This window comes from Halostagnicola alkaliphila, assembly GCF_055379965.1.
In genome coordinates this window covers 457,193-572,535 of sequence record NZ_AP043825.1, presented here as the reverse complement: position 1 = coordinate 572,535, position 115,343 = coordinate 457,193, and the positions used below count along the sequence as shown (strand labels likewise).

Below are 115,343 nucleotides of genomic sequence, written 5' to 3'. Positions count from 1 at the left end.
GATCTTAGCGCCGCGGTGGACATCGACGACGGCGGATCGGGAGGAGATGGCGACGGTGGGAGCAACGAAGGCGACAACGAACCAGGTGATGGCAGCGAGGGGGCCGACAGTCCTCCGAGTGCAGTCATCGATATCATGCCGGGCACGAGCGTCGACGACGGCGAGACGGTGACGCTCTCCGCCGCGGACTCGAGTGACGACGGCGAGATCATCGGGTACGAGTGGACCCTGGACGGCGACGCGGTGGGTACCGACGAATCGGTTTCCATCTCGCCGGAGGTTGGCATCTACGAGGTGGCTCTCACGGTGACCGACAACGCCAGCCAGACTGACACCGCGACCGAGACGCTCACCGTCGACGACGCGGACGAACACACCGCGACCATTACCGTCGAAGATGCTGAGGGGGATCCAATTGAGGAAGCAACCGTCACGATTGGCGAGCACAACACAGAGACAAACGCCGACGGGATTGGGACGATCGCCTTAGAAGCTGGCCAATACACGGTGACCATCGAGGCCCCCGGGTTCGAGTCGACGAGCGAGACGCTGACAGTTGCGGACGGTGACGTGACGCTTACCGCATCGCTCGAGTCGACAGCCGAATCGGATAGCGTGCCACTGCTTGTGATGTGGCCGGGCGTCGCAGCACTGATCCTCGTCGGATCCGCTTGCTACCGCCTCCGAGCCCATTACTCCGGTTGATCGTCGGGGCTTGCTCGAGTTCGGCTCGATTCCGCGATGACGCGAAGCACCTCGAACCACTCGGCTCCGAGGCAGTTCACTGTCTGGCGACCCGGGGCCGCTTCTGACGGGTCATTTGAGACTGTAGTCGGTCCTTGGTAAGACGATACTGCACTTGAGAGAGGACTTCCATCACCAAGGGAACCGAATCTAGGAGAGAGTCAGCAACGCCTCCTCGGGTCGACTCCAGGCTCTTACAAGACGAGTATTCTCACTTCTCGAGCAACGGGTGAAAGTGCAGTTGTCATCCTCTCATCTCTAGTAGTACTATCTCATGGTATACACAACCGTTTTAACGGGAGGAGAACCTGCACTACCGTATCACTGAACACTTCGCACATTTTTAACGGGGTTCGCTGAGGATAGAAAGCACTCCCCGGAACAGTATTGAGTGAGTATATTTTAACACCTCCCCAGATCTCGTGAAGCTACTATGCGCTCTATACTCATACTGAACAGTCAATACGATAATAGTAAAAGCAAAAAGGCTTACTCTCGAAACCACCTAGATACTGTGTTCGTCATTGAACAGATGATCGAATCAGGCTTTTCTCTTTTGTTGATTTTCGACGAGCCTGCATTGTTTCTATTATTCGTCCTGAAAGGAGCAATAATTGGAAAGATATTCCCCACATCACTTTTTTTGCCGGGATATCTTACTGCTATTTCGGCATCCTCGAGATTGGTCGTTATTAGTATTCTCGTCGCCTCGATTGGATATGTAACTGGTCAACTCATCATATATTATCTGTCTAATGATCGTGGAATAGATTCGATTAACTCTCTTCCAACTGTTTCTGTAACGGACGAGCAGGTAATGCAAGCTGAAAATTTATTTCAAAAATACAGTGGTATCGGCATTTTCGTTACGAATCTCGTCCCATTTGTCGGATCCTTCATCATGATTCCCGCTGGAATGACTTCGTATCCGATTGCTCAAACCATCTTTTACGCACTTACATCAACGGTTCTGAATTACATTCTTATTGTATTGATCGCTCTCGAATCCATCGAATTTCTTGGGCTACTGTGATCATCTTTCTCTTTGTAATTTATATCCTGGTCCGATAGTACTTGTTCTCGAGCAAGCAGCCCAATAAGATATCGGTTAAAAAGAGTGATTCAACAAAGCCAATTTCCACGGCCGAACACACCCACTATCGTTCCGATATCGAATCCGATGAGAGAGCGGTTGCCTCCTGCAGCGAGGAGGAGACCGGCTGGGTAACCGAGCCCGGTGAGTTCGTTCTCGAAGTCGGGCGCGCGTTGCGAGATATCCACGCGACTACGACAGTCTCGTTCTGATAGCAGCTGGACCTGCGATACCGATCGATTTGCGTTCCCAGGCTGATGAAAAGACTTCTTAGCTGTGGGCATGAACAACTACGTGACAATGGTACTAGTTAGCATCACACACTCAGGTCCGGCGAACCATCGAGATGTCGCAGCGCGAATGATCGTCGTACTCGGGATCGCGCTCGGCCTTGCCGGGTTCGCACACGTGTATACTGATCCCGAACCAGTGGTCATCCAGGCGCTCGAAGTGTTGTTGGTCGGTATCCCCGCGCTGATCATCATCTATGGTGGCTACTGGGTCGCATCACATCGGCTTCTGGATGAAAACAAGTGGACGGTCGCTACGTGGTGTCTCGTCGGGAGTGTAATCGGCGGCGTTCTAGTCGGCGGGTTTCTATTCGGCGAGATGCTCGTCGGGAATAGTATCGCGGATGGATCACTGCTGTTCATCGTTAGCATGTCGAGTGGCGCCCTCGTCGGATTGGTCGCCGCCGTAGCGACACAGCAATCAGTTTCCACAATCGAAGAGCAGGAAGACCGAGATGGTCGTACGGAGTTCGAATCGCTGTCATCGAGCGCTCGAACCTTGGCGACCATTGCGAAGGATACGTACGCCTGGCGTACAATTCAAATTCTTCTCGAAACTGATGGTCTGCTCACGGTCGAGAGCCTCGCCTCCCAACTCGTCACGTCAGAGGACGTCAGTGAGGAAGCGATCTATCTGGAGTTAGTACATATTCAGCTCCCAAAGCTGACTGACCACGGACTCGTCAGATACGATGCGGAAAAGGGTGTTGTGAGAGCGACCGACCGTCTCGAAACAGTCGCCGCCGCTGGTAATGAACTGGCAAATCTGCGCAACCCGGCGAAGGAATGAAAGCGGTTGCAGAGCACGCCCTGGTGACAGGCGGCGTCGACGGGTGATGCTGTCTCCGGTATTCCCACACCTCCCTGAGAAGGGGTTCGCTCTCTACGGCTAACACAAATTCGCACGCTCGCGGTTGGTTGCACGTCTCGGTACTCGTGTGTCCGTCGCTCGATCGGTCGTCGCCGGTCCCGAACCGAGGACGGGTTAAAAGCGGTCGCTGAAGGCGTCAGGTGTCACCGGAACGATCGTAGCCGCTGCTTGGACAGTATCTGTCCTGAACGCAATGGAAGATGGATATCTCTCGAAAGAAGGGGTCATGCCGGTCTAATAGAGTGTTTTCTCAGTTTGTCCACGCAGAACGACTATCCGCGAAAACTGCGTGGACAGGGATGTCCATGCAGAATCGCATGACTAGAGTACTGTCCGCGCAGAATACCCTGCAAAAACCAACTAGTATACGCTGGGTTCCACCCGCAGAACGGTGCAGGGACACCAACGTGGACAACAGACCGAGTATCGATATAATTCTCGAGAATCTGATATAGTTTGTCAGGGGCATCGATGGGTGCCCCTCGAGGGGATTACCAATGAGATCTGAGAGTCAAATCGATAGAATAGCGCTGCCAGCGGAGTTACAAGAACGCGACCAATGGGTGTGCTGGCGAGAAGAATCTCGAGATGGGAAGCCAACAAAGATTCCGGTGACACCAGAGAGTGGTGAGTTTGCATCCTCGACGGATTCGGACACATGGGTGTCGGTCGAAACAGCGATCGAGTACGCCGGTTCGGAAGATGCGGATGGCGTCGGGTTCGTGTTTACCGATGACGACCCTCTTGTCGGCGTGGATCTGGATAGCTGCCGAGACCCAGAGACCGGGGACGTCGACGACGTGGCGCAGGATATCATCGAGAAGCTCGATTCCTATACGGAGATTTCTCCGTCAGGAACTGGGTTTCATGTGCTCATCGAGGGGAAGCTCCCAGATGGCCGGAATCGACGTGGAAGTATCGAACTGTACGACACAGCACGGTTTTTCACCGTGACTGGTGACTCCCTCGAGGAAATGCCCGGTCGAGTTGTTCGTCGACAGGATGCGCTCGAGGCGATTCATCGTGAATACGTCCAAGACAGTGAAAGTAAGCAGAAGTCCGAATCAGGCCAACCTGACGTGACTGCCGAGCGAGCAGCGACGACTGAGGCAGGTACTGTTGACCTCGAGGACGAGGAGTTGCTCGAGAAGGGCCGGAATGCGTCGAACGGGTCAAAGTTTGAACGCCTCTGGAACGGGAACATGGCTGGGTACGAGAGTCAGTCGGAAGCCGATATGGCGCTGTGCTGTCTGCTAGCGTTCTGGACCGACGGCGACCACACTCGAGTGGATCGACTCTTTCGCCAATCAGAGCTCCTTCGGGATAAGTGGGACGACGTCCACTACGCCGACGGGTCGACGTACGGCGAGAAAACCATCGAACGAGCGATTGCGAACACCTCCGAATTCTACGATCCGGATGCTGGAGATGACTCGAGTAAAACGAGTTCCAGACAGAGTGAGTCGTCGGCCGCCGGCAGTCATGATGAACCAAAACGGAATCCTGCGTATCTAGTCGAGAAAAATCGACTATTGGCCGACCGCGTTGACGATCTCGAGACAACACTCGAGGAGAAAGCCGATCGAATCGTTGAACTCGAGGCAACCACCGAAGCGATTCGAGAGCAACTCAGTGACTGTCAAGAGGCACTCGAGCGTCGTGATCAGGTTTCGTCCCCCGAAATGGATAAGGAGGGCACTGATGAAGGAGCCTCAATTTTGACCCGTGTACGGCGGTTCGTCGGGAACGACAACTGAGACCTGTTCCAAATCTCTCCGCTGGGTTTATCGACTCCTCGAGGAGGTGAGGAATTCACCGATGACTGGAATCAATCAGACAAGTGACCCATGCATTGCGTGGTTGAACGAACCCCTCGAAGAGTATACCCCTGATTCAATCGCAACAATCTCGACGGGCGAGATGGGTCATGTTCAACAGACGATTGAAATAAGAGGAGCAGTTTTCCAAAATCCTCGTCTCGCATTTTGAGTAGGGCTACCTCAGGCGACAGAAATCAAGTTGGTTTAAGAGCGATATGATTAACAGCCCAGAGTTCGTGGTATAGTCAAATGCGGACTCAAGAACTTCCGGAGGAGGCCCCCGGCCACTATCGCGAGTCTCATCCATATCCATACTACATTCCGGACAAGCTCCCCCTCTCGAGAGGGATCGATGTCGACGACGAACTCACGGAACGTATCGCCGACGCGTCCTTTCAGCTCGGCCGAATCGACGGGATCAGCCCAACCGTCGACTTCTCGCCGGTCCTCTACACGTCTCTCGTCCGCCTCGAGGCCGTCGAGACCGCCGAAATAGAAGGTGCCGATGTTGACGTGGACGAGGTATACGCCCATCACACGCGGACTAGCAGAGGCGAGACCCTCGATGTGAGCCGCGACTTGCAGGAGGTCTTGAATGCCGAACGCGCTCTCCAGAAAGGATTGGACGCAATCAAACAGGGCGAGCCGATAACGCTCGAACTCCTCCAGTCGCTCCACGAGTTGCTCCTCGAAAACGTCCGGAACGAAGGTGAGGTCGTAGGGGATTGGCGGGCGACTGATGTCCACCTTCCCTCTCCGTACGCTAGTCAGCCTCCATTCGTTCCCCCGCCGCACCAATCGGTTCCTGAACTGATGGACTCTCTGGAGACCTATATTCAGATGGGCGGCCAATATCACCCGCTAGTTGATCTCGCGATTACGCATTACCAGTTCGAGACGATCCATCCCTGTGAAGACGGGAATGGCCGGCTCGGCCGCATTCTCATCGTCTTACAGCTCTGTGCTGAAGGATACCTGAGCGAGCCGTATCTCTATCCGAGCGCCTACTTCAATCGCAACAAGCAGGAATACGTCGAGAAGATGCGCGCTGTGAGCGAAACTGGGAACTGGAGCGACTGGATCGCGTTCTTCATCGATGGAATCGAGGTGCAGGCGCGGGACTCGTACGAGCGGACACAGCGGCTGATAGAACTCCGGCGCGACTACGAGCAACGGTATCCACACCAGAAAACGAGTCATCGCCTTGCGCGGGGCGTCTTCGACATGCCGTACTTCACTGCCAACGACATCCAAGACGAGTTGGATGTCAGTCGGCAAACCGCATACAATGCCATCGAGGAGTTAGTATCCGACGGTGTTCTCGTTGAGACGACTGGCAAACAGCGGAATCAAGAGTTCAAAGCGGTCGACATTTTCGACATCCTCGAGAGACGGCCGGATCACTAGCTCGGAGATCGTGGGCTCAGTTCCCACTACGTCGTCGAATGGAACCGTTGCGGGAGTCTTCGAGGTCCTACTCGAAGTCCACATCAAGGCTCCAACGACATTGGTCCGCGAAAGTTCGTGACCACGACGGTCCTCGTGGTGGTTCTGAATCCGTTTGAACGTGGCGGGTTCGCCGGTGACATCGTTCGCTTCCTCTGCCGATTCGTCGACGTCTCCCTCGTCGTTGGGATCCTCGGCGTCGGCTTCCGCGACCTGTTCGGCGATATCCGGATCGATATCGGCGTACGCGTCTTTCTCGATATCTCGCCGTTGGCCGCCGAGATCATCCTCCAAGCGCTCCGCTCCGTCGTCCACGAGCACTTCGATATTGAGGAGCCAGGCGTATCGGTCGCGGATATCGAGGGTGTCGACCGGGACGTCGCCGACGACGACGCGTGAGCGTCATCCACATCGCTGATACCGGCCTGTTCGTCGCGATGGGCCAACGGTCGAATCAGACGATGGCTCGCGAAGGACAGACGGTTCGATTCCGGGCGGCAGCGAAGAGCTGGTACCAGGGACGATGCTCGCTCGTCTTGACGGGCTGGAGTCGCATCGAGTTCCGGAACGTCGCCGGTGGTGGGACGAATAGTTGATGTAGTTCCCCCTTTTATGCTGTGGGCCGAACCGACCCAGACCCCACCGCCCCACCCTCCGCTCCGTGCTCGCTGCGCTGTGCGCGCAGCCACAACCGATGTCCAGGCTCACTTGGGCAATGGCACTTCCGACAGACTCGAGTCGCTCAGATGGGTTTGTTGTGCGCTCCAAAGAGGCGTCACGAGGTAACTGAAATGCCAGTACAAGTCGCACTGACGGTGACTAATGTGGTACTGGAGAAGTCCTGGCGATGGTCACTCGCAGATACAGTCCTGTGTCCGGGTGAGACGAACAATCTCGTTGTGTAGTTGGACTGCGAGCCTGTGAATCGTCTGCGCCCGATACTCACCTGCGACGCCGGTCCGGTAGTAGGATTCCGATCGGTTTTCGATCCAAAGTTCTTCGAGCCGATCGGCAATGTCGCGAGAGAAAAGACCCGCTCTGACGCCCAGTTCGTACACCTCTGTATGGCGCTGGCCGGCGACATCGTACCCTTTCTGCCCGACGTAAAACTGGATTGAGCGCTCAATCGCCACGAAGGAACTCTCAATGATAACCGTGTAGTGGCCGTTTCGACCGAGCAGGAAGCCAGCGGCGTCGAGGAGCCGGCACGCCTTCCGCAGTTGAAGGATGTCCGAATCAGAGACGTACTCAAGCCGACTTCCGGGTTCTCGGGTCTTCGCTGAAATGCGTCTTCGGCGTCCGCCAGCGCTGCTTCGAGTTCCTTCGAGGTCATTCCGTCACCTCGAAAATGTCGTGTCTCACTCGCCGAAGCGTCTCGCTCTCGAGGAGGGGAATGCCCTCCTGAAATATCGGTTGGAGATCCGCTCCCCGCTTGCGAGCGCTCTCGGGAGACTCGACAAAGATCTCGAACTCATATCGATCGCCGCCGATCGATTCTTCTTCGAGATCCCGAACGATGTCTGAGACGGTTCGCCGCACAGAGACCACCTCCTTGTCGTCGACGAGAACGAAGACGTCAATATCGCTCGCACGGTCAGCCTCACCGCGTGCGACACTCCCAAAACAGAGAATCCCAGCGACCGACGGTAGTTGATCGTCGATCCGCTTGCGGAATCGCTTCAACGGTTCCCGAAACTCCGCTTGCGGGATTTCGAGGAACGGATCGTCGGCGTTGTGTAGCCGCTGTTCGTCGATCTTGTAGAGGGTCCGATTACCCGCGTCCCGCCTGATTATCAACTCCATAGCCTCGAGCAACGAAAGTGCCTTCGACACGCTCGGACCGCCGTACCCGGTCAGTCGTTGTAGGTCTCGATTCGAGAACTCTTCGGACGGGTTGCGAGCGAGTATCTCGAGGGTATCGTCCATCGCTGCGTACCGGAAGACTTGCTCGTCCGGAAGGGGTAATCGTACTTCGACGTTCATCTGTTATGTCCTATGTAACGAGTTACTTCACATATAACAATTTCCCCGATTATCTGACAATAGGCCATTCAGCCGATCAAACAGCGCTCAATACGTCCCAATCCAATCTATAATCCACATCACTCTTCTGTGCCAATCGATATTGTCAATAGAATATCGACAGACCCAATCAATCGAGTGTTCGCTCCGTCACACCAGCCGCCACCATACGAAAGCGCTCCAGTCAACTGCTCCGCTGGGTGTTTATTGGTTCCTTTCGTGTGAGAGGCGATTCAAGAAGCGCGGTCTGATCCCCACTCGAGGAACTCATGATAACGAGAGACATCTAGTTCTTGGCAGCGTGACCGACTTTAGCTAACATTTTGAGGGTTGATCCAGATTGTTGGTTAATAATTCCAGAGCCGCTGTCCCACTCTACCAAGTCACCTGCTATCGAGGGGAGAGTCTGTCAGCGCCATGAGGCGTGAGGCGCGCACGAAAGCGTACCCGAACTGATTCTTCATGACTGGTCCAGATGCACTCGACGATACAGCGAACGATTACAGACGACTCGAAACCGAACTGGTTGCACAAGACCGAGATGCGACTCGTATCTCGACGGCAGACGTTGACGAAACGAGACCGCCCGACGCCTCGTTGCCGATCTCCTCGAAGACGATGTGGTCATCCCGATCGCTGAACAGCGAATACTCGTTCACGACCCAAGTGGCGAGGCGTTTGACTCGATCATGCAGTTAGCAGTCTTCCACCGGGGCTGGACAGCCGCCCGCGACGCCGATGAGGAGGACGAGTGATGCAACAGACGCTCTCTGGCTGTGTCTTCTGTGATGTACCGCCCGGCTCGGAGCTTGGCGAAGCGCGTACTTGGGGAAAGGCGACCTAGTCATCCACTCGATCTGCCTCGATTGCCCTATCCAGACGTGGCTGGATCCCGACGAACGCGACCACCACGCGTGCGACGGCTGTGGACTTGTCGTTGACGCGCTCGCAGCACTCACGCGGTTCCGGGTAGAGTTCGTCACCTCGAGGGACCCCTCCAACTGTGCGCCCGCTGTAGCCCCGGTGGGCCAACCACCTACTGGACCCGCAAGCTCGAGAACCACCTCGTCGCGACGCCACCGGAGTGACTTCCTCGTGCATTTCTAGGCACGGGAACTCCTCAACCCAACGTACCAACATTCCAAATAGCTATGTTCCAACAGTCCCAACACTAGTGTATGTCGAGCGGCACCATAGATATCGACGAGTTTGAGAACGCCGACGACGACGAATTCGAGGAACGGAATGATACCGAGCGAATTGTGCTGTTCCTCGACGAGAACGACGACCGTGCGTGGAAGGCGGCAACGATCGCCGAGCGACTTGGGCTGGATACGGACGCTGTCAGTGCAATCCTCTCGCGATTGAAGGAACGAGGTCTTGTGCGTCACAAGCGCCCGTACTGGGCGATCACGAACGACGAGGAACGGCTCCAAGCGGGCTACCAGCTACACCGCCACCACGAGACTGCAGACAAACAATACGGTGAGGAGCGCCTCGAGGACCTCCAGACCGACGAGATGGAACAAGTCCAGTGACTTCGTTCGAGGACTTGGAACGCGGTGATATCGTCTGGGGGACCGATCCACTCTCGGAGAAAGGTCGCCCGCTGCTCGTTCTGGGATCCCCTCAGTTCCCGAACCACGGGATACAACTCATTACTGTCCTGATCTCCACGAAGACCTACCACGAGGAGTCACTCATACTTCAGGACGACGACTACGAGGGCGACCCACTCGGGGAACGAAGTCACGTTCTTCCGTGGTCGCTCGTGACCCTCAACAGTGCTGCAGACGTAGAACTCTACCTGACATCGCTTGTCGACGACCGCACCGAGGATGTGGCGAACCAGTTAATCGACTACATCTCCTCCTAAGGCACTATCGGTCCCGTCCAGATCATGAAAACACCGCTGGGCGTCTCGTATCTGTGGTGCTTGCGGGTCGGGGGACGACCGAGACAGCCTCGACCTTTCTGAGTCTGCCAGGATAGCGGTGGTGTTATCAAACGGAGTGACCGGCTGGACCGGTGCTTCGTACCGGCCCGCCCCGCTCGCCGCGTTCCGCCCTCCGCGTCGCTCACGGCTTCGCCGTTCGCTTCGAGGCGTTCCCTCCGGTCACGCCTCGCTTCGATCGCGACCGACCATTCCGGGCATACGGGCGCTCTCCGCACCGTGAGCGCCCGTTCCAGGCTAAAATACATGTGCCCTCGACGCCAGCGGGTATCCCCGTCGGTTGCGCCTCTTGCGGGCTTTCGCGTTCCAGCGCTTTGTGTCGCCCTGGACACGGGCCCGCATATCGGGCCGGACACGTGCGGGCATATCCCGCTGAACGCTCGCTCCGGGCGGGTCAGCGCACGGTGCTGGATGGGTACTCTCCCTGGGCGCGCTCTCGCTCGCTCCCAAGGTCGCTCGCGAAGGCGCGAGCGAGATCGCGCAGATGGTTCTGTCGGTTGTGGTCGTTGAGAAATCCGCGATGTACCAGCATCGCGGTGGCAGGCGCGTGAGCGCCTTCGGAACTGAGTTGAGTTCCAATGTCAAATAAGAACGTCACCAGTGATGTAGTTTCGGTCGATGAACAGGCATTCGAGAAACACGACTTGCCTCGGAACTCGAGGTTCCTGATCGGATTCGTCACCGAGCGACAGAGTTGGCTAAGCGGGCGGAATCAGCGGGTATTACGACGGGTGTTCGTCCATCGGGATTCGCCGCTGCCTGCTTGTACAAAGCAGGACGTGAAGACGGGTGGTGCCTTACTCAGTCAGCTGTTGCAGAGGCTGTAAACGTCTCAGCAACAATAGTGCGGATCCATCGTGATGCGCTAGACGAATTGGGCGTGTAACGACCACGCTGTGGAATTTCCGGCTCTTTTGTAATCCATAGAAGACGATCGGTTTGGCATACTCTGCGGTAAGTACAGGAAGTACAGTTGCCGGAGAGTGCTCTCACGTACCCAATAATCTCGTCAAGAATCCAGTATCGAGGTAAGCCAAGTGCCACGATTCTGCTGGCAGGTCAGTAGTTATACCGAAAGTACCCAGATCAGAACGTATTGTCTGACGCGTGGTTCGAAATCCATTCGTCAACTCGTGTTGCCGTTTCATCGATCGTTGCATCAGTCGTATCGATGACTGTGAAGTCCTCGTCGTCTGCGGTCTTCTTGAACCACTGGTTGAACTCTACTTGGTCATCGATGTCGGACTGATCCATCGCGAACTCGCCGGGGTGTCGCCCTGGGGAACGAGCCTTTAGTCGCCGCTCTTGTTCATCGTCATCACAGACGAGTACGAGGTAGTGGATTTCCGAGAAGCACTCGTGTTGGGGGTGTGCTTCGATGCTCGCAGGAACACCGGTCCCGGCTCCAAACAGAACCGGAGGACGTTTCGATTGGGCAATATCTCGGCAAAGGCGAAGCCACGTCTGAATGTACCAATCGGTTTTGTCCCAGAATTCGTCGCGCCATACGACATCCGAATCGAGGAGCACGACATCGTTGCGCGTTCCACGAAGTTCATGGAGTACCGCTGACTTTCCGGTCCCACCTGACCCACTAACAATGAGAAGCGGCTCCTGGTGGATCGATTGTTCGTACTCACACTCAGGACAGACGACCACGGATTCTGCCGAGTCGACCGTCATATCGAGGTGAACCGCTCCACAATCGGGGCATTCATCGAACATACCTACAGATACCATCTTCCGACACCATAGCTTTTATTATCTGACTGAGTACTCACTCAGTATGGGCAGCGAAGACGCCGATCACGATACGGGTGCACATAACAGAGAAATTACTTGGGCAGTGATGCAGGCGCTATCGAAACACGGGTATGCAGACCTCACAACGAAGAAAATCGCAGCAGAGTACTCAAGGGGAGAGTCGGCACTCTACTATCACTACGACTCGAAAGACGACCTCATCTGCGCATTTCTCGATTCGTCGATCGATTGGTTCGACAAACAGCTTGAAACGATAGAAACGGAAAACCCGGAAGATCGACTGTACGAAGCCTGTGGTATTCTTATCGGAGATGTGCTCAACTCGGATGAATACGGCGAATATGAGGGACTGTACATCGCCCTTGCGGAGCTGAAGGCTCATGCACCGTACAACAAGGCATTTCGGAAACGACTAATCAGACATCAACAATCAGTTATCGATAGTCTTGCAGAGATTATCGCTGACGGCATCGATGATGGAACGTTCGAAGGCGTCGATCCCGAGGCGACAGCTGCGCTTCTCGTCGTCACTTGTGATAGCATGATCGACCACGCAGTGCTGCTGGGGATGGACGACGTCGCGTCGATGATTCGAGAACAACTGTTCGCGTTCATCCGTACGAATCTGCTGGCAGTCGATCGAATTGACTAGATCCATTAATGAAACTACCAAATCCTCCAGACCCCATTTCCGACCCGGCGATTTCAGTTCGAGGGTTGACAAAAGTATACGGTCGGGGAAAGAACGAGCTTCGAGCAGTCGACGATGTTAGTTTCGACATTGATTCTGGTACCGTCGTTGGTGTCTTAGGTCCGAACGGAGCAGGCAAGACATCTATCCTCAAGATGATGTTAGGAGTGATTGCCCCAACGGGCGGATCGGTGCGAATCGCTGAAATAGACGTTTCATCGAATCGACAAGCGCTGTATCGTACTGTTGGCGCGATGCTCGAGGGTGCCCGAAACGTCTACTGGCGACTTACTGTCCGTGAAAATCTCACGTTCTTCGCGAGTCTCAACGGTATTGATCCCAGACGGGTACAGAAGTACCACGAGACACTGATTTCACGATTTGGGCTCGAGGAGAAGGCTGATGAACCGGTCAGGAACCTTTCGAGGGGAATGAAACAGAAGGTTTCGCTCATCTGTACCTTGGCTCGACAGACGGATATCATATTTCTCGATGAGCCAACGCTCGGGCTTGATGTCGAAACGGCACTCGAACTACGACGGGAAATTCGATATCTCACAGAAGCAGAGTCAATGACGATCGTTCTCAGTAGCCACGACATGGACCTGGTCGAAGCGGTATGTGATCGCGTTCTCATCGTTCACGATGGGCGCATCATTGCGGACGATACGGTCGAAAACCTCGTCGAGATCTTTCGCGCGCAACTCTATCGAGTGACCGTCGAGTCTGGGCTCTCCGATCAGTTCAGAAACCAACTCGAGGATGACTATAGCGCAACAAACTGGGCTCAGCTTGAGGAAACTGAACGGTTCGAAATAACGATTAGTTCTGGAGAGTCGTTCTACGATTTCATCGACGATCTTCAGCAAGCGGCTGTACCACTGCGATCGATCCGCTCACTCGAATCGAACCTTGAGAGCGTATTCCTCGAACTTACTGACAGTACCCCCCAGACGAACAGCCGACGTGAGGACCGATAATGTGGCCGATACTGACGCTAACTCGAGCGATCGCTCGAAAAGAGCTTACGCTACTGGTTCGCTACCCTGTGGACAGCGTGTCTAACATTGTTATGATTTACCTGTTGTTCGCGCTGCTGTTCTTCGGTGGTCAAGCGGTAGGTGGGCCGACGCTCGCACAGTCGTTCGATGGGATCATCGTCGGATTCTTCCTCTGGACGATGGCATCCCTCTCTTTTGCACATCTGGCGTGGTCCGTAAAGGCCGAATCACAGTGGGGCACGTTTGAGCAGTTGTATATGACTCCATTCGGGATTCGAACGGTCATGACGGTGAAGGCGATCGTGGGGATGACTTTCAATTTTGGATGGGGGCTGCTTATACTACTACTCATGTTAGTCACGACCGGCCGATCGTTGCACCTAGATCTCGTTACGATTCTTCCGATAGGTGCCTTTACACTCGCATCTGCCGTCGGAATCGGATTCTTGTTCGCCGGATTTGCGGTGCTCTACAAGCGAATCGGGGGATTGATCAATTTGGTGGACTTCGCGTTCGTCGGCCTCATCGCTGCGCCGGTCGGAACGTATAGCTGGTTGAAAATTGTCCCGTTGGCGCAGGGAAGCTATCTTCTTCGACAGACGATGGAAGACGGAGTACGTATTTGGGAATTCCCTGTAATTGAACTCTTCGCTCTCTTTATGAATGCGATTATCTATCTGGGGGCCGGGTACTGCATTTTCTGGTGGGCACAGCGACGCGCACGCCAGAAGGGAATTCTCGGACACTACTAGCATTTCGACCTAGCGTAACTAGATAAATTTTTAATGTGTTTGATATAGACGTAGAGTGCGACAAAATGGACTTGTCATTCACAACGCGCTTGGCCCTGGTTTGCTACTATAATCTCTCGGGTAATCGGCGGAGATAAACACTCAGTTCGTGACACGTTTGCGCTATGTATTCAGCACGAAATCCTGAATGTCAATCAATTTTGATAGACTGTTCAGCGATCAATACGCATGTGTAGTGAGCGTGCATTTCACGCTAAGATGAGTCTGATGAGTAGGATCTGAAATGAAAGAGGAATTCGAAACAACGTATGACTATCTGAAGGCAAACATGCGTGGACTTTGTCGGCGCGTGCGGCTATCTCGATTCGACCGTGGCGTTCTCCGGCGGCTCGAACTCGAACGTCTTGTCGTCGAGTTCCTCGTTGAACGAGACCGTTTCAAACCGTTCGATCATCTCGTACCGTTCGCCGTCGGCGTTCTCGAAGACCATCCGCTCTTTTAGCGGGTAGTCGTACTCGTCGTCAACCCAGACCGTCTGCTCGACGACGTTGAGTTCGTCAGGGACGTCGACCGCCTCGAGCGCGTAGACGTACTCGGTGCTACCGATGAGAACGGAAATACCGTCTTCGACCCCTTCCTCCTTCAGATCGATGTCGAGGACGTGGGTCTCGCGGTCGGCGATCTCTTCGGTTCCTTGGTAGTCGAGGTCGTACCACTGGAGTTGTTCGGCAGCCATCTCGGCTCGATCCGACCGCACGTTTTCGCTCTCGAACGGTTCGTCGGTCTCGTGGTGCTCCGCGAGCGACAACTCCGGATAGTACCACCACGCCCCCGACGCGTTCGAGGCGAAGACGGACCCGTCCTGATCGGGTTCCGTCGTCTCGAGAACCTCCTCGCGATAGTCGACGTAGGGCCGTTCGTGGACGAGAACCGTTTCGGAAACCGTCTCGTTGCCGCCGGTTATCTCGATCGTCATCTCGCCGGTGACGTCCTCGAGATCGTCGTCGTAGACGAACGTGCTCTCGAATATCGCCTCCGAATCGGGGCCGTCGCCCGCCGGGGGCGCGAGACAGCCGCTGAGGAGAACGAGAAGCGCGAGCGCGCCGAGGAGCGCCACGAATCGACGAGAGGTCATTGGCATAAATACAAAAATGCATCGGCCTAAACGTTTCTATCTCCGTCTATGCAGCACTTCTGGATGCTGTTATCTCACTCCCCACGGATGTCGACCATCCTGTAACGTATCCGACACCAGTAACCGACGCGGCGAGTCTTTTATACAATGAAACGGCAACAGTACAATAGGTGCCTATTGAAAATAAGGTATTGAAGGTAACTATAGTGCCTATTTATACTCAACAGCAAGAGCAAACTGAAACCAGAGGATTCCACACGTAATATCTGACAGTGTCTAGTTAGGCCAGTTTGAGGAGTGAGCAGATCGTGGAGTTAGTTTGGAACAATGCTCGTAGACCTGCTCAGCAAGAGCTACGACACGAATCTAGTCAGCCGGGGATCTATAGATACCTCCGTCCGTGAGTATAGGAACACTCGAGTTCAATCGATTACCTGTCGCTCTCATCGTCGGCGAATCGCAGCCAATCCCAGTCGACACCTTGTGTCGATCGAAAGCCAATACTCATTTCGTCCGTGATGCCATCCGTCACACTCGTGCTAACGGTGCCGAGTGTAGTGCCGTCGAGGTCTTGAATCCAAAATGTAACCCCCTCAGAGCTGTCGGCAACAAATCGACAGTCAACAGTTTTGCCGACCAAATTCGGAAGCCGTGAGTTCTCATCACGGATCTCAGCATCGTTCCCCATCTCTTGAGCGATCCGAATTCCACCGGTCGGGTCAATAATAAGCCGCCACCCTGGGGTATTTGTCGACCAAGTGTCATCCTCCATCCCGACAAGAATCCAGGGCTGGGAGGCATTCGAGTCAGGACGCATAAGTACTGAGACTTCGCGGCCGTCTTCGGGATAGTTCGGTAGCCCCTGACCGGGGAACGAACGGACGTTTGAGTCGCCGTTTTGTCGAACACCCTGATTCGAGTCCTCGTGTAAGGCCGCATTCGAGGTGACATCGGCATCGCCGGCTCCATCAAGCGTCCATGTACCCAGCTGACCGCCGCTGTTGTAGTCGTCGAAGTCGTCGATCATCACCGGGGCCGGTTCGTCGCTCTCGTTGCCGGGGTCGTCGATCTCGAGTTCGTACGCAGCGGCGTCTTCGCAGTTATTGAGTGCGAACGTGTAGATGGCAGTGTCGTTTGGTGCGGGGCCAGCTTCGTTGGCGTAGCGAGTACTCGAGAGTTCGGCGCCGTCTGCGTTGTAGATTCGCGCTTCCATGTTGACAACGATCTCCTCGTCGTCAGCGTTTTCGAGCTCGAGGTGGACGTTGCACATGTCTCCCGGTGGGTCATCATCCCAGGAATAGGCGTGGTTCGGGGCCGAGAGAGACTCGCTTAGGGCCTCAGAGATGATTACTTCACCCTCTATAGACCTGTCTTCGTATACCTTGTCATCGTCATTCGAATCGCTCAGTTCGCTGTCTGATTCATCGTTACTTCCAGTGTCGTTCTCGTCGGACTCATTAGACTGCTCGGGATTCTCCTCGCTTTCATCGTCAATTGGTTCGATAAGGTCCCCGCATCCAGCCAGCGTAGCTGAGATCGCCGCTCCGGCACCTCCAAGTATCGTGCGTCGTCGCATGGATATGTTATTCTTTCAGGTCTGGATAACAGTACCGAATTCCGGATTTTATGGAAAGAAGGCTGGTACGGCGTTGTACTTATGACAGTACTTAGAGCCGCAGGAGAATAATGGGTTGCCGTGTTGAACGCTAGACGGCGTTAGTATCTATTTTGTGACATTCTATATTCCATAGGAACATACTCTCTCACGCCAGTTTCCAATACCGGAAGATCGAATAGGTCACATCTCCGGATGGTAAGATCATCAACTCATTGGCATGATGGGTGAAGTGGTACTGCTAGATTGAACTTTTCTGTTTGAGTGCTTCGACTGGCGGTTGATTGTCGAGTGCTTGATGACTGCGGTGGTGGTTGTAGTAGGCGGTGTAGGCAGTCAGGCCATCGCCAAACGCTGGCTGACTGCCATTCCATGTTTTAAACGGCCGTGGTGAATCGCCATACAGCGTTGGATTCGACTAGCTCACGTCACGTTTGATGTTGTAGACGACACACATCAGGACAATTTCACGGAACTCTCGATACCAGCTTCGCGCACGCACCCAGCGCGCCGTCAACGAAGCGATGGACGTCTCGTTACTCTCAAAAGGTGGTCGGTATGAGGTGCAGTCCGCGTCTGGGAACCGGTACGAATCGACGCCATCGGCGAGTCGTGTACCTGTCCCGACTGGCAGCAGCGAACACTCGAGGGTGGGTGCAAGCATATGCGTCGGGTGGTTCACAAAATCAAACGGAGACGTGTTCCTCGCCCAGATGGTCGACTTCCCAGTCGAAGAGGTAGCTCGTAGTTACCCACCATCGGAGATTCAGTCCCGGAATCGTTGGCTAACGTGACAACATCGAACCGGGCTCACGGTAGCTCGCCAGTCACGTCGGCGAGGTCTTCCTCGGTTCGCCAGCGGTACAGCCGTCCCTCATCCTCGAACAATTCGAAAACACCGTCTTGCATCCAGCCAAACGGATGCTCTTCGTCCTTGTACTCTCGCTCGAGGACGTGACTTTTCGCGAAGTATTCGGTCGTACCGACGAGCAACCCCTGTTCGACGAGGAAGTCACTTGGCTCTTTCTCGGCGACACCGACGAGGTACGTCACGATATCGGCGATTAGGCAGAACTTCTGGATGCTGTTATCCCACTCCCCACGGATGTCGACCATCCGGAACGCATATGCATCGGTACGACGATTGAGACGGTTAACCACCAAGTTCAGCCGTCGTATCGGCTCACGGTCGTAGTTCCCGAGCACGAAGTACGACCGGTCGTTTTCGTAGACGGGAGTCAACTCGCTCAGAGCGTGGAGGATCTCCTCGTTGTCGGCCAGTGTTATCTCCTCCTCGTCAAGTTGGTCTTTGGCACTCTTGAGAACGTCATCAGGAATAGGTGACTCCTCGTCGGACATACTGTAAGCCTCTCGTGGCGGGGAGATATGGTTTATGGAGTAAATCACTCGTTCAAGTGATGTGGTTCACTGTAGGGTGATTTACCCAAGGGTAAAATACTTGTCGCCACGCCGTGTACCGTACGGTATGAGTACCGAACTCGGGAGTACTAGAGAGACAGAACCTCGTGAACTCGTCCACTTCGTCACCCAGCAGACGCGATTCGCCCTCATCAACAACATCCTCCAGCATCCCGACCAGCTCCCGTCGATGTACGAACTCGAGGAACTCAATCTCAGCGTGAGCGACGCCACCGTCTACAAACACATTCAGAAGCTGATCGACGCTGGCATCGTCAAAGAGGTCGCTCTCGATGATGACGAACGCCGCCAGGGGTACCCGTGGAAGTTCTACGGCCTCACCGAGGAGGGTCGTGAGTTCCTCGACGATCACAACCTCCTCGCGGCCGAGGAGACACTGCAACAGATCTACGAGACCATCTCCGACAAGCCCGAAAAGATGGTCAAGTACGAGAACGCACCACGCCCCGCCGAGTCGTAGCTGTTCGGGCTATGAGATCAAACGGGAGCTTTCCTCAACCAAATGGTCAGCACCCGGAGTCGTCATAGTAGCGTTCCAGATGGAGTAACGGTGAAGCTGGCGAATCAAGGCAGATGATCCTCGGGCCGAGGCCGAGGATCATCGCCGCCTGCTGGCCAAAGAGATCGTTGACGACGGCTTCGAGTTCATCAGCTGAAGCGGTGTGCAGCTGCGCGAGGGTGTAGTCGTCGGAGTAGGTACCACGAGTGGAGTCGGTGACGGCCTTGATGATTTCTGATCGACAGCGGCTTGCAGAAGCGTCTGGCGAATGGTCTCGGAGTCGAAGCCGCAGCCTTCGACTCCGGGGATTGGAATCTCTGCGAGCAGATCAAGCGCTAAGGTTTCAAGGTCAGAGGCCGTAAGGACCGTGTCTGGGTGGTAGAGGAACTTCATACACCCATCCAGTCGCTTCCTGAGAACCTAACCTCGTCAGTTGTGGCTATCCGCTAACCTGATGGGAACTACCGACGTTGACGATGCTGAACAGGCTCTTGATGTCATCACTGAGCGTCTTGAGGACCTGGGTCTGATCAAGTAGTATCCGGCCTCTTTTGTTACTAATTCCGCTAGTGATATTGCTCCTTCGCGACGCTCGTCGCTTACGCCCACTAGCGACTCCAGTCGTTTTGCGGTAACGCTGGAAGAGAGATAGTGAAAAAGCGTCCTGAGCACGACCGTCCCCTCAAATTTTTGTTACGAGATGTATGGCGGAAATAACCACGAACCGCGAAAAAATTCAACAACGGTGGATTTCTTTTACTTGGGCAGTGCCTCTACCTTCAGTTCTTCGAGCTCCTCGAGGGCAGCATTCGCGTTGACAAGCCCTGCGCCTTCTGCGTCGGGGCCAAGTCCGATGTTTTCTGCGGACGCGGTGAGAAGTTCGCGGATTTCGACGTTGGAGAGCCCATGTGCGGCTAGCAATGCTGCTGCGCCAGTCACGTGCGGTGTCGCCATCGAAGTGCCTTCCATGACCCCATACTCGCTTCCAGGAATCGTCGATACCACGAGGGTACCCGGTGCGGACAGATTCACTTCGGGACCAGTGTTCGAAAACGATGCCAGCGAATCGTCTTGCGCGGTCGCACTCACACCGATCACTTCGTCGAGGGCCGCTGGGCAGTCCACCTGCGGGTGGCCGTCATTCCTCGACGCCGCAATGGGCAGGACCCCCACCTCGTAGGCGAACTTCACAGCCTCGATTTCCGTCTGCGTCATCTCCGGAGAGCCCACACTGAGATTGGCGACATCGTAGCCTTGGAGTGCCACACACTCGAGATCGCGGGCCTCTGTTGCCGGGTCTCCTGCTCCTTGGTCATCAAAGTTCTATAGCATTGTGTTATGATCCCGTGCTACTATAGAATTTGGAGGCCGTTGTTCAACAAGACTATACTGATGGCCGAATCTTGCTGGAGTATGAGCGAGACGACGATTCAAGTTTCGAAGGAGGCTTAGCGAAAGCTGAACGTGCGTAAATATCTGGTGAAGCCTTTGATGAAGTGGTTCAGCGGCTGCTCGAGGAGGCCGATGAATAAATCGACAGTGGCCCTCGAAGGTGACCGACAGAGCGTACTGATCGATCACTTGAACTAAATATCAATCAGAAATCCTAAATTTATGAGAGCATTATTCGACGATTGGCGCTACGCTGATGCCGATCTGCTTCGCACGGACATTCGCGGGACCGAATTTGAGCCAGTCGATGTATCGACGGCTGCAAAGCGTGCAAAAGAACTACTCGACATCGAAGCCCCGGATAGGGCCGCGTACGTCGTTCCCCTGTTCGCGGTCGACGAGCCGGTACCGACGAACGAGTACGTTCTCTATCGGCCGGAACATGACCATCTCGGATGGTTCGACAGCGGGTTCGGTGTCTCCGGAGCCGAACGATTCACTTCGTGCGAGAAATTGCGGACGAAAGAGATCGGTCACCGTCTCCGATTCTGGCTCCCCGAACATCGTGAGGAACCGGAACTGCCTATCGATGAATCCGAGTTACCTCCGGAACGGATCCAGCCGTCCGATCGATTGAGTACTGATGATCGAGCGGCGTTCTTCAAGGAACTGAAGGAATTCGTTCGGACCGAACGCGAAACGCAACGTGAGTCCAACTGGAAGACGTATTCTGAGATCGGCCTTGACACCGCGATGCGCCAGAATCGCGTCTCCGGACCGTTTCTCCCTCTTCGTGCAACAAGTGGTAAAACCCAAGACACGGCTTACGTCTTCCAGATAGTGGACGACGAGGAGGACGGTAGCGACGACGATGTCGATCTTCGCGACGACGAGGGACTCTTCCAAAAGAACTTCTGTATCGTGGATACCGATGCGAACGACGAGCAGTTCCCGCTCGAGGGCGAGATTCTCGACATCGACGGGCCGAATATCACTGTTCAGCCGGTTTGGGATTCGATCGGTGATCGCGCCGTCGTCGAAACGGTCTTGACTAGTGACCAGACTGAATTCTGGGTCCACGAACTGCTGAACCCGATCCCCTCCAACCGACGTCTCAAAGCGATAACCCAGGTCGAGAACGACGATTCGAAGCGAGATCTTCTCACCGGGAAACGGTCCGTCGCATTCGACGTTAACAAGTATGCGCTCCCGGAACCCGACATTGAACTGAACGAGTATCAGTATCAAGCGTTACTCTGGGCCGATGGAGCGGACGATGTCGTCTGTATCCACGGTCCGCCGGGAACGGGAAAAACGCGAACGCTGACTGCATACGTCCAACACGCTGTCGACAAAGGCCAATCGGTACTGGTAACAGCCCACTCGAACCAGGCCGTCGACAATGTACTTGTTGGCGATAGCATGCGAGACGCGCCCGAACCGGACACGCTGCACGCGATGGCGCAGGATACGGAGACGGACCTGTCGATCGCACGGGCTGGGAACAATACTCGAAATTCGGTCGTGGAGGAGAACTACATCGACCGATCACCAGGGGCCGCCGACGTCGTCGCCGCAACGACCAGTGGTGCATCGCAGTTTGACCAGAACACGTTCGACGTCGCAGTCGTCGACGAGGCGACACAGGTAAGCCGACCGGCAACTGCAATCGTCCTCAACTGCGCTCGAAAACTCGTTCTCGCGGGGGATCACAAGCAACTCCCACCGTACTGTGCGGACGAGTCGATGCAAGAGGAGGAGATGCATATCTCACTCTTCGAATACCTTCTCAACCGCTACGACGATGAGATTTCCGTTCTCCTGCGGAAACAGTATCGAATGAACGAGGAGATCGCGACTTTTCCGAACGAAGCGTTCTACGATGGCGAGTTGAAAACGGCCGATCAATGCCGTGATTGGACCGTTGATGAACTCAAGCCCATTATGGGGATCGACATTGCCGGAGAGGAGCAACGCCTGACACGCGGGAATTCCCTCTATAATCTCGAGGAGGCACGGGCGGTCGCGAAGCAAGTCAAACTTCTGACTCAGAACGGTGTGGACCCCGGTGATATCGGCGTTATCACTGCCTACAGTGGTCAAGTCGAGAAGGTAACCAACCGAATTAATCAACTTGAGATCGGCAACTCGGGGCGCGTTGATGTCGATACGGTCGATTCGTTCCAGGGCGGGGAACGCGAAGCGATAATCGTCTCGTTCGTCCGGAGCAACGATGAGGGACACAGCGGCTTCCTCGAGTTCCCGGACGAAGGCCCTCGCCGACTGAACGTCGCACTTACTCGAGCTCGAAAACGGCTGGTGCTCGTCGGCAACTGGGAGACGCTGGGAACAGTCGCTCCGCATCGATCACCCGACGAGAGCTGTGCGTCGTTCTATGCGAGCCTGGCAGACGACCTTCAAACGAAAGATCGAATGCTGTCTCTCAAGGGGTAATTGGGGAAAACACTGTCATCTTTAGTCGTCTGTTCTTGACGGGGTTACGTCCTCGCCTGCGGGCTTCGTACTCTCGAGTTGGCCGGTTTCGTAGCCAGCCCAGTCGAATTTCTGCTGGAAGTAGATGGCCACGTTGACCAGCGCCAGCAGGACTGGCACTTCGATCAGCGGGCCGACGACGGTGGCGAATGCGACGCCGGAACCGACGCCGAAGACGGCGACGGCGACCGCAATCGCGAGTTCGAAGTTGTTCGACGCCGCGGTGAAGCCGATGGCTGTCGTCGTCGAGTAGTCCGCGCCGATTCCCCGACCCATCGCGAAGCTTACGAGGAACATGATGACGAAGTAGATCGTCAGCGGAATCGCGATCCAGACGACGTCGGTCGGCTGAGCGAGGATGTTCTCACCCTGCGTCGCGAACATTACGACGACGGTAAACAGAAGCGCGATCAGCGTGGCGGGGCTGATCTTCGGGACGAACTCCTCTTCGTACCACTCCTCGCCTTTCGAACGGACGCCGCCGAGACGAGTCAGGATCCCGCCGGCGAAGGGAACCCCGAGGAAGATCGCAATCGCCCAGAACACCTGGGTAATGGTAATATCGAAGGTCCCGATGCCGGCAACCAGCGCGTCCATCCCTAGCAGCGGCGGCAGGAACAGCGCGAAGAACCAGATGTACACCCCGTAGGTGATGATCTGGAAGACGCTGTTGAACGCAACCAGTCCGGCAGCGTACTCCGAGGAGCCGTCGGCAAGGTCATTCCAGACGAGGACCATCGCGATACATCGGGCCATCCCGATGAAGATCAACCCGAGGAAGTACTCGGGGTGGGCTGGGAATGGTGGCACGAGTCCGCTGAAGAAAACGACCGCTAACAGGAACATCAGCGTCGGGCCGATGAGCCAGTTCTGGATGAGGCTCAAACTGAGCACGCGCCACGCGCTGAAAACCCGCGGCAACTGGCCGTAGTTGACCTTCGCCAGCGGCGGGTACATCATCGCAATCAGACCGATTTCGACGAGGTGGTACTCCTGAATGGGATCGACGATTCCTGGAGCGATGTACCCCAAGCCGACACCTAGCCCCATTGCGAGGAAAATCCAGACGGTCAGGTACTTATCGAGAAAATCCATCGACCGCGGATCACCACAATCCGGACAGCCGCAGTCCGGTCCGTGCTCGTGTTCGATCTCGCTCATCAGTGATCACCATCCCAGTAACAAGTCATCCAGGCGTCTTCTTGATCGTCCATCAGAGGTGGAGTGCTCGTGTTCATCTGTCTCATCATTATTCTGCAGCAGCAATGACATCGAACTGAACAGCTGCATCACCCGGAAGCGAACAGACACCAATCGTCGTTCGCGGTGGATAGGCTCCATCGAACCGGTCTTGATACACGTCGTCTACGACAGCTCGATCGGCTGGGTCGGTCAGTTGCATCTCCACTTTCATCACGTTCGTCAGATCTAGTCCTCTTACAGAGAGAACGGCCTCGAGTCTGTCGAAGCAAGTCGAGGCCTGCTCTTCGGTTGAAAGATCGTTCAATACGTCTCCCTCCGACTCTGGGAGGATCCCTTCGAGAAAGACGAGATCCGAATCACCGGTTCGCTTTCCAAACGCACCGATGTGACTCGTTCCCTCGCGCTGGCGCTTGCTTGTACTACTCAATCGCGCTGTTTGGGATGATTCCGTGTTAATCGAGTGACTCATGACTCATCTGAATATATGCTCAGATATAAATGTGGCTATCGACCTACCGTACAATTAAACGTCGTTCACGAGGAGGCGAGACGTGAGTAGATTCTCGACGAAGACGATGCTCAACGCGATCCGTCGAGAACAGTGAGAAGAGCGCTTGCTCGGTTTGTTGCTCGATACTTCCGCCATCGTCCTTCTTTGCGTTTCGTGACGAGACCTGCGTCAGCGAGCGTAGACAGTGCGTGGCTCACGGCACTATCGCTGACATCGACGAGCGGTGTGATTTCACACACGCAAAGTGCCTCATCGGCTTCGACAAGGAGCCGTACGAGTCGATATCGCGTTTCGTTACCAAGTGCGGATACCGTTTGAACATCTCTCGAAATAACGTTCTCATCGAGCACTGATTCCAGATTTTCGAGTTCGGCAAGACGATCCTGAAGGTCCTCATTTCGGCACTCTCCGAGATCGTCCTCGAGATAACGGCGGAGTCGATCGGCTGTTTCTGCCATGAGAAGATAGTTGTGGAGACACTCAAATAAGAGTTCTGTCGAGAGAACATCTTGGTGTGTTGATGGACGTTGATTTTCGAGTCAGAACCACAATGTCACATAAACTGACGCCCACAGTCGATGACGTGGGCAAGCAGGGTGGACGAAGTCACGCAGGCTCGAAGATAGAGGCGAGTTCCTCAGAGGTATACAAATGGAGATCCGCACGCTCGTTTGCGAACGTCTTCATCTCGTCGGTAAACCCAGAGCGCGAAAACAGCGCATACTCCACTGTGCGGTCGGTCCCGTTCCACCGTACTTCCGGCTCGAGCTCCTCGAGGTCGCGAATTAAGCTGGTTCCCACGGGAGTGTTAGTCCACTTGCATTCGCCGAGCAACAGCGTGTTCGTTTGTGGATCGAGGCCGACGACATCGATTTCCGCTTCCTTATACCACCACCGACCGACGCGCGAGCACTCGAGCGGGAAGGAAGGTGTCTGGACCGCCTGTTGGCAAACCCACTCAAACGTCTGGCTCGTGTGAGTCGGTAGGTCCTCCGTGATTGAGTCCCGGACTGCCTCCGCTCGCCCTTGCTCGAGTGTGCCTCGGTTTGGAGCGACAAACCTGAACCAAAACCGAAGAAAGTCGTCCGTAATTTGGTACACTCCACGCCCGTCCGGGTCAGTTACCGGCGTTTCTCGTTCGACGAGCGCTAGCTTCGAGAGGTTTTTGAGATATCGAGAGATTCCGCTCGCATCTTTCCCGATGGTGTTCGCGATGTCCGTTACGCGGGTTGCTCCCGCAGCAATCGCTTCGAGGATGGCCATGTATGTCGCCGGTTCCCGGAGTTCCTGTCGTAAGAGGAACTCTGGTTCTTCATACAGGAACTCACCCTTCGAAAGGACGTGTGTCTTGATATTCGTTATGAGCGACTGATTTGGGTCGAACTGTTCTAGGTACGCCGGAACTCCACCAAGAACACTGTACACTTGGATTTGGGTATCAACGTCTTTATCGGGGAAAAACGCCCGCATATCCGCGAACGAAAGTGGACTCAGTTCCCATTGTCCCGTCCGTCGACCGTAGAGAGGGCTTTCGTAACTTAGCACGCCTTCTTCCATCATTGAGATCGAGGACCCAAGCAGAACAAGCGAAATCTCTGTGTCTGCGAGCACGTCATCAACGATCGTTTGGAACACGGATGGAATCGTCTCATCAGCTTCAACGAGATACGAGAATTCATCCAACGCGACGACACATGGGCCATCGACCCGGTTTTTGAGATACCGGAACGCATCAACAAATCCATCGACGTTCGGTGAGACGTCGTCAAACGCCTCTGCACAGTGAGCGCCAAACTGCGTCGCGTTGTGTACTGGCCCACGCTGGTCGCAAAGATAGTACACAGACGTAATTGGCAGTGTTTCCAACGCCCCCGTCACCAGCGTGGTTTTCCCAACACGGCGTCGACCGTACACGACCAGCAACTGTCGCTCGTCACGAGCGAGATGGGAAGTCAACCACTCCAACTCTTCCTCCCGGTCAATCATTATGCAGGCGATAATATGATTGCGTGCATAATATAGATGCCGGATGCTTATGCGAGGGAGTTCACTCAGGTGCGGATCCGTGTACTTCCTCGGAATAGCTAGCCTCACGCTCGTCCGCGAACGTTGGTAACTCGCGTAATGCTTCGAGCGTGAGTGGCGATACGTCCACGAGCTCGTTATCGGCGGTGTAGAAGATACTGATCGAGATGGTGCGATCCGGGTACTGCTCGGCTGCGACGTGATAATAGACGCTGAGCTGTTTCCTGTATTCGGCCGCTGCGTGGCGGGTAAGATCCGTCTTGTAGTCGATAATCTGGATTCGGTCCGGCGTGATTACGAGTAGATCGATGATGCCGACGAGGGTAACCTGCGGATCCGAATCCAGCGGAAGAATCGCCGTAACTTCCGGTTCGAATGTTCCGTCGAGAGTATCGAGGAGCGTCGCAACGCGTTCCTGGTCGTCATCGCTCGGTGAAAGATCTTCTCCTCGTGCATACTCCTCGGCGAATTCGTGAAGCTTGTCCCCGAATTCCGTCCCTCGTCCCTCCGAGACCTCGTCGTACACGTTATCGTCCATAATGTCGTGAACGCTCATCCGACGGGGGCTCGTTCGTTCGGGGGGTGTGAGTGAAAACGGCACCTCGTCCTCGCTGTATTCGGTTTCAGTATCGACGGAGGGTTCGAGTTCGATCGGCTCGAGCGGAAGTTCGGTGAAGAAGGGGCTCGGCGAGTCGCCGGCTGTGAGGAACAGATGTCGCTTCGTTCGCGTCACCGCGACGTAGAAGAGCCGGCGCTCTTCGTCGTATTCCGACGGCAAACAGCCGGTGAGAAGATCGTACGGCCAGTGGCTGTGGACGTACGGACGACCGCTCGCTTCGCTGTAGACGGATCGTTGCCTGAGTCCGATCGGTTCACGGTACTGGATCGCACCTGACGATGGCCGCCCGTAATGCGGGAACGCTCGCCGATTCACGTTCGCACAGAAGACGATCGGATATTCCAATCCCTTCGCGCTGTGTATCGTTTGAAGCGTGACGGAATCCTCACCCGGGCTCGAATCGATTTCGATCGTGGACCCGGCCTCGAGGTGGTCCTCTATGTAGGTGATCGCCTCGCTCCTGGTTGCGAGCGTCGTCTCGTGCATCCCCGTGAGTTCACCGAGGAGGGCGTTTGCACGCGCTCCATCATACCCGTATTCGTCGAAGACGAGACGCCCGAATCCACCGATCGTTTCACGGTCTCGCAGGGAGTCTCGAAACGCAACCATTGGGTCGGGATACCGTTCGGCATCGAGTATTTCACGGGCGTTCGAAAGCGTGTATCCGGCTTCTTCCAGAACGGTCGCCCACCCTCGTCGATCGTCCGATTCGCAAATCCGAAGCCACGCTAACAGAAGCTTCGCCTGATCGGTATCGAATAACTCCACTCCGCCCTCATACGCGATCGGGATGCCGTACTCGTTCGCTTTTTCGAGGAGATCACGGGCAAACGATCGAGTTCGAGTAAAGACGGCGATATCGCTATACGACGGGGCGCCGAGCCGTTTCCGTTCGGCAGCCGCTTGCTCCTCCACGGACAGCGCTGCTGTCGAGACCGGTTCGTCCCGCACCTCGACGCTGTAGTCCTCGTTTCCGACGACGTGCTGTATTCGATCGAGGACTAGTTCGAGCTCATCTTCGTGCGTTACTGCCTGAATGTGGCTGTTATCAACTCGGTTCGTGGCCTCGAGTGGCGTTATCTCGCGTTCGATCGCTTCCGAATCTAGCGACTCACTGTTCGTCGCAGGGGTTGTCAACGTCTCCGTCGCTAGCGATAGAATCGACTCCGTGGACCGGTAGTTCTTTTTCAGCGGAATCGTCTCGATCTCGTCGACGGCATACTGGACACGAGCCTCGTCGCGATTCAACTCCGCCTTGTATCGCGAGATCCGGTCCTCGAAATTCTGGATGTTCTCGACCGCAGTGTACTGGAATCCGTAGATACTCTGTTTCCAATCTCCGACGACGCAGATGTTATTATCAGCGGCGAGGAGCAGCGTGAGCTTGAATTGCAACTCGTTGGTATCCTGGAACTCGTCGACCATGACGTACCGGTGGCGAACCTGTTCGCGAACGGCTGCGTTCTCACACAGCATCACGAACGCCATCACGAGCATGAGCCCTTGCGTGAGGTAGTTGCGCTGGAGTGCGTACTCGAGGTACTCGAAATACACGTCGTGGACGAAAGCGAGTAGATCCTCTCGGTCCTCGTCGAACGCCTGCTCGACAGGCTCAGTATGAAGCTGTGGATAGCCGACGATCTCGTCGGCTGTCGGCGCATCGGGGACGTATTCGGACGCGTCCCACCCGCTTACGGACGAGCGTGCATCGGATTGTGTGGGACCGTTCGCCCCTTCGTTCGGTCGGTTCTCCCGTTCGAAGCGGTCCATGAACGCCTCCCGGTCGCCCAAAAGCGGAGCGTCGGTATCTCGGTACCACCCGTCGCGTTCAGGGATGACGCCCTTCGCAGCGAGTTTGCCAATCAACGACCGGAGCGAACCGGGATCGCTCAGCGCTGCGAACATCTGTTCGTATTCGGGGTGACGGTCTTCGAAGCGAGTGATGAACGTGTTGAACAGCTCTCCCTCTCGAATCCCGTCCTCGATCAATTCGAGTGACTGTGGAACGTGGTCGTCAATCCCGATCTCGGTCGGGGTTTCGTGTCCATAGCGTCGAAGCAACTGATAACAGTACCCGTGAAACGTACTAATGGGTGCATCTTGTAACTGAACGGGATCGTATGAGGACTGGCGAGCGATTCGGTCGGCCATTTCCGTAGCCGCGTTCCGCGTGAACGTGGCCAAAAGGATGTCCTCCGGTTCGACATCCGGTTTCTCGAGGATGTTTGCATATCGGCGCGTTATAGTGAACGTTTTGCCCGTCCCTGCGCCGGCATCGACGAGATAGATCCCGTCGGGACGTTCGATCAGCGTTTCTTGCTCCCGGTTTGGTGATATTCCAGTCATCGATCTGTGAGTATGAGGTCTCGGTGGTCGACGCGGTCCCAACTCGGTCCCTCCGCTCGGTAGGCTACCGGGAACCGACTGGTTCGATACTCGTTCAGGTCCTCGAGTTGCTCGTCGACGAATGCCACGAAGGCATCGAGATCCGATTGCAGGACGTATCCGGCCGGGACGTCGTCGAGATCCTCGATCACCTTCTCGCAGCCCTGGCGAACGTACTTGTACTCTCCGACGCGCTCCTGGGCATACACGACGAACTCCTCGGTAATTTTCGCTCGTCGCTCGGGATCGACTCCAGCTCGGGGAAGCTCGTGACTCTCGAAAAACTCTCTGTAGGCCTCGTATCCCAGTGGGTCCAGTGCCCGACATCGCTCGTTCGAGTCGGCGTAATCGGTTACGCTCTCGAATACCTCTCGGCTCGCGACGAATTCGCTAAACGCCGCCGGGACGTAGGTGATCGTCGTGACGAGCTCTGCGGGGTCGGGCGGAGATTCCGCGAGGGCTTCATCGACCCCGTGGAGAAGATGGACGAAATGAAGTTCGAGACGGTCGTCAGGCCGTTCCTCTCGATGCCCGGCGAGGTAGACGAGCGCCTGAAAAGTCGGATACTCATCGACCGGATCGATCGATGCCGACTCGAGTACGTCCGAAGCGTCCTTCTTGCTGCCTGTCTTGTAATCGACGAGTGCGGTTTCGCGTTGGATCAGATCGACGTACCCGTGAACGCCGATCGACGACGACTCGAACCAGCGTTCGGTTAGCTCTGAATCACATTCGACACCGAGTTCGGTTGCGAGTTCGTTTTCGTGGTCCCAATCATCGTCGGTGGTGTACGTTCCTTCCGACGGCGGGTTTCCTTCTGACGGCGGGTTTTCGTCCAGATACGCCGTGATCGCGTCCACTCCAACCGCCAAATACGTTCGTTGAACGGCTTGTTTCGAGTCATCGAGATACGGGTTCAACCGATCACACATCGCATCGAGAACGCGATCGCGTCGCTCTTCGAGTACCGATGGATTGGAAACGTAGATTTCAGCGGCCTCGTGGAGAAGCGTTCCGCGAACCATGTGAAACGACGACGGCGATTGGACCAACCGATCGAAGTACGCATCTCGAGGCGAGTTTGCGAGGGCTTTCAATCGAGATTGACTGATCGTCTCTCTGCCTCGAGGCGGTGTCGAGGGATCGTCTGGCTCAGGAAACGGCGACGTGAGTGATGGGCTAGCGCTGCCGCCGTGTCGTGTGTGCGGAAGATCACCGAACGAGTCGAACGGATCCTCGCGGAGGCGCCGAAGGTACACGCACGGGGTCACGTCGCTCCCGGCCTGCGTCTCTTGGACGAAACAGTATCGCTGCGTACCGTTTTGGAGCAGTCGCTCGAATCGCTCGAGATCGCGTTCTAAGTACGCTTCTCGGTCGATCCAGGGGTAATCCGGTGGGCTCTGTGCCCACTCAGGACCGAGACCGACATAAAAGACGACAGGTCGGTCAACGTATGCCGTTGAGGTCGCATCCGCTAAGAGAACCCCGTCGGTCGCATCCGCGTTCGTCGGAACAGCGACCGCATCGAGGTAGTACCGGAAACGTGAAACGCGATCTTCCGTCACCTGCGCGTCCAGTATCCCGAGATTCTGAAGCTCGCGTCGAAGTTCGCCTAACCGTGTTTCGCTGATCGACTCGTACACCGACACGACGTCACGGAACGTTCCTTCTTCGACGGCGTGCTGGAATTCGACGTAGGATCCAAGTTGATCTGGTTCGAGCGAATCTACGCGCTGTTCTTCGCTGCCCCTGGAAACATCGATTCCAGCTGTCGTGAGCACCGGTCGGATTTCCGAGAGTCGTTGACCGGATCCCGAAAACGTCGCTTCCAGCAGTCGGAATAACGCCCGCACATCGTCATCGTCCTCGAACCCTGGTCCACCCCGATGAGGAATCGCCTGAGCTTCGAGGGCAGACTCGATCAGCGCGCTATACAGACTTCCCTCGGCAAGAACGATTCCGAATTGATCCGCCGTGTCAGGGTCGATCTGGTCGACGATCGTTGAGACGATTGCTGTCGCTGACGGGAAGATGTGTAGCTCGGGAAACGAGATGTGCGTACTGCCCAGGGACGAATAGGTTTCGTACTCATCAGGAGAGGGGAGGAGTTGCCGATCGAGCTCGGAAAGATGCGCTTCGTCGACCACCGCTATCTCTTGCTCTGGTGAAAGCGTCGTGCGCTCGACGGCCCGATAGCTGCTCTCGAGTTCCCCCAGCATCGACACGACCGACCGGATATCGGGAGTGTCGAACTCGGGATACTCGAGTATCTGTTTCCGGTTACCCGTCGCCGTCCAACAATCGATGCACAGCTCGAGTGCTCTCACTGCTTGCTTCCATGAGAGGTCCGTCTGCGCGATGACTTCGAAAAAGAGCGGTCGGATGCCGTCTGGAAACATCTCTTGGACGGCGTAGCTTCGCGGTGTAGCAGACAACCGACCGATTCGAGGACGCTGCACCCGGTTATCAAGTGCAAGTGCAAGGGGTGCTTCGCCAGTAAGAGCGATGTCGCAGTTAGCAACCCTCGAATAGAGCTGATCGATTGACCGCGCTTCTCGTAAGGGCACAGTCGAATAACTAAGTCAGTTTACTTGAACCTACTCAATTTGCGATATGATAGAGGGCACGCTTAGCGGTTATCGACGCCGCTTCGGGGTTGTTTGCCGGTGATTGAGGGATTTCTATCCGCCCTTTCTTTTAATTTGCTGAAATCCAAAATAGGGCTTTGTGGAATCGCCATAACGCGGGAGAATTCACTGTCTGTTTGCTAGTATAGATGACACACCGGTGCGATTTCTCGGAACGCACGGAGTAAGAAACGTGGATACACGTATAGGAACTCGAGCAGCTCGGCAACTGACCGCCGCGGCCGCTTTTCGTCCGGATCCGATCACCGTTGCAGGTCCAGCACTTACCCTGGATGCATCGGCCGGGCCTCGAGCAGCCCGTCTAACTGCTCGTGAACGAGATCGAGGCGACGACCAGCCGATCGGCCGTCTCGGACGCGGTGAACTGCGTTCGCAACCGCTCGCCGACTCTTCGAAAAACTCGGCACTGTCTAGGTTAGCACCTCCGCTGGCGTCTGTCCGTTGAGTGATTGATGTGGTCGTTGTGTGTTGTAGTAGTGTACAAACTGTTCAAGCCATTCTCTGACGCTCGCCCGACTGCCCACCCACGAGTTATGGAAGCGGTCGACTCTCATCTTCAAGGTGTGTAACCACTTTTCGATCAGGTTTCGGTCAACGTAGTCGAGCTGACCGCTCAATCCTAATCGTGAGAGGGCAGTCAGATAGCCATAGCCATCAGCGAGAAACACGGTATTGGATAGATTATGTTTCTCGGTCAACCGATGCAGAAACGCAGCAGCTGGATCGGTGCCTCGCCGTCCGAACACTGCGATATCGAGAATTAGTTTTGAGTCTAGGTCTATTGCAGAGTATACCCAAGACCAGTCGCCGTTAATCCTGACAGCGGTTTCATCAATGGCGACCCGTGACGGCTTCGCCGTTGGCGGGTCTGGAACGCTGTCAGCTAGCCGATGTACCCAGTGCCAGATCGCTTGATGAGAGCGTTCCACACCGATCAAGCGAAGAATTGCTTGTGTCTCTCGAAGAGAACAACCGGTCGCATGGAGACGGACGGCGAACACCCTAACGGGCGTCGCCGTCCGCTCACGCTCCCAACATTCATCAAATTCCGCCGCGTAGCCCTCGCTGAGCAGGTCTGCGAGCATTGTTCCAAACTAACTCTACGACCTGCTCACTGCTCAAACTGGCCTAACTAGACACTGCCGTTCGTAGCATTGTGACAGACTGCGAAGGCTTGGAGCCACGATTCTGCTGTCGACGGTTGTGCGTGGCTAAAAAAGTTTGGAAACGAATAGGTACGCCGTTTTATCTAGTAAAAAATACTTAGAACACTGTTTCGTTTTCGTGTTTTTCGTATCGAAATCGGAGCCCAGATCGTCGGAGTGCAGTCTGGATATGTTTCACTCATCAACGAGAGCCACAGCATCGTCGAGGTCATGTCTCTCAGTGAGTTCCCGAAGGAACCGTTCTGTCAGTTCGGTCGTAGTCGTCGAATACAACCGTATATGGTGTATATTGTCGGTTCTGGATCGACAGCAGTGCACAGCCAATAGCGATGTTCGTCAAGTTGAATCACCGTCTCGTCAAGCGCGACGTGATTCGGTTCCTCGTCAACCGCCGGCTGTAGATCGCATTTGTGAACCCAATCGTGGACTACCTTGTGACTGCGCCCGACACCGAAGTTCTATAATTTTCGAATTGTATTCGAAATCGATGGATAGGCAGGATGGGATCGAATACCGAATTCCATCAGCTGACGCGATGTCCGCTCTCGTTCCACAAAATTCAAATCAATCCAATCGCTGCACCCGCTGAGGCGGTCGATTTTTGGCACGAACTCCATAAAATCGTACCGCCTCACTTTTCACGCTTAGCGAAACAATCTTTCCCATTGACACTATTCGACAATTTTATCCTTCGAACCGACGATCCCTCGTCTATGGCAACAGCAGAGAACGAGGTCCACCTGTATTGGGCCACCGGTTGTACCAGTTGTCTCCGGGTCAAAGAGTTCCTCGAGCGAAACGATATTCCCTTCATTTCTCATAACATCGTCGAGCCAAACGGCGGGGGGTCGGACGCAGATCCGGGAATCGGCGTTCGCGGCGCAGATCAAGAGATGATCAAGGAGATGGCCGAACTGGGGCTTCCTGAGCACGTACCGGTCGTGAGATACGGGGGTGACTGGTCCGACGGAAAAGATCTTCAAAGCGTCGCCCAACTGTTGGACATCGAGTACGACACCAGCATCCTTCCGGTCGAAGAACTGTACCGGCGACTCGATATCATACTCACCGCAATTCTCGAGTTCGTTCCACATATCCCCGAAGAAGAATTCCAGACGGACATTCCGAATCGACCACGAAGCTACGCGGAACTCGTCCAACACACCTTCACGCTGCCGGACGTGTTCCTCATGCACGAAGCTGGTGTTCCGATGGATGGCGTTCCCCGAATGGAACACAGTTGGGACCCTAACTCACACGTCGCACTCGAGACGTACGGGAAATCAGTCCACGGGAAGCTGGATTCGTGGTTCGAGAACCGATCCGACCAGTGCGATTGGTCGGCGACTGCTGACGTGTTCTGGGGTCAACCGACGAAACACGAATTCTTCGAGCGAACGACCTGGCACACGGGACAACACGCCAGACAGTTGGAGTGGATCCTCCGCGAGGAACTCGACGTTATCCTGGCAGAACCGCTTTCGCCTGCGCTCTGGGAGGATCTCCCCATGCCCGAGAAAGTCTGGAACGACGGGTGACAATCCCTGCTCACACGGTTACGAAATTCCAACGTCACGAGTCGAAGGCCTGCTCTTTGCAGACGGGTCGGCGAAGAAACGATAATGCTTTTCCACCCCCGGCCGAACCCATCCTTATGGGAGAGACTATCGAGAAAGGTCTGGAGGGCGTGTTAGTCGCAGAGTCGGAACTCAGCTCCATCGACGGTGAGGAAGGGCGGTTGATGTATCGCGGGTACACCATCGAGGACCTCGCTCGAGAGGCGAGCTACGAAGAAGTCGCGTATCTGCTCTGGCACGGAGAGTTACCGACCGAATCGGAACTCGCGGCGTTCACGGAGAAGTTGGCTACAGAGCGCGACGTCGACGACCAGATCCTCGAGACGGTCGAGACGTTGGCGGCGATCGGCGAGCAACCGATGGCGGCGATGCGGACGGGCGTCTCGATGCTGTCGGCGACCGAGTCCGAGACGGACGCCGACTCGGAGGATCGCGAGGTGTCGCTTCGAAAGGGCCGTCGCATCACCGCGAAAATCCCGACGATCCTCGCCGCGTTCGAGCGGTATCGGCAAGGCGAAAACCCAGTTGATCCCGACCCCGAACTCGGTCTCGCGGCGAACTTCCTCTACATGCTAACCGGCGAGGAACCCGACGACGTCGCCGCCGAAACCTTCGATCAGGCGCTCATCCTGCACGCTGACCACGGTTACAACGCCTCCACGTTCGCCTCGATCGTCATCGGCGCAACGATGGCCGACATCTACTCGAGCGTCACGGGCGGGATTGGAGCGCTGTCGGGGCCGCTCCACGGTGCCGCCAACCGGGACGTCATGGAGATGCTCTTCGAAATCGACCGAAGCGATCTCGACCCCCTCGAGTGGATCGAACGAGCGACCGACGAGGGCCGGCGCATTCCCGGATTCGGTCACCGCGTCTACGGCGTCAAAGATCCGCGCGCGCACATCCTTCAGGAACGAAGCCGCGAACTCGCTGAAACCGGCGAGCCCAAGTGGTACGACATCACCACCACCATCGAAGCGTACCTCACCGACGAGCAGGGGCTCGTCGAGAAAGGCATTGCGCCGAACGTCGATTTTCACTCCGGCTCGGTCTACTACCAACTCGGTATCCCCATTGACATGTACACCCCCATCTTCGCCATGAGTCGCTCCAGCGGCTGGATTGCTACCGTCCTCGAGTACCAGGAGGACAACCGACTCATCCGACCGCTTGCGCGGTACACCGGTCCAACACGTCAGGAGTTCGTGCCTCTCGGTGAACGGTAGGAGTCTTTCGGTGAACGGTAAGAGTCGCCATCTCTTTTCGCGGTGAGTAGAGCGAATTCGTACCAGAGCTAATCCCATGAAAGCGGGGGTCTCCCTACCACGAAAGAAATGGGACGTTACACGGACGGATGATAGTTCGTCACGTCGGTCCCGACGGAACAGACGTATTCGCCGGACGCAGCTCGAGGGAGCCGCGCCGTGCGCCAGAAATACCCGGATTGTTCGGCGACGACGGTGTCGCGTTCGTCACCGAACGGGGTGAGGGTGGTAAACAACGGGTCGCCGATATCGACTCGGTCACCGAGTGACTTCTCGAGGCGAACCAGCCCGCCCCGCTGAGCGCTGTAGTGAACGAACTCCGAGACTTTTGTCTGCGGAGAGGGTGCGACATTCCCGTCGGAAAAGCCGTAGGTGTTGAGTACGTTGTGCATACCTCGAACTCCGATTTCGATGCTCCGCTCGTCCCATCCCACGGCACCGCCCAGTTCGGGATTGATAACGGGGATGCCGTTGTTCGCTCCGACTCGAGCTAACTGTCCTTTAGGGCCTTTAATATCGACGATATTCCCGGTATCGAAGACCGATGCGAGTTTTAGACAATCGCTGTGCATTCGGTGTCGGCGGCCACAGCGTACTCGAACCTCGTGGACCATCCGGTCCGTGGAGGCCTGGTGGAGATCGACCGCGAGGTCCGCTCGTTGGACCAGATCAAACGTTGCGCGTGCGATACGTTCGCTGGATGTCCCCTCGCGGTTGCCCGGATAGGTACGATTCATTTTCCTGTTATCGATCGGGTTTCTGTGTTCGCCGACCTGAAATCCGAGGACGTTCACGATGCCGACGAAAATGATGGTCCCCGATAGTGTAGTCGGGTCCAGCTCCTGAAAAAGCGTCCTGACGACGCCGAGCCCATTCAGTTCGTCACCGTCGCTGACGGATTGGACGTACAGTGTATTTCCGTCGCTGACCCCGTTGACGATTCCCACGGGGAGCCGTATGGGGGTGCCGTCTCTCATCTGGCCCACCACGAGGTGGCCGGTTGCGATTTCACATGAATCGGCTTCGGCGGTCCCGACGGAGATCATTACAATACCGACGAGTCCGGTAAGGCATAAGAACTTTCGTTTCGGCTCGCTCGAGGGCTACAACACAGCAGGGTTCGCCACGTACTCCTCGTCAACCGGTTCATCCTCCAGGATGCAAACGACGCTCTTCGCGGTTGTCTCGAGCATTTGCTCTCGCGTTTGTACCGTCGCACCCGCCAGGTGCGGCGTTACGATGAGGTTATCCCGCTCGAAGAGCGACTCGTCCAATTCGGGTGGCTCTTCGTGGAATACGTCGAGAAACGCACCGCCAATAGAATCTTCGCGGAGTGCAGTCTCGAGGGCTTGCGTCTCGATGACTTTTCCGCGAGAGGTATTGATGACGAGTGAATTCGACCTCAAGAGTTCGAACTCGTCGTGGCCCAGCAGACCTTCCGTCTCGTCGGTCAGCCGGACGTGTAACGTCACGATATCGGCGTTCGAGAGTAATTCTGGGAGTTGAACGCGCGTTGCATCGATCGCCTCGAGTTTGTCTTCGGACACGTACGGATCGGCAACGAGGAACTCGACATCGAACGGCTCGAGGCGTTTTGCGGTTTCGAAGCCAGCAGCACCGAGGCCGACGACGCCGACGGTTTTCCCCCGCAGTTCGGTTCCCCACCACGCCTCGGATCGCCAGCCACCGTCTCGAAGGTGGCGTTCCGCGTCGTGGAGGTTCCGCGCGAGACTCACGATCGAGCCGACCGTAAACTCCGCGACGGCGACGCCGTTCATTCCGGGGGTGTGGACCACGGCAACGTCGTGTGCCGTCGCCGCTTCGACATCGATGTTATCAATACCGGACCCTGCTTTGCCGATCGCCTGGATATCCGGAATCTGTTCGAATAACGATTCGGTGTAGGCGTTCTCAGAGTGGACGAACAGCGCGTCGGCGCCTTCGGAACGCTCGATGAGGTCGGGTTCCGTATAGCGTTGTTTGGGCTCTGTCCGCACGCTGTGATCGCCGAACGCATCGGGGATACGATCGACTGATCGGAAGCTAACTACGTTCACGTTCGAGTTATTCTGGGGAATTCGAAATTAAGGCTTCGGTCTGGTTCGAGAAAAAGCGACCGGGAGCTCGATCGATCGTCCTACTGAAGGTGTGCCTGAAGCGATTCGAGGTCGGCGTTCTCGAGGTCAGCGATCAGGGATTCGAGCGCTGCAGCGTCGCCCTCCGAGAGTCGGGACTCGGCGCATTCGAAGAACTTCTCCTGAAGTCGCTCCTCGTCGATCGGGTTGTTCGGGCTCCCCGGCGCGTACCGAATCTCCTCGCGAAGTTCCGTTCCGTCCGTTTTCGTCACCGTGACGATTGCGCCGTAGCCGGCGAAATCGTCCCCGAAGAGATCGTCTTCGAATGCTCGAGTGACTTTCTCGACGGTCTCCTGCGTTTTCGGTTGTTGAACGTATTCGTCCGTGAATTCGTGGATACCCGCCTGGTTCTCACGGAGGATCGCGGCGAGACAGAACTCGATAGAGAACTTGGCCTGGAGCGCATCGTCCGGCTGCTTGTGGTGGAGCATCTCGGAAGCAGCGTCCTCGAGGGTTACGATAACCTGCTCGACGGTGTCGGGAGTCAAGTCGTTTTCGCGGGTGAGGTTTCGCATGGCGTCCATTGCGGCGTGGGTGATAACGCCGGAGGGATACGGTTTGAATCCGATATCTTCGACGCCCCACGTGTCGCCGAGATCGTCCGTGATGGTCTCGGGATCGTACGCGTCGTCGATGGTCATCACGCGGTTGTAGCCGATATCGCCTTCGAAGATATCGGGGTCAGCGGAAAATCCGTCCCGCGCGAGCAAGGCGGCCCGGATACCCATCTCCGCGGCGTGGCCCGCGTGAAGCGGTTTCGTCATCGTTCCGAAGTTCTTTTTGAGGGACGAAGAGAGGGAAGCGACGATCCCGAACGCGCGCGAAGTCTCCGCAACATCGAGCCCGTAGACGGAGGCTGCGGCTCCGACCGCGCCGAACGATCCAGCCGTCCCAGTGCTGTGCCAGCCGTTCTGATAGTGTTCCGGGTAGGTGCTGTGTCCGACGCGGAACGCGACTTCACACCCGACGACGTAGCCAGTCAAAAGTTCCTCCGTCGACGCGTTGCTGGTCTCCGTCGCCGCGAGAGACGACGCGAACACTGGCGACGTTGGGTGAATAACGATGGACTCGAACGTGTCGTCGTAATCGATCGCGTGGCCGAACGCCCCGTTGGCTAGTGCCGCCGCCGGTGCGCTTTTTCCGTCGCGACAAAAGACCGTTGCATCCCCATCCCCATACTGGGAATCAACGTACTCGTATACTTTCTCACCGACCGTATGATGTGACCCATACAGCGCGACGCCAACGTAGTCACGAATCGCATCCTTTGCATGGTCAGCGGCACTCGCAGGGATATCGTCATATTCGACTGATACGACGTAGTCAGCCAACTCTTGGGTTTCGCCCATACCCCAATTGACCTATCGAGTCTACTTAATCATTGTGATTGGCGTGAAACCTGTTCTCACAGCGTAGCGCGTCCGGATTGGGAGTGGCACGAACCGGCTACGGACACGACGTCGAAGACCGATCCTGCCCAACTGACTCGGTGCGTCGTCGGCTGCGGACGCGGATCAACGCCTGTATGGTCCCGCAGTGGGTACAAGCCATGCGTCCACGTTCGAAGCGAAAACCGGGAGATCCGCGTCCGCACTGAGTCATAAGCAACGTCATCCGTCGAAATAATGTGTTCGTTCCCTACGAACAGAGGGCGAGATGTTCCGGCTCCGAGTAAAGAACGGGATATCATACAGTAATACGGGTGTAAATTCATACGGAGACGAGGGCCGTTCGACAAATTTCCGAGAGAAGGAGACCCAACGAATAGCGGGTGTCCCTCATCATTATTCAGCATATCTATGACGTGCGGGGGGGGGAAAGGATATATTACAATAGTACTATCGTAAATAATTGCCGAGTCGTACTGGAAGACACAAAACCGGCAGACGGTACCGGGACGAGAGTGGCAACAACTCGTTCGTTGCCTACGAACGCGGACAGTCAGCCGTCCGTTCTCGCGGTCACAACGGGTGCGTCAACGCTCAACAGCACAGATTGCGTGACGCTACCGAAAAGTGCCTTGCCGATCGGCGTCCGCTTGCGACCGCCAACTACCAGATACCGCGCGTCGATTTCATCGACGTAATCATCGATCTCCGTTGCGGGCGTTCCGACCCGACCAACTGGAGTGTACTCCTCAGCACCCGTCGCCGCGATTTCAGCTGCCGTCTCTCGAGCCTGGTTCGTTGACGACCGCTGATCTGGCTCCCGCGCTGAGATCGATTCTTCGAGGTCCTCGCGACCCAGTACGTGAAGGACGTGTAATTCGTCGTCGAATGCGTCCGCTAATTCGCTCCCCTTCTCGATGAGGTACTCATCTCCGTCCGTGTTATCGACCGCGACAACTATGGGCATCGGTTGAAAGTATCGCCTCTCGAGGATATAAAATTGGTGCTACGAAAACTCGATTTTGATCTCGAGTTCGTTGGCCGTCCCCAGAAGCAGGTTCGGCAACTCCTTGTGGAACCAGTCTCGTTCCATCCGGTGTCGCGGCCCGGAAACGCTGAAGGCACCGACGACCTCGTCGTTTACGACGACCGGAACACCGATCGCCCAGAGCCCGGAGATGGACTCTTCCTTGTTGATACTGTAGCCCCGTTCACGGCTCTCTTCGAGATCCTCGAACAGTTCCGCTCGGTCAGTTATCGTGTGATCAGTCTCCGGCGGGAGCCCCCATCGGTCGATGATCAACTCGACTTCCTCGCGGTCCATGTGCGAAAGGATCGCTTTGCCGCCGGCGCTCGAGTGAAGGTACCGGAGGACCCCGCTCTTTCGATCAGCTTTGACCGCTCGCTCTCCAGCAACCGTGTATAGATACAGTGCACGCCCGTGTTCCTCGACGAAGAACTGCGCTCGTTCATCGGTTTTCTCGGCCAATTGCCGCACTAGCGGTTTTACCAACTGACTCCATGGACGACGCTGCCGTGCGTACTCGCCGATTGTCAGAAACTTCAGCCCCACGTTGTACTCGTTTCCTTCTTTGATCACGTATCCCGCGTTGAAAAGCGTCGTCAACTGCTGGTGAACCGTACTTTTGGCCAGTTCGAGCTCGGTCGCGATTACCGTCACCGTCGCCCCGTCACTATCCATGATCACGTCGATGATATCGAACATGTTCTTGATCGTTTGGATTTCCCGAGTCCCGCTGTGTTCGTTCATGACGAAAAACAGTGGTCGAGACGCCTTCAAAGTTACTGCATCGGTTCCGGTCAATCGCCCTGAGCGCAGGTCGTCGGTAGAAGGCATATGGGAAAGGGCAGAAGTTCCAGTTCCAGACGGTCGGACAGCACACGCCGAACGACGTCGCCTTCTCAGTACAACAGTGCCAACAGCACGCCGCCGAGAACTAACACGCCGCCGATGACCGAAAACGCGGCGATAAAGCCCAGTACGTCGGAAATAAATCCCACGATAGCCGGGGCGAGCGCACCGACGCCGGTCATGAGCGTACGCACGATACCGAACGCTCCGCTTCCGACGTTCTGCGGGAGGAGATCCATAAGGTACGAATCACGAACCGGCCGGAAGCCGTGAAATCCGACGCCTGCGATGACGGTAGCGAACGCGACGACGATCAGTGAGTCGACCACGATGAACGCGATTATCGCGCCGACCATGCAGGCAAACAATGCAAGTGCGACGCCGATACTATCTCGCCGGTCGCTGATATCACCGGTCACGGTCTGGCTAATACTCGCGACGAATAACACGCTGTATAGCAAACTGGCCACGCTCCCCGAGAATCCTTTCTCGGACGTTAGATAGAGCGGGAAAAACGCAGAGATGGCGTTCCAGGCGAACGTGAATACCATCGCAACGAGAACGAAGATCAGTAACCGCCGATCGGAAAAAACCGTCCAGTACGTCTCGCCTTGTTTCGGCCCGTTATCGTCGGTTTCGAGGTCATCACTCGTCGATCCGTCAAGTCTGAGCTCCGAGTCCTGTTTCACCCGCACGTAAAACAACCAGCCGAGGCCGAACGAGATGATCGCTCCGAAGACGAACACGCTCTGCCAGACGAAAACGTTCAACGCGACGACCACGACGAGCGGGGCCGTCGTCCCGCCGAGTTGGCCGATCGTATCCATGAAGCCGAGGGTGAGCCCCGTCCGTTCCTGGTAGCGATTCGAGAGGAGCGGGATCGCCACGGTTTTGTGTGGCCCCGTCCCGACGCCGATCAGCACCGCACCGACGAATATGAACGCGAACGTCCGGCTGACGGAGACGACCAGCGCCGCACAGCCGAAGAGAAACGCGCCGGCGACGATGACGCGAGGTTCGCCGACGCGATCCGCGAAATAGCCGGCCGGAAACTGCATGCTCGAGTACGCCAGCATGAGCGCGGTAAACAACAATCCGGTTTCGGTGTTCGAAACGCCGTACGTCGCCTGAAAGGTACCGAAAAGGGGCGGCAAGACAAAGCGCAGGAACTGCACCATGAACCAGAGCAGAGACGCGAGAATGACGATGTCATAGATTCGGGCCGCACGAAGTGCCTTCGATACCCGTTGTTGCATTGGTGAGGAATTATGACCAATGTGAATGAGGGTTGTGATGCCGGCCATACCTTCCGAGAACGGCCCGAACTGAGAGTCACTTCGTCACATGTATACTCTATGAGTGTCTACCACTGCCACACATGGATCTCAGACTAGCTGACAAGACAGCTATCGTCGTGGCATCAAGCAGCGGAATCGGGTACGCCTGCGCCCGACAACTGCTTCAGGAGGGGGCCAACGTCACAATCTGTTCGCGCTCGAACGACCGAATCGAATCGGCTGCACGAGAACTTGTCGACGAAACGGGCGTCGAAGAAAACAAGGTTCTGCCGGTCACGTGCGATATTTCGGATCGAGACGCCATCGAACAGTTGGTAGACGAGACGGTCGAGACGTTCGGTGGACTCGATGTGCAGGTGAACAATCACGGCGGACCACCGGCGGTTACGTTTGCCGAAGCGACCGAAAAGCAGTGGGAAGACGCTCACCACGACGTTATTACGAGCAATCGGTGGCTGGCCGAAGCCGCACTTCCGCATTTGACCGAGAGCGATACCGGTGCGCTGTCCGTCATCACGAGCGCGTCCGCACGCGAGTCGCCGGAGAATCACGCGATTTCGAACGTCTACCGACTCGGACTCTACGGAATGGTGAAGACGATTTCTCGAGAGTACAGTTCGGCGGTCCGCGCGAACGCGGTAACGCCTCGCTTCATCATGACCGAACGAATCGAATACAAAGTCGAACGCCTCGCAGAACACCGAAATATCTCGAAAGAAGAGGCCTTAGAGAGCCGAGTCGACGAAGTTTCGCTCGACCGGCCCGGAGAACCGTCGGAGTTTGCAGACGCCGTCGCGTTCCTCTCGTCGCCTCGAGCGAGTTACGTGACGGGTGAGGTACTGAGCGTGGATGGCGGGTGGAGCCGGTACGTGTTGTAATCGCGTCGAACACGTTCCTGTCAACCGAGTTGTTCCAGCGGATTCGTCGGTACTGTGGACTCGTGAGCGACCGGAAATCGGTGTTTATATTACGCGTTGTGCAGACATCCCACATGCACTATGAAAGTAACTGATATCGAAACTGCCGTTCTCGGCAGTGCAGTCGATGCTGCGTCGCTTCCAGCGCAGGTCGGCGCTCGAGAGCTTGAGATTAGTTCCGTCGTGGTGAAAATCCACACCGACGAAGGAATTACAGGATTGGGTGAATCGTTCTACCGTTCCGAAGAAAACAACCACTTCCTCGCAGAGTCCATCGAGGCGATGGGTCGTCACGTCATCGACAAAGACCCGCGAAACGTCAAGGAAATTTGGCACGAACTCTATCTTCACGTCAAACGCGCGGGTGCCTACGGTGCATTGAGCGCTATCGACGAAGCCCTCTGGGACATCGTCGGTAAAAACGCCGGTCTCCCGGTGTACGAATTGCTCGGCGGCCAGACGGGAGACGTCCACGCGTACGCCACGTTCCCAGCTGACAAAACGGCCGAGGAACTCACCGAGTACGCCGACTGGCTCTCGGACAAAGGGTTCAAAGCGATGAAGATCGGCGCGGGCTTCGGCGTCGAAGAAGATCGCAACCGGATCAAGACGATCATGAACTCGATCCCGGACGACTTCGGGCTCGCCATCGACGCGAACACGTCCTACAACTACACGGACGCGAAAGCCGTCGCTAAAACTGGAAGCGAGTACGAAATCGAGTGGTTCGAGGAGCCGATCGCGCACACGGACATCGACGGACAAGCGGATCTGAACAACTCCGTCGACGTCCCGATCTCGGGCTATCAGACGCACACACCACACTACCCTGCGCTCGATCACTTGAAAGCGAACTCTCTTGATATCTATCAGCCGTCGGTCGACTACGTCGGCGGAATCACGGGTGCGATGCGCGTCGCAACGCTCGTCGAATCGTTCAACAAGGAGATGATCCCACACGCGCTGGGGCCGGCGATCAACTACGCTGCCAGTCTCCACGTCGCCGCGGCGGCCCGGCAGTGTGAACTGATCGAGTTCGCAGTGCTCGACGATGACATCGATGATCCGGGACGGTACATCGCCGGACAGTACGTCGAGAACCAGGACGCGATCTACGTCCAAGACGGCGGTCGAATCGATCCGCCAAGCGAGCCTGGACTCGGCGTGACCATCGACGAGGACGTCTTCGAAGAGTACCGAGTCGACTAGATCTGCGGCTATCTGCTCGCTGATTTTCCGTTTCCCGGCCACAACCCGTCTGCTCGAAGCGGTTCCGTACTCCGCCGTCACCCGGAACGTCTCGGTTTCGAACGCCGACCGGGGGAATTTTACGAACTCGCTTTCACTCGATCGGATTCGAGCGGAATCCGGATACGCGACCCGCGTTCGTCAACCAATACGCTTTCTAACCGGTCTATCCCGACGTTCCGAGGATGGGCTGATCGTGGAATAGTTAATTATAAATGCCGGGTGTCCCATTCATGAACTGAGTTATGACATCACACAGTCGTAGGAACTTCATGAAAGCAACTACGGGGAGTGCGATCGGGGTTTCACTGTTAGCGGGTTGTACGGGAGACGACGGACCGGGTGAATTCCCGCCGGATACGTTCACGTTCGTCAACGCGTACTCCGAGGGGGGCGGTGTCGACACGAACATGCGAGAGATTCAGCCGTACCTCGAGGATGCGCTCGACGCGAACTTCGACATCGAGTACCAAGACGGTGCGGGGACGCGAATCGCGGCAAACGTCGTTTCGGAAAGTCCGGAACTTACATCGATTGGAGGAACGCTTTCGCCGGCGACACCCGCCGCGGTCGCCATCGACGAAAACGATCCGGACACGGACTCCGACTTTACGCTGGATGACATCCAGCCAATCGGAACGATTACCCAGGAGGCGGCAGTAATTCGCGTCCGTGACGACGACGATCGGTTCCAATCGATCGAAGAACTCGTCGATTACGCGGAGGACAACCCGGGAGATCTGACGGTCGGTGCGTCCGGTCCGACGAACCGAAACGTGCTTTCGATCATCCAACTGATGGAGGAGACGGATGCGGAATTCACGATCGTTCCGTTCGATGGTGGAGGTCCAACGGAAACGGCGCTCCTCCAGGGAGAAATCGATGTCGCCGCGCGTTCGTTGTACAACAGCGCAGACCTTGAGGAAGATTCGACCTGCGTTTGTATTTACGCCGAGGAGAACCCAGAGCCGGACCTGACCGGAGATGCACCGCCGATTAACGACGCGCTCGGAACCGATATCGAATACGATCCGTCGAATGGGATCCAGTTTTACTTCGTCTCCCAGGAGGCGGCCGAAGAATCGCCGGAGGACTTCGAGTACCTGGTGGATGCGCTCGAGGAGGCCACAAACAACGATGAGTACGAATCAGATCTCGAGGAGATCGGCGAAGAAGGGAAAATTTTCCACAACGGTCCGGACGAGGCAGAGGCAATTCTCCAGGAGGCCTACGAAACGTATGAAGAATTCACCGACCTGTTCGAAGAGTACGTCGAATAAGAACCGACTTTCGCCGCCGTGGCACAGCCCCGGGCAAACAAATAGACACGATTAATATTTATGGACTCGACGGTAACCAATCGGTGACAAAGAATGGCAACGACACAATCTCAGGAAAATACGGCCGAGGAGGAAGAGGAGGAAACCTCACCGGCAAAGGGGTACGTTGCACTAGTTCGACTCGTGTTGCCCGTTGCAACACTCGTTCTTTCGATTCTGTACATCGAAAACACGTATGGGCGGATTTCGACGGGGAACTTGTACTACCCGTACTTCGTCATCGGCCTCCTCGTGCTTCTTACGTTATCGGTGCTCTACGACGAATTCCGCTACCTGTATAGATACTCCGGCGATCGATCGTTCACCACCTCGATCAAAAACAAATTCGGAGAATGGGACAGATCCATCGGACTGGTGCTAGCCGGCGTTGTCTACATCAATCTCATTCCAGTCGCCGGATTTTTCACCGCGTCGTTCTTCGCTGTGATACTGATCATGTTGATCGGCGGTATCCGTGATCCGAAACTGCTCATCGGCGTCAACGTAGCGCTTTTGGTCGGAGTCTATCTAATCTTCGTCATGCTCATGGGACTCAATCCACCGACGGGTGTTGCGATATGATGACCGGAATACGACAATGTGGCGATCCGGTGGCAGAAAACGTTCCAGCTCCGTCGGCGCCGGGTGAGTGCCAATGCCATTAGGACTCGTCCCCGAGGCCCTGGGTATACTGCTTACACCTGAAAACCTTGCGTTGATCGCTATCGGTGTCATCTTCGGCATAATGGCCGGATCGATTCCCGGGTTTACCGGGACGAATACGGTTGCGATCGCGTTGCCGTTTACGCTCCCGATGACGCCCGAAATCGCACTCGTGTTCCTCTCCGCGGTATACGTCGGTGCGAGTTACGGTGGCGCGATCCCTGCCGTGCTCATCAACACGCCAGGTACTGCGGGTGCGACCGCGACTGTCCTCGACGCGTACCCGATGTCTCAGAAGGGGCAGGCGTCGAAAGCGCTCGGGATCTCTATCCTGGCCAGTACGATCGGTGGATTTGCCGCAGCGTTCATTATCCTGTTGTTGCTCGGACCGATCGGGGATTTCTCGTTCCTCTTTACGAACCGTGAAATCTTCGTGCTCGGATTGTTCGGACTCGCGGCTGTCGCCGTCGCGATCGGAGACAACTTCCGAAAAGGGCTCATCTCGGGTTTCGCCGGGCTGTTAATCGCCGCGATGCCGGTCGATCCGACGACGGGCCAACGGCGACTCGACTTCGGATTCTTCGAGCTCTACGACGAAGTGCCGTTCGTGCCGATCGTCGTCGGGCTGTTCGCCATCTCCGAGCTGTTCTATCTGATCAACAAGAAAGCGATCAGCGAGGACCAGGATATCGATACCTCGTACGGCGATATTATTGACGGATTCAAGTATGTGATCTCGAAGCCCTTCGGCGTTGCTCGCGCGATGCTGATCGGTCTCGGGATCGGTTCAATGCCCGGAGCCGGGACCTCCGTCGCAAACTTCGTCAGTTGGGGCACGGCGAAATCGATGTCGAACAAGCCGGAGGAATTCGGTAAGGGGAACCCCGACGGCGTCATCGCCTCGGAAAGTTCGAACAGTGCGGTTACTGCCGGTTCGCTAGTGCCGACGCTCGCACTCGGTATCCCGGGCAGCGGGACGACTGCCGTCATGCTCGCAGCGTTGCTCCTTCACGGTGTCCGTCCAGGGCCGGAATTCATGCAAGACTTCGCGCTCGAGGCGAACGTCATTATTCTCTCCCTGTTCCTAGCGAACGTCGTCCTCTTGCTATTCGCGTTCGCCGTCTCGAAGTACATCGTTCGCGTTGTAACGATGCCGGCCAACATCATCGTACCGGGCATACTGGTGTTAACTGTAATCGGGGCCTTTGCGATGCGCAGTAGCGTGTTCGACGTTTGGCTCATGTTTATCTTCGGGATCATCGGGTTCGTCATGCGAGAGAACGATTATTCGCTGATACCGCTGATTCTGGGGGTAATTCTCGGGCCGATCATCGAAGGAGCCTTCCTGCGGAGCATGCTGATCAGCGGGAACGATCCGACGTACTTCTTCGGGAGTACGCTGGCGATCGCGCTCTGGATCGCGATCGTCCTCACGTTCGTCGCCCGACCGCTGATGAACGTCATCCGCGGCGTTATCGAAACTCGAACAAACCTATTGAATTAGATATTATTTCTACCTTGTGTTTTTATTTCCAGATAGCTCAGAACGGGCTAGACGACATCGAATTGTGGTTCCGGCGTTCGATTGTCGACGAATTTTGCGAAGAATTAAGAGCAGTCTCCCGGTAGATCCGATAGATGAGTGAAGAACGAACAAACAATGTCGCTGGCAACTCGTTTGCCGGCGTTTTTTTGGTAGTGACAGGTGCGTATTTGCTGATGACTGGCCAAAACACGTTCTCAGCTGGCGTGTTCGTCCTCGTCGGGATGTTTTTCCTGACCAGAGCGTTCGCACAACATCGAATAACTAACGAATGATGTATACGGAACGAGTTATATATCTCACGTACTCGGTACCCATTAGGGTCGTTGAGAAATAATCAAATGTTTGGATTGAGTCGCAAAGAGAGTGTTTTCGGGTTGTTGATTTCTTCGTTACACACAGTTCAACACGTATTCTATCGACTCGTTCCGCCGCTTATCCCGATCCTGGCGGTTGACCTTTCATATCCACTTTGGCAACTTGGACTATTGGTAAGTATCTATATGTTCTTCGGCGGGCTGTTCCAGGCACCGTTTGGGATTCTTGCGGACTCCATTGATCGGATCTACATCGCCGTACCATCAGTTCTTCTCATGGCACTTGGCTACTTATTGTTTGCATTATCAACTAATACCGGTCATTTCTTCCCTGCCATCTCTATTTTCTCATATTATGTGACTGGAACGTTCCAAATAATGGCCCTCGCAATGGCGATTGCTGGGATTGGATATAGTGGCATCCATCCGGTCGGTTACCCGCTAATAACCGAGAATATATCAGATATGAATAAAGGTTCCGTTCTTGGCATGTGGGGGAGTGCCTCGAAGATAGGTGATGCGATTGCACCGATCTTAGTTGGGGTATTTATTATCTTTATCTCGTGGGAGTGGATTCTCGTCGGTATCGCAATGGGAGGAATAGTCTATGCTGCGTGGCTGGCAACGGTGCTCAAACGAGATGATTACGAAACCAAACCACCAACCAGACGCGATGGCGAATCGGACGACCAATCGTTGCTCGAGGATCCGAGACGATTTCTGTTTCCGATCAGCGTGGCGTTCTTGTTGTTCCTCTCGATCCTGTTCGTGGGAAACGGCTTGCTCGCGTTCGCACCCGTCTTTGTCGCCGATGTTTACGCCTTTTCGATTACGATTGGAACGGTAACGTTTCGACCGGAATCCGTCGCCAATTTTTATTTTGCCGTATTGCTTTTGAGCGCAACAGTTTCGCAACTCATTGCGGGAATGTTGGCCGACACATATGACCATCGGGCGCTTATTGCTGGACTGCTTACGGTTTCGACCATGTGTCTAGTGGTACTCTCTGTAGTTACGCTAGGGCCTATTTCGCTCCTCATCGTTTTCGGGGCGCTCGGCGGATGCCTCTTCGGCATTAATCCAATACGCGACGCATTGATCAGTGACATTTCGCCCCCCGAATACGAGGGCAGAACATTCGGCTATATATACACTGTCGCACTGCTAATCAGTTCGGCCGTTCCCACGATAATCGGCTACACGAGCGACACGATCGGTATCCAGTATAGCTTCGGGGTTTTAGCAATCGTCGCGGTCGTCGGTATCGGCGTCATTGCACTGTTGTGGAGCCCGCGAATCTACCGGAATAAGTGAGCTAATCCGTCGATGATGACTTTGTTGACTACACAAACCACTCGCTGGGTACTGATGAATTGAGGCTGAAGGAGATGGGAACCTTTCTGTCAAGTGTCCATGATCGAAGAACTTTCACTTGATTCTGTGACATAATTGCTTGTGTCTCGAACCGAACGACCGGACGCATAGAGTTGGACGGCGAATACCCTGACGCAATGGCGTCCTTTCACAGACGTCATTGGAGGCAACCGTCCTCGAGGAAGGGAGTAACAACTGAATTTGCTCGACAGAGATGGTAGTCGATGATTCACGATTCCAAGGCCGTTTCATCACAGCAGAAACCGAGAAGGTCACGTGAAACCTAGCTTCAGGGGGATATCAACGGTTTCGAATGCCGAAAAGCGAGTTTCTTTATTTGTTGTTACATCCATATGTGTGTAATTGGGCCCGGTTTCGACTGTGCCGAACCGATTGGAGCAAACAGATCCGGATCTGGGAAAATGTTATGCGGTAGCAGTTCAACTACAGTGATAACAAATGCCACACAATGATGGAACGGGGGTACGAACGACTGAACGATCATTGGACATCATCGAAACGTTGCGTTCGATAAATGGCGGTCGATTAACCAAATTGTCCGATGAACTCGATTTACCTGTTAGTACGGTCCACAATCACCTTCAGACGCTAGTAAATCGAGGGTACGTTACGAAACAGGACGATCAATACCACGTCGGCCTCCGGTTCTTAGAGTTCGGTGAGTACGCGCGAAGATCTCGAAAAGGAATCGACCAAGTTACAGCAGAATTGGATAGCCTCGCAAACAATACCGGAGAAACAGTGAGTCTCCTAGCCGAAGAAAACGGGATGGGCATCGTTTTGCACACGCGGCAGGGTACGGATTCGATTCCACTCGAGATCCACGCTGGAAAGCGAATTCGGCTCCATTCATCGGCGATCGGACAATCGTTACTGGCGTTTCGTCCACCAAAGGCAATCGAGTCGATAATCGATCGACACGGACTCCCTGCGGCGACAAACAAAACGGTGACCGACCCCGTCGAACTGCGTCACCGACTCAAGGAGATTCGGGACAGCGGGATTGCCGTCGAAACAGAAGAACGGCTGACGGGAGTCAGTTGTATCGCCACACCGATTAAAGACAGCAACGGCAGAGTGCTGTACTCCGTCGGTATGACCGTACCCTCTAGCCGTTTAACGGACACCTCTCTCGACGACCTGAGCGAAAAGTTGCAAAAGACAGCGAATCTAATCGAACTCAAAATCACCCACTCGTAACGCTGTTTCGGCTGAGTCGAAGTTCACGCAGTTCGCGGCTGTTACTCGGAAAGCCGGATCACTAATCCTCGTGACCAATATTCAAATACCAGCATCTGCTTCATGGATATATGTCGATTGAAAGCATCGAGGCAATTCCAGTAGTGATGCCTGTCAAACCGCTCGAAAAGAAGTTCGGACTCGCCCCGTACGTGAGCAACCACGCATCAGTCGAGACGGTCGATCGAACGCTGATCAAGGTGGAGACAACGGACGGCGCAGTCGGATGGGGGGAAATGCTCACAGCCCTCAAATCGCCGACAGCAACGAAAGCGATCATCGAGGACGTCGTTGCTCCGGAACTCACCGGGTGTGAAGTCGGAGATATCTCGAGTTGTCTCGACGAGTTCTATCATCCGTACGTGAAAATCGACCCCTTCCTCGGCGGCGTCAGTATGGCGCTGTGGGATCTCCTCGGAAAGCGCCGGGGCGCCCCGGTCCACGAACTGCTCGGGGGAGTTGGGAACGCCGAAAAAATGCCGATCGCGTTTTGTCTTGGAATTCTCGATCCGGACGAATCGCGGCACCACGCGCGTCAGGCCGTCGATGCCGGCTTCGAAACGCTCAAAACGAAAGCTGGACCCGACTGGAAACAAGACGTGGACCGCCTCGTTGCGATGGATGACGAAACCGACGGCGAGCTCGAGTTTCGACTCGATCCGAACCAAGGGTGGACCCTCGAAGAGAGCATTCGTGCACTCTCCGCGCTCGAGGAAAACGGGGTGCGACTGCAGTACATCGAGCAGCCGGTTCGGATCAACGCGTTCGGATCGTACGAAAGCTTACGAAACCGAACTCGAACGCCGATTGCGGTGAACGAAGATACGTACTTCAATGGGAATCTCAGACAGCTCCTCGGACGCGATGCTATCGACGTCGCGGTAATCGACCTCGTTCCCGCGGGCGGATTGCTTCAAGCGCGCGACCAAATCTCTCAAGCAGAAGCAGCGAACGTCTCCGTCTCACACCACTGCGGATTCGACCTCGGAATCAAGAGTGCGGCAGTCTGTCACCTCTTTGGGAGTGCACCCGCGTTAAACCTCTCGCCGGATTCGGTGTACTATGCGTGGGAAACGGACGTTCTCCGCTCACCGCTCGAGGTCTCCGACGGATCGATCACTATTCCGGACGGCCCCGGACTCGGCATCGATGTCGACGAAACAATCGTCGAAAGTCATCGAGTGGATGAGTAAGGCGATGACTACCAGTTACCATATCGGGAGAGCGATGTTCGATACAAAAACGATGATGAAGAAAAATTCCAATACGTTATGACGACAGTGTTGGCTTACCCATGGTGTCTCGCGGACGAGGGACTGAACGACGCATGTGAGACGCTCGTCTCTTCGGGTGTTGATGCGGTGAGCGTGGCAACTCACTATCACTCGGTGCAGACGTTCTTTCCTCGAGCAAACGATCGGCCGTTCGAACGCTACACTGGTGGGTGTTATTTCACGCCCGACTCGACGGCGTTTCCGGATGGTGGGATCGACCCGAACGTAAATCAGGTGCCGGAGCTGGACGACCCGTTGGCGGCAGTGATCGATACCGCCGGGCAGTACGATATTTCTGTCAACGCGTGGACCGTCTGTCTTCACAACAGTGCGATCGGAAAAGAACACCCGGATTGTAGAATTCGCGGGCCGTACGGGACGTCGCACGCGCACGGATTATGTCCGTCGAACCCGACGGTAAAAGCGTATCTCGAAGGCGTGGTTCGATCGATTTCACGGTACGATGTTAACAGAATCGACCTCGAGTCGATCGGGTTCCCGACGGTTCCTCACGGTCACGGGGATCAGTTCGGTCACGAGAAATCCTTCGGTATCTCGGACGCTGTCGAACGGCTGTTACTGTCGCAGTGCTTTTGCCGAGCGTGCCGATCGAGCGCTGCGTCGCGTGGGTTAGATTTACTCGATGCACGAGCCGCCGTTAGAGAGGTTCTGGGAGAAACGCTGGCGAATGCGAAGCCGACGCTCGACTCGTTCGAGGACCTTCGCAACGACTATCCCGTCCTCGACTCGATGTTTTCGTTCAGACGCGCTGAGGTAGACCGATTACTCGAGCGTCTTGCAAACAGTAGCAGGGAGATCCCTCTCAACTATTACGTTGCCGACGGAGTCGGACGGGGACCGTCCGACGGGGTGCCAGCAGGCGTCGACATCACGACGGCGTCGGATCATCTGGATCGTGTCACTGCCATGTGTTATACCGGCGATCCGCGGATCGCTCGAGAACGAGTCAATCGTATTCAAGAGCGTGTCTCAGTGCCAGTCGACGCTGCCGTCACCCTCGATCCCGAGATTATCTCCTCTTTCGAGGAGGCCAATCGCGTCGTAGATGCGATTCACGCGGCGAATCCCGACGACGTGTACGTCTACAACTACAACTTATTGACGAGAGAGCATCTGAGGTGGGTAAACGACTTGTTCTGAATGTATCCTTCAATGTAGAGACAATTATACAGGGTTATTTATACGGTCTTGATCTACTGTAAGTCGAACGAATGGTATCACTAGGCATCGATCGGTATCTCGACCACCGGATGGACGCGTCTCGAACCGAGACGGCGGGACTCCTGACGAACCCCTCCGGTATCGACTCCGATCTCGAGACGACTATCGATCGACTCTATCACTGTGACTCGCTCGAGCTCGAGATATTGTTCGGGCCGCGCCACGGAATACGCGGCGCGGAACAAACCGGCCGGATCGTCGAAGAACGGACGGACGAGAAGACCGGTTTGCGTGTCGTCGACGTGGCTGAAAACGGGGAACCGTCGTTCGCGGAACGGATCGCTTCCCTCGACGTGTTGATATACGACATTCAGGACGTGGGCTGCCGTTTCTACACGTTTTCTCAAACGCTCGAGCGCGCACTATCGGCCGCCGCGGATACGAACACTCGAGTAGTCGTCCTCGATCGTCCGAACCCGATCGCCCCGATCGATCCCGCTGGAGTCGTCGCGAACGGTGCCGAGAATTTTCCGATCGTTCACGGAATGACCATCGGGGAACTCGCCCGATATTTCAACCAAGAACGGAACATCGGAGCCGATTTAGCGGTGTTCGAACTCGACGGATGGAGTCGAGACTCGTGGTTCGACGACGGGGAATTGCCGTGGGTACCACCATCGCCGAATATGCCACATCCAAAGACCGCGTTGGTGTATCCTGGTACCTGTCTCTTCGAGGGAACGACGTTGTCGGAAGGAAGGGGGACGACCAAACCGTTCGAACTCGTCGGTGCACCGTGGATAAATGGAAACGATTGGGCGGCGCTGCTGAACGAGATGGATCCGCCCGGCGTGAAGTTCCGACCAGCGTATTTCACCCCCCTGTTCTCGAAACACGAGCGATCCGATGTCGAGGGCGTACAAGTGCACGTTCTGGACAGACAAAACCTCAATCCAGTAGCCGTCGGTGTAAGTATGTTGATCACGGCGTTCTACGAGTATCCGGAGTGTGAATGGATCGAAACTAACGGCGGGTACGTCGTCGATCGACTTCTGGGATCCCCTCGATTGCGCGAAACTGTTAGCGAAGCCCGCAACGGCAGAAACATTCGCTTGCTCACCGACCGGATACTGGATCGGTGGAACGACGGAATATCGGAGTTCTTGCCGAAGCGCGAGAAGTATTTGATGTACGAGTGACGTTTGAACGGTTACCAATAGGGCGAAGAACGACGTCGATAAACACACGGGTCGACAGTTCTGGGCACTAGTGTCAATTGAAATATCTATTGGCAACGGTTGTTTTGAGGAGGAGAGGCCACCAGCCCGGTAGTTTTATATTGATTGGTAGACGATTCGGTAATCAAAGCATGCCCGTTACTAACAACTGCTATCCCATTACCCGCAGGGGTGCGTTGAAGGCCATCCCAACTGCCGCAATTGGGGCCTCGTTGGCTGGGTGTACTACCGACGATTCGACCGTCTCGGATGGGGTACTTCGCGTGACATTTCCGGACGACCCCGAGAACTTCGATCCCCATCTCACGACGATCAATATGGCCCAGCGAGTACTGGAAAACGTCGTCGAAGGACTGTTCAGACTCAACGAGGATCTGGAACCAGAACCGTTGCTGGCGACGGACTACGAGATCAGCGACGACGAGTTGGTTTACGAAATTTCGTTAAAAGAGGGAGTGCAGTTCCACGACCCGATCGGCGGAGAATGTACCGCGGACGACGTAGTGTATACGTTCGAACGGATCGTAGATCCCGATGTCGGCTCGCCGCGAGCCGAAAACTTCGAACGCGTCGAGCACATCGAAGCGCTCGACGACTACACGGTCAGATTCGAACTCGAAGAACCGTTCGCACCGTTGTTGACCGCCTTTACTGAATCGGTCGAAATCATTCCGGAAGGGGCATCGGAAGAGGTCGACCTCCAGGAGCACCCCGTCGGTACGGGTCCGTTCTCCTTCGAGGAGTGGTCCGTCAACGAACAAGTCGTCATCGACGCATTCGACGACTATCACGTCGACGATCAGCCGCTGTTAGAAGGCGTCGAATTCGATATCGTTCCCGAGCCGGCGGCTAGACAGACGGCACTCGAGGTCGGAGACACACACCTGCTCGAGAGCGTCCCGTTTCAGGATGTCGAGGACGTCGCAAGCGGTGCCGAGACGGACGTACAGAATATGACGGGGTTGTTTAACCAGGGATTCTGGTTCAATACGGATCGCGCCCCATTCGACGACGCTCGAGTCAGACGGGCGATCAGTCACGCGATAAACCGAGAGGAGATCATCCGAGGCGTTCTGTTCGATTACGGAGAGGCCGTTCACCATCCGATTCCACCCGTAAGCGAGTGGTACGATATGATCGAGCCGGGAGAACCACCGGAGCAAGATCTGGACCACGCGAGTGACCTTCTGGACGATGCCGGTGTGGATCCTTCCGACGTCGATGCGTCGATCAAAGTCTCCCGAACCCCTGGACCCGGCGCGGATGCAGCAACGCTCATCCAGAGCCACTTGTCGGACATCGATCTGGATATCGACGTCAACGAGATGGACTTTTCGACCTGGCTCGACGAGGTCTGGTCGGACAACGATTACGAGATGGCTATCGGTTCTTGGAGCGGGCGCGTCGATCCTGACGGCTGGTACTACCGCCAGTATCACTCGGACGGGCTGTGGAATCACTGGGCGTACTCAAACGAGGACGTCGACGAACTACTAGACGAAGCGAGAACCGAAACGGATGTCGACGAACGGGCAGCACTCTACAGCGACATCGAAGAGATTATTCAGGAAGAAGTGCCGATGACGTACCTCTACTTCGACGACGAAACGGTCGGATATCGCGACGAACTGGAAGGATACGAACTCGAGCCCGCAAATATCACGAGCTTCCACGGCGCTTCCCTGAACGAGTGAGTTGATGACAGATGAAACGTTACGTCGCTAAGCGTATCGCTCAGTACGTTCCCGTCCTCTTTGGAGTGACCGCCATCTCGTTTTTCCTGATCAACGTCGCAGGAGGGGATCCGGTTCGAAATATGCTCGGAACCGACGCCTCCGAAGAGCAGGTCCGGATGGTGCGCGAGGATCTCGGTCTCGACCAGCCGCTCTACGTGAGATATTTCGATTGGCTCGGCGACGTTCTCGTCGGCGATTTCGGGACCTCCATCATTTACGGACAACCGGTGAGCGAACTCATCGTCGATACGTTGCCGGTCACCCTCTGGCTCGCGGGCGGAGCACTGCTCATTTCAGTACTTATCGGGATCCCCGCGGGGATCGTTTCGGCTACGTACCGCCATTCTAGGATCGACTCCATCGCGACGGTCTTCGCATACTCCGGCATAGCCATCCCGAATTTCTTCCTCGGTATCCTGCTCATCCTCGTGTTCGGTGAGTACCTCCAGATACTTCCGACGTCGGGATTCGTGTTGCCGCTCGCGGATCCAGTGGAAGGCTTTCGACACCTGTTACTCCCGTGGATCGCTCTCGGAACGGCACAGGCCGCCATCGTAATGCGATACATGCGATCGAGTCTCCTCGAGGTGATGGACCAACAATACATCGAGGTAGCAACGGCGAAGGGCCTCGTTCCCGCGCTGGTCAAAAACAAACACTCGATCATGAACGCGCTCATTCCGACGGTGACGATCATCGGAATCAACCTCGGATATCTCCTCGGCGGTTCGATCGTGATCGAGGAAATTTTCGCGTTGCCGGGTCTGGGTCGTCTCGCACTGAACGCGGTGTTGAATCGTGATTTCATGATACTGCAAGGGGTGTTGATAGTCACGGCGTTCCTGTTTACGACCGTTAATTTCGTCGTCGACATCCTGTACACCTATCTAGATCCGAGGATCAGATATGAGTAAAACAGCTGCCGAGTCAGTGGATCAATCGGACGACCGCTCGTTCGACGCAGAGCAAACATCGTTCGTTTCGGTATTCGCTCGGACGATCCTCGCGGATCGGCTCGCGCTGGCTGGGGCGATCGGACTCGGTGTGACGGTCCTCCTCGCCATCATCGGCCCCTTCATCCTTCCCCACGATCCGACCGCGACAAATCTGGATCAGATGAACCAAGCACCGTCGTTGATCCATCCATTCGGAACGGACCGATACGGTCGGGACATACTAACTCGCGTCGTCGTCGGTGCGCGAACGTCTCTCGCCGTTGCTTTCGTCGGCGTGAGTATCGCGACGACAGTCGGGGTCCTTCTCGGCGCGGTAGCAGGTTACTACGAAGGATGGCTCGGGCAGGCGATCATGCGGTTTACGGATACGATATTTTCGTTCCCGGCCCTGCTCCTCGCGCTCGCGCTCGTTGCTATCCTCGGACAAAACTGGTACAACGTCATCCTCGCTATCGGCATCGTGTATTGGCCGATCTTCGCTCGAATCACCCGCGGAAGCGTCCTCTCGGTAAAAGAAGAGGAGTTCGTGCAAGCAGCTCGGTCGATAGGGGAATCGGACGCGCGGATCATCCTCTCGGAAATCCTTCCGAACATGACCGCGCCGATCATCGTTCAGGCGACGATCAGCCTCGCCGTCGCTATTTTGCTCGAGAGCGCGCTGTCGTTTCTCGGGCTCGGCGTTCCGCCACCGGAACCGTCTTGGGGGCGTATGTTGGCCGATAGTCGGCAGTTCATGACTCACGCACCGTGGTGGACGATCGCACCGGGTCTGGCCATCATGATCACGGTCCTGAACCTGAACTTCGTGGGTGATGCGCTGCGAGACGCGCTCGACCCACACCAACGAGAGGAACTGGGGACGAACAAATGACGAGAGAGGAAAACAACATGAACGCCAACTCAACGGACGACAGGGCGAACGCTCGAGGGGACAGCCGTTCCGACGAGCCGTTGCTTTCGATCGACGACCTAACCGTCGAGTTCGAGACACAGAAAGGGGTGGTCGAGGCCGTTACGGACGTGTCTCTTTCCATCGACGATGCAGAAACCGTCGGGATCGTCGGCGAATCCGGAAGCGGAAAATCGGTAACGGCCGCGAGCGTTCTCCAGTTGTTGGATCAGAACGCGACCGTCGAAGGGTCCATCAGATTCGACGACGAGGAGTTGCTCGAGAAACCCACGGAAGAGATGCGTAACGTGCGCGGAAACCGAATTTCGATGATCTTTCAGGAAACGGGATCCTCGCTCAATCCCGTCCTCACCGTCGGCGATCAGATCTCGGAAACCATCCGGACACACCAGGACATTCCCGGAGAGGAAATCGGTCGTCTCGAGAAAACGATCGCGGGGAACATCTTCCGATCGAAAGATCGGTTCACGAAATTCGAAGAGTCGTGGGAGCGAACGGTCGAGTTGTTCGACAAAGTCGGGATTCCGTTACCCGAACGCCGGGCACTCGAGTATCCGCACGAATACTCGGGCGGCATGAAACAGCGCGCGATGATCGCGATGGCGATCAGCTGCCAACCGGACCTGTTGATCGCCGACGAACCAACGACCGCACTCGACGTTACGATCGAAGCCCAAATTCTCGATCTCGTCGACGAACTACAGCGCGAGTTCGGAACTTCGGTGCTCTTCATCACGCACGATATGGGCGTCGTACACGAGGTTTGTGATCGGATCGCGGTGATGTACGCGGGTCGAATCGTCGAAACCGCCCCGACCGAGGATCTATTCGATCATCCGAAACACCCCTACACGGAGGCGCTGCTCAACAGCGTTCCAAGCCTCGAGGGAGGGGGCGCTATCGACACGCTGGAAGGGAAGGTGCCGGACCCGACGCGGAAACCGCCGGGGTGTCCGTTTCTTCCGCGCTGCTCGAAGGCGACCACGAGCTGTGAGTCACGATTCCCGCCGGCGTACCCGGTCACCGAGGATGACGAGCCGCTTCAGGTCAGGCCGGGAACAACGGAGACTTCGGGGAAGATTCCGGACGTGGGACGAGAAGCGGGCAGGAGCGACGACGGGAATGCGGGCTCGGCCAATCACGAGGTTCACTGCGTTTTGTACGGCGAAGACTCGTCCCTCGAGATGCATCCGACGGTCGAAGATTCGAACGACACGACGGGTGACGGGCGATGAGGAGCGACGAGCAAAGCGTCGTCACTGACGGACCCGAACGGGAATCTGGCGATGCCGATCCGCTACTGGACGTTACAAACGTGAAGAAACACTTCCGTCTCGGAGAGGGATTCGTCGAATCGTTGCTCGGAGAGAAAGAGTACGTCAAAGCTGTCGACGGCGTTTCGTTACGGTTGCAAGAACAGGAGACGTTCGGACTCGTGGGCGAGAGCGGCTGCGGGAAGTCCACGCTCGGGAGAACGCTACTCCGCTTAGAAAAACCGACGGCCGGGTCAATCTCGTTTCGGGGAACGGATCTGGCCGCACTGTCGACTCGGGAATTACGCCGATTCCGTTCCGAGATCCAGTTCATTCATCAAGATCCCTCCTCGTCACTGAACCCGCGAAAGCGAATCGAGCAGATCCTTCGACGCCCGCTCGAGCTTCACACGTCGTTAGATGACGCCGCTCGAGCGGAGGAAATCGGTTCGTTGCTGGAACGAGTCGGCCTCGACTCCGAAATGCGACAGCAGTATCCGCACGAATTATCCGGGGGGCAAAAACAGCGCGTCGAAATCGCACGAGCGATCAGCGTGAATCCGTCGTTCATCGTCGCCGACGAGCCGACGAGCGCGCTCGACGTGACCGTTCAGGCGCAAATATTGGAGTTGCTCAGCGATATTCAAGAACAGCTCAAATTGACGATGGTGTTTATTTCGCACGACCTTCGCACCGTTCGGTACGTCTCGGATCGCGTCGGCGTCATGTACCTGGGTGAACTGATCGAGGTCGGACCGACGAACCGAATCTTCGACCGACCGCGACATCCGTACACGCAGTCCCTCCTCTCTGCCGTCCCCGAAATCGGCTCGTCGAACGGCGAACGAGTGAGACTCGACGGACAGCCGCCGGATCCGATCAACCCGCCGAACGGATGCCGGTTTCACACGCGGTGTCCGCTCGCTCGAGACGTGTGCGAGGGGGTTCGGCCGGTAGAAGTAACGGCGGACGACGACCACACGCATCGGTGTCACTTTTCGAACGCGGATATCCGATCGGGGATCGCGGACGAACCGGTCGAACACGTCCGTAACCGAGTCGAGAGCGAGTCCCCGGAGGTCGATCCATGACTCCGGAGACCGACGAGATGGAGTCGGTAAATACCGGCCCGCTCTGTCAACTACTGGAAGAGGGAAAGCGTAGGGGATTGTACGGGGGGGCCGTCGCCGTCGTCGGTTCAGGAAACGACGTCTCCCTTCGGGTGGCTGTCGGCGATCGCGGCCCGTCCGGTGACCCGGTGACGCTCCGGACGAAATTCGACGTCGCCTCTCTCACGAAGGTTTTTGCGACGGCCACGATCACGTTGCGACTCGTCGAAGCGGGCCGATTAGCGCTCGGATCGACGCTCGACGATCACGTTCCCCAGCTCGAGGGAACGCCGCGGGGAGCTATTTCGCTCAGGTCGTTGTTGACGCACACGTCCGGGCTCCCGCCGTACAAATCCTTTCCGTTCGGGTGGGGTTCCAAAGACGAGGTGCTCGAATCGCTATACGAGAGTCCGCTGTCGTTGCTCTCGAAACCGGGTGAACGCTTCGTCTACGGGGATCTGAACTTCGTCTTCCTCGCCGACGTGCTCCGTCGACAAACTGGGGAGTCGCTTCGGTCTCTCTTCAAACGGTACGTAACCGAGCCGCTGGGATTGGACGATTCCGTTCTCGGGCCGATCGAGGACGAAAACGTGGCAGCGACGAGGGATCGTCGCTGGCGCGAGAGTACTCTCAACGGAGCCGTTCACGATTACATCGGCGCCGCGATGGACGGCGAATCGGGTAACGCCGGCGTCTTTACGACGGGTCCGGATCTCGCCACGTTCGCGCGGGTGCTGTTGAACGGCGGACGACACGGTGACGGATCGTTCCTTTCGCCGGAAACCGTAACCGAGATCCGAACGGACGCGATCGACCAGCTGGAGCCCTCGTACGGTCTCGGGTGGAAGCTTTCCGAGGGGGACCTGCCCGGAACTGCGTGGTCAGACGAATCGTTCGGGCACACCGGCTTCACCGGAACGTCGGTCTGGATCGATCCGAGACGCAACCAGTTCGTCGTCCTGCTGACGAACCACTCGCTCGCGATGGATCCGACCGGATCGCTGTCGCGATTCCGAGAGCGATTTCACACCGTCGCTGCGGTGCATTATCCGAACGCGGATCCACAGGGGAATCGCCCGAAAACGACCGAACCAACCGATCGATCATGACCGACACGAACGATTTCGCTGCGGACGATGATTCGATCAGACCGGTCCAACCGGACGACCTGGACGACATCAACGACTTGCTGCGAAACACGTTCCCGTGGACGGAATACGACACGACGACCCGAATCAGCCGTAATGCGCACGAAGAGTCGGGGAGTATCTACGTTTCGGTCGTGGACCGGAACGTAGCCGGCTTCGTGCGGATCCTTCCCAGAGGAGGATTCGGTCGATCGGCGTACATCAAAGGTATCGGTGTTCGAGACGGGTATCAGGGTCGCGGAATCGGATCTGCCCTGCTGAAGCGTGCTGAGTCACACGCCCGCCGGAAGACAGGACGAACGGACGTACTCTTACTCGTCTCCGATTTCAACGCCGAAGCGCAGCGGTTTTATCGCCGCCACGGCTACTCGCAAGTCGGCGAACTTTCCGAGTTCGTGGAATCGGGAATCGACGAGTACCTCTTCAGAAAACACGACAATGAAAGATAACTCACCACCTGCGACGACGAGAATCGAGAGCGAAGCAACCGATCCGTGTACAGGTACGTCGAAGCAACGACGGAGACGTCTCCCTCGAACCGAACGCGTCCGAACGGACGGTGGCACCGAACCGAGATACGCGGTCGGACTCATGTCGGGGACGTCCCTCGACGGAATCGACGCTGCATGCTGTGCGATCACGCGCACGGCCGAAGACGAAGCGTTTCCGTACGAGGTACGCGTCGAATCGTTCGTCACCGAACCGTACCCGACGGCGTTGCGGACGAGACTCGTCGAACTGTGTGATGACGAGACCGGCAGAGTCGACGAGGTCTGCCGCCTCGACTTCGCTCTCGGATCGCTCTTCGCACGGGCGGCCGAACGCGCTCGAGAAGCCGCCGGCGTCTCCGCCGACGATCTCGACGTCATCGGCAGCCACGGACAGACGATATGGCACATCGGACAGCCCGAAACGCTACCGGGCTCCGGCGATCGGCTTCGGTCGACGCTCCAGATCGGCAACTCGGACGTTATCGCGAGGCGCACGAGTACCAGAACCGTCTCCGATTTCCGAACCGCCGATGTCGCCGCTCACGGTCACGGAGCGCCGCTTGCACCGTACCTCGACGCGACTGAATTCGCCGACGAAAACCGGTCTCGAGTGTTACAGAACATCGGCGGCATCGGTAACTGCACGATCTTACCGCCGACGGCGGACCGAGACGAGATCCGCGCGTTCGACACGGGGCCGGGAAACATGGTCATCGATGCGATCGTCGAAATTCTCACCGACGGCGAACAGACCTACGACGTCGACGGAAAGATCGCTGCCGGGGGGACCGCAGATGCGGGGCTCGTCGACGAGTTCCTCGAGGACCCGTACTTTGAGGAGAGCCCACCAAAGACGACCGGGCGAGAGGACTTCGGACACGAGTTCGCACGCCGGTTCATTCGAGCCGGTCGGAAACGGGGACTCGACGAGGACGATTTAGTCGCCTCCGCAACGGCATTTACCGTCGAGTCCATCGGCGAATCCTACGACCGCTTCGCGGAGCAGTATCCCGACGAAGTGTACGTTTCCGGTGGGGGCGCGCAGAACCCGACGCTGATGGCGATGCTCGCGGAGCGAGTCGACTGCCCCGTCGATTCGCTGTCGGCGCTCGGGCTCGATCCCGACGAGAAGGAAGCGGCCCTCTTCGCACTGCTCGCCATCGCGAGAGTGGACGGCGCTCCGAACAACGTGCCGGGTGCGACGGGCGCAGACGAGCCGGTCGTCATGGGGAAGGTGACTCTTCCGTGACGCCGAACGAACCAGCGGGTCCGGATTTCGACTATCCGGATCGGTCGTCGTGGTCGGAGACGCAATCGCCCGAACTGGTCGTGTTCGACTTCGACGGAACGCTCGTCGATCAGCGAGGAGGGTGGTTAGTACTACAGGAGTTGTTCGGGACCCGCGATCGGGGAAAGATCCTCTCGGAGCGATATCACGCCGGCGAGATCTCGTTCGAGGAGTGGTGTGTACGAAACGTGGACCTGTGGATCGAACGCGGCGTCACGGCGGACCACGTCGAACGCGCGGCCGAAGCGGTGAAGTTCACGACGGGAACTCGTTCGCTCTTGCAGACAATCAGCGAACACGACGTGCCGTACGGGACGATTAGCGGAGGAGTGACCAATCTCCAGGACCGGCTACTGTCCCTCGAGCCGGCGTTCGTGTTGGGAAACGAGCTCCTCTTCGACGAGGACCGATATCTCTCCGGGGTCGATCCGGGCGTCGGTCCGAACGCCAAAGATGAGGTACTCTCCGCCGTCTGCGACGAACGCGGTATCGACCTCGAGAACGTATTCTACGTCGGCGATTCACACACCGATGTCGAAGCGTTCGAAGTCGCTGGGACGGCCGTGCTGTTCGATCCGGACGATAGACTCGATCGATCGGTGTACGAAGACGTAGACGTGATCGTCGAAACCAGGGATCAACGATGCGTACAACAGCTCTTCGAATCGCTATTCGCATAGCGTGAATCCCGGAAAGGTTCCTGAATCCCGCGAAGCGATAATACGCGGATCAACGGCCGCGAGAACGTGAAAACTCGTTCGGCGTCAGACCGGTATCCCGAACACAATCTACTTGATGGTCGGCTTCGTACGACCCTCTCAAGATGGATGCGCAGGTAGTAGACGGTAAAACGGCAATCGTTACTGGAGCGGCGAACGGGATCGGCTGTGCTATCGCTTCGAAGCTAGCGAAAGAAGGTGCATCGGTCGTCGTCGCAGATGTGGACGAAACGAGCGGTCGAGAGACGACCGAACGGATAACTGCCGAAGGCGGACGGGCGTCGTTCGTCCGAACCGACGTTACCGACACCGAGTCCGTCCGTTCACTCATCGACGACACCATCGAACGCGAGGGGTCGGTCGACATCCTCGTCAACAACGCGGGCGGTGCACTCGACGACGACGTCGTCCACGAAGTCGACGACGAAACCTGGCGACGAAACATCGAATTGAACTTGACCGGCCCGTTCATCTGTACGCGCGAAGTTCTCCCGGCGATGGCCGAATCTGGGGGCGGACGAATCGTCCACGTCTCGTCAGTCAACGGAAAGACCGGGATCGGTCTCAGCGCGTATTCTGCGGCAAAAAGCGGGATTCACTCGCTCTCGAGGCTCGTCGCGACGCAGTACGGACAGTACGGGATCAGATCCAACGTCGTCTGTCCCGGAACGATCGAAACCGATTCCCGACGCGAGCAACGCGCTGCGGACTGGTCTACCGAAACCCGAAACCAACTTCTCGACCAGTACCCGCTCGAGCAATTCGGTCACCCGGAGGACGTGGCCAACGCCGTCTTGTTCCTCTCATCGGATCTTTCGAAGTTCGTTACCGGTACCGAAATGCTCGTTGACGGCGGATTAACGGGTGGATTGGATCGGACGTTCGAGCGGACCGTGTACGACGTTGACCGGCTCTGGTAGTACTCGTCAAAACGGTCCCCCGAAGCTGTCCCGGAACGATCGAAGAACGTGGTCTGAGATCGGCATCCTCGGGAACCGAATCCGCCCGTCCGTGACCGTCAACGGATCGTGGCGGACGGAGTCGTCCCAGACGTAGTACACCGCTCGCCTCGGCGACTACGGATGGCATCGCTTCGTCGAATAATCACGCGGTCGCGTCGGTTACGAAGTTGCCTCAGTTGCCATTCCCGCGACCCCGCCAGCGATCGTCGTACAGGAGGAACGGTTCCCTAACACCCTGAAACTCGTCGATATCATCCTCCCAGTCGCTTCGAATCTGGTCCGCCAGCGCCACCGGATCCGTCTCGGAGTCCGCCGCGTCGATCGTCTCTCGGAGTTCGCTCCCGTTCGCTCGAGTATCGATCGCGTACGTATCGCCCCACGAGATCCACTCGCTCTCGGGGTACCAGAGGAACGCGGAGGCGAGCATCACCAAGCCGACGCGAACGGGCTGGACGCGGGATCGGTCGACGATATGCGTCTGGACACCGCCTACGTTTTCCCCTGCGTGGTCGTCGAACGTTGGTTCGAACCAGACCGGGCGGAACCGGACGCCGGGCAACCCGAGTTCGTTCAAGGCGTCGGCCCACTCCTGGCCGTCGATCCACGGGGCACCGATGTACTCGAAGGGCTTCGTCGTCCCGCGTCCCTCAGAGTGGTTCGTCGCCTCGAAGTACACCATCCCGGGATAGATGGTCGCGGTGTCCGTCGCCGGCATGTTCGGCGACGGCGGCACGAAGGGGAGCCCGGTCTCGTCGTACCACATCTCCCGTTGCCACCCCTGCATCTGGACGACCTCGAGGTCCGCACCCAAGTCGAACTCGTCGTTGAAGTAGTGCGCTATTTCGCCGACCGTCATCCCGTGGATTATCGGCAGTCGATAGTCGCCGATTCCCGAGGCGTTTTCGTCGTCGATCCGACTTCCCGTTATCGAAAGCGGTGCGATGGGATTCGGACGATCCAGCACGACGAATCGGGTTTCGGTTTGGCCGATAGTTTCCAACGAACGCGCGATATCGTAGATGTACGTGTAGAACCGGACGCCGACGTCCTGCATGTCGAAGAGCACGACATCCAGGTCCTCGATCATCTCCGGTTGCAACTGCCGGGTATCGCCGTAGAGACTGAGCACCGGCAGCCCCGTCTTCTCGTCGACCGTGTCGCCGACGCCTTCGCCGGCCTCCGCGTCACCCCGGATGCCGTGTTCGGGACTGAAAAGCTTCTGAAGATCGAACGCCCCGTGTTCGTACAGGAGGTCGATCGTCGGCGTCAGCGAGCTGTCGACGCCGGAAGGGTTCGTGATCAACCCCAGCCGTTCGCCTTCGAGGAGGTCGACCCGCTCCTCGAGGAGCGTCTCGACGCCGAGCGTGGTCGACGGCGTAGCCCGATCGGGTGGACCTCGTCTCTCTCCGTCGGGCTCGGCCGCCGCCCCCTGGCCGCTCAGACCAAGCATGGCACCGAACGTCCCCGCCGCGGTCGTTCGCAGCCATCCCCGCCTCGTCGTGGGAACCGATACTCTACTGTTCGCACTGTCTTCGCCTGTAGTGTCATTTGACACCATACGACATAATCACGAGACATTAGTATAAATGTTTTCCAGATAGTAGTCGACGAACCGAAGTTCGGTCAGCGTCTACAAGAAATTAACACGGAGTCAGTCACCAACGTTCTCGAAGATTCGGGGGCTGGATGAGGGCTCAGTACGAGCGAGAAAGCCCCGACTGGGCCACACGCTCTTCGAGATCGTCGACGAGAAAGACGGAGACCGACACCCAACGGTCCGGCTTCCCGCTTTACTCTCGCGAACGCCCGCCCACGGCGGAGCCGGGGAGCGACAGGTCCGCGACCACCGGCCGGTGATCGGAAGCGAGCGTCTCGACGACGTTCGCTGAATCCGTCTCCACGCTCGAGGAGGACAACACGTAATCGATCCGCTTGATCGGGTCCGCCGCCGGGAACGTGTACCCCGGTTCCGCGCCCCGCGCGTCCCAGGCGTCGTCGAACTCGTCCCAAAGCGGGCTCAGTTCCGGTGCGTCAGGTGGAGCGTTTAGGTCGCCCGTAAGAAGCGTGGGTCCGCGGTCCGAATCCACGATCTCCAGCATGTCGTCGACCTGCATCTGACGAACGGTCGGATCCGCTCTGAAATCCAGGTGCGTCCCGTAGAAGGAGACGGTCACGCCTCGCACGTTTACCCTGACTTCGGGGAAGCCAGGTGCCGGTTGCGGCTCCGTACCAACCTGCGTCGACAGGCGAGTTATCTCGTGATTTTCCGAGTACTGGATCGGATACTCGCTCAGCACGGCCAACCCGTACTCGCGGCGCGGTCGGCCGCTCTCGGGAGGATCCTGGCTATAGATCGGGGCGAAGAAGTAATTCACGTCCAGCATCTCCGCCAGTATCTTCGCCTGGTCCTTAAACTTAGAGCGATCGCCCCAGTGGACATCCACTTCCTGCAGTCCGACGATCCCGGCATCGGACTCCCGAATTACCCGAGCCGTGCGCTCGAGATCTAGTCGGCCGTCCGAACCGGTGCCGTGATCGATGTTATAACTCATCACTGTCAGTTCCCGATCGGGGGCCTCCGGCTCGGCCGACGCGTTACCCACGAACTGTCCGGACAACAGGCCGACCCCGCTAGCGCCGAGAATTGACAGTGCACTCCGCCGCGTTCGAGTCTTCGTCGTCTCTTTCGTTAGCATATGTTCATGATTGACACAGTATGGTGTGAATTTTTCAGGATGCTGATAATATGCGATAAAATTCTATTTACTCCTCGTACCCCAACCCGTGACCGAGGGGATAGTAACCCTCGATATCTACGGGAAGCGTTCCCTTCGGTTCGGCGCCGAAGACGACTTCGGCAACTCCCTCCAGCGACGATACGTTCAGTTGCTTCCACCGGTCGAGCGCGTACGACGCGAGGTAGGCATCGACATCCGGATACGATGCGATATCGTAAGGAAGACCGACTGCTACCGCGACCGTGGGCGTCCCCGTCTCCTGAACCGATTCGACGAGTTCGGCCTGTCCATCGGGGAGCTCGGACGCCGAATACGTCGCGACGAGCGCCCGGTCCGCCTCCTCGGCGAGCGCCACCACCTCAGCGATCTCCTCGTCGGTTGGGTCGTCGTCCTCCCACTGACTCGACTGCCAGTCGACCACGTCGCCCGCGGAGCGCTCGCGGACGGCGTCCGCGAGGACGTCGACTTGCGCGACACCTGCGACGAGCGTCGTTCCGCCGTCGGTTGCGTCGAACGGGAGGACGCCGTCATTTTTCACCAGCGTCATCGACTCGCGAGCGATCTCCGCGGCGCGTCTGCGGTCCGGGCCCTTGGCGGTTCTGCGAATTGCCTGCTGGGGGTTGGCGTATATTCGGCCCTTCGGCCTCCCACCGCCCCGGGTCAACAAGCCGTACTTCCGCTTGGCCTTGAGCACTCGCGTCGCCGCCTCCTCGACGCGCTCCATCGACAGCTCGCCGGATTCGACGGCGTCGTATAGCGCATCGACGGTGGCGGCGTGGTCCTCGTAATCGCCCATCGACATGATGACGTCAGAACCCGCCTTCGCGGCGAGGACGGCGGCGCGCTGTCGCCCCCACATTTCCGTGATCGCATCCATCGACATCGAGTCGGTGACGAGCAGTCCGTCGAACCCGAGTTCGTCACGAAGAAGACCGGTCAGCACGGGCTCGGAGAGCGTCGCTGGGCGCTCAGAGTCGATCGCTTCGACGACGATGTGGGCGGTCATAATAGCGTCGATACCTGCATCGATGGCAGACTGAAATGGGGGCAGGTGAATTTCCTCGAGCGTCTCCCGGTCGTAGGAAACCGTGGGGAGACCCGTGTGCGAATCCGTGTAAGTGTCCCCGTGTCCTGGGAAGTGCTTGGCGGTGGCGACGATACCGTTTCCGTTGCTCTGGAAGGCCGGCACTTGTGCGGTGGTCAGCTCCGATACGAGATCAGTGTCTCCGCTGTACGCTCGGATACCGATCACCGGATTTTCCGGATTCGTGTTGACGTCGGTGACCGGGGCAAATCCCCAGTGGTACCCCATCGCACGCGCTTCCGTCGCAGTGATTCTCGCGGCGTCGGCGGCCGCCTGTTCGGAACCGAGCGCGCCGAGGTTCATGTTTCGTGGGAACTTCGTCGGCGAGTCGTCTCGGAGATCACCGACGCTATGGGCGGAGCCGAACTCGAAGTCCGCGCCGACGAGAAGCGGGAGTTCCGACTCCGTCTCCGACGCCCAGCACTGGAGTTGATTGTTGAACTCGGCGGTTTGCTCGGGCGTGCCGACGTGTTCAACCATCGCAGATCCGACCGCGAGATCCTTCACCACGTCCTCGGCCCTCGGCGACGGCTCCCCGTCGTCGGTCGGGTTCATCAGCGCCATCACCATCTGACCGATCTTCTCGCGATCGGAGAGCCCGGCTAGCAGGTCGTCAACGGACCCCCGAGATTTCGCGGACGCGGAGCCGATCCCCCCAAACGCCCCACCGGCACCGAGAGCGCCGGTCGTTCGGACGAAGCGACGACGCGTGGTTGACGGGTCGGATCGGGTCTCACTCTGGTCACTGTACTCACTATCCGTTTGCAAGGTGTTATCTAACACCATGCATATAACAGATAGTGTCCGTTTAAAAATCTTTTCCTATAGTGATTTGTAGAGGCTATTACTGAGACCTAGTATAAGATCGAGCGATCGTAAATCGGAACGGCGGAGCCGCCGTTCGGACGACCCACCGACTAGCGGATACAGGTGTCCGCGCAAAAAGTGGATGCTATCTCGAGCGTCAGCCGACGCTACTACGTCGCACGCGGACTACAGTGTCGTCTACCGGCATTAGCGCAGCTAGCCGACGCTACGACATCGCCGACTGGCTCCAGGTCGCCAGTGGGCCAAGCCGTCAGCTAACACTACAATGCGCTGTTGACGCGCGATTCCGCCTGATCGACCGCGTCCTGCGGGTCCGTTTCCCCGAGCGCACACGCGGAGAACTCCGAAGCGATGATGTCGGCGACTTCGGTGGCCTGCGGAATCACCGGCGGACGCCAGAGATCTTCGGAGACGACGTCGTACATTTCGTACAACTCCACGAGCAGGGGGTTGTTCGATTGGAACTCCTCGTCGTTCTGTAGTTCCTCCATCGCCTCGGTGTGCGGAACGAGCACGGTCGTGTTTCGGAGGAAGTCCTTCTGGAACTCCTTGTTGAGGATGACCGTCGTGAAATCGAACGCGGCCTGCTGTTCGGCCTCGGTCTTGTCGGGCGTCGTGATCCCGAGCCCGTGGAACGTGAACAGTCCGCCGTTTTCCGGAGCGTGAGCGATGTCCACCGTGTCTTCGCTCACCCAATCCTCGCCGAAGTTCTGGATCAAGCGTAGCGCCGATCCGGAGCCGAAGTACATTCCCGTGTTTCCGGAACCGAATTGCTCCGCCTGGGGATCCCACTCGCCGGTCCACGTGACTTCGGGTATCACGCCGTCGCTGGTCAACTCCTGGAACCGCTCAAGCAGTTCGACCGTCGTCGACGTGTTGAACGCCGCCTCGGTGTTGTCGTCGGTGAGGATGTCGACGCCCTCCGATTGGAACCACGGCCACAGCAGGAAGTCGAACCGGATAAACGTGAGCCCGAAGTCCGCGCCGGAGTTCTCCGCGATTTCCTCCGCCGCGTCGAGGTACTCGTGGGTCGACCACGGCTCCTCGTTCGTCGGCGGTTCGACGCCCGCCTCGTCGAACCAGTCTGAGTTGCAGATGGTCATGTTCGTCCCCATGTAAAACGGCATCTGGTACAGCGTGCCGTCGTACTGATTCAACTCGAGTGCCGTGTCGTCGTACTTGTCGAGAATCTCGTCGTCCGCTATCTCCTCAATGTCGACGAACACGCCGTCGTCTGCGTACCGGGCGTACGCCCCGAACTGCGTGTCGAAAATGCTCGGCGGATCGCCGCTCTGGAGCCGCGATTGGAAGAACGAGATGATGTCCTCCGTCGCGGGCCCGCGGTCGATCCAGCCCGCCTCGAGGTCGTCGTACTCGTCGCCGAACTCATCCTCGAAGGTCGGAATGATTTCCTCCTCGATCGTCTCCTCCCAGAAGGGGAGATTCCACGTGTACAGCTCGATCGTATCGTTGATTCCTTCTCCGTCACTACCGCCGAGACAACCGGCGAGGCCGGCCGCAGTGCCGGCCGCAATGCCTTTTAAGTAGGTTCGCCTGCTACCAGTAGGTATGCTTTCCCGTACCATCGTTTTCGATAAGTACCTTCTATTATATATATCTACTGTCTCTTTGGCGGCCTCGGGAGCAATTTCGACAATTCGATCGACACTTCCGGTTACACGCGCCATGCTCGTCGAACGTTTGGAGCACAAGCGCCCAGCATTCCAGCGGACGAGAACTCCGTAAAGCGACCCCTCCGCTTCTCGTGGTCAATTCTTGTCGTAAGAAACGCGATGACGGCAAACGTCTGCATGCGCTCGAGCGGCATCAGTTCCGAGTCCACCGCTGGTCGGTGGAAGCCGCACGCGTCGAGAACGTCGACGAGGGGCCACTGTCCAAGCGCTCGAGGTGGCCCCAAAGAGACCGATACGACGATCGATTGCGATGTCGGTCCGCGGGTGTTCGAATAGCGATGTACTGACTGAAAGCTATTACCCGATCACGAGATCCACCTCCGTGTTCTGTCCCTGGAAATACAGGTGATACCGGTCGGTCTCGCTCTCACCGAGTTCTTCGTGTTGGGCGTGGATGGTGAACTCCAGGAGGCTCTGATCTTGGAACTCGAACTCGCCGTTCTCGTCGGTCGTCGTAGACTGTGGGTTAGGGACGCCAGCGACCGTCTGGGGTGAGAGCGTGACGGTGGCATCGGCGACCGGATCCCCGTCGTCGTCGATGACCTGTCCGGTAACGTATCCGTCGTTGTTCACCGCGACGTACCCCTGCATGGCGACCGATGCGACCAGCACGACCGCAATCAAAACCGTGAATCGGTTGATCAGGAGACGTCGGATCGAGATCGTCTGGGCGACCAGTTTGAGGAGTGGTGGTAGCTTCATGGATGAATCACGTTTTGATACTGCTCATGACCGCACTGCGGATGAAGTATTTCTGTAGCAGGAAGAACAGAATCAGCACCGGCAGTAAGACCATAATCGTGAAGGCGTACTGTAGTGCGAAATCTCCCGACATCTGGGACTGGAACTCCGCTAGCCCGAGCGGCAGCGTGATCGTGCTGTCCTCCGTCGCGATTAGCAGCGGCCACAGGTAGCTGTTCCACGAGAAAACGAACGCGAGGATGACGGTCGTCGCCAGCGCCGCCTTCGAAAGCGGCCAGTAGACGCCGAAGATGATGTACAGTTCGGACGCGCCGTCGAGACGCGCGGCATCGACCATCGAGTCCGGCACCGCCTCGAACGCGCTTTTCAACACGAGGATGTTGACGACGCTCACCGCGACGACAATCGCGAGTCCCGTGTAGGTGTTGATCAGCCCCAGTTGGTCGGTGATCAGATAGTTTGTAAGGAAGATCGTCTGGAAGGGAACCATCATCGCCACGACGATAAACCCCATGACGTACTTCTTCCCATAGAAGTCCATCGAGAGCCCGTAGGCGGCTAGCGAACAGAAGATCAACTGGCTGACGATCGCTATTGCGGACACGATTACGCTGTTGATCGCGTACTGGGCGAACGGGATAGCATAGTAGACCTGGACGAAGTTGTACAAGCTCAGGTCGTCGATGATCAGCGACGGCGGCGAGCCGTATAGTGATCCGCTCGGCCACACCCCGGCGATCCGAACCAGCCAGTAAAACGGGAACGCAAACAGTACTGCCGCGACCAATGCGATGGTGAACAATCCGACCTTGCGGAGCAGCACCGATTTACGTTGCGAGGTTATGTGCCGGACGACCCGTCGGGGATCGTCCATCGATACGAATTCGTTGATTCCACTCATGAGTAGCTCACCTGCTGGAGTTTGAGGCCAAGGTATGCCACGATGATCGTGGCGACGACCATGATCGTACTGAGGACTGCGCCGTATCCAAAGTCACCGTACGCGAACATTTGTTGGTAGATCCACGTTAGCAAAATCTCCGTGGAATTCCCCGGTCCGCCGCCCGTCATCACGTTGATGAGGTCGAACAACCGGAACGAGATGACGACGCCGACCAGTACGCAGACGCCGAGCGTCGGCTTCAGGAGCGGTAGGGTGAGGTAGCGGAACTGCTGCCAGCGGCTAGCCCCGTCGATGCGTGACACCTCGTACACCTGCTGGGGAATCGTCTGGAGGCCGGCCAGAATAATGATGACGTAAAACCCGGTCGTCTTCCAGACCTGAACCATAAACACCGAGAAGAGAGCCCAGCCGCTGTCTCCCAGCCAACTGATGTGACTGTCGATCAGCCCGATGTTCAACAACACGTGGTTGACCACCCCCTGCTCGGTGTGGAGCATGTACTGCCAGATGACCGCGATCGCGACCATCATCGTGATGTACGGGAGGAAAAACACCGAGCGAAACACCTTCGATCCCGGGAACTTCTGGTTGAGCAAGACTGCGATAAACAGTGCCAACACGATTCCGACGGGGATCGTCCCGAACAGGATGATGGTGTTGCGTAACGCCGTCGGGAACACCGGATCGTGCATCAACGTCGCCCAATTATCCAGCCCGACGAACGACATTTCACCGGTATAGCTCCGGTCGAAGAATGCGAGAACGATGTTCCAGCCCAGCGCGATGTACTTGAACACCAGTAGCCACACCAGAACCGGAGCAAGCGCGATCCACGCGATCACGGTGTGGCGCTGCTTCTTCGAGAGGTTGGCGTCACTGGTTAGGAGACGCCGCCACGTCGCCGGAGACTTCAACGACTCCTCGTTCATGGTACGGACGCCTCCGCCGCGTACAGGTTCCGTTCGCTCATAGTACGTTCCACGTCAATCATGTCTGTATGTCACGTGTGACCCAGTTACTCGTAGGTGCTCATAATTCTTTGCCCGGTCACACATCACTGGTGTGAGGCGATCGCAGACCCGATCCAGTCGAGGTTACGCTCGGGCAAGAGCCCGTAGTTGTAGAACGACACGCGATCCGCGTTTTCGACAAGCCCGTCCACGAGATCTACGACCGTTGATTCGTCGTGGATGTAGGGGTGGGCGGGGAGGACGCCGGCGTGTACCGGAACGTCGGCCATCTCCTCGGTCGTCCGCACGCAGTCGACCGTCTCCTCGCGAGTCTCCCGATAGGCCATAACCGTGACGGAGTCGAGCGATCGCGACAGCTCCTGGAGATCCATTCCGTGCATCCAAGAGTTCTCTACGCCCTTCATGCCGACGTACGCGGCCAGCTTCGCGTCCTCGACGACATCCGAAAATCGGCGGTACAGGTCGGTCAGCACCTCGGTCCGGACATCGACGTAGGCATCGACCTCGGGGTGCGCCCGAAGCCAAGCGCCCACAGCGGTATTGTGGCTGAGTTCGTCAGCCGAGATCGCGTCCACGGTCGACCTGATCGTTTTCGCGACCGCGTCGGTATCGATGCCCGCTCGCCGCGCGTTCGCGCGGCAGTGATCGCAAAAACACACGCCGAATAAGAACTCCCCGAGATCGCCGAGGCGCGCGTGGAACTTGTCGTGGTGCCACCCGTAACCGGTGCCGTAGAAGTAGTTGAACGTCTCGAGTTCGATCCGCTCGAAGGACGCCCGGTCGTCGAGGTCGGCCAGCAGCGCGAGGAGGTACTCCTGTACGGCCGGCTGGGACGGACAGAGGCCGAACACGAGCGGGTCGCCGAACGCGTTCTGTAGCGTATATTCGGGGTGGGACATCCCCAGTCGCGAGTTGTGACAACCGACGGTCCAGGAGTTAAGGGACACTCCGGTATCAGCGAGTTCGCGGTCGATCGTCGCGAGCCAATCGGCGTCGTCCATCCGCTCGTTCGGGACGGGTTCGAGGTCGCCGTATCCGTCGCCGGGCTGAAAGTAGGAACTCGGGCGGGCGAAGAACGTCCGTCGTTCGGGGTTGTGCGGCAGGTACGTCTGTACGGAGTGATAGTTTGTGGCGAGGTTTATCTCGGTGATCCCGAGGTCGAGCAACCGTTGAGCGACCGACTCGATACCCTCGTCGATCAGATCCCACGGATACGCCCACGTAGCGAACTTGACATCCTCCCGCCCTGAAGGGCGAGGCTTCCGCTTGCTATCCGTCATACTCTCCACGTCAAAGCCGAACAATAAAAACCTAGGTAAGAGATAAATGGTGAGCGTTACACAGTACACATGGCATGCAAAAGCAACTGTTAGCGGGAGATACTGCTATTGTTACCGGTGCGGCGTCCGGGATCGGACGCGCGATCGCGACCCGATTCGCCGAGGAGGGTGCAAACGTCGTGATCGCAGACGTCGACGAGGGAAACGGCACCGACGTCGAGGCGCAATTGACGGATGAAGGCGGCGACGTGACGTTCGTTCCGACGGACGTAAGCGACGCCGCTCAGGTCGAGGCGCTCGTCGAGACGACCGTCGATGAGTTCGGAGGGCTGGACGTCCTCGTCAACAACGCTGGCGGATCGTTCGAGGACGGCAAGCTCCACGAAATCGACGAGGACACCTGGGAGCGCAACCTCGCGGTCAACCTCAAGGGCCCGTTCCTCTGCTCGAGGGCGGCGCTGCCGGCGATGATCGAGAGCGGCGGCGGTCGGATGGTCCACACGTCGTCGGTCAACGCGCTGACCGGGATCGGTCTGACATCGTACTCGTCGGCCAAAAGCGGGATGTTCGCGCTCTCGAGGCTGATCGCGACGCAGTACGGCTGTCACGGTATCCGATCGAACGTCGTCTGCCCGGGGACGATCCAGACGGAGACTCGGCGCGAGGAGATGGAACGAAAGGACGCCACGGAAATCGAGGACAAATGGCTCGAGCAGTACCCCGTGGGTCGACTGGGTCGGTTAGACGATGTTTCCAACGCCGTTCTGTACCTGTCCTCTCCGATGTCCTCGTTCGTTACCGGGACCGAACTCGTCGTAGACGGCGGGCTGACGGCGGGTCTCGATCACAGCTTCGAACAAACGGTGTACGATATCGAATCGTCAACAGGATCGAAGTAAGCGGCAGCAAAATAGTCCGAGTCCGTCGTCGTTTACGAGTTATTGTTCCTTGACCGTGATCTGTTCGTCTAGTCGAGCGTCATCGCTCGATGCTGGTTCGCGGTTCTTGATCGTCTGATGCGATTCGGCGTCGAACACGTGAACCCGCTGTTCGGGAATGTCGAGGTGGATCTTATCCTCGCCCTCGATCTGATAGTATCCCGGAACGCTCGCGATGTAGGTCTCACGACCGATGTCGAAGTAGAGGAGGTGTTTCTCTCCGAGCGGTTCGATGACGTCAACTTCGACGGTGACCGACGTGTCCGTCGGCGACTGCGCGAGATCGAAATCTTCGGGACGGATTCCGATGAGCACTTCTCGCCCGTCGGCGGTCAGTTCGTCGGCGAGCACGCTCGACGCGCCGTACGAGAAGGCGTCGTGTTCGAGCGTTAATCCGTCATCGGCCCAGTCGGTCGTCGCTGAGATGAAGTTCATACTCGGCGATCCGATGAAGCCAGCGACGAAAACGTTGACCGGCTCGTAGTAGGCCTCCAGCGGCGTCGCGACCTGCTGAAGTTCGCCCTGATCCATGATCGCGATCCGATCTCCCATCGTCATCGCTTCGGTCTGGTCGTGAGTAACGTAGATCGTCGTGACGTCGAGTTCGCTCTGCAGACGTTGGATCTCGGTACGCATCTGCGAGCGGAGTTTGGCGTCGAGATTCGAGAGTGGTTCGTCCATAAGGAACACCTCAGGATTGCGGACAATCGCTCGCCCCAGCGCGACGCGCTGTTGTTGGCCGCCCGAAAGTTCGCTCGGCATCTTCTCGAGTAACTTGCCGATATCCATGATATCGGCGGCCTCGTCGACGCGGTCGTCGATCTCCCCTTCGTCGAGCGCCCCTTGCATCTTCAGCCCGAACGACATGTTACCGCGGGCCGTCAGATGCGGATAGAGCGCGTAGTTCTGGAACACCATCGCGAGGTCCCGATTTTTCGGCTTAGTCTGACCGATCTCCTCGTCACCGAGATAAAGGTCCCCGCCCGTGAGCGTCTCGAGTCCGGAGATCAAACGGAGTAACGTCGACTTCCCGCTCCCGGACGGGCCGACGAGAACCATGAACTCTCCGTCCTCGATCTCCATGGATACCTCGTTTACTGCGACGATCTCTCCCTCGTTCGGGTCGTTGAAGACCTTCCGTATGCTATCTAACCTCAGGGAACTCATCTTGTACTAACGTCACCAGCTAGCATTCTTATAGGTTTCGGTGATCGTGATCGTCCATTGAGAGCCACGTTCGCGGACATCCGATCCCGTCTAGCAAGTGAGCTGCGAGGAACCCGCCGAAGACGCCGGAGGGCGACATCCGATCGCGGCCTCGTCCTTGCCGCACGGTAGCTCGCCAGTTATATTAGGGCGTGCGACAAGCGTTGGGATATGGTGTTAGAGATACACTACAACGTCTACGGCTGTTTCCGTGACCCGCGGTCGGATATCGATATCGCGAAGACTGCCGTCGACGCCGGATTCGAGGGGATCTGGATCGGCGATCACTTCCTGCCGTGGATCGACTCGCGACCGTACACTCACCACGTCTTTCCCTGGTTCGGATCGCTGATGAGCGAAGTTCCCGACGTCCCCGTCGGGACCTCCGTGACCTGTCCGATCTTCCGGTACCGGCCGCCGCAGGTCGCTCAGGCGTTCGCGACGCTCGACAACATGTATCCGGGCCGGATGAACCTCGGCGTCGGCGTCGGAGAGGCGCTCAACGAGGCTCATTTCGTGGATGGGGACTGGCCCGAATGGGGTGCCCGCGCCCAGATGCTGATCGAGGCGATCGACGTCATGAAGCGCCTCTGGAGCGAGGACGGCTACGTCGACTACGACGGAGACCACTTCCAGTACGAGGGGATCAAACTCTACACCGAGGCGAAGTCCGATATCCCGGTCCACTGGGCCGGCTGGGGACCGAAGTCGGTCGAACTCGCCGGGCGATTCGCGGACCACCTCCTGACGGTCGCGCCGGCCGCCCAGATCGAATCCCGAATCGTCCCAAATTTCAAGGAGGGACTGGAGAAGGCGAACCGCGACTTCGGATCGGTCGACGTGACCACGGAGTTCACCGCGAACATCGGCGATCCCGACGAACTCGCCGCGGAGCTCCGCGACATGGGGGAGTACACACCTGACGACACCGAACTCGACAATCCGGATCCGCGTTCGATCCAACGTGTCGCGGACCAGCGCCTCGAAGAACTCTCCGATGCGGAGTTAATCGAGGAGAACAATATCACCGACGACCCGGACGACATCGTCTCGGAGCTCGAAGCCCTCGAAGACGCCGGCGTCTCCCGAGTGCTCGTCGGGTCGAAGTGTGGCGACCCCTACGAAACGATCGAAGCGTTCGAGGAGCACGTTATCCCACATTTCGAATGACGACCCCATCGGCAACGAATCCCCGTTCTCAGCGAAGCTTGACGCGATAAAGGGCGGTTCCACCCGCGCCAGCGAGCGTTCGACTCGATTGCACACATGCGAGGTTTTAATAGATCAGTCACGCTCCCATCGTGTATGGAAATCACTGGCGTAGAAGCGTATGCTGTGAACGCGAACGTCGTCGACCTGAAAGACGGCGGGATCTCTCCCTACGTAACGAACCACGGCGCCGTCGAGGACGTCGATCGGATACTGGTCCGTGTAGACACCGACGAAGGGATCTCCGGGTGGGGTGAGATGCGGGTGTTCCTCTCGCCGAAGACGACAGTCACGACGCTGGAAGACGGCGTCGCACCGATCATCGAGGGGCACTCGCCGTTCGAGGTCGAGAGTCTGCGTCGGCTGTTGTTCATCGAGTACACGAACGTCGATATGTTCTTCTCAGCTGTCGAGATGGCCTGTTGGGATATCGTCGGGAAGAGCCTGGAAAAGCCGATTTACGAACTGCTCGGCGGATGGACCGCGCCGGGGACGACGACGCGTCGGATGGATACCGAGTACGACCAGAAAAACACCGTCGACACGGCCTACTGTCTCGGTATCCTCTCGCTCGAGGAGTCCCGGGCCCACGCCGCGAAAGCGCTCGATGAAGGGTTCGACGTACTGAAGACCAAAGCGGGTCGCGACTGGAAGCGGGACGTCGAGCGGATCGTTGCGATGGATGACGAGGTCGACGGACGGCTCGAGTTCCGGCTCGACCCGAACCAGGGGTGGCGTCTCGACGAGGCGGTCCGCGTCGGCGCGGCGCTGGCCGACGCCGGCGTCTACCTTCAGTACCTCGAACAGCCGATCCAAGTCGACAGCCACCGGTCGCTGGCGCGCCTGCGCCAACGTACCCCGCAACCGATCGCCCCGAACGAAGACACGTATATCGCCCACAACCTGCGCGAACTTATCGAACACGGCGCGCTCGATGTCGCCGTCGTCGACATGACGCCTGCCGGCGGCATTTCCGGACTGCGCCAGCTCGCAGCGATCGCCGAGGACGCCGGGGTCCCGATGGCACACCACTGTGCGTTCGACCTTGGGATCCGGACCGCCGCGATCATGCACGCCGTCAGCGGCATTCCCGGGTTCACGCTCCCGCCGGACACCGTCTACTACGCCTGGGAAGACGACGTGATCGAGGAGCCCTTCGAGATCGAAGACGGGGCAATCGCAGTCCCCGACGAGCCCGGTCTCGGAATCACGGTCGACGAGGACAAGATTTCGGAGCACCGGATCGACGGCTGATTACGGTCGACACCCCGTTGTCTCGCATCGACGTAACCACTCGATCCGCATCAAAAATATCTCCTTTTCGACCGTCGGCGCACGGAATTCGGTCGATCCCGCGTTACTTCCCTTTGCCGCGGGCTTGCACGTTCCACACTTCCTCGACGCGGCCGTCGCGCGTACCGATCAGCGTGTCGTGTAGGTTGACGGTCGTGCAGACGTGCGGGACGATAATCTCCAGTCGATCCCCGACCTCGATCGGCTCGTCGGCCTCGCTCGCGTCGATCCACCCGTGCTCTTCGGAGGCGTTAACGTACGCGATATCGTCGCGTCCCTTCGGAATCGGGCGGCTATCGACATCGAACGACATCGTCTTACTGCCGGCGTTGACGACCGCCCTGTCGTCAGTCGGTTTCGAGATTACGGTCGTCAGGACCGTCAGCGCACAGTCCTCCGGACCAATCGGGCCGGCCCAGGAGACGACGTTGGCGTCGTTGAACGGGTACATTCCGGGGTTGATCTCCGTAACGACGGAGTGCTTACCGCTGTGTCGTGACGTGCCGGTCGAGCCGACCTTCACCTCGTCGACCTGAATACCCTCCGCCTCCAGCAGTTCGACCGTCTCCTGGAGTTCGTCCATGGCCGCTTCACAAAGCTGCTCGTAATCAGCCTCGGACTCGGCTTCGCCGTTGACGTGGCCCTCGAATCCCATGAGTCCGGCGAACGACAGGTTGTCGGCGTCGACGATCCGCTCTGCCATCTCCAGGGCCGGCTCGCCGGACGCGACGCCCGTTCGGTCGAGGCCGACATCGACCTCGAGGACCGCGTCGAGGGTCGTGTCGTGTCTGGCGGCCGCCGCCTGCAGCGGATTGGCGTTACCCGGGCAGTCGACGGTGGTCGCGAACGAGTCGAGGCGCTCGGAGAGCCACACGAGGCGGTCCAGTTTCGACTCTTCGACGACCATGTACGAGAGGTAGATATCGGAGACGCCGTTCTGAGCCATCACTTCGGCTTCGCTCAGTGTCTGGCAGAGGATACCGTCGCCGCCCGACAGCTCCTCCTGTCGGTGGGCGATGTCCGGAATCTTGTGGGTCTTAACGTGCGACCGCAACGCTACGTCGTGGTATTGCGCAAACTCGGCGAACTCCCGCATGTTGGCCTCCATCGTGTCGAGGTCGACGACGACCGCGGGCGTCTCCAGTTCGTCTCGGGGCTGGTACAGGCTCGGTGCGCCATCCGCTGGTGTCGGTGTCGGCATGTCTACCTATCGAGTCCCACCTCAGCACAATAAAACTGGCTTCTCAGGCGTTCGCCAGCAGTCGTTCGACGACGTACTCCGCCTCGTCGTCGGTGAGGCACATCGGATTGAGCGAGAAGCCGCCAGTAGGAACGTCGGCCGCGCCGACGAACACACGGGGTTCTTCTCGTCGGAGCCCCCGAACGATTTCGGCCGCGTCCCAATCCTCGCCGACGGTGACCGCCACCGACGAGACGACCTCCTCGTCGCTGTGTAACACCACCGAGTCATATGCATCGCTGTCGGACACCCCCTCAGCCATCGTGACAGCGCGCTCGTGCCACTCATTGCGGACCTCTGCCTCGTCCTCCTCGAGGAACAACTCCAACGCGCGAATCAGACCGACGATTTCCTCCTTACCGACCTTCATCGGCCGGCCGATTCCGTGTCGTGGGACGCCGGGAAGTTCCTCGGTATCGATCAACGATGCAGGCGGATCCCACACATCTTCGACCGCATCCGTGTCGAGGTGCTGGAGCGCGACCGATCGGATCAGGTCCTCGCTACCCGCGAGAATACCGGTGGACTGGGGACCGCGAATCGCCTTGCCGCCGCTGAACGCGACGAGATCCGCCCCCGCTTCGACGGACCGGCGGAGATTCGACCGCGGCGGGAGTTCGGCAGCCGCGTCGACGATCACCGGCACGTCGTGCTCGCGAGCGACCTTGACGACCGCCGAAAGCGGCGTTTCGGTCGCCGGGGTTGCGACGTATGCGATGGCCGCGGTGTCCTCGGTGATCGCGTCGGCGTACTCCCACGGTTCGACACTCACCGATCCCGATCCGAGCGCCCTGTCGTTCGTTCCGATATCGACGACGGTCGCGCCAGCCACCCGGAACGCCCTTGAGTACTCAGTGTTCTGATCCCGCGGCAGAACGATCTCGTCCGCCAGATCGCCCGTCTCAGGAAGACGGGACATCGCACCGAGATCGTTTCCGGCGATACAGGCCGCCGCGGCGAGCGTCAGAGCCCCAGCCGCCCCGCTGGTGACATAGCCTGCGTCCGCACCCGTCGCTTCGGCGATATGATCGGACGCCACCGCTTGGAGATCCGAAATACGAACGTGCGCGTTCGCGGCCTCGCGCATCGAGTCGGCTGCCTCCGAACGCATGATTGAACCGCTGAGCCGTGTTTTTGTCCCCGCTGCGTTGACGACGGTCGAGACGCCAAGTTCGTCGTAGATCGAACTCTCCTCGTGCATACCAATCGTGGTATAGCACATCAGCTAAAAAACATTGCTACCGTTCGGCGGGGACGGAGGCACCGAACAATAGATATTTGAAACGTGCCAACGACTGACTATGCGTTCACTCTATGACGGAGCCGTTACGGGCCGATCTCCACCCGGAGATCGAAGAGATGTTCGAAGAAGCACAGACGACGGGCAAACCGACGACGCACCACGTGTCCCCGACGGGTGCTCGACAGCTAGTCGGGCGGGCGATCGAGGAGGCAGAACTGCTCTCCGATCCGGAGCCGATCAGCGGCGACGTGATCGACTACCTCATCGACGGCCCGGCTGGCGATCTTCCCGTCCGGGTGTACACGCCGGACGATCGGGGCAGGCACCCCGTTCTCGTCTGGTTCCACGGCGGCGGCTGGGTTCGCGGGAGCATCGACGCCGCCGACGGTGTCTGCAGGGCGCTGGTCAACCGAGCCGGATGTAGTGTCGTCTCCGTCGGGTACCGACTCGCTCCCGAGCATCCGTTCCCGGCGGGACTCGAGGATTGTTACGCCGCGACCGAGTGGGTAGCCGAGCACCCGGAAGTCCCGCTCGCCGATCCCGATCGGATCGCCGTCGGCGGGGCGAGCGCGGGCGGAAACCTCGCGACAGCGGTGTCGCTATTAGCGCGCGACCGCGGCGGCCCCGATATCGCCTACCAGCTACTCGGCGTGCCGGTAACTGACACCGCCATCGACACCGAATCCTACCGCGAGAACGCCGAGGGGTACGGGTTGTACCGCGAGGACATGCGGTTCTACTGGGACCACTACCTGGAGAACGACGTCGACGGAGCGAACCCTTACGCCGCCCCGCTCCACGCGAGAGATCTGTCCGGCCTGCCGCCAGGAACGGTCGTCACGGCCGGCTGGGATCCGCTTCGCGACGAGGGGATCGCGTACTATGAGCGACTCGACGCCGCGGGCGTCGACGTGACACTCGATCACTACCCGGACATGCCACACAACGTCATAAGCGCGACGTATCTACGCGAGGAACTCGGCCGGACGCCGGAAGCGTACGAGGACGTGGCCGGTCGACTGCGCGACGCCTTCGATCTCGAGTGAGGAAAACCTCGTTACTCCGGCAACCCGAGACACACCGGGTCGAACCGTCAAATAAGGAAATATTGGTTCGGATCCGTTCGACAACGTACCCGCTGACAGCAGTTTTAAGACGGTTCTGTGTGAAGCCGAAACTGCAATGGAAGAGATCACCACAGACGAGGCTCCGGCGAGCATCGGCCCGTTCTCACAAGCGATTCGCGACGGCGACCGCATCTTCGTCTCGGGCCAAGGACCGATCGACGCTGAGAGCGGCGACATCGTCGGCAACGACATCGGAGAGGAGACCGCACAGACGCTCAAGAACGTCCGCGCGGTCCTCGAGGCCGCGGGGGCGTCGCTAGACGACGTCGTGAAAGCGACCGTATTCGTCCAAGATATGGATAATTACGACGAGATCAACGAGGTATACGGCGAGTACATGAGCGAGCCGTACCCCGCGCGCAGCGCCGTACAGGTCGAAGACCTACCGGTCGATATCGGCGTCGAAATTGAAGTGATCGCGACCGCATAGTCGACCGCTTCCGCCGTTCTATCGGTTTCGTTCGTGGACGTCGCACAGCAGCGACTCCAGTTCGTCGCCGAGCAGCTCGTAGATTCGCTCGCCTTTCTCGACCGAGGCCAGACTTGGATCGCCGATAGCGCCGTTCGCGGAGTACTCCTCGAACCCGCGGTAGACCGCGAGCGGGCCGCCTTCTACCAGATCTTTCGTTCCGAGGTCGTACGGCTCGTCCATGTACGTGCCCTCGAGCTGGTCGACATCGACGAGCTCCTCGCGCAGGTACAGCATGAGGGAGGTTTCGAACTCGCCGCCGTGGGCCATCCCGCCGATGTCGCTCTCGCGGATCTCGTCGATGAAGCCGCTCGCGAGCTGAAAGTACGTGAGACCGAGTACTTCGACATCGTCGTGGTCTGCACCGATCGTGCTGACGGCGCCATCGATCAGCGACATATTTCCGCCGTGTCCGTTCAGCAGTACCAGTGCGTCAAAGTCGTTCTCGAGTGCGGTAGCTGCGATATCCTCGATCGCAGCCAACATGTGATCGAACTCCAGCGACACCGTTCCGCCGAAGCTGAGGTGATGGGGTGAAAAACCGCTCCAGAACGCCGGAAGCATGAGGATCGGGACGTCGTCGGTCACTCGCTCTGCGCCGAGCGTCGCAACGCCTTCGACGAGGATGCTGTCAGTGGCCACCGGGAGGTGATTACCGTGTTGCTCGACGCTCCCGATCGGGACAACGAGCACTGAACCGTCCAGTTCGCCGATCTCGCCGATCTCGTCGTACGTGTGACTACCCCAAGAGACGCTATCCGCTACCGAGTCTTCGAATGGCATATGTGTCAAGTGCTTGTTCGACGGTAAAAAGGTTCCCCTCGAATCGGACCCGGAACGCTCAGGCGTCCCGTTCGGTCGGTAGAACAGGGGCGATGGACCACTAAAGTGAACACACGGCACTCGAGGAGCCGCTGGGCGGTGATATCGCGTTCGTGACGGACTATCGATTCTGCAGCCAGATCAGCGCTGGCGAGCTGACGTGACGCTTCCGACAGCGCGGACAGAGAGAAACCGCGCCCGGATTCCAACGATGTTGGAAATACGATTAGTAGTTGTAGCGGATCGAAATGACGTTCGCCTTCCGCTTCAGTTGAGCGACGTACTCATCGCACAGTTGGGGAGTCATCTTGTTCTTCGGAGCGTTGATACCGAGGGCAGCGACCGTGTTCCCGTCAACGTCGGTTAGTGGTACCGACACGCTTCGGATGCCGACTTTCCGCTCTTCGTCCTCGATCGTGAACCCCTGCCGATTGATCTGGTCGACCTCTTCGAAGAGTTCCGCTCGGTCGGTGATCGTGTTCTCGGTCGCCTTCGGGAGACCCTGGCAATCGACGATGCGAGTGATTTCCTCGTCCGGGAGGCTCGCAAGCAGCGTCTTCCCGAGTGACGTCCAGTGAAGATACGTGTGTTCGCCGACGTGAATCCTGTCATTGATGGCGTCCTCGCCCTCGATCTGCCACAGTTCGACTCGCTTATCGTTCTCGATGACGCCGATACCGACCGTCTCACCGGTTTCTTGAGAGAGGTCAATCATCTCGTGGCGCGCCGCCGAAAAAACGTCCAGTCGACTTCGGACGCGACTGCCGATATCTAGGAACCGTAAACTCAGGCGGTACTCGCTCCCGTCGACGATTACGTAATCCAGGCTCTCCAGCGTCTGCAGGTAGACGTACACCGTGCTCGTCGGCATATCGAGCGCCGTGGCGAGTTCGGAGACGCCGGCGCTCCCGCGCTCTTTCAGCTCTTCAACGATAGTGAATCCTTTTACCAGTGCGTTGATTCGTTGCCCCGACGATCCCGTGTTGTTGGTTGCCATACGCCAATATATCCATAATCACTGAAAAAACTATCTAAATTAGCTATGATTTCCAACATACCTGAGCAGGTCTGCGTTATCATATAGCACATATAGTAAACTGTATTCCGATGGGTCCCATTGCCGCCGCAGTGCCCGGCTTCCAGAATGAATCGCCGATATACGCCCCCGCGTTCAGGAACGCATCCGAATAGTCGGTATTCCACGACCGGACCTTATCGATTGCCAGAAAGACCACTTGACAGCATGTGGTCCCTGTTTCGGTACTGCGACTTGAATGGATACTGTTGCAGACCATCCCTCAAAGTTCCTTCTTTCACTATACTGCAGTCGTCATCGACGCGGACCCGTCTCGATGGCCAACACTCGCCGCAGGTAATTATACAAAAATACCGTTGTAAAGAGTGGCGGATCAAGCGCCTGCTTGTGCCCGATTCGAGACAGCTATCGAGATCCGCGCCCCTATTACAATAGTATGTGTGTAACTCTAAAAGAGAACGCACTGGGATCTCGGACGATGAGCCACCTTGTTCCCCCGCCGCTTCGAGAGCGACGCGGTGGGAAAGCGGGTATTCTATACCGTAGAACAGTCCAGTGGGACAGTTTTTCACGTGTTCTCCGTACCGTGATACCTCCCGGAATCGGCAGGTACGGTGCACGTTCGCTGGTTGAACGTTCCACAATCGCCGTTTACCGGATTGTAGTGCAGTCGTGCTGTTGACTGTTTTTAATCGTGGTCTCTCGAGTCGTCCCGTCTGGAAGCGTTCGCTCAATCGCGGATCGAACGCCTTGCTCGACGATCAATACTGCACGATGTCGAATCGGGGCTGAATGCGGCTTAACACCGATCAATTGCGCACACAAGAGCCAACGAGGATCCCTCCGCCATCGTCGATAATAGCTCACCGCGTTACCTATAGTCAGGGGTTTGTTCTATGTACACGTGTCTCGTTCTTTTTTATAGAATCGAGGAACACTGAAGTCCGAAATTCGGAGATTGATTTCAGTGGAGCCGTCTCCCGTCGCTTCGTTCGAGGAGAGCGTCGATACCCGAAATTCACATGGGCCCGGCGGGACGTTCGTCGTCCCGTCCGGTACCACGCCGACGATCCGTTTCGACAGGTAGGCGATCGCTTTCGAGCGGTTCGTCTGCGATCGGGGAGGTGAGGACTCCGATGTCCGTACGTAATCGTCGCGCAACACTGCGAAAATTCTTGGGGGAGATCTGCGAATTCGTCGGGAAAGACTCCCGTGGCGGACTACTCCTTGAGCGCGCCCTGCGTGAGTCCGCTCACGATCCGCTCCTGGGCGAGCATGACGAGCACCGCCATCGGGATGACGCCGATGATGCTCGCCGCGGCCATCAGGTTATACGACACCTGCTGAGTGCCCTGGAAGGCGAAGACGCCGTGTAGCACCGGCGACCAGTCATCGGGCGCCCCGCTCACCATGAGGTACGAGAAGAAGAACTCGTTGTAGACGATGATGAACGTGAGGATCCCCGCCGTCGCCACGCCTGGTGCCGACAGCGGGACGATGATCCGGAAGAGGGCTCCGATCCGGGTCGATCCCTCGACGCGGGCGGCGTCCTCCAATCCGTCCGGGATCTGTCGGTAGAACGTCGTCAAGAGGAAGATGATGAGCGGCATGGTGATGGCGCTCAGCGGCATGACGATGCTCCACGGCGTGTTGTACAACTCGGGAGCGCTGATCCCGAAGAGGGTAACCTGGCCCGTAAAGAGTCGAAAGAGGGGGATCAGGAAGGCGACTGGTGGGAAGTACGAGATCACGAGGATCAGTAGCAATAGCGGCGTTCGACCCCGGAATTCGTACCTCCCGAAGACGTAGCCCGCAATGCTCCCGACGGTCAACACGATAACCGTCGAGAGCGTGGCGATGGCGATGCTGTTCAGCATGTAAATGTGAAAGGGGACGACCTCGAATACCTCGAGGAACGCACCGGGATTGAATCCCTTCGGTAAAAACCCCATGTCGGAGATGCGTGCGTTCGGCGTCAGCGCGAGGACGAACAGCCAGTAGAAGGGGAAGAGAAAAATGGTTACGAAGAACCCGATGCCGACGTACGTCAACCACCGGTACACCGTCTCCGGGTTGTTGATTGCTTGCTGTACGGTTCGTTCGATCCTGTTTTTCGTGTCGGTTTCGGCCGATGATTCTGCCATATTACGTCCCTCCGGTCTCCTGTTTTCTGAGCTGTACGAGATAGCCGACGAGGAGGATGCCGATGACGGCCGCGATGATGAACGCGACGGCTGCTGCTGAGCCGTACCGGTTCGCGCTCCAGAGGTCGATGACGAGACAACTGAGGGTCGGAACGGTGTTACAGCCCGCAGTCGACTCGACCAGGCCGTACACTTTGAGCGCGCCGATCGTTCGAAACAGAAGCGCGACGAGCAACGCGGGGAGTACGAGGGGGAACGTGATCGTTTTGAACTGCTGGATTTTCGAGGCGCCCGCGACCTTGGAGACGTTGTAGAGGCTGCGATCGATGCTCTGTAGCCCCGCGAGAATAAGCAGCGCCATGAACGCCGACTGCTTCCAGACGTCGGCGAAGATCGCGATCAGCAGCCCGTCCCGACTGGTCGCGAGCGGCGTCGAAGAGATCAGCCCGAGGTCGTTGAGCGGTCCGACGGCGAATCCGATCGACGGCTGGAACATCAGGTAGAAGATCATCCCCTGGATTACGATCGGGACGGTCCAGGGAAGGATCATCGCGACGCGAACCCACCGGCGGCCTCGAAACTCCTTGTTCAGGATGAGCGCCATCGCGAAGCCGAGCACCGTTTCGATGAAGACCGCACTGACCGTGTAGATCAGCGTCACTGGCACGGCGCTCGTGAACGGATCCGAGAGGCTGAAGAACGGCCGTTGCAGGCTCGCCTCGCCGGTGAGGATATCGACGTAGTTCTGCAGGCCGACGAACTCGCCGGTCGGATCCGCCGTGGCGACGCTGTCGGCGTGCATGGAGATGTTTGCCGTGTGAACCAGCGGCCAGATGGCCATCGTTCCCAACAGCGCGAACACCGGCAGCAACATCATGTAGACGAACTGCGTGTCGCTACGTCGTTCGAGCCAGTTGAGGAGCGTAATGTCCACGCGGTAGCGCGGCGTCGCCGTCCGCGTCTGAGTCACCGCCGACGAACGGTCTTCGGTGCTCATGAATCGCTGTGAGATTCCTCGAGTTCGGTCAGTCTCGAGTCGAGGTTCGACATCGCTTCCTCGACCCCGCTATTGCCCATCAGCGCGTCGTTGACCTCCTGTGCGACGGGGTCGGACTGCTGGCTCCAGACGACCGTCGCCGGGCGGGCCATCGTGTGCTCGCCGACGTACGACAAGGTGTCGAGATATCGACCCATGATCGGAACGTCATCAGCGCTCTCCAAGACGTCCGGGTTCGGCGGGATGTGTCCGACGAGTTCGAAATTTGCCCGCTGGAACTCCTCCGTCGTCAGGGCTTCCAGGAACTCGAGACACTCGTCGAGTTGATCCGTGTTGGGGTTCACGCAGTAGTTCCAGCCGCCGAGGGCGCCGACCGAGCCGCCGGTTCCGGGGTACTCGCCCTCGCCTTCCGGGACCCCGTACGGTAACGGCATCACGCCCATGTCTTCCCCAAGCGCGTCGTCGTCGCCGTTGATGTTGATCGAGTACGGCCAGTTTCGAAGCGCGACGGCGTCGCCGTCGGTAAACGGCTGCATCGAAGGCGAGAGACCCCACTGGAACGCCTCGTCGGCGGTGATCCGGCCTGCGAACTCGTCGAGCGTGTCCGGCTCGTCCGTTCCGTGAATGAAGGTTCGTGCCATCCGTAAGGCCTCGAACACTGGCTCCTCGGCGACCGTCACGGGACGGTCGCCGATCGGACCGTACAAGTTCTCGGTTGGATCGCCGAAGTACGCCCCGCCCCACGAGCTGACGAACTCGTTGAAGACGCAGCAGGCCAACTGGATCTCAGAGGAGGCCTGCCAGTTGTAGCCGTGGGTGACGTCCGACTGCTCGTAGACGTCCGCGAGTTCGTGAGAGAACTGCTCCCACGACAGGGGATCGGTTCGGTGTTGCTCCCAATCGTAACCCGCGTCTTCGACCAGGTCCTTCCGGTACTGGATCGTCGGAAAGTCGGGGTACAGCGGTACGCCGTAGAGCTCCGAGTCCTGACCGACCGTCGAGTTGACGCTCTGTTCGAAGTAATCGTTGTGGACGGTATCGAGGGTCTCTTCGGGGAGTTCCCCCTCGAGGTTGAGAACCTGTCCCCGGACGATAAACGGCAGTGTCCAGCCGCTGTCGAACGTGAGCAGGTCCGGTTTCGCCTGATTGGACGAGAGCCACTGCGAGTACTGGTTTTGCATCTCGTCGGTGTCCGAGCCGCCGCTGATGAACTCGAGATCTACGTCTTCGGACAGCCCCGCGTCGTACAGCGCCTGCTGGATTTCATCGCTGTTGTTTTGCCACTCGTTCGTGGCGGTCAACTGCAGCGGGGAGTCCCCGTCGCTACCGAAGCACCCGGCCAAACCCGCCGTGATACCCGTTGCACCCGTGAGTTCGATAAACCGCCGGCGTCGAATTGTCCGTCGGTCGATGTCGGCGGTCTCATTACTACTGATAGCTGGCATACACGTCGTATAGCTTATCAGACGTGCATATATATGTTTCCATTACCCATGGGAACTAATTACAACCATAAGATGCAGTCTCCCGACACCGTCGAGCACATTCGCCGTCGCGACTCGTTTCTTAGGACATCGGCGTCGACTCCCGCTTTAACCCGTGGACTATGGCGTCCCCCGTCGGCGTCTCAAACAGGTGGATATTCGACTGGTCAAAGGTGATCTCGACCACCTCGTTTTCGGCTATCTCCGTATCTGGATCGACGCTCATCAATAGGTGGTCCCGCTCGAGGTCCGCGGCGTTCTCCTCAGTCCGTGCATCGGGATCGGGAATCAGGTAGACGAACATCTTCTCGCCGATCGGCTCGATCACGTCGACCGACGCGTGGACGGAGCCGGCCGTCTCGGAAAGGCGATGATCGTCCGCGGGGTAGATATCTTCGGGACGGATCCCCAGCGTTACGGCGTTCAGATCGTCCAGTCCAACCGCGTCGACGGTGACGGCCTCGGATTCGAAGCGGTGATCGACGACGGCACCCTCCATGAAGTTCATCGATGGCGAGCCAATAAAGCCGGCGACGAACCGGTTCGCCGGCTCTTCGTAGCACGTCAGCGGCGGGTCGATCTGCTGGAGTTCGCCGTCGTTAATGATCGCGACCCGATCCGACATCGTCATCGCTTCCTCCTGATCGTGGGTGACGTAGACCGCCGTCACGTCCAGTTTGCGCTGAATGCGCTGGAGCTCCGTTCGCATGTGCACGCGGAGTTTCGCGTCGAGGTTCGCGAGCGGTTCGTCCATCAGGAACACCTCAGGATCGCGAACGATCGCGCGTCCGATCGCCACGCGCTGTCGCTGACCGCCCGAGAGTTCGCTCGGCATCCGATCGAGCATCCCGTCCAGTTGAAGGATTTCGACGGCTTCGTTGACCCGTCGTTCGATTATCTCGTCTTCCGCGCCGCGGATGCGAAGCCCGTAACTCATGTTATCGAAGACGTCCATGTGCGGGAACAGCGCGATATTCTGAAACACCATCGCGATGTTCCGATCTTTCGGCGGGAGGTCGGAGACGTCCTCGCCGTCGATAGCGACCGCCCCGTCCGACTGCTTCGTCAACCCGCTGATCATCTCGAGCGTCGTCGACTTCCCACAGCCGGAGGGGCCGACGAGGGAGAGGAACTCGCCGTCTTCGATCTCGATGTCTATGCCGTCGACGGCGACAATAGTACCATACTGTTTGCTCACTTGGTCCAGATGAACAGAACCCATATCTGCAATTTCATAGTTGATCTACATAAAGATTCGTGCTGGGAAGCGTCGTTCGAACGACGCGAACCAAAAATGTCGACACAGGAAACGGTAGTGGTAACATACATATTTTTAGTACCGCCCGAATATGGTGTTAGTGGAGTGACCGAAATGGTTAGTCAAATTCGCAGAGATTTACTCACGAGCATCGGAGCGGGAACGAGCCTGACGCTGTTAGGCGGCGTCGGGCGTGCCGACACCGGCGATGAGAGCGACGGCGCGGAGGATAGCAGCGAGCCATTCGACGAGCACGTTGCCGACTTGCTCGAGCGGCTTACCGTCGAAGAAAAGGTATCGCTGCTCCACCAGTACCAGCCGCCGATTGAGCGGGCCGGCCTCGAGTCGTTCCGGACAGGGACAGAGGCGCTTCATGGCGTCGCCTGGCTGGGCGAGGCGACCGTCTTTCCGCAGGTGATCGGACTCGGAAGCACGTGGGATCCCGACCTCGTCTCTCGCGTTAGCGATGCTATCGGCGACGAGGTCCGCGGAAAACACGACGCGACCGACGGGGGCGTCGGACTCAACGTCTGGTCCCCGACCGTCGATCCGCTCCGCGATCCGCGGTGGGGACGCAACGAGGAGGGGTTCGCCGAAGATCCGCTGTTGAGCGGCGAGCTCTCGAGGGCGTACGTGAGCGGGTTGGCCGGCGATCATCCGGACTACCACAAAACCGCGCCGGTACTCAAACACTTCATCGGATACAACAACGAGACCGAGCGAACGACGACCAACGCCGAGATTCCGCCGCAACTCTTACACGACTATTACCTGCCGTTCTTCCGACCGCCGATCGAGGATGGGAGCGCGGTCGGCGTGATGGCCTCGTACAACCTCCTCAACGGGCGGCCGGTGACCGTCTCGCCGCTCATGGACACCGCGGTCCGGGAGTGGGCGCCGGACGAGAATGCGGTGTTGAACGTCAGCGACGCTTGGGCGCCGGCGAACCTAACCGACGCTCAGGAGTACTTCGACACGGAGGAACGGGCGCGCGCCGCCGCCGTGCTCGCTGGACTCGATAGCTTCACCGAGTACGGCGCCGACAGCTCGACGACGGTCGACGCGGTACTCGGCGCACTCGAGGAGGGCTATCTGTTCGAAGACGACCTCGATGAGGCGGCCGGCCACGTCTTGACGGTTCGATCGCTGCTCGGCGAGTTTCTGGATCCGGAGGACGATCCCTACGCGGACCTCACCGACGACGTAATCGGCCACCCCGCGCATCGAGAACTCGCCCGCGAAGCCGCACGCGACGGGACCGTCCTCATCAAAAACGACGGCGACGACCGTACGCTCCCCCTCTCGGAGAACGAGAGCGTCGCCGTCGTCGGGCCGCTCTCGGATAGGGTGTTCGACGACTGGTACAGCGGGATACCGCCGTACCGTATCACTCTCCGGGACGGGATGCGCGATCGACTCGGCCCCGACTGGATCCGCTCCGACACCGGCGTGGATCGGATCGCACTCCGGGAGCGATCGTCCGGGGAGTACGTGACGGCCGACGTCGGAAAGGGCGGCGGCGTTCTGGGGCTCCAGGCGACCGACGCGCCGAGCGTCCAGCTGTTCGAGTCCGTCCAGTGGACGGACGATACCTGGACGCTACGGGCGACGGCGAACGAGCGGTACGTGACTGTCGAGGATGGCCAACTCGTGAATTCCGCGGACCAGCCGGGCGGTTGGGAGGTCGTCGAGGAAGCGTTCGAGTTCGTCGACGCCGACGGTGGAGGGGTGGCGCTTCGTCACCCGAGCAGCGGTCAGTTCGTCCTGATCGAAGACGGGGCGCTTCGGGCCAGTGCCGACGATCGGGCCGAGGCGGCCGCGTTCGATCTCGAGGTTCGAACCGACGGGATCGAAGCCGCGGTCGAGGCCGCGAGCGACGCCGACGCCGCCGTCGTGATGGTCGGGACGCACCCGCTGATCGGCGGGCGGGAGACCCAGGACCGCGAGGAACTCGCCTTGCCGCCGTCTCAGCGGGAACTCGTCGAGCGCGTTAGCGACGCCCAGTCCCGGACCGCGGTCGTCTTTCAGAGCAGTTACCCGGTGCACCTCGACGGCGTCGAAGATCGCGTTTCCTCGATCCTGTGGACCAGCCACGCCGGTCAAGAGACCGGTCACGCCCTGACGGATATCCTCGTCGGTGACGTTTCCCCCGGCGGCCGGTTGACCCAGACCTGGCCTCGTTCGGCCGACCAGCTGCCGGATATCACGGAGTACAACATCGCCGAGACGGGGATGACGTACCGCTATGGTCAGGAGGACCCGCTGTACGCGTTCGGCCACGGGCTCTCCTACAGCAACTTCGAGTACGACGGTCTTCGGATCTCGCCGAGCGGTCCGCTCGAGTCCGGCGAGACGGCGACCGTCAGCGTTCGCGTAACCAATACAGGCTCGATGGCCGCCGACGAAGTCGTCCAGCTTTACACCGAGCAGCGTCAGTCGCGGACCACGCAGCCCGAGCGGGTGTTGCGCGGGTTCGAGCGGGTCCACCTCGAGCCGGAGGAGACCGTGACCGTCGAAATCGATCTCGAGTTTGACGCGTTTTCGTTTTGGGACGTCACGCGCGGCGAACGTACCGTCGAACGCGCCACGCACGCGGTTTGTCTCGGTTCCGCGTCGGACGACATCCGGGAGCGCGGATCGATCCGCGTAGACGGCGAGGAGATCCCGCCGCGCGACCTCTCCGAGGAGACGCGAGCCGTCGACGCCGACGACTGGACATGGTCCGAGATCGAACTGTTAGACCAGTCGCAGTCGGCGGGAACCGTCGTCGGCATGACTGATGGCTCGTGGCTCTCGTTCGCCGACGTGGACCTACGAGACGGGCCGACGGAGGCGACCGTCTCGGTCGCCAGAGCGGATTCCGGGTCGGCCGCGCTGGAACTCCGGCGCGGATCGCCGTCCGGTCCGGTGCTGGGCCGGACGGACGTCCCGTCGACGGGCGACGTCTACGAGTACGAGGAACACACGATGTTGCTCGAGGGCGCAAGCGGGAACAGTCAGGACCTCATCGTCGTGGCTCGCGACGGCGATGTTCGTATCCACACGATTCGTCTCGAGTGAGCCGCTCATCGCGTCGGTACTTTCAAGGAACGTGCCGTGAGAGTACGCATCGTGGCTTGCCAACTGATACAAATCGGAACCGGCAACCAGGGTGAGGCCTGGTGTCGGGAGTTCCTCCCGCCGAACGTCGAGGATGGCACCGTCGAGGTCGTCGCGGCCGTCGACGTGAACGAGGACGCGCTGGCGAACGCCACCGGTGCGCTATCGCTTTCCGAGGACCGATGCTACACCGACGCTGAAACGGCGATGCGCGAACGGGACGCGGACGCCGTGGCGCTCGTCGTCCCGCCACACGTCCGCACGGATCTCGTCTCCCTCGCGGTCGAGTACGACCTCGACGTGCTCGTGGAGAAGCCGATCGCGGATTCGTTGGACGCCGCCCTCGAGATCGTCGAACTGGTCGAGGAGAGCGGAACGAAGATGGGCGTCACGATGAGCCACCGATTCCGTCGGGACATCACGACGCTCCGGCGACGACTTCGATCGGGCGAGTACGGACCCGTCGACCACCTGTACGCACGGTACGCCGTCAACGCTCGGTCGCGCGGTAGCTGGGCCGGCGAACGGCTCTACGACCTCGAGGAGCATCCGCTGCTGGTCGACGGCGCGATCCACCACCTCGACCTGCTGGCGGACATGGCGGGCGGTCGCGCAGAGACGGTGTTCTGTCAGTCGTGGAACCCGCCGTACTCCGACTTCGCGGGCGATCCGAACGCGGTCGTCCAGCTCAGCATGGAAAACGGCGCGACGATCGTCTACGAGGGGCTGAACACCTCCGCCGCCAGTTTCAACGGTTGGTGGTCGGAACACGTTCGCGCGAACTGCGAGGAGGCTACGCTCGTCCTCGACGGCGGCGACCTCCAACGGTTTCCCTACGAGCGCGCCGCGGAGGGCTGTCTCGGCCACACGTCCCTCGAGTCGGGCGAGTCGGTCCCCCTCGAGACCCGGGAGAAGTGGGGGAACGCGTGGCTCATCGAGCGGTTCGCCGAGTGGTGTGAAGGCGGCGAGCCGATGGAGACGAACGCGCGCGAGAATCTCCGGGCGATGGCGATCGTCTTCGCCGCCATCGAGAGCGCCGAAACCGGCGAGGCGGTTCGGATACGGGCGTTTCTGGACGAACGGATCGATCCCAATTCACCGCTCTCGACAGACGCTACTCGCGATCCGTTGTGAGGGGAACACAGCGGTATCGTAACGCACTCATCCGCGTATGCAACGTCGAGAAATACCGAACGGAACCCGCCGTCCGCGTATCCGAACCGACGAGAGACGAGAAGCCGTAGGGTATCGTCGATGCCGTTGTCAGGATCGGCCCGACGGAACGCGCTTTCCGTCTTCGCCTCTTTCAATCACGTACTCATCGATCCGCTGGCGACGTCCTTCGCCTGGATATCGGAATACGACCCAGTGTCGTCTCGATAAACGTGTGTTGGAGTTCCGACTGTGGTATCGTAGCCGTTAGAATATTTCACTCGAATTAGAGTAGTATATAGTGATTCGTTTTGGTAATATCATTATAGAAGAATTACATATATTCCGATAAGATAAAAAAGCATTGTATAGATAAGGAAAACCGCAAGAAGGGGTAACGGTGAAGGTGTGACGAAACCGACGAAGCTACGATAGCGTCTCTAATACAAGTGGAACTCGATCGACGAGCAGCAAAATTCGACTCCTTCAGTATACTTCTTACGATGAGTGAGTATTGTAGCAGTCAATAAGCGCGTCGCAACAGCTGCTGAAACGCCGGTCTATACCAGAAGCGCTTAACTAGACCGTGCGATCATACGATAGCTATCGGTCTAAGCAGATAAAGGAACTCCGAAGGTATGCTAAATACACGTTCTGTACTGATCGTCATAGGGTTCGGTCGAAATTATAGGAGTATCGAGCCACAGACGGTGCGCTAACTGAAATACCTCTTGAACGAATCGGGGCAACCGTGACTTCGGCAGAGTCTGCATTCAATTACACTACTGGCCAAATCTGTAACTCTTCAAGTATTTCAACAGAGCCGAAGAACCGTACTTCCAGACGTCGGACGTCATAGCGGCCCATGACGACTTCGTCTTTGTCACGTTACTAGCGAACTCACCTGAACTAAATCCGGTCAAAGAGTGCTGTATCGTGTGTTATTACTTCTAAAGTATAATACAGAACCCATCCGTCTCGCTTTTCAAATCGGATTATCGCTGATGATAATAAACGGAACCTACAGGAGGATAGACGTCGAAGGGACGGATCCGTGACCGAAGAGACCCGCGTACCCATCCCTCGAGAACCGAACGGTTCGCTGCCAGACTCCGCAAGCGTTCGGTCACAACGGAACTATGATGGAGTCAGCCGATGGCGACTGCTCCGACCGCGAGTGGCCGTCGATGCTTGCTCCACTTGAGAGCGATCGATACTGGGTTCTCGCGGAGTACTGGCAAGAGTTTTCGGACCCATAGGCAGATACCTAGCGGTATTTCACCGGCGATCGTGCCGTCGTCGACGACGATGGACACATAACGATCATCGGTCGTGACGACGATGTAATCACGATTGGAAACCGCCGCCTCAGAACGGCCGAACTCGAGGCTGCAATCACAACTGTTGATGGCGTTACCGAAGCCGCCATCCGTTCTAGTTTAGCAGATCGGGGTATCCAGAGACGCCAAGCTAGAATCGTCAGTAACTAGGAATGTGAGAATCCGGTGGGAAGTGTGTACAAACCACCGGATTCAGTAGTTGTGAATCGGATTCAAAGAGCGTTTCCATCTGATGAGTTGCGCGAGCGTGCTCGCGCAACGAATCTCATCCAGCGAGAGCGGAAACTCGACGTCGTCGCCCTGTTTTACACGCTTTCACTCGGCTTCGCTGCCGGATCTGATCGATCCATTCAGGCGTTTCTCGAACGCTACGTCGAGATGGCTGACTGTGACGAACTCTCGTATGCAACGTTTCACGGCTGGTTCAAACCGGGATTCGTTGCACTCCTTCGAGAGATTCTCGATGACGCCATCGAGAATCTCGATACGGGCCAAACCGAGCTTACCGGACGTCTCGAACGATTTCGAGACGTCCTCATCGTCGATGCTACGGTCATCTCGCTCTACCAAGACGCCAGAGACGTCTATGCACTCGATGACGACCGAGCCGGGGCGAAACTTCACCTCACCGAATCGCTCTCGGCGGGGCTTCCGACACGATTCCAGACAACCGATGCAACCACCCACGAACGGAGCCAGCTACCCACCGGTGAGTGGGTAGCTGGCGCCCTCATCCTGTTCGATCTCGGCTACTACGATTTTTGGCTGTTCGACCGCATTGACGCCAATGACGGCTGGTTCGTCTCCCGTGTCAAAGACAACGCTGACTTCGAGATCGTCGAAGAACTCCGGACGTGTCGCGGGAACAGCATTCCGCTGGAGGGGCAGTCGCTGCAGGCCGTCTTGGACGACCTGCAGCGACAGGAAATCGACGTACAGATCACGCTCTCGTTCGACCGCAAACGAGGGTCGGGCGCCAGCGCGACCCGAACCTTCCGATTAGTCGGCGTTCGCAACGACGACAGCGGCGAGTATCATCTGTACCTGACAAATCTGGACAGAGACGACTACCGCGCGCCCGATATCGCACAGCTCTATCGGGCGCGCTGGGAGATCGAACTGCTGTTCAAAGAACTGAAATCGCGGTTCGGTTTGGACGAGATCAACACGACGGACGCCTACATCATCGAGGCGCTGATCATCATGGCAGCACTCTCGTTGCTGATGAGCCGAGTTATTGTCGACGAACTCCAGAAACTGGACGCAAAACAGCGAGACTGCGCCGACGACGCCGAGGCGTCGTCGACGCGCCTCCCTCGACGACGCTGTTCACACGCCGTCGAACGGCACGCGCACCTGATCCAGTTGTACCTGATGCTGGATCTGGGGTACGAACTACCGGATCTTGATTCGTTGTTGCTGTGGTCGTCACGAGATCCAAATCCACATCGTCCGAGGTTACGTGAACAAGTAGAGTCAGGCGAGTTCTGGTAGAGAACTCGCCTGACGAGACGGTCTGGATCGCCCGGCCTGATCAGCGACGGCTTTGGAACGGCGGCGCACTCACGACCGCGAGTGCGCCGCCTTCGACGGGAGAGAAGGTCGAACAGTAGCTGGTCTGCCGGAACAGCAGTGATCTCGGTGTGATTGTGGTCAGACTCGACGTAATTTCGGCGTGATCTTCGTCTCAGTCGGTCACTAAGCTAGAACGGATGCCGAAGCCGCTGCCGTCACCGACCGTTCCATCAGCGAAATCGCACTCTGCGTCTTTGCAACCCTCGAACAAGGACAGTGGGATTAGAACGCCATCCGAGATGCCATTGCGGATGCAATCGCTGAGAACGTCGGCGAGTTCGCACGGCCAGCGAGCGTCGTATTCACGCCTGAACTACCCGAAACTCACTCCGAAAAGACAAAATGTACCGACTTCTCGAGCGCGTCGTCAACGACCGGCCGCTTACGGACAGCGACACTCTTCGGAACCCGGAAATCCTCGGTGAACTCGAAACGATTTAAAATCGGAAGTGAGCAGTCAAGAATCCTCTTGACCACCGATTCCTTGTCCGCTGCCTGACGGGATATTTCTACGTTCTCGAGTCTCTACTGAATGGGTTCGATCCTGTCGATACCGATGCAGGTGATCGGCTCACCTTCCTCACCGGTGGCTAGCCGCGGTCGACGCCTCGTCCTATTCAGTATGAGTATCAGCATCGTCCGAGCGGGGGCGGACTTCGAGCGGACGCATCATATCGTGGTCCTCATGTTCGATCATGTGACAGTGCCACATATACGTGCCCGTCTGATCGTTAAATAGCCCTTCATACTCCCCGAAGTGGACGATCACGTGGACGACTTCGCCGGGGTCGACGGTGATAACGTCGTTCCATCCTCGTTCGTACGGTTCGGGTGCCGCAAGCGCGTCCAGATCGATCTCGTCTTCCGGATCGTGGTCCCCGATCGACTGTCGTCCCAGCATTTGGAAGTGCACGAGATGGAGATGTATCGGATGAGACATCGCACTTCGGTTAGCGAAACTCCAAATCTCGGTATCTCCGAGTGAGGGGTCCTCGGTAACGGGTGCACCCATCTCGAGGCCGTCCTGGTCTTGGGCTGTTCCGAGCAAGTGTAGCTGTCGTCCGTAGTCATCGGTTGCTCCGCCGTTGAGTGTGAGATACCGCTCATTGTCGACCGACTCCACGGGAATTTCCGGGACCTGCGTCAGCTTGTCGGGAAGTTGATCGGCGGCTCGTGTATCCCCCACGTCGCTCACGTCTATGAGCATAATCTCGGGAAGCGGTACGATGTCGTCGTCGGCTGAACGTATCTCACCGCGATACTGAGCAGGTACATCGTTGTGTAGCAGCAGCGTCTCTCCGGCGTACTCGGTGAAGTCAACGACAACGTCGGCACGCTGGCTTGAGCCGAGTTCGAGGCGGTCGTCGATCTCTACCGGCGTCGAAAGGAGACCACCATCGTTCCCAATCTGGACAAATGGCGGCCCGCTACGGCCAGTCTCGCCTGATGATTCGTCGTACTGAAGGAGTTTGAGGTTATAAAATCGGCTGTTAGAACCGTTGAGGAGCCGAAAGCGATACGAGCTGGATTCGACGGAGAGCCGAGGCCAGGCCTTCCCGTTGACAACCGATGTGTCGCCGTAGAACTGCGGCACGATACTCGGGTCAGGATGCGACTCGTCGCTGCCGCCTTGCTCGTCCGAGACGACCGTCGGATAGAATAACGACCCGTCCTCGTCGAAACTCCGATCCTGGAGTACAAGCGGAACCTCGTACTCGCCGTCGGGCAGGTCGAGGTTTCGTTCGTGATCGTTCCGCAGGAGATAGAATCCTGCGAGCCCGGCGTACACGTTGAGTCGCGTGATACCGAGCGCGTGGTCGTGATACCACAGCGTCGCCGGCGGTTGGTCGTTCACGTAGTAGTAGTCTTTCTTCTCGAACTCGGGGCCCGTTTCCTGGAAGTCACGCGTGAACCACGCCTGCGCCTGTCCGTCGCTCTCTGATTCGATGTTTCCGCCGTGAAGGTGTGTCACCGTCCGGACGCCCGGCATATCGTACGGAATGATGTCATCGTGAATCGTCGTGTCGACGGGCAAAAGGTGTTCGTCCGGGAGGTCGTTCGTCCACTGGACATAGATCGGTTCGCCCTGCTCGGCTTCGATCGTTGGTCCCGGAAACTGTCCGTCATACCCCCAAACGGTCGTCGGTGGGAGGTCGCGGTGTAGCTCTTGCTCGACCTCGCCCATTGTCACCTTGTAGTAGGGCTGACCGTCCTTCGTCCCGGACGGTTCCGCGATGTCTGGCCGAGGGACCTCGTCAAGCCACTTCTCGAGATCGGGCGACGAGTGGTCCGTTATCGTCTCCACACTTTCGGTCGTCGGTGGATTCGTCTCTCCTGACGAACAGCCCGCGAGCGCCGAGATTCCCGCGGCACCAGCAACCATGCACAGCTCACGGCGCGATATCACTTGTCGAGGTCCTCCAGCGCGATTATTCATAGTACACATAAGCGTATGATGTCCCAGTATATGTGGAGTCAACCGATTCCTACTGAGTCGGAATCCGAAGAAGGGACATCACCTGAAGCGGCCTATCGCAGCCGTCCTCGTTCCCGAAACGTGGAACAAGATGTGAATCGATCCAGAGCCAATGTGGTCACACCAACATCATTATGGTTCATCCGGAATAAGCTGTCTAGACATACCCCGGTAGCTGCTAGAGATACCTTGATTACCATGAGCGAACTCCCTCCCCAGTTACAGACGTTCGATATCGTGGAAACCGATGTCGTAGTGCAAGAATATCTACAAACGGAGTGTCTGGATCATCCGACGAGAGGACCGTACATAAAATCACGAGTGCTATACGAGGGTGTCGAAGACAAGATTGACGACCGGTTTTCCCTGGAACTATTCGGATTATTCTGTGAAAGCCGATCGTATTTGGAGAAGTGGTCGAGAGGATACAACGGATCGTATCGGTATCGGATCTTGCAAGAGCATCTCCGCTAACGGTCTCTGTATTGAACATCTAAGTAGAATCATGCTAAGAACACTTAATAGTCCGACTTAAGCGAATCATTATAGTGCTTCAGCCGTTACAGACAACCATGACCAAGCAGACGGCGAAAACCACGGAACGATCGCTGGGCATAATCGACACGATTCAGAAAATGGGCGGTGCAACACTCGATGAACTGGATGGTGAATTGGAGATCTCGAGAAGTACGATTCACCTTCACCTCCAGACCCTTCTCGAAGGAGGGTATCTCACAAAGGAGGGTGCGGTATATCACATCGGATTGCGGTTTCTCAATCACGGCGAGTATGCACGCTCACGCAAAAAGGCGTACACGCTGGCGAAGCAGACTGTAACAGAACTTTCCGACCGGATCGACGAAGAGGTCGAATTCGTCGTCGAGAACGATAATCGCGGCATCCTTGTCCACGAATCTTTCCATCCGGACAGCCACTTTCCGTCCAAGGAACGACATATCTCTACCGCGCTTAGCTCCGCCGGGATCTACTATTACCTCCACAGCGTTGCAACCGGCAAAGCGATTCTTGCCGAATTACCCGACGAGCGCGTCAAAGCGGTATTGGACGACTGGGGACTCCCTAGACAAACACCATACACAATCACAGACCGGGACGACTTCTTACAGGAACTCGAGCAGATTCGCGATCGAGGTGTTGCATTCGCCGACGAAGAGTACGTCGACGGTCTTAGAGAAGTCGGGCGACGCGTGACAGGTCCCGGTGGGAGCGTTCTCGGTGCGATTGCCATCATCGGCCCGAAGTATCGATTCACGGACGAGCGGTACACTACCGAGCTGCCGGAGATACTGACGGAATACGTCGATGACCTCGAGACCGAAATCAGAGATTCGTACTTGGACGATTATCGCTAAGTAATCGGGTCGCTCACGAGTTTCGGCGAATGATTCGAATTTACTGTACCATTATATACGCTCCCTGTTGCGGAACGGGATTGCGACTTGAATTACAGAAGTATGTATGTAATTACGAAACCGCACGACGCGTCGTCGACATTGTTCGGAAAATTTGGACTATTATATACTATCAAACGTGGACGCTGCGTTCTCGGAGAACCGCCGACCGTCGTCAACCGTGCTGACGGCAGCTAGGTCGTCGAGGGATAGACTAGAACGGGCATTTCACCTCACATTGGATAAGCGATACTTAGTCGGGGGTGCACAATGCGATACCTAACGAACGAGCGGTTACGATCCGTCTCTGTTGACTTCAGCTACCGTCCCGACTATCGTCCACTCCGATTCGTCTACGATCTTTCGTCCGACCAGAATCGATTCGTAATCCGCGCTCGAGACGAATCGATAGGTCGCGTTATCGTCCTCGCGAATACCCTCCGCCTGAAACTCCTGCTGAAAGAACTCAGCCCCGGAAATATGGAATACGACCGTCGTTCCGTCGTTGAGTGTGAGCTCGACGGGTTTGGGACTGATCTGGTGAATTCGCTTTGCGATCGGGTTGAGGTCTGCCATACCTACATCCTGGCGGTTGCAGCCTATAAGTCGTGCTGATCTTGCGTTAGATCACTTCGGTGATTTCGTCGAGTGCGTCCGTATCCGAGAACAGAATGACGTGATCCCCCGGTCTGATTACGGTCGCTCATGGACGGTTCAGTCTTCGGTCAGTCACAAAACACAGAGCAACAACGACTGAATCGGTCACTATCGGTCCAGCATCGTTGGTGAAAAATAAGGTCATAATGGAGACAGGCTCTCATCCGGAGTATGATGCCATCCGACGGGTTACTTACCAGTCATCCGTGTGGTGTGAGTGAATCGATTCCCCCAATTGAGTGGAGGCCTTTGTTCGACAGTACGACAGAATAGTCCAAGAGATCTGGATTATTATGTACTAGGAACAGTCTCGGGTTGCCTCCTCAAATGACAGCTGGGTCCACCACTAATATAGTACTGGGCCGCAGGCTCTGAAACAAACTATGTGGTTAGAATATTCCGCCCGTGTGTATGTAATGGAATAGAGATAGAATCGAACGAGAAGCGACAGAGGTCCTATCATGATGAACTATTAAATGAAAAGCTAGTAGAACCTCGATACAGCATCTATACCGCTATCCTGTGGGTAACCGATATCTTGATTACGACTCCATGCGAACGTTTTGATGCACATGAGTATGGGTCACTATGACCAACGTGAGTACGAGCGTCGCGAACGAACGACCCCTGAGATCGAATCGGAGTTGGACGACCAGCCGAACGAGTATCAGGGGAAGATAACGTTCGACGAGGGCAGTTCGACCGGCGAACTTCTCGAGAACCTCCAGAAAATCAAGTCGGACGAATCGTAATAGAATTAGAAATCAAACGATTTATCTTGATCTGATGGGTACTACTGCTTATGGCGCTCGATGAATTCCTTAACGGTAACCAGCTTACAGGCCGGCAAGCCACGACAATCTTCTTCGCATGGATAACACTGGTGTTAGCAGCTGGAATTACTCTCCTACTGATCACGAGTGTTACCGTTGGGTGAACCGCCTCGGGGTCAAGCCCCGAGGCACTCGGCCTGTCTTTTCTGTAGATGATCGCATCCGATTGAGTGATTTGGGACGCCGCGCATTTCACTCTCTCTGATACGGACTGCTGTAAGCCATTTCCGGTGCAACCGAATAACGGGTCGCGGTTACACTGGTAAATAGTTACAGCAGTCCGTATGAACCGTGACGTTCGACGAGAATCGTCTCGAGGTGCCCGGCCCTATCAGTAGGTGAACCGATATTCTGGTCGGTAATCCGCTCTCCAAATGCCAATGAGATGTGAACAACTACACGGACACCCTAAGTAGCTGAACCAGCTCGATCATGCTAATCGGAGGCTTTGTTGAAATCCTTTGTGACTGATATTGAGCAGGAGGGCTCTCTTATTGGTTTCCGGCCGATCAGCTCGAAAAGCAACTCAAGACAAAACCGCCAGACGTGAAGAGGGTTTCAACAGGGCCTAATCGGAGTAATGAGTAGTGCCCGTCGACGTGGTGATCTCGATCACTCCGTCGAAAATCACAAGAGATAATCGTGCGACAAGACGCGCATTGCTGAGGTCGAGAACGCTACGATGCCAGATATGGGTTCGATCCGTTCACAATTGACGCGATCGGATCGAGTAGCGAGCGATCCATCCCGAGGCATTCAAATCAGTCGTCGTGCTACGGAATCGTATGGAGGAAGACGACTCTCACGAGCATGTTGTTCCAGATAGTGACGACGAACTAACCACGGCAGACGTTCGTGGATATGATTTCCGGGGGGAGTTCGACTTTCACGACCTTATCGCGTCCTATGAAACGACGGGATTTCAAGCGACGCAACTCGCCGAAGCAGTCGATATTGCCGAGCGAATGCAAGAAAAAGACGCGACTATCTACCTCACGTTCACCTCGAACATTATCTCCTCGGGATTGCGTGAGGTCGTTGCGTATCTGGTCCGCGAAGGGTACGTCGACGTGCTCATCACTACGTCCGGGTCTTTGACGGAGGACGTAATTAAGACCACAAAGCCGTTCAAGATGGGTGAATGGGACGCTGACGAGGGAACACTCCGTGACCGCGGCATTAACCGACTCGGGAATATTTTCGTCCCATCTGATCGGTACGTGTGGCTGGAGGAATACCTCTACGACTTCTTTGGCGACTTTTTCGCGGACGAAAAAGTGCGCACGCCAACAGCATTCGCACGAGAATTGGGGGAGACGCTTGACGACGAAGATTCCGTCTTGAAACAGGCCGCGGACAACGACGTCCCCGTCTACTGCCCGGCGCTGACGGACGCCGAAGTCGGTAACTTCCTCTATTATTACCGGCAAGGATACGATTCGGAGGTCGGGATCGAGATTCTGGACGACTACGACTCGCTCATCGAAGATGGATTGCTCGCAGATACGACAGGATTGATAGCCGTCGGTGGCGGTGTGCCAAAACATCACGCGATCATGACGAATCTGTTCCGCGGCGGTGCGGATTACGTCGTCTACATTTCTACGGGGATGGAAGGAGACGGGTCTCTCTCGGGAGCACCGCCGAACGAGGCGGTATCGTGGGGGAAGATCAAAGACGAGCGAACGAACTACACGCAAGTTGAGGCCGAAGCAACACTCGTGTTTCCGCTGTTAGTCGCGAGTGCGTTCACGTAGCGATAGCCTCGCAGTCTGCGTTCGATTCAAGCTCATCGCTTCGATTGGTATCTCCGCTCGATTCAGCGTCTCGATCCGATTGTTTTAAAAATAGTGGATACGGATACGACCTCACGATAAAATCATTAGAACTTTCTTCTCGAAAGGTTTCTGAATTCAGTGGAATCTCTCGACGAGGTAATTGTCGAGGAATTGTAAGATGTCCTCGACAATGTGGCGAAAGAAGCCGACACAACGACTGTTGGAGGAAATTGCGTACAAAACGGCCTCACTCAAACTGGGGTAGGCGAGTGGTACGACCTTCAATGATGGACAATTTATGCCAATTCAGGCGACTCATCGGGAGTGATTAGCGTAACCTGTGAACGTCCCAGGTTTCCAAACTACGTCTCCTGATCCCGTCGAGCCCGGTCTCGGCAACGATGTATTCAAGCGTTGCGCTGACCACTCATGTCGAGTCGCTTGAACACGCTGTCACTGGTATCTATCGAGCTAGCAGAAAGGTAAAATTCCCTAGAACGGAACAAAAAGAGCTCGAAGAAGTAACCTACGAATATTCCGAAGAAGTTGAGTTCGACGCGCCTGTGCTAACGCGGCGCTCGACTTGCAGTTCTCGACGAACCTCCGATGCCGAATACTCGACCCCCCATTTGCCGGCGGTTGCTCAACGAAGTGAAATTGACCTCTCAAAACCTATGCTGTACAGCCACTGACGGCCATCTGTCGAATTATCCGAACGATGCAACTAGACGTACCCTTGGATGCAATCACCATCCTCAGTGATCGTTTTTCGCTTGATTCGAAGAGTACGCTACCGCCGATTACTCGGCCCATTTCATTCTCGAATTGTGCACCGAATTCGAAGATGACTTGATCGCGATTCTGGACGGCGAGCCGCGTACTTTCAGGGGTCGGCTGTCACGGATCCAGCGGCCAGTGACGATCTCGAGTCCGTCGCGTTATCGGTAACTTCTCCAGAACCGAATCCGGTCAAAGAGTTGTGGCGACAGTTGCAAGCAGCTCTCGCAACCGGTTCTCCGACTACTTGCCGAGTCATCAACAGAAATCGATATCGCGCTTAATCAACCTTTCAGACCAGCGGTGAGTAATCATTTCTAATACCGTGTAGTCAAGACAACTCGAGGGCGGTGACACCGAGTTTGATCTCGGTGTCGTCCTCACGGTGGAACTCGAGAACGTCGGTTTCATTTGCCTGTGATGGATCGTGGAGACAACCGGCAGTGATCCCGACGTTTGACGTTCCGTCAAATACAATCATCGTTTTGGCATCGGGTCGTCGGCACGCTGTTTCGTCGACAACGACGGCTGTTGCGACCGCAAATTGAGAGTTACTGCGAGGGCTTGCTCAATTCGCCTGAAGCCCTCGGATGTGGTGGTACTCTATGAATCTGCCGCCGTTTGTATAGGTTGGCTATTTGACCGGCACATATATGGGTATCGTTGGTCATTGTCATACCATGCCCATGGAACTAGACATTACTCTGAATGGGACTGAACGAACGTTCGAAGCTGAACGCTCGGATTCGCTTCTCGATGTTCTTCGACGCAACGGCTACACCGGGGCAAAACGCGGCTGTGACACGGGAAACTGCGGGTTCTGTACTGTGACTGTTGATGGCGAACCCGAACGCTCCTGTATCAAACCAGTCGCGACAATAGACGGGACGGAGATCGAGACGATCGAGGGACTCGGTACCCAGGATGACCTCCATCCCATTCAAGCGGCTTTCGTCGACAACGCCGCACTCCAGTGTGGCTTCTGTATCCCGGGGATGATCATGCAGTCACGAAGCCTGCTCGCGAACAACCCCGATCCGACCGAAGCCGAGATCCGCGAGGGGCTCGCAGGCAACCTTTGTCGGTGCACCGGCTATGAGAAGATCATCGATGCTGTGCAGGACGCCGCTGTACGAATGAGTGGCGAGCAGACCGTCGTTACCGACGGTGGCGACTTGACTCACGAGACAACAACGTGTTCAAGCCGAGAATGTAGCAGGGGTGAGAACGATGAGTAAGCCCGATGACCCACAAGACGACGACACTCGTCAGCAGCTATCCTCCACCGAAGCCGAACATCCGCTCGAATGGGACGAGAGCCCAAACAATCGCAAATCGAAGGGCGAGCGGCAAGCAATCTCCAAGCGCGAAGAGAAGACCGACGCCCGAAAGATCGTCACAGGCGAGGCGAAATACACCGCCGATTACGCGCTAAATTTCCCGGATCTGGCTGAGGCATCGATCCTCCGTTCAGATATTGCACACGGGTACGTAACCGAGATCGATACGAGTAACGCCGACACAATGGACGGGGTCTACGCAGTCATCACGCCGGATTCCGACGAGGTTCCTGACGCGATGTATACGTCTGCGGGACAATCGTATCCCGAACCGAGCCCGTGGGACCTGCGCGTTCTCCGGCGAAAGGTGCGCTACGTCGGCGACCCAATCGCTGCTGTGGCGGCCACGGATGCCCAGACGGCCAACAAAGCTATCAGAGCGATCGATGTCACGTACGAGGAGCTAGACGCCGTTCTCGATCCAGAAGCGGCGATGGAGCCTGATGCACCACAGATCCACGATCCCGATCAGGTGGAAAACATCCAGCCGGGTGCGGACTACGAACGGAACATCGAAGCCCACACCGAAGGCGAGATCGGCGACGTGGACGCGGCGTTCGAGGAGGCAGCGACCAGGGACGACTGGATCGTTACCGAAACCGAGTGGAAAACACCGTATCAATCCCACTGCGTTCCCGAACCGCACACGACCATTGCACGTCGCGACGAGGATAACCGCTTTCACCTCGTCACCAGTACGCAGGTCCCCTACCACACGCGTCGACAACTCGCACATCTGTTCGACGTCCCGATCCGAGATGTACGGGTAACGAAACCGAGAATCGGTGCCGGGTTCGGAGCCAAACAGTCGATGCTGATCGAACCCATTACGGTAGCGCTGATGCTAGCCGCGGGTCGTCCCGTGAAACTGGAGACGACGCGTCGCGAGCAGTTCTACGCCATGCGCTTCCGACGCTCTGCTCGCGTCCAAATGCGAAGCGTCGTGACCCGGGACGGAGAGATCAAGGCGTTCGATCTGTCGGCAGTTACGAACGCAGGTGCGTACGGTCCACACGGGCTAACTGTAACCAGTTCTATCGCGACGAAACCGCTGCCACTGTACACGCGTACGCCGAATATCCGGTTTGAGATGAAAGCCGTCCATACCAATCTCCCAATTGGCGGTGCGATCCGCGGCTATGGGGCACCCCAAGGCCACTTCGCACTCGAGGGCCACATGGACGAAGTAGCCGACGAACTAGGGCTTGATCCTATCGTCCTTCGCTCGCGGAACCTCATCGGGAACGGCGACCTCGATACTGCGTCGGGTGTCACCACGGACGGTGAGCATGTTCGTCGAATCCGTTCGTGTGGTATCGACGATTGTATCGAACGCGGGAAGGCCGCAATCGGCTGGGAGGACGTCGAACAGCCCGAAGAGGACCACCTCCACCGAGCCTGCGGTGTTGCTCTCACCGCTCAAAAAAGCGGCGTTGCAGGCGACGAGCTCGGCGCTGCGCATATCAAGATGAACGAGGACGGCTCGTTCATCCTTCAAACGGGCGCCGTCGATATCGGTCCCGGTGCGGATACCGCAATGGCACAGATCGCTGCGGAAGTGCTCGGTGTCCCGCCCGAAGACGTTCTCGTTCAGGCGTCGGATACGGATATCTCGCCGTTCGATTACGGAGCGTACGCGTCCTCGACGACGTATGTGACCGGAAGCGCGGTGAAAAAAGCCGCCGAGGATGCGCGAGCGCAACTACTCGAGTTCGCCTCACAGATGCTCGATGAGCCAGCAGCGAATCTCGAAGCCCGCGATGGAGCAGTCCGCTCCAAACGGACGGGAGATTCGGTCACGATAGAGGATATCGGCTACGAGTCGATCTACGGCGACAAAATGCGTGCGCAGGTAATGGGCCAGGCGAGCCACTGCACGGACGAATCACCGCCGCCGTTCGGCGCACAGTTCGCCGACGTGACCGTCGACGAGCACACCGGTGAATTCGAGATCAATCGGCTCGTGTTCGCGGTCGACTGTGGCGTCGCGATCAATCCGGACCTCGCGGAGGGACAGGTCGAGGGTGCGATGCATATGAGTTACGAGCTCGCGGTGTCTGCAGGGCTCTCGTTCGAGAACGATGGGACACCGGAAACCCTCGGGTTCCGCGACTACGGGATGCCGACGACAGCGGACCAGCCTCCTCTCGAGTCGATCCTCGTCGAGACACACGAGCCAACGGGGCCATTCGGCGCAAAGTCTGTCGCCGAGATCCCAGTTAACGGTGTCCCGCCGGCGCTGAGCAATGCGATTCACAGCGCCGTCGACGTTAGGATAACCGACCTTCCAATCACCGCTGAGAAGATCCGAGCGGAGCTTGATACCGACTAGCTGACGCGGTATTCGTCCCGATGGCGGATGCTACACGCACTCTTGTTACCTCGCAGATCCGACTCCCCTCAGACCATCGGGTTCGGTGGTAGCCAAATCGCCCTCGAGCCAGATTAATCATCGTCGACTGGCTCGGAGACTGGCGGAACGGTGTCGGGTGCGTCGAAGATGGGACTGGAGTCGCCCGGAACGAACGTATTCAAGAGGAGTGCTATGAGGCCAGTGACGATGACTGCCTCTCCGAAGAACGTTTGTGCGCCGGGGGGAAGTCCGGCGAGTGCTTCAGGAACGGTTTCGACTCCTAGTCCGAGTCCCAGCGCAGTAGCGATGATCACCATGTTTCGGCGGTTCATCTCGATATTCAAGAAGAGCAACCGCATACCGCTCGCAGCCACCATTCCCACCATGACCAATACCGCGCCGCCGAAGACAGCATCAGGGATCGTCGTTACGATTGCTCCGATTTTCGGGACGAGACCAAGAACGACGAGAACGATGCCTCCAATACCGACAATGTGTCGGCTCATGATACCGGTAAAATTGATGATACCGACGTTTTGGGAGAACGAAGTCTGCGGGAATGACCCGAAGACGGCTCCGATCGCGCTAATAAATCCGTCGGCGAAAATGCCACCGCGGAACTCATCACTTGTTGGATTTCGCCCTTCTGCAGCGGTAATACCGGACATGTCGCCGATTGTCTCCATTCCTGACACGAGGAATAGAAACGCGAACGTGAGGAGTGGAACGGCTTCGAAGCTGAATCCGAACTCGCCGGGCGTGGGTACTGCGAACCACGCTGCGTCCGCGACTGGGCTGAAGTCAACGACACCGAGTCCGATCGCGATAACGTAACCAGCGCTAATGCCGATGAGGATACTCATCATTCGCCAAACGCCTTTCAGAAGCAGGTTAAACAAGACAGCGATGAGCAAAACGGTTAAAGCGAGCGATAAGTTCTCAACTGAGCCGAAATTGTCTGCTCCAGCTCCGCCTGCGGAGTATTCCATTCCGACTGGGATGAGGTACAGCCCGATGATAATCACGATGAGGCCCGTAACGAGCGGTGGAAAAAACGACTTGAGTCGCTTAAACTGCCAACCAAGCAAAAAGGGGACCACAACTGCTGCAATGACAATCGACCCAAAGACAGTATCAAGACCAGAACTTGCTCCGATAGAACTCATCGCCCCGACAAAGGCAAAACTGGTACCCATGACGATGGGGAGTTTTGCACCAACCGGACCGATAGTGTACGCCTGAACGATGGTCGCTATCCCGGCAAATAGAATCACCATTTGAACCAAATACGTTGTATCGGCAGCGCCCAATCCTACGGCTCCCGCAACGATGAACGCAACTGCCGTCGAGGGGACGATCATGACGGACACATGTTGCAGTGCAAGGAGAATTGATGTTGGTAACGGCGGTTTTTCGTCGAGGCTGTACGCTAACTCTATTTCACCTTCATTTTCGTTGGACATTCTTCAACAAATAATCCCCATGCAATGTGTTAAACCTTTTCATTGGTTGCTAATCGAACACTACTGGTGGGAATCGGCGGACTAACGTCGAATTTTACCCCTCATCTCACCCGGGTGTTCAACATATACAAACTAGGTGTTTACGTTGTATTAATATAAAACAACTAATCAGTTCTTGGGGCTAACGAGGCCAATTTTTACATATGTATGTTCGTAATCTAAATGGGGGAAAAGAACAGTTGTCCAGTTCGGAGAGACTGCTCGTAATGTACGAGAGCATTGCTACCACTGGAAAATTACTTGTGGGAACTACGTATTCCGTGGGTGGGAAGATAACGGTAACTGACTAGCAAGTGTCTTCGTTGATTATTTCGGAACTCCGTCTATGCATATTGACGTTCACTTCGATAACGTTCGCTGTCTTCGTTACGAGGTCCACGATTTTCTGGTACGCCGAGTCCTCCTCAAACATGCTTTTGGGACCGGAGACGCTCAACGATCCGAGTACGGCTCCATCACGAGATCTAATCGGCGCGCCGATAGCTCGAAATCCCTCTATCTCTTCTTCGTTATTGTGTGAATACCCTTGCTCACGGATGTCCGCTATCTCTTCGAATAACCGATCCGTGCAGGTTATCGTTTGTTCGGTGCGAGCGGGGAGGCCATGGTGGTCGGTGATTGCTTCGACCCGCTCTCGTGGAAGATATGCGAGGATCGCTTTTCCTGAAGCGGTGATATGCAGATAGTCTCGTTGCTGAAATTTGGCCATCTGATAGTCGTCCCCAACTGCCTGTTCTCCTTTCGATTTATACAAATTGTGTCCACGACCGTTCTCTTCGACCACCAAATGTGCGTACTGCCCCGTTTTCGCAGCCAAGCTATCTATCTCGCTTTTGCCTATCGTGTAGAGAAGGCTTTGACTTCGAACATACTCCCCGAAGATCAGCATATCGTACGATAACCGATAGTCCTTCCCGTCCTTTCTAACGAGACCTCCCTTTTCGAGTGATTTGAGGTAGGTATACGTCGTACTCTTTGACTCATCGAGATGGTCGGCGAGTTCTGTGACACCTGCTCCGTCTAACTGCATCAGGCCCCGTACGATATCGATCGCGTTGAGCACAGTGGTCAGTGTGCGTGGATCGGATGTCGTGTCGTCAGTTGGCATACCACAGTATGTGCGAGAAGCCCTCTTCAATATTCTGCTGCCGTTCAACATATACGAACGTGCTATTCGGTGCTTGCTTTTCGATGCTTGCTTACAACACTGCCGTTGATCCGGACGGAACTGTTCAAACAGTGCAATCAATTATATACTCGTGTACAGAAAGGCAGGTTATGACCATTGACACGGTAATTCAGGGAGGGACACTGGTCACCAGTCAGAATACCTTTACCAGCGATTTGGCGATAGATGATGGAACTATCGTGGCAATCGGCGATCAACACTGCCTGCCAGAACCCGACGAAACTATCGACGCTGCGGGACTTTTGGTGATGCCCGGTGTGGTCGACCCGCACGTGCATATCGATGATCACGTTTCGCTCGACACGTACGAGACTGCTACGAGTGCCGCCGCGTTGGGCGGCGTCACGACGGTCATAGATTTCGCGTGGCAGTCGTACGTCAGCGAAGAGAGTCCCTGGGAAGAAGAAAAAACGTTACAGGAAGGTGTCACGCGCAAGCGCGAAAAGGGCGGAAAAGCGCTTGTCGACTTCGGGTTACACGGTGGAATCCTCCGCGAGGATCCGGCTGTCTTCGACGAATTGGCGGGTCTCGTCGATTCAGGCATAACTTCTTTCAAAATGTATACCACGTACGAATTCGGCCTTTCGAACGGATTCATTCACGACGTTCTCGAAGAACTCGGAGAAGTTGATGCAGTCGGTGTCGCACACACAGAGGACCACAGCGTCTGTGAATCGTTGACCGCCGAACTCCGAGCCACAAACCGAGACGAGCCAACGTGGCTTCCCGTCGCTCGACCGGATTATGCGGAAGCTATGGCAGCGGACGATATCGCCAGACTCGCACGGGAGACCGGAACCAAATACTACGGAATCCACACTTCGTGCCGGAAGGCAGCACAAGCGCTCGAGCGACATCAACGCGATGGGAGCCTCATTCGCGCTGAAACCTGCACGCACTATACGACCCTCACAAAGGATAGGTACGAGGAGTTAGGACCCCTTCCGAAGATTGCACCGCCGCTTCGGAGCAGCGACGACAACGACGCGATGTTTGAATACCTTCGCGATGGGACATTGAGCGTTGTTTCGACTGATCACGTGGCGCAAACTCGCGAACGGAAAGAAGCGAGCGAGTGGTGGGAAGATCCGTTCGGTGCAAATGGCCTCCAAACGAGTCTACCGGTGTTTCACGACGAAGCAGTGAACAA

Annotated in this window: 91 protein-coding genes and 12 pseudogenes (2 of these 103 running past the window's edge); 57 read left to right on the top strand and 46 right to left on the bottom strand. The window is 57.2% G+C overall.

Translation table 11 applies throughout. The features are described 5' to 3' along the window. The 7 genes and pseudogenes from ACZ5C7_RS04905 to ACZ5C7_RS04875 all read left to right on the top strand — a co-directional run. On the top strand, nucleotides 1-705 hold the 3' portion of the coding sequence (locus ACZ5C7_RS04905) for a carboxypeptidase regulatory-like domain-containing protein (RefSeq protein ID WP_464374972.1). Its footprint begins 477 nt before the window's first position; 705 of the gene's 1,182 nt are visible here — the last part of the coding sequence; its start codon lies beyond the left edge, outside the window; it ends in the stop codon at nucleotides 703-705. Between the two features lie 571 nt (nucleotides 706-1,276). Then, on the top strand, nucleotides 1,277-1,777 hold the full coding sequence (locus tag ACZ5C7_RS04900) for a DedA family protein (RefSeq protein ID WP_464374971.1): 501 nt from the start codon (nucleotides 1,277-1,279) through the stop codon (nucleotides 1,775-1,777). Between the two features lie 420 nt (nucleotides 1,778-2,197). Next, entirely contained in the window at nucleotides 2,198-2,917 is a 720-nt protein-coding gene (locus ACZ5C7_RS04895; protein ID WP_464374970.1) for a DUF7344 domain-containing protein, read from the top strand. Nucleotides 2,918-3,495: 578 nt separating this feature from the next. Continuing rightward, entirely contained in the window at nucleotides 3,496-4,755 is a 1,260-nt protein-coding gene (locus tag ACZ5C7_RS04890; protein WP_464374969.1) for a phage NrS-1 polymerase family protein, read from the top strand. A gap of 312 nt (nucleotides 4,756-5,067) precedes the next feature. Continuing rightward, entirely contained in the window at nucleotides 5,068-6,225 is a 1,158-nt protein-coding gene (locus tag ACZ5C7_RS04885; RefSeq protein WP_464374968.1) for a Fic family protein, read from the top strand. A gap of 294 nt (nucleotides 6,226-6,519) precedes the next feature. Continuing rightward, nucleotides 6,520-6,663 (top strand): annotated as a pseudogene (locus ACZ5C7_RS04880) (ArsR family transcriptional regulator); the annotation flags it as partial. A 44-nt stretch (nucleotides 6,664-6,707) separates the two neighbouring features. After that, nucleotides 6,708-6,856, top strand: a pseudogene (locus ACZ5C7_RS04875) (DNA-binding protein); the annotation flags it as partial. A 259-nt stretch (nucleotides 6,857-7,115) separates the two neighbouring features. Here the strand turns inward: ACZ5C7_RS04875 and ACZ5C7_RS04870 are convergent. Next, nucleotides 7,116-7,484 (bottom strand): hypothetical protein, encoded by a 369-nt coding sequence (locus tag ACZ5C7_RS04870; protein ID WP_464375261.1) that lies wholly within the window; start codon nucleotides 7,482-7,484, stop codon nucleotides 7,116-7,118. Here ACZ5C7_RS04870 and ACZ5C7_RS04865 point away from each other — a divergent pair. Continuing rightward, nucleotides 7,425-7,547, top strand: coding sequence for a hypothetical protein (locus ACZ5C7_RS04865; RefSeq protein WP_464374967.1), 123 nt, complete (start codon nucleotides 7,425-7,427; stop codon nucleotides 7,545-7,547). The two genes, ACZ5C7_RS04870 and ACZ5C7_RS04865, sit on opposite strands and share 60 nt — an antisense overlap. Nucleotides 7,548-7,593: 46 nt before the next feature. Here ACZ5C7_RS04865 and ACZ5C7_RS04860 read toward each other — a convergent pair whose 3' ends face one another. Then, nucleotides 7,594-8,247, bottom strand: a complete 654-nt coding sequence (locus ACZ5C7_RS04860; protein WP_464374966.1) for a nucleotidyltransferase domain-containing protein — start codon at nucleotides 8,245-8,247, stop codon at nucleotides 7,594-7,596. Between the two features lie 501 nt (nucleotides 8,248-8,748). On the opposite strand from ACZ5C7_RS04860, the pseudogene ACZ5C7_RS04855 reads away from it, so the two are divergent. The 5 genes and pseudogenes from ACZ5C7_RS04855 to ACZ5C7_RS04835 all read left to right on the top strand — a co-directional run. After that, nucleotides 8,749-9,041: pseudogene (locus ACZ5C7_RS04855) on the top strand (hypothetical protein). Continuing rightward, nucleotides 9,041-9,374: pseudogene (locus ACZ5C7_RS04850) on the top strand (DUF7558 family protein). Before ACZ5C7_RS04855 ends, ACZ5C7_RS04850 begins: the two co-directional pseudogenes overlap by 1 nt. A gap of 90 nt (nucleotides 9,375-9,464) precedes the next feature. Next, entirely contained in the window at nucleotides 9,465-9,824 is a 360-nt protein-coding gene (locus tag ACZ5C7_RS04845; protein ID WP_464374965.1) for a MarR family transcriptional regulator, read from the top strand. Then, complete coding sequence (locus ACZ5C7_RS04840; RefSeq protein ID WP_464374964.1) at nucleotides 9,821-10,162, top strand: PemK-like protein; 342 nt, start codon at nucleotides 9,821-9,823, stop codon at nucleotides 10,160-10,162. Before ACZ5C7_RS04845 ends, ACZ5C7_RS04840 begins: the two co-directional genes overlap by 4 nt. A gap of 718 nt (nucleotides 10,163-10,880) precedes the next feature. Further along, a pseudogene (locus ACZ5C7_RS04835) lies at nucleotides 10,881-11,126 on the top strand (transcription initiation factor IIB family protein); the annotation flags it as partial. Between the two features lie 200 nt (nucleotides 11,127-11,326). Here ACZ5C7_RS04835 and ACZ5C7_RS04830 read toward each other — a convergent pair. Next, entirely contained in the window at nucleotides 11,327-11,965 is a 639-nt protein-coding gene (locus tag ACZ5C7_RS04830; RefSeq protein ID WP_464374963.1) for a P-loop nucleotide/nucleoside kinase family protein, read from the bottom strand. 61 nt (nucleotides 11,966-12,026) lie between these two features. On the opposite strand from ACZ5C7_RS04830, the gene ACZ5C7_RS04825 reads away from it, so the two are divergent. From ACZ5C7_RS04825 to ACZ5C7_RS04815, 3 genes are read left to right on the top strand one after another with little or no spacing between them, the layout of a single operon-like run. Next, nucleotides 12,027-12,656, top strand: coding sequence for a TetR/AcrR family transcriptional regulator (locus tag ACZ5C7_RS04825; protein WP_464374962.1), 630 nt, complete (start codon nucleotides 12,027-12,029; stop codon nucleotides 12,654-12,656). 8 nt (nucleotides 12,657-12,664) lie between these two features. After that, a complete protein-coding gene (locus ACZ5C7_RS04820) occupies nucleotides 12,665-13,675 on the top strand; it encodes an ABC transporter ATP-binding protein (RefSeq protein ID WP_464374961.1) in 1,011 nt (336 codons plus the stop codon). After that, nucleotides 13,675-14,448 (top strand): ABC transporter permease, encoded by a 774-nt coding sequence (locus ACZ5C7_RS04815; RefSeq protein ID WP_464374960.1) that lies wholly within the window; start codon nucleotides 13,675-13,677, stop codon nucleotides 14,446-14,448. The genes ACZ5C7_RS04820 and ACZ5C7_RS04815 overlap by 1 nt, the downstream gene beginning before the upstream one ends. Nucleotides 14,449-14,803: 355 nt before the next feature. On the opposite strand, the gene ACZ5C7_RS04810 is transcribed toward ACZ5C7_RS04815, so the two are convergent. The 3 genes and pseudogenes from ACZ5C7_RS04810 to ACZ5C7_RS04800 all read right to left on the bottom strand — a co-directional run. Then, nucleotides 14,804-15,583, bottom strand: a complete 780-nt coding sequence (locus tag ACZ5C7_RS04810; RefSeq protein ID WP_464374959.1) for a LolA family protein — start codon at nucleotides 15,581-15,583, stop codon at nucleotides 14,804-14,806. 430 nt (nucleotides 15,584-16,013) lie between these two features. Further along, on the bottom strand, nucleotides 16,014-17,159 hold the full coding sequence (locus tag ACZ5C7_RS04805; protein ID WP_464374958.1) for a hypothetical protein: 1,146 nt from the start codon (nucleotides 17,157-17,159) through the stop codon (nucleotides 16,014-16,016). A 280-nt stretch (nucleotides 17,160-17,439) separates the two neighbouring features. After that, a pseudogene (locus tag ACZ5C7_RS04800) lies at nucleotides 17,440-17,577 on the bottom strand (IS6 family transposase); the annotation flags it as partial. 109 nt (nucleotides 17,578-17,686) lie between these two features. Here ACZ5C7_RS04800 and ACZ5C7_RS04795 point away from each other — a divergent pair. Then, nucleotides 17,687-17,946 (top strand): annotated as a pseudogene (locus ACZ5C7_RS04795) (SWIM zinc finger family protein); the annotation flags it as partial. Nucleotides 17,947-18,008: 62 nt separating this feature from the next. On the opposite strand, the gene ACZ5C7_RS04790 reads toward ACZ5C7_RS04795, so the two are convergent. Next, nucleotides 18,009-18,557 carry a hypothetical protein gene (locus ACZ5C7_RS04790; RefSeq protein ID WP_464374957.1) on the bottom strand — a complete coding sequence of 183 codons (549 nt, stop codon included), beginning with the start codon at nucleotides 18,555-18,557 and terminating at the stop codon, nucleotides 18,009-18,011. A gap of 127 nt (nucleotides 18,558-18,684) precedes the next feature. Between ACZ5C7_RS04790 and ACZ5C7_RS04785 the strand changes: the two genes are divergently transcribed. Beyond that, nucleotides 18,685-19,098 (top strand): PadR family transcriptional regulator, encoded by a 414-nt coding sequence (locus ACZ5C7_RS04785; RefSeq protein ID WP_464374956.1) that lies wholly within the window; start codon nucleotides 18,685-18,687, stop codon nucleotides 19,096-19,098. A gap of 795 nt (nucleotides 19,099-19,893) precedes the next feature. On the opposite strand, the pseudogene ACZ5C7_RS04780 reads toward ACZ5C7_RS04785, so the two are convergent. After that, nucleotides 19,894-20,439 (bottom strand): annotated as a pseudogene (locus ACZ5C7_RS04780) (S8 family serine peptidase); the annotation flags it as partial. Nucleotides 20,440-20,751: 312 nt separating this feature from the next. Between ACZ5C7_RS04780 and ACZ5C7_RS04775 the strand changes: the two are divergent. Continuing rightward, entirely contained in the window at nucleotides 20,752-22,983 is a 2,232-nt protein-coding gene (locus tag ACZ5C7_RS04775; protein ID WP_464374955.1) for a DEAD/DEAH box helicase, read from the top strand. 21 nt (nucleotides 22,984-23,004) lie between these two features. Here ACZ5C7_RS04775 and arsB read toward each other — a convergent pair whose 3' ends face one another. The 9 genes and pseudogenes from arsB to ACZ5C7_RS04730 all read right to left on the bottom strand — a co-directional run bounded on the left by arsB (nucleotide 23,005) and on the right by ACZ5C7_RS04730 (nucleotide 34,187). Beyond that, a complete protein-coding gene (arsB, locus tag ACZ5C7_RS04770) occupies nucleotides 23,005-24,183 on the bottom strand; it encodes an ACR3 family arsenite efflux transporter (protein ID WP_464374954.1) in 1,179 nt (392 codons plus the stop codon). A gap of 88 nt (nucleotides 24,184-24,271) precedes the next feature. Then, nucleotides 24,272-24,694: a RidA family protein gene (locus ACZ5C7_RS04765; RefSeq protein ID WP_464374953.1), complete on the bottom strand. Its 423-nt coding sequence runs from the start codon at nucleotides 24,692-24,694 to the stop codon at nucleotides 24,272-24,274. 110 nt (nucleotides 24,695-24,804) lie between these two features. Then, a complete protein-coding gene (locus ACZ5C7_RS04760) occupies nucleotides 24,805-25,194 on the bottom strand; it encodes an ArsR/SmtB family transcription factor (protein ID WP_464374952.1) in 390 nt (129 codons plus the stop codon). Nucleotides 25,195-25,342: 148 nt separating this feature from the next. Beyond that, entirely contained in the window at nucleotides 25,343-26,722 is a 1,380-nt protein-coding gene (locus tag ACZ5C7_RS04755) for an ATP-binding protein (protein WP_464374951.1), read from the bottom strand. A gap of 61 nt (nucleotides 26,723-26,783) precedes the next feature. Beyond that, on the bottom strand, nucleotides 26,784-29,726 hold the full coding sequence (locus ACZ5C7_RS04750; RefSeq protein ID WP_464374950.1) for a UvrD-helicase domain-containing protein: 2,943 nt from the start codon (nucleotides 29,724-29,726) through the stop codon (nucleotides 26,784-26,786). Beyond that, complete coding sequence (locus tag ACZ5C7_RS04745) at nucleotides 29,723-32,200, bottom strand: PD-(D/E)XK nuclease family protein (protein ID WP_464374949.1); 2,478 nt, start codon at nucleotides 32,198-32,200, stop codon at nucleotides 29,723-29,725. Before ACZ5C7_RS04745 ends, ACZ5C7_RS04750 begins: the two co-directional genes overlap by 4 nt. Before the next feature lie 476 nt (nucleotides 32,201-32,676). After that, on the bottom strand, nucleotides 32,677-32,820 hold the full coding sequence (locus ACZ5C7_RS04740) for a hypothetical protein (RefSeq protein WP_464374948.1): 144 nt from the start codon (nucleotides 32,818-32,820) through the stop codon (nucleotides 32,677-32,679). Between the two features lie 3 nt (nucleotides 32,821-32,823). Continuing rightward, complete coding sequence (locus ACZ5C7_RS04735; RefSeq protein WP_464374947.1) at nucleotides 32,824-33,498, bottom strand: IS6 family transposase; 675 nt, start codon at nucleotides 33,496-33,498, stop codon at nucleotides 32,824-32,826. A gap of 47 nt (nucleotides 33,499-33,545) precedes the next feature. Next, nucleotides 33,546-34,187 (bottom strand): annotated as a pseudogene (locus ACZ5C7_RS04730) (IS6 family transposase). A 105-nt stretch (nucleotides 34,188-34,292) separates the two neighbouring features. On the opposite strand from ACZ5C7_RS04730, the gene ACZ5C7_RS04725 reads away from it, so the two are divergent. Further along, complete coding sequence (locus ACZ5C7_RS04725; RefSeq protein WP_464374946.1) at nucleotides 34,293-35,117, top strand: hypothetical protein; 825 nt, start codon at nucleotides 34,293-34,295, stop codon at nucleotides 35,115-35,117. Between the two features lie 116 nt (nucleotides 35,118-35,233). Beyond that, the gene (citZ, locus tag ACZ5C7_RS04720; RefSeq protein WP_464374945.1) at nucleotides 35,234-36,382 is read left to right on the top strand and encodes a citrate synthase; all 1,149 of its coding nucleotides are present in this window, start codon (nucleotides 35,234-35,236) and stop codon (nucleotides 36,380-36,382) included. 116 nt (nucleotides 36,383-36,498) lie between these two features. Here the strand turns inward: citZ and ACZ5C7_RS04715 are convergent, their stop codons facing one another. The 6 genes from ACZ5C7_RS04715 to ACZ5C7_RS04690 all read right to left on the bottom strand — a co-directional run bounded on the left by ACZ5C7_RS04715 (nucleotide 36,499) and on the right by ACZ5C7_RS04690 (nucleotide 43,073). Next, entirely contained in the window at nucleotides 36,499-37,467 is a 969-nt protein-coding gene (locus ACZ5C7_RS04715; RefSeq protein WP_464374944.1) for a succinylglutamate desuccinylase/aspartoacylase family protein, read from the bottom strand. A 57-nt stretch (nucleotides 37,468-37,524) separates the two neighbouring features. Beyond that, nucleotides 37,525-38,478, bottom strand: coding sequence for an NAD(P)-dependent oxidoreductase (locus tag ACZ5C7_RS04710; RefSeq protein ID WP_464374943.1), 954 nt, complete (start codon nucleotides 38,476-38,478; stop codon nucleotides 37,525-37,527). Nucleotides 38,479-38,558: 80 nt separating this feature from the next. Further along, nucleotides 38,559-39,905, bottom strand: coding sequence for an MmgE/PrpD family protein (locus ACZ5C7_RS04705; protein ID WP_464374942.1), 1,347 nt, complete (start codon nucleotides 39,903-39,905; stop codon nucleotides 38,559-38,561). Nucleotides 39,906-40,497: 592 nt separating this feature from the next. After that, nucleotides 40,498-40,911 carry a universal stress protein gene (locus ACZ5C7_RS04700; protein WP_464374941.1) on the bottom strand — a complete coding sequence of 138 codons (414 nt, stop codon included), beginning with the start codon at nucleotides 40,909-40,911 and terminating at the stop codon, nucleotides 40,498-40,500. Nucleotides 40,912-40,950: 39 nt separating this feature from the next. Next, a complete protein-coding gene (locus ACZ5C7_RS04695) occupies nucleotides 40,951-41,715 on the bottom strand; it encodes an IclR family transcriptional regulator (RefSeq protein WP_464374940.1) in 765 nt (254 codons plus the stop codon). Between the two features lie 152 nt (nucleotides 41,716-41,867). Next, nucleotides 41,868-43,073: an MFS transporter gene (locus ACZ5C7_RS04690; protein WP_464374939.1), complete on the bottom strand. Its 1,206-nt coding sequence runs from the start codon at nucleotides 43,071-43,073 to the stop codon at nucleotides 41,868-41,870. A gap of 122 nt (nucleotides 43,074-43,195) precedes the next feature. On the opposite strand from ACZ5C7_RS04690, the gene ACZ5C7_RS04685 reads away from it, so the two are divergent. The 20 genes from ACZ5C7_RS04685 to ACZ5C7_RS04590 all read left to right on the top strand — a co-directional run bounded on the left by ACZ5C7_RS04685 (nucleotide 43,196) and on the right by ACZ5C7_RS04590 (nucleotide 65,980). After that, complete coding sequence (locus ACZ5C7_RS04685; RefSeq protein WP_464374938.1) at nucleotides 43,196-43,993, top strand: SDR family oxidoreductase; 798 nt, start codon at nucleotides 43,196-43,198, stop codon at nucleotides 43,991-43,993. A 120-nt stretch (nucleotides 43,994-44,113) separates the two neighbouring features. Continuing rightward, nucleotides 44,114-45,241 carry a mandelate racemase/muconate lactonizing enzyme family protein gene (locus ACZ5C7_RS04680; RefSeq protein WP_464374937.1) on the top strand — a complete coding sequence of 376 codons (1,128 nt, stop codon included), beginning with the start codon at nucleotides 44,114-44,116 and terminating at the stop codon, nucleotides 45,239-45,241. Nucleotides 45,242-45,552: 311 nt separating this feature from the next. Beyond that, entirely contained in the window at nucleotides 45,553-46,560 is a 1,008-nt protein-coding gene (locus ACZ5C7_RS04675) for a Bug family tripartite tricarboxylate transporter substrate binding protein (protein ID WP_464374936.1), read from the top strand. Between the two features lie 93 nt (nucleotides 46,561-46,653). After that, nucleotides 46,654-47,181 carry a tripartite tricarboxylate transporter TctB family protein gene (locus tag ACZ5C7_RS04670; RefSeq protein ID WP_464374935.1) on the top strand — a complete coding sequence of 176 codons (528 nt, stop codon included), beginning with the start codon at nucleotides 46,654-46,656 and terminating at the stop codon, nucleotides 47,179-47,181. Between the two features lie 73 nt (nucleotides 47,182-47,254). Next, a complete protein-coding gene (locus ACZ5C7_RS04665; RefSeq protein WP_464374934.1) occupies nucleotides 47,255-48,766 on the top strand; it encodes a tripartite tricarboxylate transporter permease in 1,512 nt (503 codons plus the stop codon). A gap of 380 nt (nucleotides 48,767-49,146) precedes the next feature. Next, nucleotides 49,147-50,436, top strand: a complete 1,290-nt coding sequence (locus ACZ5C7_RS04660) for an MFS transporter (protein ID WP_464374933.1) — start codon at nucleotides 49,147-49,149, stop codon at nucleotides 50,434-50,436. A 519-nt stretch (nucleotides 50,437-50,955) separates the two neighbouring features. Further along, entirely contained in the window at nucleotides 50,956-51,717 is a 762-nt protein-coding gene (locus ACZ5C7_RS04655) for an IclR family transcriptional regulator (protein WP_464374932.1), read from the top strand. Nucleotides 51,718-51,827: 110 nt separating this feature from the next. Beyond that, nucleotides 51,828-52,949, top strand: coding sequence for a mandelate racemase/muconate lactonizing enzyme family protein (locus ACZ5C7_RS04650; RefSeq protein WP_464374931.1), 1,122 nt, complete (start codon nucleotides 51,828-51,830; stop codon nucleotides 52,947-52,949). Between the two features lie 78 nt (nucleotides 52,950-53,027). Then, the gene (locus ACZ5C7_RS04645) at nucleotides 53,028-54,191 is read left to right on the top strand and encodes a hypothetical protein (RefSeq protein ID WP_464374930.1); all 1,164 of its coding nucleotides are present in this window, start codon (nucleotides 53,028-53,030) and stop codon (nucleotides 54,189-54,191) included. 71 nt (nucleotides 54,192-54,262) lie between these two features. Next, nucleotides 54,263-55,411, top strand: coding sequence for an exo-beta-N-acetylmuramidase NamZ family protein (locus ACZ5C7_RS04640; protein WP_464374929.1), 1,149 nt, complete (start codon nucleotides 54,263-54,265; stop codon nucleotides 55,409-55,411). Between the two features lie 170 nt (nucleotides 55,412-55,581). Beyond that, entirely contained in the window at nucleotides 55,582-57,144 is a 1,563-nt protein-coding gene (locus ACZ5C7_RS04635; protein WP_464374928.1) for an ABC transporter substrate-binding protein, read from the top strand. Between the two features lie 11 nt (nucleotides 57,145-57,155). Further along, nucleotides 57,156-58,100 carry an ABC transporter permease gene (locus tag ACZ5C7_RS04630; protein ID WP_464374927.1) on the top strand — a complete coding sequence of 315 codons (945 nt, stop codon included), beginning with the start codon at nucleotides 57,156-57,158 and terminating at the stop codon, nucleotides 58,098-58,100. After that, nucleotides 58,093-59,013 (top strand): ABC transporter permease, encoded by a 921-nt coding sequence (locus ACZ5C7_RS04625; RefSeq protein WP_464374926.1) that lies wholly within the window; start codon nucleotides 58,093-58,095, stop codon nucleotides 59,011-59,013. The genes ACZ5C7_RS04630 and ACZ5C7_RS04625 overlap by 8 nt, the downstream gene beginning before the upstream one ends. A gap of 17 nt (nucleotides 59,014-59,030) precedes the next feature. Beyond that, nucleotides 59,031-60,287, top strand: coding sequence for an ABC transporter ATP-binding protein (locus tag ACZ5C7_RS04620; protein ID WP_464374925.1), 1,257 nt, complete (start codon nucleotides 59,031-59,033; stop codon nucleotides 60,285-60,287). Next, complete coding sequence (locus ACZ5C7_RS04615; protein ID WP_464374924.1) at nucleotides 60,284-61,396, top strand: ABC transporter ATP-binding protein; 1,113 nt, start codon at nucleotides 60,284-60,286, stop codon at nucleotides 61,394-61,396. Before ACZ5C7_RS04620 ends, ACZ5C7_RS04615 begins: the two co-directional genes overlap by 4 nt. After that, the gene (locus tag ACZ5C7_RS04610) at nucleotides 61,393-62,523 is read left to right on the top strand and encodes a serine hydrolase domain-containing protein (protein WP_464374923.1); all 1,131 of its coding nucleotides are present in this window, start codon (nucleotides 61,393-61,395) and stop codon (nucleotides 62,521-62,523) included. The genes ACZ5C7_RS04615 and ACZ5C7_RS04610 overlap by 4 nt, the downstream gene beginning before the upstream one ends. Continuing rightward, nucleotides 62,520-63,011 (top strand): GNAT family N-acetyltransferase, encoded by a 492-nt coding sequence (locus ACZ5C7_RS04605; RefSeq protein WP_464374922.1) that lies wholly within the window; start codon nucleotides 62,520-62,522, stop codon nucleotides 63,009-63,011. Before ACZ5C7_RS04610 ends, ACZ5C7_RS04605 begins: the two co-directional genes overlap by 4 nt. Further along, nucleotides 63,001-64,302: an anhydro-N-acetylmuramic acid kinase gene (locus tag ACZ5C7_RS04600; RefSeq protein ID WP_464374921.1), complete on the top strand. Its 1,302-nt coding sequence runs from the start codon at nucleotides 63,001-63,003 to the stop codon at nucleotides 64,300-64,302. The genes ACZ5C7_RS04605 and ACZ5C7_RS04600 overlap by 11 nt, the downstream gene beginning before the upstream one ends. Then, on the top strand, nucleotides 64,299-65,021 hold the full coding sequence (locus tag ACZ5C7_RS04595; RefSeq protein WP_464374920.1) for an HAD family hydrolase: 723 nt from the start codon (nucleotides 64,299-64,301) through the stop codon (nucleotides 65,019-65,021). Before ACZ5C7_RS04600 ends, ACZ5C7_RS04595 begins: the two co-directional genes overlap by 4 nt. Before the next feature lie 143 nt (nucleotides 65,022-65,164). Next, nucleotides 65,165-65,980, top strand: a complete 816-nt coding sequence (locus tag ACZ5C7_RS04590) for an SDR family NAD(P)-dependent oxidoreductase (protein ID WP_464374919.1) — start codon at nucleotides 65,165-65,167, stop codon at nucleotides 65,978-65,980. A 214-nt stretch (nucleotides 65,981-66,194) separates the two neighbouring features. On the opposite strand, the gene ACZ5C7_RS04585 is transcribed toward ACZ5C7_RS04590, so the two are convergent. From ACZ5C7_RS04585 to ACZ5C7_RS04550, 8 genes are all read right to left on the bottom strand, one after another. Continuing rightward, nucleotides 66,195-67,580, bottom strand: a complete 1,386-nt coding sequence (locus tag ACZ5C7_RS04585) for an exo-beta-N-acetylmuramidase NamZ family protein (protein ID WP_464374918.1) — start codon at nucleotides 67,578-67,580, stop codon at nucleotides 66,195-66,197. 232 nt (nucleotides 67,581-67,812) lie between these two features. Next, nucleotides 67,813-68,718: an endonuclease/exonuclease/phosphatase family protein gene (locus ACZ5C7_RS04580; protein ID WP_464374917.1), complete on the bottom strand. Its 906-nt coding sequence runs from the start codon at nucleotides 68,716-68,718 to the stop codon at nucleotides 67,813-67,815. 67 nt (nucleotides 68,719-68,785) lie between these two features. Then, on the bottom strand, nucleotides 68,786-70,630 hold the full coding sequence (locus ACZ5C7_RS04575) for a glycoside hydrolase family 3 protein (protein WP_464374916.1): 1,845 nt from the start codon (nucleotides 70,628-70,630) through the stop codon (nucleotides 68,786-68,788). 302 nt (nucleotides 70,631-70,932) lie between these two features. Beyond that, nucleotides 70,933-72,258: an extracellular solute-binding protein gene (locus ACZ5C7_RS04570; RefSeq protein WP_464374915.1), complete on the bottom strand. Its 1,326-nt coding sequence runs from the start codon at nucleotides 72,256-72,258 to the stop codon at nucleotides 70,933-70,935. Between the two features lie 405 nt (nucleotides 72,259-72,663). Beyond that, nucleotides 72,664-73,068 carry a carboxypeptidase-like regulatory domain-containing protein gene (locus ACZ5C7_RS04565; RefSeq protein WP_464374914.1) on the bottom strand — a complete coding sequence of 135 codons (405 nt, stop codon included), beginning with the start codon at nucleotides 73,066-73,068 and terminating at the stop codon, nucleotides 72,664-72,666. Between the two features lie 7 nt (nucleotides 73,069-73,075). Continuing rightward, entirely contained in the window at nucleotides 73,076-73,969 is an 894-nt protein-coding gene (locus tag ACZ5C7_RS04560) for a carbohydrate ABC transporter permease (RefSeq protein WP_464374913.1), read from the bottom strand. Next, a complete protein-coding gene (locus ACZ5C7_RS04555; RefSeq protein ID WP_464374912.1) occupies nucleotides 73,966-74,901 on the bottom strand; it encodes a carbohydrate ABC transporter permease in 936 nt (311 codons plus the stop codon). The genes ACZ5C7_RS04560 and ACZ5C7_RS04555 overlap by 4 nt, the downstream gene beginning before the upstream one ends. A gap of 125 nt (nucleotides 74,902-75,026) precedes the next feature. Next, nucleotides 75,027-76,223 (bottom strand): hypothetical protein, encoded by a 1,197-nt coding sequence (locus ACZ5C7_RS04550; protein ID WP_464374911.1) that lies wholly within the window; start codon nucleotides 76,221-76,223, stop codon nucleotides 75,027-75,029. Nucleotides 76,224-76,297: 74 nt separating this feature from the next. Between ACZ5C7_RS04550 and ACZ5C7_RS04545 the strand changes: the two genes are divergently transcribed. Beyond that, entirely contained in the window at nucleotides 76,298-77,122 is an 825-nt protein-coding gene (locus ACZ5C7_RS04545) for an SDR family NAD(P)-dependent oxidoreductase (protein WP_464374910.1), read from the top strand. Between the two features lie 39 nt (nucleotides 77,123-77,161). On the opposite strand, the gene ACZ5C7_RS04540 is transcribed toward ACZ5C7_RS04545, so the two are convergent. Continuing rightward, nucleotides 77,162-78,328: an ABC transporter ATP-binding protein gene (locus tag ACZ5C7_RS04540; protein ID WP_464374909.1), complete on the bottom strand. Its 1,167-nt coding sequence runs from the start codon at nucleotides 78,326-78,328 to the stop codon at nucleotides 77,162-77,164. Nucleotides 78,329-78,538: 210 nt separating this feature from the next. Between ACZ5C7_RS04540 and ACZ5C7_RS04535 the strand changes: the two genes are divergently transcribed. Beyond that, nucleotides 78,539-79,537, top strand: a complete 999-nt coding sequence (locus ACZ5C7_RS04535) for an LLM class flavin-dependent oxidoreductase (protein ID WP_464374908.1) — start codon at nucleotides 78,539-78,541, stop codon at nucleotides 79,535-79,537. Between the two features lie 135 nt (nucleotides 79,538-79,672). Beyond that, entirely contained in the window at nucleotides 79,673-80,830 is a 1,158-nt protein-coding gene (locus ACZ5C7_RS04530; RefSeq protein WP_464374907.1) for a mandelate racemase/muconate lactonizing enzyme family protein, read from the top strand. Between the two features lie 103 nt (nucleotides 80,831-80,933). Here the strand turns inward: ACZ5C7_RS04530 and ACZ5C7_RS04525 are convergent, their stop codons facing one another. Both ACZ5C7_RS04525 and ACZ5C7_RS04520 read right to left on the bottom strand, forming a co-directional pair. Beyond that, the gene (locus tag ACZ5C7_RS04525; protein WP_464374906.1) at nucleotides 80,934-82,070 is read right to left on the bottom strand and encodes an alanine racemase; all 1,137 of its coding nucleotides are present in this window, start codon (nucleotides 82,068-82,070) and stop codon (nucleotides 80,934-80,936) included. A 43-nt stretch (nucleotides 82,071-82,113) separates the two neighbouring features. Continuing rightward, on the bottom strand, nucleotides 82,114-83,310 hold the full coding sequence (locus ACZ5C7_RS04520) for an aminotransferase class V-fold PLP-dependent enzyme (protein ID WP_464374905.1): 1,197 nt from the start codon (nucleotides 83,308-83,310) through the stop codon (nucleotides 82,114-82,116). 113 nt (nucleotides 83,311-83,423) lie between these two features. Between ACZ5C7_RS04520 and ACZ5C7_RS04515 the strand changes: the two genes are divergently transcribed. Together ACZ5C7_RS04515 and ACZ5C7_RS04510 are read left to right on the top strand one after the other, a co-directional pair. Then, nucleotides 83,424-84,398, top strand: coding sequence for an alpha/beta hydrolase (locus ACZ5C7_RS04515; RefSeq protein ID WP_464374904.1), 975 nt, complete (start codon nucleotides 83,424-83,426; stop codon nucleotides 84,396-84,398). Nucleotides 84,399-84,534: 136 nt separating this feature from the next. Next, the gene (locus ACZ5C7_RS04510) at nucleotides 84,535-84,909 is read left to right on the top strand and encodes a Rid family detoxifying hydrolase (RefSeq protein ID WP_464374903.1); all 375 of its coding nucleotides are present in this window, start codon (nucleotides 84,535-84,537) and stop codon (nucleotides 84,907-84,909) included. Nucleotides 84,910-84,927: 18 nt separating this feature from the next. On the opposite strand, the gene ACZ5C7_RS04505 is transcribed toward ACZ5C7_RS04510, so the two are convergent. The 6 genes from ACZ5C7_RS04505 to ACZ5C7_RS04480 form a co-directional block, all read right to left on the bottom strand. Further along, nucleotides 84,928-85,731: a creatininase family protein gene (locus ACZ5C7_RS04505; protein ID WP_464374902.1), complete on the bottom strand. Its 804-nt coding sequence runs from the start codon at nucleotides 85,729-85,731 to the stop codon at nucleotides 84,928-84,930. Between the two features lie 265 nt (nucleotides 85,732-85,996). Next, nucleotides 85,997-86,767 (bottom strand): IclR family transcriptional regulator, encoded by a 771-nt coding sequence (locus ACZ5C7_RS04500; RefSeq protein ID WP_464374901.1) that lies wholly within the window; start codon nucleotides 86,765-86,767, stop codon nucleotides 85,997-85,999. Between the two features lie 1,259 nt (nucleotides 86,768-88,026). Further along, on the bottom strand, nucleotides 88,027-88,950 hold the full coding sequence (locus ACZ5C7_RS04495; RefSeq protein WP_464374900.1) for a carbohydrate ABC transporter permease: 924 nt from the start codon (nucleotides 88,948-88,950) through the stop codon (nucleotides 88,027-88,029). Between the two features lies 1 nt (nucleotide 88,951). Further along, a complete protein-coding gene (locus ACZ5C7_RS04490) occupies nucleotides 88,952-89,947 on the bottom strand; it encodes a carbohydrate ABC transporter permease (protein ID WP_464374899.1) in 996 nt (331 codons plus the stop codon). Beyond that, complete coding sequence (locus ACZ5C7_RS04485; protein ID WP_464374898.1) at nucleotides 89,944-91,392, bottom strand: extracellular solute-binding protein; 1,449 nt, start codon at nucleotides 91,390-91,392, stop codon at nucleotides 89,944-89,946. The genes ACZ5C7_RS04490 and ACZ5C7_RS04485 overlap by 4 nt, the downstream gene beginning before the upstream one ends. Nucleotides 91,393-91,513: 121 nt before the next feature. After that, the gene (locus ACZ5C7_RS04480; RefSeq protein ID WP_464374897.1) at nucleotides 91,514-92,653 is read right to left on the bottom strand and encodes an ABC transporter ATP-binding protein; all 1,140 of its coding nucleotides are present in this window, start codon (nucleotides 92,651-92,653) and stop codon (nucleotides 91,514-91,516) included. A gap of 150 nt (nucleotides 92,654-92,803) precedes the next feature. On the opposite strand from ACZ5C7_RS04480, the gene ACZ5C7_RS04475 reads away from it, so the two are divergent. After that, nucleotides 92,804-95,749 carry a glycoside hydrolase family 3 C-terminal domain-containing protein gene (locus tag ACZ5C7_RS04475; RefSeq protein ID WP_464374896.1) on the top strand — a complete coding sequence of 982 codons (2,946 nt, stop codon included), beginning with the start codon at nucleotides 92,804-92,806 and terminating at the stop codon, nucleotides 95,747-95,749. A gap of 51 nt (nucleotides 95,750-95,800) precedes the next feature. Next, on the top strand, nucleotides 95,801-96,922 hold the full coding sequence (locus ACZ5C7_RS04470) for a Gfo/Idh/MocA family protein (RefSeq protein ID WP_464374895.1): 1,122 nt from the start codon (nucleotides 95,801-95,803) through the stop codon (nucleotides 96,920-96,922). A 693-nt stretch (nucleotides 96,923-97,615) separates the two neighbouring features. Here the strand turns inward: ACZ5C7_RS04470 and ACZ5C7_RS04465 are convergent. Then, nucleotides 97,616-97,713: pseudogene (locus ACZ5C7_RS04465) on the bottom strand (IS5/IS1182 family transposase); the annotation flags it as partial. 732 nt (nucleotides 97,714-98,445) lie between these two features. Between ACZ5C7_RS04465 and ACZ5C7_RS04460 the strand changes: the two are divergent. Next, on the top strand, nucleotides 98,446-99,774 hold the full coding sequence (locus ACZ5C7_RS04460; RefSeq protein ID WP_285253032.1) for an IS4 family transposase: 1,329 nt from the start codon (nucleotides 98,446-98,448) through the stop codon (nucleotides 99,772-99,774). A gap of 694 nt (nucleotides 99,775-100,468) precedes the next feature. On the opposite strand, the gene ACZ5C7_RS04455 is transcribed toward ACZ5C7_RS04460, so the two are convergent. Beyond that, nucleotides 100,469-102,292, bottom strand: a complete 1,824-nt coding sequence (locus ACZ5C7_RS04455) for a multicopper oxidase family protein (protein ID WP_464374894.1) — start codon at nucleotides 102,290-102,292, stop codon at nucleotides 100,469-100,471. Between the two features lie 611 nt (nucleotides 102,293-102,903). On the opposite strand from ACZ5C7_RS04455, the gene ACZ5C7_RS04450 reads away from it, so the two are divergent. Further along, complete coding sequence (locus tag ACZ5C7_RS04450; protein ID WP_464374893.1) at nucleotides 102,904-103,704, top strand: IclR family transcriptional regulator; 801 nt, start codon at nucleotides 102,904-102,906, stop codon at nucleotides 103,702-103,704. A 333-nt stretch (nucleotides 103,705-104,037) separates the two neighbouring features. On the opposite strand, the gene ACZ5C7_RS04445 is transcribed toward ACZ5C7_RS04450, so the two are convergent. Then, nucleotides 104,038-104,319 (bottom strand): transcriptional regulator, encoded by a 282-nt coding sequence (locus ACZ5C7_RS04445; protein ID WP_464374892.1) that lies wholly within the window; start codon nucleotides 104,317-104,319, stop codon nucleotides 104,038-104,040. Nucleotides 104,320-104,978: 659 nt separating this feature from the next. On the opposite strand from ACZ5C7_RS04445, the gene ACZ5C7_RS04440 reads away from it, so the two are divergent. The 4 genes and pseudogenes from ACZ5C7_RS04440 to ACZ5C7_RS04425 form a co-directional block, all read left to right on the top strand. Beyond that, a complete protein-coding gene (locus ACZ5C7_RS04440; RefSeq protein ID WP_464374891.1) occupies nucleotides 104,979-105,152 on the top strand; it encodes a DUF5786 family protein in 174 nt (57 codons plus the stop codon). Between the two features lie 866 nt (nucleotides 105,153-106,018). After that, the gene (locus ACZ5C7_RS04435; RefSeq protein WP_464374890.1) at nucleotides 106,019-106,990 is read left to right on the top strand and encodes a deoxyhypusine synthase; all 972 of its coding nucleotides are present in this window, start codon (nucleotides 106,019-106,021) and stop codon (nucleotides 106,988-106,990) included. Between the two features lie 159 nt (nucleotides 106,991-107,149). Further along, nucleotides 107,150-107,296: pseudogene (locus ACZ5C7_RS04430) on the top strand (IS630 family transposase); the annotation flags it as partial. A gap of 492 nt (nucleotides 107,297-107,788) precedes the next feature. Beyond that, a pseudogene (locus ACZ5C7_RS04425) lies at nucleotides 107,789-108,109 on the top strand (transposase); the annotation flags it as partial. Between the two features lie 10 nt (nucleotides 108,110-108,119). Here the strand turns inward: ACZ5C7_RS04425 and ACZ5C7_RS04420 are convergent. After that, the gene (locus ACZ5C7_RS04420) at nucleotides 108,120-108,269 is read right to left on the bottom strand and encodes a hypothetical protein (RefSeq protein ID WP_464374889.1); all 150 of its coding nucleotides are present in this window, start codon (nucleotides 108,267-108,269) and stop codon (nucleotides 108,120-108,122) included. A 205-nt stretch (nucleotides 108,270-108,474) separates the two neighbouring features. On the opposite strand from ACZ5C7_RS04420, the gene ACZ5C7_RS04415 reads away from it, so the two are divergent. Further along, a complete protein-coding gene (locus ACZ5C7_RS04415; RefSeq protein ID WP_464375260.1) occupies nucleotides 108,475-109,026 on the top strand; it encodes a (2Fe-2S)-binding protein in 552 nt (183 codons plus the stop codon). Beyond that, nucleotides 109,019-111,460 (top strand): xanthine dehydrogenase family protein molybdopterin-binding subunit, encoded by a 2,442-nt coding sequence (locus tag ACZ5C7_RS04410; RefSeq protein WP_464374888.1) that lies wholly within the window; start codon nucleotides 109,019-109,021, stop codon nucleotides 111,458-111,460. The genes ACZ5C7_RS04415 and ACZ5C7_RS04410 overlap by 8 nt, the downstream gene beginning before the upstream one ends. Before the next feature lie 113 nt (nucleotides 111,461-111,573). Here the strand turns inward: ACZ5C7_RS04410 and ACZ5C7_RS04405 are convergent, their stop codons facing one another. Together ACZ5C7_RS04405 and ACZ5C7_RS04400 are read right to left on the bottom strand one after the other, a co-directional pair. Continuing rightward, entirely contained in the window at nucleotides 111,574-112,944 is a 1,371-nt protein-coding gene (locus ACZ5C7_RS04405) for a uracil-xanthine permease family protein (RefSeq protein WP_464374887.1), read from the bottom strand. A 346-nt stretch (nucleotides 112,945-113,290) separates the two neighbouring features. Further along, nucleotides 113,291-114,112 carry an IclR family transcriptional regulator gene (locus ACZ5C7_RS04400; RefSeq protein WP_464375259.1) on the bottom strand — a complete coding sequence of 274 codons (822 nt, stop codon included), beginning with the start codon at nucleotides 114,110-114,112 and terminating at the stop codon, nucleotides 113,291-113,293. Between the two features lie 170 nt (nucleotides 114,113-114,282). Here ACZ5C7_RS04400 and ACZ5C7_RS04395 point away from each other — a divergent pair, with 170 nt between their 5' ends. Then, a protein-coding gene (locus ACZ5C7_RS04395) for a dihydroorotase (RefSeq protein ID WP_464374886.1) crosses the window boundary here: on the top strand, nucleotides 114,283-115,343 show its 5' portion. Its footprint extends 322 nt past the window's final position; the window shows 1,061 of its 1,383 coding nt (coding positions 1-1,061); it begins with the start codon at nucleotides 114,283-114,285; its stop codon lies beyond the right edge, outside the window.

Excerpts from the sequence above, each read along its gene's own strand:
- ACZ5C7_RS04900 (WP_464374971.1), top strand. The coding sequence starts at position 1,277 with ATGATCGAATCAGGCTTTTCTCTTTTGTTGATTTTCGACGAGCCTGCA.
- ACZ5C7_RS04895 (WP_464374970.1), top strand. The coding sequence starts at position 2,198 with ATGATCGTCGTACTCGGGATCGCGCTCGGCCTTGCCGGGTTCGCACAC.
- ACZ5C7_RS04890 (WP_464374969.1), top strand. The coding sequence starts at position 3,496 with ATGAGATCTGAGAGTCAAATCGATAGAATAGCGCTGCCAGCGGAGTTA.
- ACZ5C7_RS04885 (WP_464374968.1), top strand. The coding sequence starts at position 5,068 with ATGCGGACTCAAGAACTTCCGGAGGAGGCCCCCGGCCACTATCGCGAG.
- ACZ5C7_RS04860 (WP_464374966.1), bottom strand. The coding sequence starts at position 8,247 with ATGAACGTCGAAGTACGATTACCCCTTCCGGACGAGCAAGTCTTCCGG.
- ACZ5C7_RS04845 (WP_464374965.1), top strand. The coding sequence starts at position 9,465 with ATGTCGAGCGGCACCATAGATATCGACGAGTTTGAGAACGCCGACGAC.
- ACZ5C7_RS04830 (WP_464374963.1), bottom strand. The coding sequence starts at position 11,965 with ATGTTCGATGAATGCCCCGATTGTGGAGCGGTTCACCTCGATATGACG.
- ACZ5C7_RS04825 (WP_464374962.1), top strand. The coding sequence starts at position 12,027 with ATGGGCAGCGAAGACGCCGATCACGATACGGGTGCACATAACAGAGAA.
- ACZ5C7_RS04820 (WP_464374961.1), top strand. The coding sequence starts at position 12,665 with ATGAAACTACCAAATCCTCCAGACCCCATTTCCGACCCGGCGATTTCA.
- ACZ5C7_RS04815 (WP_464374960.1), top strand. The coding sequence starts at position 13,675 with ATGTGGCCGATACTGACGCTAACTCGAGCGATCGCTCGAAAAGAGCTT.
- ACZ5C7_RS04810 (WP_464374959.1), bottom strand. The coding sequence starts at position 15,583 with ATGACCTCTCGTCGATTCGTGGCGCTCCTCGGCGCGCTCGCGCTTCTC.
- ACZ5C7_RS04805 (WP_464374958.1), bottom strand. The coding sequence starts at position 17,159 with ATGCGACGACGCACGATACTTGGAGGTGCCGGAGCGGCGATCTCAGCT.
- ACZ5C7_RS04790 (WP_464374957.1), bottom strand. The coding sequence starts at position 18,557 with ATGTCCGACGAGGAGTCACCTATTCCTGATGACGTTCTCAAGAGTGCC.
- ACZ5C7_RS04785 (WP_464374956.1), top strand. The coding sequence starts at position 18,685 with ATGAGTACCGAACTCGGGAGTACTAGAGAGACAGAACCTCGTGAACTC.
- ACZ5C7_RS04775 (WP_464374955.1), top strand. The coding sequence starts at position 20,752 with ATGAGAGCATTATTCGACGATTGGCGCTACGCTGATGCCGATCTGCTT.
- arsB (WP_464374954.1), bottom strand. The coding sequence starts at position 24,183 with ATGAGCGAGATCGAACACGAGCACGGACCGGACTGCGGCTGTCCGGAT.
- ACZ5C7_RS04765 (WP_464374953.1), bottom strand. The coding sequence starts at position 24,694 with ATGAGTCACTCGATTAACACGGAATCATCCCAAACAGCGCGATTGAGT.
- ACZ5C7_RS04760 (WP_464374952.1), bottom strand. The coding sequence starts at position 25,194 with ATGGCAGAAACAGCCGATCGACTCCGCCGTTATCTCGAGGACGATCTC.
- ACZ5C7_RS04755 (WP_464374951.1), bottom strand. The coding sequence starts at position 26,722 with ATGATTGACCGGGAGGAAGAGTTGGAGTGGTTGACTTCCCATCTCGCT.
- ACZ5C7_RS04750 (WP_464374950.1), bottom strand. The coding sequence starts at position 29,726 with ATGACTGGAATATCACCAAACCGGGAGCAAGAAACGCTGATCGAACGT.
- ACZ5C7_RS04735 (WP_464374947.1), bottom strand. The coding sequence starts at position 33,498 with ATGCTCGCAGACCTGCTCAGCGAGGGCTACGCGGCGGAATTTGATGAA.
- ACZ5C7_RS04725 (WP_464374946.1), top strand. The coding sequence starts at position 34,293 with ATGGCAACAGCAGAGAACGAGGTCCACCTGTATTGGGCCACCGGTTGT.
- citZ (WP_464374945.1), top strand. The coding sequence starts at position 35,234 with ATGGGAGAGACTATCGAGAAAGGTCTGGAGGGCGTGTTAGTCGCAGAG.
- ACZ5C7_RS04715 (WP_464374944.1), bottom strand. The coding sequence starts at position 37,467 with ATGATCTCCGTCGGGACCGCCGAAGCCGATTCATGTGAAATCGCAACC.
- ACZ5C7_RS04705 (WP_464374942.1), bottom strand. The coding sequence starts at position 39,905 with ATGGGCGAAACCCAAGAGTTGGCTGACTACGTCGTATCAGTCGAATAT.
- ACZ5C7_RS04700 (WP_464374941.1), bottom strand. The coding sequence starts at position 40,911 with ATGCCCATAGTTGTCGCGGTCGATAACACGGACGGAGATGAGTACCTC.
- ACZ5C7_RS04695 (WP_464374940.1), bottom strand. The coding sequence starts at position 41,715 with ATGAACGAACACAGCGGGACTCGGGAAATCCAAACGATCAAGAACATG.
- ACZ5C7_RS04690 (WP_464374939.1), bottom strand. The coding sequence starts at position 43,073 with ATGCAACAACGGGTATCGAAGGCACTTCGTGCGGCCCGAATCTATGAC.
- ACZ5C7_RS04685 (WP_464374938.1), top strand. The coding sequence starts at position 43,196 with ATGGATCTCAGACTAGCTGACAAGACAGCTATCGTCGTGGCATCAAGC.
- ACZ5C7_RS04680 (WP_464374937.1), top strand. The coding sequence starts at position 44,114 with ATGAAAGTAACTGATATCGAAACTGCCGTTCTCGGCAGTGCAGTCGAT.
- ACZ5C7_RS04675 (WP_464374936.1), top strand. The coding sequence starts at position 45,553 with ATGAAAGCAACTACGGGGAGTGCGATCGGGGTTTCACTGTTAGCGGGT.
- ACZ5C7_RS04670 (WP_464374935.1), top strand. The coding sequence starts at position 46,654 with ATGGCAACGACACAATCTCAGGAAAATACGGCCGAGGAGGAAGAGGAG.
- ACZ5C7_RS04665 (WP_464374934.1), top strand. The coding sequence starts at position 47,255 with ATGCCATTAGGACTCGTCCCCGAGGCCCTGGGTATACTGCTTACACCT.
- ACZ5C7_RS04660 (WP_464374933.1), top strand. The coding sequence starts at position 49,147 with ATGTTTGGATTGAGTCGCAAAGAGAGTGTTTTCGGGTTGTTGATTTCT.
- ACZ5C7_RS04655 (WP_464374932.1), top strand. The coding sequence starts at position 50,956 with ATGCCACACAATGATGGAACGGGGGTACGAACGACTGAACGATCATTG.
- ACZ5C7_RS04650 (WP_464374931.1), top strand. The coding sequence starts at position 51,828 with ATGTCGATTGAAAGCATCGAGGCAATTCCAGTAGTGATGCCTGTCAAA.
- ACZ5C7_RS04645 (WP_464374930.1), top strand. The coding sequence starts at position 53,028 with ATGACGACAGTGTTGGCTTACCCATGGTGTCTCGCGGACGAGGGACTG.
- ACZ5C7_RS04640 (WP_464374929.1), top strand. The coding sequence starts at position 54,263 with ATGGTATCACTAGGCATCGATCGGTATCTCGACCACCGGATGGACGCG.
- ACZ5C7_RS04635 (WP_464374928.1), top strand. The coding sequence starts at position 55,582 with ATGCCCGTTACTAACAACTGCTATCCCATTACCCGCAGGGGTGCGTTG.
- ACZ5C7_RS04630 (WP_464374927.1), top strand. The coding sequence starts at position 57,156 with ATGAAACGTTACGTCGCTAAGCGTATCGCTCAGTACGTTCCCGTCCTC.
- ACZ5C7_RS04625 (WP_464374926.1), top strand. The coding sequence starts at position 58,093 with ATGAGTAAAACAGCTGCCGAGTCAGTGGATCAATCGGACGACCGCTCG.
- ACZ5C7_RS04620 (WP_464374925.1), top strand. The coding sequence starts at position 59,031 with ATGAACGCCAACTCAACGGACGACAGGGCGAACGCTCGAGGGGACAGC.
- ACZ5C7_RS04615 (WP_464374924.1), top strand. The coding sequence starts at position 60,284 with ATGAGGAGCGACGAGCAAAGCGTCGTCACTGACGGACCCGAACGGGAA.
- ACZ5C7_RS04610 (WP_464374923.1), top strand. The coding sequence starts at position 61,393 with ATGACTCCGGAGACCGACGAGATGGAGTCGGTAAATACCGGCCCGCTC.
- ACZ5C7_RS04605 (WP_464374922.1), top strand. The coding sequence starts at position 62,520 with ATGACCGACACGAACGATTTCGCTGCGGACGATGATTCGATCAGACCG.
- ACZ5C7_RS04600 (WP_464374921.1), top strand. The coding sequence starts at position 63,001 with ATGAAAGATAACTCACCACCTGCGACGACGAGAATCGAGAGCGAAGCA.
- ACZ5C7_RS04590 (WP_464374919.1), top strand. The coding sequence starts at position 65,165 with ATGGATGCGCAGGTAGTAGACGGTAAAACGGCAATCGTTACTGGAGCG.
- ACZ5C7_RS04585 (WP_464374918.1), bottom strand. The coding sequence starts at position 67,580 with ATGGTGTCAAATGACACTACAGGCGAAGACAGTGCGAACAGTAGAGTA.
- ACZ5C7_RS04580 (WP_464374917.1), bottom strand. The coding sequence starts at position 68,718 with ATGCTAACGAAAGAGACGACGAAGACTCGAACGCGGCGGAGTGCACTG.
- ACZ5C7_RS04575 (WP_464374916.1), bottom strand. The coding sequence starts at position 70,630 with ATGGTGTTAGATAACACCTTGCAAACGGATAGTGAGTACAGTGACCAG.
- ACZ5C7_RS04570 (WP_464374915.1), bottom strand. The coding sequence starts at position 72,258 with ATGGTACGGGAAAGCATACCTACTGGTAGCAGGCGAACCTACTTAAAA.
- ACZ5C7_RS04565 (WP_464374914.1), bottom strand. The coding sequence starts at position 73,068 with ATGAAGCTACCACCACTCCTCAAACTGGTCGCCCAGACGATCTCGATC.
- ACZ5C7_RS04560 (WP_464374913.1), bottom strand. The coding sequence starts at position 73,969 with ATGAGTGGAATCAACGAATTCGTATCGATGGACGATCCCCGACGGGTC.
- ACZ5C7_RS04555 (WP_464374912.1), bottom strand. The coding sequence starts at position 74,901 with ATGAACGAGGAGTCGTTGAAGTCTCCGGCGACGTGGCGGCGTCTCCTA.
- ACZ5C7_RS04550 (WP_464374911.1), bottom strand. The coding sequence starts at position 76,223 with ATGACGGATAGCAAGCGGAAGCCTCGCCCTTCAGGGCGGGAGGATGTC.
- ACZ5C7_RS04545 (WP_464374910.1), top strand. The coding sequence starts at position 76,298 with ATGCAAAAGCAACTGTTAGCGGGAGATACTGCTATTGTTACCGGTGCG.
- ACZ5C7_RS04540 (WP_464374909.1), bottom strand. The coding sequence starts at position 78,328 with ATGAGTTCCCTGAGGTTAGATAGCATACGGAAGGTCTTCAACGACCCG.
- ACZ5C7_RS04535 (WP_464374908.1), top strand. The coding sequence starts at position 78,539 with ATGGTGTTAGAGATACACTACAACGTCTACGGCTGTTTCCGTGACCCG.
- ACZ5C7_RS04530 (WP_464374907.1), top strand. The coding sequence starts at position 79,673 with ATGGAAATCACTGGCGTAGAAGCGTATGCTGTGAACGCGAACGTCGTC.
- ACZ5C7_RS04525 (WP_464374906.1), bottom strand. The coding sequence starts at position 82,070 with ATGCCGACACCGACACCAGCGGATGGCGCACCGAGCCTGTACCAGCCC.
- ACZ5C7_RS04520 (WP_464374905.1), bottom strand. The coding sequence starts at position 83,310 with ATGCACGAGGAGAGTTCGATCTACGACGAACTTGGCGTCTCGACCGTC.
- ACZ5C7_RS04515 (WP_464374904.1), top strand. The coding sequence starts at position 83,424 with ATGACGGAGCCGTTACGGGCCGATCTCCACCCGGAGATCGAAGAGATG.
- ACZ5C7_RS04510 (WP_464374903.1), top strand. The coding sequence starts at position 84,535 with ATGGAAGAGATCACCACAGACGAGGCTCCGGCGAGCATCGGCCCGTTC.
- ACZ5C7_RS04505 (WP_464374902.1), bottom strand. The coding sequence starts at position 85,731 with ATGCCATTCGAAGACTCGGTAGCGGATAGCGTCTCTTGGGGTAGTCAC.
- ACZ5C7_RS04500 (WP_464374901.1), bottom strand. The coding sequence starts at position 86,767 with ATGGCAACCAACAACACGGGATCGTCGGGGCAACGAATCAACGCACTG.
- ACZ5C7_RS04495 (WP_464374900.1), bottom strand. The coding sequence starts at position 88,950 with ATGGCAGAATCATCGGCCGAAACCGACACGAAAAACAGGATCGAACGA.
- ACZ5C7_RS04490 (WP_464374899.1), bottom strand. The coding sequence starts at position 89,947 with ATGAGCACCGAAGACCGTTCGTCGGCGGTGACTCAGACGCGGACGGCG.
- ACZ5C7_RS04485 (WP_464374898.1), bottom strand. The coding sequence starts at position 91,392 with ATGCCAGCTATCAGTAGTAATGAGACCGCCGACATCGACCGACGGACA.
- ACZ5C7_RS04480 (WP_464374897.1), bottom strand. The coding sequence starts at position 92,653 with ATGGGTTCTGTTCATCTGGACCAAGTGAGCAAACAGTATGGTACTATT.
- ACZ5C7_RS04475 (WP_464374896.1), top strand. The coding sequence starts at position 92,804 with ATGGTTAGTCAAATTCGCAGAGATTTACTCACGAGCATCGGAGCGGGA.
- ACZ5C7_RS04455 (WP_464374894.1), bottom strand. The coding sequence starts at position 102,292 with ATGAATAATCGCGCTGGAGGACCTCGACAAGTGATATCGCGCCGTGAG.
- ACZ5C7_RS04450 (WP_464374893.1), top strand. The coding sequence starts at position 102,904 with ATGACCAAGCAGACGGCGAAAACCACGGAACGATCGCTGGGCATAATC.
- ACZ5C7_RS04445 (WP_464374892.1), bottom strand. The coding sequence starts at position 104,319 with ATGGCAGACCTCAACCCGATCGCAAAGCGAATTCACCAGATCAGTCCC.
- ACZ5C7_RS04440 (WP_464374891.1), top strand. The coding sequence starts at position 104,979 with ATGGGTCACTATGACCAACGTGAGTACGAGCGTCGCGAACGAACGACC.
- ACZ5C7_RS04435 (WP_464374890.1), top strand. The coding sequence starts at position 106,019 with ATGGAGGAAGACGACTCTCACGAGCATGTTGTTCCAGATAGTGACGAC.
- ACZ5C7_RS04420 (WP_464374889.1), bottom strand. The coding sequence starts at position 108,269 with ATGATTGTATTTGACGGAACGTCAAACGTCGGGATCACTGCCGGTTGT.
- ACZ5C7_RS04415 (WP_464375260.1), top strand. The coding sequence starts at position 108,475 with ATGGAACTAGACATTACTCTGAATGGGACTGAACGAACGTTCGAAGCT.
- ACZ5C7_RS04410 (WP_464374888.1), top strand. The coding sequence starts at position 109,019 with ATGAGTAAGCCCGATGACCCACAAGACGACGACACTCGTCAGCAGCTA.
- ACZ5C7_RS04405 (WP_464374887.1), bottom strand. The coding sequence starts at position 112,944 with ATGTCCAACGAAAATGAAGGTGAAATAGAGTTAGCGTACAGCCTCGAC.
- ACZ5C7_RS04400 (WP_464375259.1), bottom strand. The coding sequence starts at position 114,112 with ATGCCAACTGACGACACGACATCCGATCCACGCACACTGACCACTGTG.